The sequence below is a fragment of the Paucibacter sp. KBW04 genome, assembly GCF_003852425.1.
Lineage (GTDB): Bacteria > Pseudomonadota > Gammaproteobacteria > Burkholderiales > Burkholderiaceae_C > Paucibacter_A.
In genome coordinates, this window is sequence record NZ_QAJN01000014.1 from 1 (window position 1) to 115,343 (window position 115,343).

The following is a 115,343-nucleotide window of genomic DNA, read 5'->3' on the forward strand; positions in this document are numbered from 1 at the left end:
GAGCATCTCTGTCTTGAGTGAGTCCACCAGCGGCTGTAACTGCACGCCACATGCACCGACCCAGGCGGCCAATGTCGAGCGCGGCAGGCTCACGCCGGAGCGGGCATAGATGCCTTCCTGACGATACAGCGGCTGGTGATCGGCGTACTTGGCGACCAGCACCTGCGCGAGCAGGCCAGCGGTCGGGATGCCCTTGTCGATCACATGCGCCTCGACCGGCGCTTGCACCAGGCGCTCGCACTTGCCGCAGGCCCACTTGCCACGAATGTGGCGCTCGACGGTGAACACGCCCGGCTCGTAGTCCAGCTTCTCGGCCACATCCTCGCCAATGCGCTTCATTTGGCAGCCGCAGGCGCACAGGGTGTTGTCGGGCTCATGGCGGAACTCGCGACGTGGCAGCTCGGCCGGAAGCGCTTGTCGCTTGGGAGTCTGACGCTCAGGACTGGCAGGCTTGGGGGCGAGTTGCTGCAACTCGCTTTGCACCGCCTCCAGGTCTTCATCGACCGAGTCTTCGAGCAGGCTGCGCTGATCGCCCTGGAACACCTCGCTGCTGGCGGCGAACTTCATCCGCTTGAGCACTGCATTCTCGTGAGTGAGCTTGTCGATGGTCGCCTGCTTGTGGCGGACCTCGTTCAACAGACGCCCGGTCAACTCGCGCAATTGCGCGGGTGTCAGGTCGTCGAGTTGGGCTTCGTGGATCACGAGAATGCATCTTGCCCACTTCGATGCCCGCAGGCATCGGCACTTCCTGCAATTGCACTACAGCACGCGGATGACGCCAGCTTCGCCCATCATCTGCCAAGGCAGGCCCAGCACGAGCGCATCGAGTTGAACGCGGCTCAGGCTCAGTGTGCCTTCGACGTGATGAGGCCAGATGAACTTGCCGCGATGCAGCCGCCGGGCGGCCAACCAGATGCCGACGCCATCATGCACCAGCACCTTCATGCGATTGGCGCGTCGGTTGGCAAAGAGGTAGGCGGTGTGCGGGTGAGCGGCGCCAAAGACCTTGACCACGCGGGCAAGGGCCGACTCGGTGCCGGCGCGCATGTCCAGCGGCTCGACCGCCATCCAAACAGAGTCGATGCGGATCAACGCAGCAACTCGCGAGTCCAGGCGGCGAACTCGGCCGCCGCCGATGTGGGCCATTTGATCGTCATCGCAATAGCGCCACGGCGCAGCTCAACCCGAATGTCGGCGCTGGCGACGGACTCCGATGGGACAGGCGCCGACGCAAGCGATACCGGGACGAAGCCGCTTGAGAGCGTGGGCAGTGATGGCTTGCCCTCACGCTGTATTTGCCGCCAGCGGTGCACGACATTGGCATTGATGCCATGGGCCAGGGCCACCTTCGCTACCGAGGTGCCCGGCACTTCGCACTCGGCCATCACCTGCGCCTTCAACGCATCGCTGTAGTTCCGTCGCCTCGTGGGCTTGTCGCTTGCCATCGTGTCCACCTTGTTCTACGTGGACACGATCCTTCCAGTCGCGACGGGTCAATTCAAGATGGGATGGCCGGTCGCATACGATTCATCTCAGCCACGGCATCAAGCAGCGAAACATCATCAAACAGCGCCTCACCACGCTTCCAGGCCAACACCTGCTCCATGCGCGGCCGGTCGACTTGAGCTACAGCCAGGGCAAGCGAACTGCCCTGCTTGCCTGACTCCCCTGCCCCAGTCCGCGAATCAAGCCGCATTCGCTCTCCCGGCGCCATCACGAGTGGGCTCCGACGCGCAGCCCCCGCGTCACCTGATGAAGCATCACGGACCACCACCTGCCCTTCCACCAAGGTCACGGCGAGGGCTGCAGCTGCAGCAGGCGAATCACCTGGCGTTAGCCGCACGACAAAGGCCGTGCCGGTGGCCACGACTTCAGTCCCTGCCGCCTGAACAATGAAAGGCCGGCTCAGATCTTTGGCGACCTCGAACAAGGCCTCACCACCCTCCACGGAGACGGTGCGCTGCGCCCGCCCAAGCTCCACGCGAACCCGCGAGGCGGTGTTCAGCGACATGCGGGTGCCGTCTTCCAGCATCACCACCTGCTGCTCACCCACCCCAGTCCGAAAGTTCTCTACATTTCGCCAGGGATGCAAGATCACCAAGCCCGCGAGGAACGAGACAGACAAGGCCAGGGCCCAAGGCACAGGCCTCGTAGGTAGGTGCACTTGGCGAGCCACTGAAGCACCCTCGCCAGAAGCTGAGCGAGCATAGCTGCTCAGCGTCACGCCCGCCACCTCCTGCCAGATCTCGGTGCAGCGCTCAAAGGCCAGACGATGCGCCGCAGATCGCTCCTGCCAAGCCAGGCATTCGCGCTCCATGCGTACGGACCGATCCGGCCCATGCAGGCGAGCCACCCACACCGAGGCTTCTGCCGCAATCTCGGGTGTCACCACCGGAGCCGCCGCCTCACCAAGCCCCCTGCCCTCTTCTTCTCCTGAACCACGCACGCCTACCAACCTTCCATCCAACCTGTCACCTGCAGTGTCGCCTTGGCAATGTGCTTCTCCACCGTGCTGGTGCTCAAGCCATGGCGTTCTGCAATCTCCCGATACGTCAGGCCGTCAATGCGGTTGGCCAGGAAGATGTCGCGCGTCTTCTCGTTCAAACGGTTCAGGCACACGCTCATCCGCGCCATGCGCTCGCGGGCCAGCACCACGGCTTCAATGCCCGGCGCCGTATCCAACAACACCACCTCCTCCACCAGCACCTCCTCGCCATGATTGACCCGCGCCCGGTGTGCATCAATCGACAAGTTCAGCGCCGTGCGCATCAAGAACGCCTCGGGCCGCTCCACCGGCACCGGCTGATCCAACTCATAGCGGGCCAGGCGAATCCAGGCTTCTTGCACCAAATCATCGGCATCGTGGGTTGAGCGGCCTCGGCGCATCAAAGCAGCTCTGACACGCGAGAACACCGGGGGCCAGTTCTTGCTCATTTGAATCTCTCCCATTCAAGCGTCTACGCGCCTCAGATGAAACCAGCAACTGCAGAACCCAGAGGCTTGCCAGAGGCTGCCATGCCCAAAGCCCCATAAGGACGAGGAGCCAAAGCAGCAGAAGTAGCAGCACGCTCCAGCCGGCGCTCAGCGCGCAACAACACAGCGCACACAAACTCCAACGCCTCCGCCGAATCGGCAAAGCTGCCATGCCGAGCAATCGCTCGCTCCAAGCTCCCTTGGATCTCGGCCGCCATGCGGTCTGCAGCAAGCACCAACCGCCGCGGAGAGGCAGGCAAGTCAAACAGAGGCCGCCAATGCTCCAAGGCCAAGCGCCACAGCGCCACGATCTGCGGGTACTTCTTGCCCCAAGGCCCAGCTTCAACGTCAGACAAGACATCCGTCGCCGAGCTGCTGCAACTGGCTCCGACCACCGTCTGAAATGCGCCCGCAACAGCTTGCCTATGCCGAGGTGCCACCAAGGCAACCGTGACGGCCATGGCCTGTGCGATCGATGGCAATGCCGCCGCGCCAAAGAACTCGACGCCTCGCTCAACGCCCTTCCCTACCAACGGAGTGCCAACTGAGTAGCGGATGCGCTCAACTCCTCGGTCACCTAAATCCGCAACTAGCTCAGGCGAGAGCGTCACATCGAAGCGGGTCTGACACCATGCGCCCAGCAGTTCAAACTCGCCATCCAGCAAACAGCCAAACCCCCAATAAACCGTCACGCAAGAGGCAGGCGAAGCTCTCACAGACACATCGACTGATCGAACAACAGCGACCAGGTAGCGGCGACTAAGTAACCGGTATTGCAGACGCAAGCTTTCGGCCCTGCTCTCAACTCGATTCAACGCATCCATTGCCCCTCCCAGCATGCCCCTAAGCCTGACGATTTTGCGTCATTACTCCAACTATAGTTGGAGGACAAAATAATATCAAAGCGGCCCAATTTCTCCAACCATAGTTGGAGAAACTTCTTGGACGTCGCAATCAAATTTGGGAAGGTTTTGCGCGACCTGCGCAAGCAAGTCGGCATGACGCAAGAGCAGTTGGGCTTTGAGGCCGAGCTAGAACGCAACTACATCAGCATGCTTGAGCGAGGAGAACGACAACCAACGCTGACCACGCTAATGAAGCTAGCAAAGCCCTTGCGTTGCAAGGCCTCGCATATGGTCGCACTGGTCGAATCGACTTCACTCGAGTAGACAGATCAAGACTCGCCGACTAGGAAGCCTGTACTGCATTCAAAGTTGGCCAGCAAAGTGTGGGACGAATTGCCCTAACCTCCACTGCTCAGTTTTCCATGGGCAGCAAAGTGCAGAGGACGCGATTCGTATGCCTATCAGTTCGGATTTGCTGAACAGGACCCTGAAGCTCTTGGAGGGACTTGGCCCACTCCGTACGCGCAAGATGTTCGGTGGTGTCTACATCTACTGCGACGACCTGTTCATCGCGACAGTGCACGACAAAATTCTCTACTTCAAGGCCAATGCCAGCACAGCACCGGCCTTCCAAGCGAAAAATTTGCCAATCTTCTCGTACCCAAAGGAAGGTGGAGTTGCGACCCTCCAGTACTTTCAGGCGCCACCCGAGGTCTTCGACGACCCCGCAGAGATGAAGCTATGGGCAGAAACCGCGTTGAAAGCAGCAAAACAAGATGCAACCATAAAGGCTGCCAAACGAGAGTTGGCTCACAGCCGCGCCATATCCAAAAAGGCGGCGCCAAAGCAAGGCTGTGAAGACTAATTTGCGCAATGGGCTACCAATCGATTCATGCGTCATTGGCAAGACCTGACCCTCTGAGAATGTCGCCAAAGACGACTACTCGGGTTGACGCGGCGAGCGGCGCCATCGTTCAAAGCCGACTGAATTGCCGAAGCTTCTTGTTCGCCAGCATCCTGAGCCAGACCGATCGTCGGAATTGCGTGGCTCTCAAAGGCCGCGCAATGGCTGAATCGGTTGGTAGAACGATTGGTAGATAGAAACGAAAAACGGGCCGCTAGGGCCCGTTTTTACGTACTACTTGGAGGAGAGGGGGGGATTCGAACCCCCGAGACGTTTCCGTCCGCCTGATTTCGAGTCAGGTACATTCAACCACTCTGCCACCTCTCCGGGTATTTGGCGCGTCGCTAACAAGATTTAACTTGTCACCGAGTGAAGCCATAGATTGTAGCGCAGTTTTTGCAGTGATTGCAAGACTTCAAAAGTCTTTATGTTTTCCACTCCCTGCCGATAAGGCTCAGATGCAGGGATTCCCGCGGGTCACAAAGGCTGCCATTGAAGCAACCGGCCCGAGGTCGTATGTGGAAGGAATCACTGATGAACATCAGAAACATGAACATTGGGCTGCGCTTGGGCGCAGGTTTCTGTGTGTTGCTGGGCTTGCTGATTAGCATCGCCTTGACCGGCGTACTCAAAATTCGCTCGACCAACGAGCATGTCGAGTTCTTCGCTGTCAACATCGTGCCCTCGCTGAAGATCATTGATCAGCTGCGCGGCTCATGCCAGGTTCTGCGTCGCTTGGAAAGCCAACATCTGCTGTTGGCCACCGACAAGGAAATGGAAGAGATGGAGGCGCGCATTGCCTCGGCACAAAAAGACATCGACACAGCCCTCAAGGGCTACGAGGCCTTGCTGGCCGACGAGACGGACAAGCGCAATCTGGACAGCACACGCGCCGCCGTGAAGGGCTATCAAGCCATGTGGGAACGCTTGCGCCCCCTCTCCCACCAGTCCGTCGCCGACCCCAGCAAACTCGATCAGGCCAAAAAATTCTTGTTCGGCGAATCTCGCAGTGCTTTTGATGCGCTGAGCAAGGCACTGGACGATTTGTGGGCTTACAACGATGAGCTGCTGAAGCGCGGCAGCAAGGACGCCGTCGAGGGCTACCGCAGTGCGGTCTGGTTGGTGTCGGGCCTGAGCCTGGTCGCCGTGGCCTTGGGCGCCGTGGCCGCCATCTGGATCACCCGCTCCATCACCCAGCCCATGAATCAGGCCGTGGCCGTGGCCGAGCGCATCGGCGCGGGCGACCTCAGCTCTCGCATCGAGGTCACAGGCCGGGACGAGACCGCGCATTTGCTGAGTTCGCTACAGCAGATGAATGCGGGCCTGGTGGACATCGTCAGCCGAGTGCGCAATAGCTCGGACTCGATCGCCACCGGCTCCGCCGAGATTGCCAACGGCAATGCCGACCTCTCGCAACGCACCGAGGAACAGGCCAGCAATCTGCAGCAAACAGCGGCCTCGATGGAAGAGCTGACGGCCACCGTCAAGCAAAACGCCGACACCGCCCGCCAGGCGAGTCAGATGGCGACCAGCGCCTCGGCCGTGGCCACTCAGGGTGGCGAGGTGGTTGGCCGGGTGGTGGCGACGATGGAGCAGATCACCGCCTCCAGCAAGCGCATCAACGACATCATCGGCGTCATCGACGGCATCGCGTTTCAAACCAATATCCTGGCCTTGAATGCAGCGGTGGAAGCCGCCCGTGCCGGCGAGCAAGGGCGTGGATTCGCGGTGGTGGCGGGTGAGGTGCGATCCCTGGCCCAGCGTTCGGCCGAGGCCGCCAAAGAGATCAAGAGCTTGATCAGCGCCAGCGTCGAGAACGTGGAGGCCGGTGCCAAGCTTTGCGATGACGCAGGGCAAACCATGGGCGATATCGTCAACCAGGTGAAGCGGGTGACGGATTTGATCGGCGAGATCAGCAGCTCCAGCATGGAGCAAAGCACCGGCATCGGGCAGATTGGCGACGCCGTCAACCAGCTCGATCAGGTCACGCAGCAGAACGCGGCCTTGGTCGAGGAGTCGGCCGCCGCCGCTGAAAGCCTGAAACACCAGGCTGCCCACCTGGCCCAGACCGTGGCACAGTTCAAGCTCAGCTAAGGCCGTCACCCGGCCCGAGCAAGCCCAAGCAAAAAGAGCCCGCCGATTCTTCGGCGGGCTCTCTATTTTTCATTTCAGACGCAGCGGGCTCAGGCGCGCAGCACCTCAACACCCTTCAGATAGGGCCGCAGCACGGTGGGCACGGTGATGCTGCCATCGGCGTTTTGATAGTTTTCCAGCACGGCCACCAGGGTGCGGCCCACGGCCAGGCCGGAGCCGTTGAGGGTGTGGACCAACTCGTTCTTGCCCTGCGCGTTCTTGAAACGGGCTTGCATGCGACGCGCCTGGAAGGCCTCGCAGTTGGAGCAGCTGCTGATCTCGCGGTAGACGCCTTGCGCCGGCACCCAGACTTCCAGGTCATAGGTCTTGGTCGAACCAAAACCCATATCGCCGGTGCACAGGGTCAGAACGCGATAAGGTAGCTCCAGCTTTTGCAGAATGGCCTCGGCATGGCCGACCATTTCTTCCAGCGCCTCGTAGCTCTTCTCCGGGTGCACGACTTGCACCATCTCGACCTTGTCGAACTGGTGCTGGCGAATCAGGCCGCGGGTGTCGCGTCCGGCGCTGCCGGCTTCGGAGCGGAAGCAAGGGCTGTGCGCGGTCAGCTTGATGGGCAGGTTAGCCGCGTCCAGCACCTGCTCGCGCACAGTGTTGGTGAGCGAGATTTCCGAGGTCGAGATCAGGTATTGCTCGGCCGCGTCCTCATCGCCACCGCGCAGCACCCAGAACATGTCTTCCTTGAACTTGGGCAGCTGGCCCGTGCCTTCCAGCACCTCACGGTTGACGATGTAAGGCGTGTAGCATTCGGTATAGCCATGCTCCTCGGTCTGCACGTCGAGCATGAACTGAGCCAGGGCGCGGTGCAGCTTGGCCATGGGGCCGCGCATAAAGGTGAAGCGCGAACCGCTCAGCTTGGCCCCGGTTTCGAAGTCCAGGCCCAGCGGCGCGCCCAAATCCACATGGTCACGCACCTCGAAGTCAAAGGCGCGCGGTGTGCCCCAGCGCCGCACTTCCACATTGCCCGATTCGTCCGAACCCACCGGCACGCTTTCGTGCGGCAGATTGGGCACGCTCATCAAAAGGGTGGCCAGCTCTTGCTGGATGGCGTCCAGGCGCTCGGCGCTGGCCTTCAGCTCATCCGCAATGCCGCCGACCTCGGCCATCACGGCCGATGCGTCTTCGCCCTTGCCCTTGAGCATGCCGATCTGCTTGGACAAGCTATTGCGCTTGCCTTGCAGCTCTTCGGTGCGCACTTGCAAGCCCTTGCGCTCATGCTCCAGGGTGGCGTAGCGCTCGACGTCCAGGAAAGCTTGCGGATTCTTGCGGGTGTTCAGACGCGTGATGACGGCGTCCAGGTCTTTGCGCAGCAGGGTGATGTCTAGCATTTGGGGGTGTCCTTGAAACTGTCTGGATTCTATGAAAGCAAAACGGCGCCGGATGTTGGCGCCGCGTCAAAGCCTGTTTGAGGCATGCAGCGCCAGGTTCAAGATCGAGAGGAATTCACTTCCGCCATGGACTTGTCGCCCAAGCCCAGCGGCAAGGGGAAGCGCACATGCTCCTCCACGCCGGGCAGGCTGCGCACGGCCGTGGCACCCAGGGCACGCAGGCGGCTGATGACGGCCTGCACCAGCACATCGGGGGCCGAGGCGCCGGCCGTCAGGCCCACTTTGGAACGACCTTCCAGCCACTCGGCTTGCACTTCGTCTGCGCTGTCCACCATATAGCCCGGCGTGCCCAGACGCTGGGCCAGCTCACGCAGACGGTTGCTATTCGAGCTGGTGGGGCTGCCCACCACGATCACCACGTCCACCTGGGGGGCCATCACCTTGACGGCGTCCTGGCGGTTCTGGGTGGCATAGCAAATGTCTTGCTTCTTGGGCTCGCGCACCAGCGGGAAGTGCTTCTTCACGGCGGCCAGGATTTCGGCCGCATCGTCCACGCTCAGCGTGGTCTGCGTCACCACGGCCAGTTTGGCGGGATCCTTCACGCGCACATGGGCCACGTCTTCCACCTCTTCGACGAGGTAGATGCCCTCGCTGAGCTGGCCCATGGTTCCTTCCACCTCGGGGTGACCCTTGTGGCCGATCATGATGAACTCATAGCCTTCGCGGTGCAGCTTGGCCACCTCCACATGCACCTTGGTGACCAGCGGGCAGGTGGCGTCAAAGACCTGGAAGCCGCGCTCGGCCGCTTCTTGGCGCACGGCCTGGCTAACGCCGTGGGCGCTGAACACCAGGGTGGCGCCGGGCGGCACATCGGACAACTCTTCGATGAAGATGGCGCCGCGTGCCTTCAAATCGTTCACCACATAGGTGTTGTGCACGATCTCATGGCGCACATAAATGGGCTGGCCGAACTTGAGCAGGGCCCGCTCGACGATTTCGATGGCGCGGTCCACACCGGCGCAAAAGCCGCGCGGCTCGGCCAGCAGGACTTCTTGTTGGGCTTGAATAGGCTCGCTCATCTCACAGCACCCCGATCACTTGCACTTCAAAGCTCACCGGCTGGCCGGCCAGCGGGTGGTTGAAGTCGAACAACAAGGCGTCACCCGACACTTCACGCACCACACCGGCGTAAGAACCTTGACCATCTGGCGTGGGGAACTGCACCACATCGCCAACGCTGTACTGCTCGTCCGGGTCGCCCAACTCACGCAGCAAGCTCAGGCGCACGCGCTGCAGCAGCTCGGGGTTGCGATCGCCGAAAGCCTCGCCGGCGGCCAGCTCGAACTGGCTGCGCGTGCCCTCGGCCAGGCCGATCAAGCGCGCCTCGATGGCCGGCGACAATTCGCCCGTGCCCAGGGTCAGGGTGGCGGGTTTGTCGGCGAAGGTGTTGATCACGTCACCCCCATCGGGGCCTGCAAGGCGGTAGTGCAGGGTCAGAAAGGATCCGGCTTGGATGAGATTCATGGAGGCAATATTGGCTAGACTGAGCGGATTTTAGAGCCTGGCCGCTGCTGCACCCTGCTTGCACCCCTGAATTCCCACCCGCCATGCCGCTCAATCAGCTCCCACCCGAGGCCCGCCCGCGCGAAAAGCTGCTGGCACGCGGCCCGCAAGCCCTGGCCGATGCCGAGCTGCTGGCCCTGCTGCTACGCACCGGCATCCAGGGTCTGCCGGTCTTGCAGCTGGCGCAAGCTTTGCTGGATCAGTTCGGCGGCTGGCATGGGCTCTTGCATGCCAAGCTGGAAGATCTGGCCAAGGTGAAGGGGCTGGGCCCAGCCAAACGGGCGGAGATCGCTGCGGTACTGGAGATTGCCCGCCGCTCGCTCTTGCAGGAGTTGGCCCAACGGCCGGTGTTTGATGCGCCCGAAACGGTCAAGAGCTATTTGCGCCTGAAGCTGGCCGGCCTGTCTCACGAAGTATTTGCGGTGCTGTTCCTCGACGCCCAGCACCGCCTGATTGCAATGGAAGAAATGTTTCGCGGCACCCTCACCCAAACCTCGGTTTACCCGAGAGAAATCATCAAACGCGGCCTGGACCTCTCCTGCGCCGCCGTCATCCTGGCCCACAACCACCCCTCCGGCGTGGCCGAGCCCTCACGCGCCGACGAGATGCTGACTCAAGCCCTCAAAACCGCTCTGGCCCTGGTGGACATGCGGGTGCTAGATCATTTGGTGGTGGGCAGCGGCGAAGTGATCTCGTTCGCCGAGCGAGGCCTGCTGTGAGCCGCAATCCCAAGGCTGCCTCCCTGCACAGCTTGCAGGACTTGAAGCTGCTGCAACGCGAACTGGCCTTGCAGCGCCGCCTGGCCGAAGAAGCCCGCGAACGCGAGGCTGCGGCCGCCCGCCTGGCCGAGCAGGAACGGCGCATCTTTGAGCTGAGTGTGGGCCCGGTGACGCCGCTGGTGCACGCCCAGCGCGCCCACCATGCCCTGCCCCGCCCCTCGGCCCAACCCTTGCAGCGCGAAGCGGACGAGCGCCAGGCCTTGCTGCAAGCCTTGTCGGACGATTTCGATGTGGACTCCTTGCTGGAGACGGACGAGACCCTGTCCTTCCGCCGCCCGGAGATTCCGCAAGAAGCCCTCAGCAAGCTGCGCCGCGGCCACTGGGCCTTGCAGGCGCAGCTAGACCTGCACGGCATGCGCCGCGACCAAGCGAGAGAAGCCCTGGGGAATTTTGTGCAAGACAGTGCCAAGCGCGGCCTGCGCTGCGTGCGGGTGGTACACGGCAAGGGCAATGGCTCACCCGGCCGCGAGCCGGTGCTCAAGGCCAAGGTCAGGCGCTGGTTGGTGCAAAAGCAGCAGGTGCTGGCCTTTGTGCAGGCACGGGCCAGTGACGGCGGCAGCGGCGCGCTGATGGTCTTGCTGCAGCAGGTGCAGAAGAACTCAGACTAAATTAGACGTTACGCATCCAGTCTGCCGTGCCCATGAAGGATTCGGTCAGGCGTGCCTGCAGCGTCGGATCCAACTGGCATTCGCTCATGGCCTGCATCATGCAGGCCATCCACTGGTCGCGCTCCTTGATGCCAATGCGAAAGGGCAGATGACGGGCACGCAGACGCGGGTGACCGAAGCGCTCGACATAGTGGTCCGGGCCGCCCAGCCAACCGCACAGAAACCAGTGCAGCTTGTCGCGTGAGCCATCGAGAACACTGGGGTGCAGACTGCGCAATTCGGCAAAGCCGGGCTCCAGATCCATCAAATCGTAGAAACGATCGACCAGACCCCGCACCGCGGCCTCACCCCCCACCCATTCAAACGCCGTGCTGGGCTGGCTGGTTTCCGACTCGCTCATCGCTCCATCAACTTCAAAGCCAAGGCCTTGATGCCTTGCGCAGCATCCGAGCCTGGGAAATGCTCCATCACCAACTGGCGTTTGAGCACGGCTTGGCGCACGCTCGTGTCCTGCTTGACCTCGCCCAGCAAGTCCAGTTTGAAGCTGTGGCCGGGCTTGGCCCCAACAAAGCGTTGCAAAACCTGCTGCAGCTGGCCGCAGATCAGCTTGCCCTCGCCCACCCGGCTGGCTTGGTTGACCAGCAGACCCACCTCGCGGCGGTCTTGCTGGGTGGCCAGTACCTTGATGGTGGCGTAAGCGTCGGTCAGCGAGGTGGGCTCGGGTGTGGCCACGACCAGCACCTGGCTGGCCAGGGAGACGGCGAACAAAACCACGTCCGAAATGCCGGCGCCGGTATCCAGTAACACCCAATCAAAGCGGGGCCTGACCAACTCAACGATGTTCAGGAGCTTGTCACGCACCTCCGGCGTCAGGCGTGAATACTCCACCATGCCCGAACCGGCCAACAACACATGAAAGCCGCCGGGCGCAGGCAGGATGGCCTGCTCCAAGCTCGCCTTGTCGGTGAACACATCATGCAGGGTCAGCTTGGGGTGCAGATTCAGCACCACGTCTAGATTTGCCAGGCCTAGGTCGGCGTCCAGCACCAGCACCCGCTGGCCGCGTGCAGCCAAGGCGGCGGCCAGATTGGCGGTCACAAAAGTCTTGCCCACGCCGCCCTTGCCGCTGGTCACGGCCAGGGTGCGCGCGCCCCCTTTGGCCGCCATCAGCGGGCGTGTTGCTGCCATCGTCGTAGGGGCGGGGTTCTGTGCAGCAGGATCTGTGGTCGTACTCATTCGCTTTCCTGTTGCGTAACTGCAAACAACATGCCCTTTTCCTCGGCGCTCACCAGGGAATCGACTTGCGTCTCCAGGCAAGCGCGGTTGCGACCCTCAGCCTTGGCGCGATACAGCTGCCGGTCGGCTCTTTCCATCCAAAGCAGCGACGACGAACGCACCCACTGCGGCGCAAACGCACCGCCCAGGCTCACCGTCACTGCCAAAATCTGTCCGGGCGCGACTTCCACGCGCAACTCCGACACGCGTTCGCGCACCCGTTCTGCCACCATCAGGCCATAGCTGGCGGCGCAGCTGGGCAGGACGATGGCGAATTCCTCACCACCGACGCGGGCCACGGTGTCCATAGGACGCACGACCTGATTCAAGGCCGCCGCCACCGCTTTGAGCACCAAATCACCGGCCGCATGGCCGTAGGTGTCGTTGACCGCCTTGAAATGGTCGATGTCCAACATCAGCAGCAAGGCCGACTCGCCGGAGCGGGCCACCCGGTCCACCTCGCGGGACAGGGCCATCTCAAAGCTGCGACGGTTGACCAGGCCGGTCAAGGCGTCCTTGCTGGACAAATCGCACAAGGCATCGATCACCGCCTGCAGCCAGTCTTCGCCATAAGGCTCGGCCTCGGGCAGCAGGGCACCGGCCTGCTGCAAAAGCTGCATGGCCATGTCCAGCCGCAGCCGGCTGGCGTCAATTTGTGCGGTTGTGGGGCTTTTGTCCAAGATAGTCCAACGCGTTTGCGTCGGCAGTCTAGCAGGGGGCGCAAATATGACAGTTTTGAAACAAAGGGCCAATGCTTGTGTTGTTTGACCTATGCAGAACGCTAATCGCCCATCACACTGGACGTCGATGCAAAATCAAGTTTTGACCTGCGCATAAGCCCTGACAGACCAACCGAGCTCATCACATGTCTGCTGTACCCAGTGCCTCCGGCGCCGAAGTCATTGACCACGAATTCAGTTTTAGCAAGCAAGACTTCGACCGCGTTCGCGAACTCATTTACAAGCACGCCGGTATCAGCCTGCACGAAGGCAAGCACGCCATGGTCTACAGCCGCCTGTCCAGGCGCCTGCGCGAGACCGGCCACAAATCCTTCTCCGCCTATCTGCAGTGGCTGGAGTCCACCACCGGCGCCCAGGCGACCCAGGAGTGGCAGGAGTTCGTCAACTGCTTGACGACCAATCTCACCTCCTTCTTCCGCGAAGAACACCACTTTCACGCCCTGGCCGAGGACCTCAAGCCCTGGGCCGGCAAGCCGGTGCGCATCTGGTGCTGCGCCGCCTCCACCGGCGAGGAGCCCTACTCCATCGCCATCACCTGCAGCGAAGCCCTGGGCAGCAATGCCTCGGTGTCCATCACGGCCAGCGACATCGACACCAATGTGCTGGCCAGCTGCCGGCGCGGTGTCTACAACGCCGATGCCCGTGGCCTGGATCAAACCCGCTTGCGCAATTTCTTCATGCGCGGCACCGGTGCCAACGCCGGTCGCATCCGCGTCAAGCCCGAGCTGCAGCGCTGGATTGACTTCCGCACGCTCAATCTGATGGACAACCAGTGGTCCCTAGGCGACCCCTTCCATATGGTGTTCTGCCGCAACGTAATGATCTACTTCGACGCACCCACACAACGCAAGGTGCTGGAGCGGATTCACCGCGTGATGCGGCCCCAAGGGCTTTTATTCGTCGGACATTCGGAAAATTTCACCGAGTCGCGTGATCTATTTCGCCTGCGCGGCAAAACGATTTACGAGCGCGTCTGACGCGAGAGCGCAGACTCACCCTAAAGACAGCAGCCTCTAGGCCGATACAAACCCATGAGCAATCCCTCCGCCTATTCTGGAGTCGGTGCCACCGCAGCTGCGGGCGCGGGCGCGATGTCACCCAGCGGAGCTGGTGCAGCACGCGTGGCGCAGCTGAAGTCCGTGCAGCGCAAGCAGGGCGAAGCCTCCTTCTTCTTCTACGACGCCCACTTCAAGAACGCCGCCGTCAAGATCCTGCCGGGGGAGTACTTCGTCGACAACGAAGACCTCTTGGTCATGACCACCCTGGGCTCCTGCATCGCCGCCTGCCTCTGGGACCGGCACGCCCAGATCGGCGGTATGAACCACTTCATGCTGCCCGATGGTGCCGGCGATTCCGGCCGTTACGGCTCCTTCGCGATGGAATTGCTGATCAACGAGATGATGAAACGGGGGGCGTCCAAAAGCCGCATGGAAGCCAAGATCTTTGGCGGCGGCGCCGTCATCGCCGGCATGAACACCATCAATGTGGGTGAGCGCAATACCAACTTCGTCATTGACTACCTCAAGACGGAACGTATCCCCATTGTTTCCAAGGATGTGCTGGACATCTACCCACGCAAGGTCTGCTTCTTGCCGCACAGCGGCAAGGCCATGGTCAAACGCCTGGCACCGGCCAATACCGAGGCACTGATCCAGCAGGATCGTGCCGCTGCCCAGAAGGCGCAGCCGGTGGTCGCCACGGGCGGTTCCGTCGATTTGTTCTAAGTCCTGCTCAGTCAGGAGAAAACGATGCCAAAAATCAAAGTAGTGGTGGTCGACGATTCCGCGCTGGTGCGCAGCATTCTGTCCGAGATCATCAATCGCCAAAGCGATATGGAATGCATTGGCGCCGCGGCCGACCCGCTGCTGGCGCGCGAAATGATCCGTTCCCTCAACCCCGATGTCATCACCCTGGACATCGAAATGCCCCGCATGGACGGGCTGGACTTCCTCTCCCGCCTGATGCGCTTGCGCCCCATGCCGGTGGTGATGGTCTCCACCCTGACCGAACGCGGTGCCGAGGTGACGCTGAAAGCGCTGGAGCTGGGTGCGGTGGACTTCGTCGCCAAGCCCAAGATCGGCGTGGCCGATGGCATCCGCCAGCTGGCCGACGACATCACCGACAAGATCCGAATCGCGGCCAAGGCGCACATCCGCCGCGCCCCGGCCGCACCCGCCGCCCCTGCGCCAGGCACTGCACCGGCCGCCACGGCCAAGCCAGTCACCATGGCCAGCCTGGGCCGACTCTCGACCGAGAAAATCATCTTCATCGGCGCCTCCACCGGCGGCACCGAGGCCACCAAGGACGTGTTGGTCAATCTGCCCGCCGACTGCCCGGCCGTGGTCATCACCCAGCACATGCCGCCTGGATTCACCAAGAGCTATGCGGCCCGCCTGGACGGCCTGTGCCGCATCCGCGTCAAGGAAGCCCAGGACGGCGAGCGCATCTTGCCCGGCCATGGCTATATCGCCCCGGGCGGCTTCCATCTGAGCGTGGAGCGCTCCGGCGCCAATTACATCGCCCGGGTGCAGGATGGCGAGCCCGTCAACCGCCACAAGCCTTCGGTCGAGGTCTTGTTCCACTCCGCCGCGCGGGTGGTAGGCCCCAATGCCCTGGGCATCATGCTGACCGGCATGGGTGCCGACGGCGCCAAGGCCATGAAGGTGATGAAGGACGCCGGCTCCTACAACCTGGTGCAGGACGAGGCCAGCTGCGTGGTCTTCGGCATGCCGCGCGAAGCGATCGCGGCGGGGGCTGCGGACGAAGTGCTGCCCTTGCAGCAAATCGCTGGGCGCCTGATCGAACGCCTGCGCAGCGCGGGCGTCTCCAACCGGGTTTAAAACCCACCAGGCCTTCCGTAGGCCTTCAATAGGCTTTCAACAGGCCTTCAGCAAACACCGTGTGAGTGATTTATTACTCACACGGTTTTCATTTTTCCGTGTCAGCGATTTCAGCTTTCGCGACCCTGTCATTCTTGGGCGCGAGCATGTGCCCATGATTACTTTGACCGCGCCCAGCCGCACGCTGGACCGCCCTGCCCCGCTGCGGGTTCAGACCCTGATCAATGAAGACCTGCTGAGCACCCTGTTTCAGCCCGTCGCCCAGCTGGATTCCGGCCTGATCTACGGCTATGAAGCCCTGGTGCGCGGTCCCGTGGGAAGCGCCCTGGAGTATCCCGACGCCTTGTTCGCCGCCGGTCGGCGCGAGGGCCTGACGGTGGAGCTGGAAATGCGCTGCGCCCTGCAAGCCCTGAAGGACTGGAGTGGGCAAAAGCTGGCCGGTAAGCTACTGGTCAATATGAGTGCCGCCGCCCTGGCCAGCGCCGTCGCCCAGGACCAAGGCCAGGGCGGCCTAACCATCTGCGAGGCCTTGGGCTTGCGCGCCACCGACATCGTCATCGAGCTGACCGAGCATGAGCGCGTCGCCGATATCGACAGCCTGCGGCGCGCCATCTCCTATCTGCGCCGCCAGGGCGTCAGCATCGCGCTGGACGACTTTGGAGACGGCCGATCCTCCCTGCGCCTGTGGTCGGAGATCCAGCCCGATCTGGTCAAGATCGACAAATACTTCACCCACGATCTACCCGCCCATGCGGAGAAGCTGCAGACCTTCCGCGCCCTCTTGCAACTGGCCGAGACCTTTGGCGCCCAGCTGGTGGCCGAGGGCATCGAAAACGCCGAGGAGCTGCGCGTCTTGCGCGATCTGGGCGTGGCCTATGGTCAGGGCTGGTTCCTCGGGCGCCCCAGCCGCGAGGGCCAGCGCGAGATTCTGGCCGCCGCCCGCGATGTGCTGGCCAGCAATGACATCGCCGTGCTGCCCGAACTCAGGCGCGCGTCCAGCAATGGGGTGACGGCCGAGCGCCTGATGATGGAAGCCGTGACGGTGGACGAAGAGACCACGCACGAGCAGCTGTTCCGCCTCTTCAACGAGCACGAACAGCTGCACGCGGTGGCCGTGCTCAACCCCCAGCAGCAACCCGTCGCCCTGGTGGACCGCAGCCAGTTCATCAACCGCTGGGCCAAGCCTTTCTTCAACGATCTCTATGGCCGCCGGGCCTGCACCTTGTTCGCCAACCCCACACCGCTGATCGTCGACGCCGATACCGGCATCGAGGCCCTGACCACGGTTCTGACCTCGGCCGACCAGCGCTATCTGCGCGAGGGCTTCATCATCACCCGTGCAGGCCGCTACCTGGGCTTGGGCACGGGCGAGCAGCTGGTGCGCTCGGTGACCGAGGCCCGCATCGAGGCGGCCCGCCACGCCAACCCGCTGACGTTTTTGCCCGGCAACATCCCCATCAGCCAGCACATCGGCCGGCTGATTTCCAGCGGGCGCGAGTTCGTCGCCGCCTATGCCGACCTGAATCACTTCAAGCCCTTCAACGACGAGTACGGCTATTGGCGTGGTGACGAGATGATCCGCCTGGTGGCCCGTGTGGCCAGCACGCATTGCGACAGCCAGCGCGACTTTTTGGGCCATGTGGGCGGGGACGACTTCGTCATCCTGTTCCAGAGCGACGACTGGGAGCGCCGCTGCGAGCAGATCGTCGAACGCTTCAACGACCTGGCCCGCAATCTATTCGATGCCGCCGCCTTGGAGGTCGGCGGCATCATGGCCGAGGACCGGCACGGCGATCTGCGCTTCCACCCCTGCACCACCTTGAGCATAGGCGCGGTGCGCATCAGCCCGGGCAGCTTGCAGCGGGCCGAGGACGTGGCCACGGCCGCCGCCACCGCCAAGCGTCATGCCAAGCATGAGCAGCTCAGCATCTATGTGATGGCCAGTTAGGCCCCTGCCCGCCGGACTCAGGTGCCCGAAGCATTGGCGGCCGAAGCCGCCGCCGTGGCACGCGGCTGCGGCAAGGTCTTGCCCTTGGCCTTGAGCAATTGCTGCTCCACTGGCGCCAGGCGCGATTGCGCCACCCGGGTGCACAGCTCGGCCGCCTGATGAGACTGGGCCTGGGCCTTCAGCTGCTGACGGCAGCTATGAGCCGCTGCGTCGGCGCGACCCATTTCCCGCAACACGGGCTCGCGGTCCACCCAGGCTTGGGCCGGGCTGAGCAGGAAGAAACTGGCCGCCAGGGCCAGCAGCAGCGGCATCGCGCTGAGGACGAAAGATGCTTGTTTTTTGTTCATAGGACCTCTTTTTTTAAGCCTGGTAATCCTATCAACCCAACAATCGATAGACAAATGCTTTGTTCTGCACAGTTTGGTTAGAATTTCTTTCCAAATGTCCGACCTACCTAAGCTCCCCCTGCAATACCTGGCCGCCTTTCGCGCCGCTGCCCAAAGCCAGAACCTGCGGGCCGCGGCCGAGCGCCTGCATCTGACGCACAGCGCCGTCAGCCAGCAGATTCGTTCGCTGGAAACCCAGCTGGGCTTCCCTCTCTTCGACCGCATGGGGCGCCGACTCAGCCTCAACGCAGCAGGCCAGACCTTGTTGCGTGGGGTGGAGCTGGCCTACGCCGAGCTGGACCAGGCCCTGCGCGCGGCAGCGGCCCAACATGGCAGCGCGGCGCAGAACCTGCGCATTACCGTGCTGCCCTCTTTTGCCCAGCGCTGGCTGATGCCCAGGCTGGCTCGCTGGCATGCCCTGCACCCGGAGATCACGCTGGAGCTGCATGCCTCCCAGCAAATCATCGATCTGGAGCGCGAGGGCTATCACCTGGCCTTGCGCCACGGTCTGGGGCCCTGGAACGATCTGGTCAACGAGGCCTTGTTCGAACCCACCCTGCTGCCGGTGGCCGCGCCGGCCCTGGCCCATCGCCTGATCGGCCAACCCTTGGCCGCACTTGCCGACGCCCCCTTGCTGGGCGACCCGGCCGAATGGACTTTTTGGTTTGAGACCCAGGGCCTACGCGAACGCATCGTGCCCATGGCCACCTTCAACGACAGCGGCCTGATGCTGCAAGCCGCCGAGCAAGGCATGGGCGTGGCCCTGACCCGTGAACTGATGGCGGCCGACGCCTTGCTGGAAGGCCGCCTGGTGCGGGTGGCGGCCGAGCTGCCGATGGCGACCGAGCAGCGCCGCTATCACATCGTCTACCCGCCGGCCCTGCGTGAGATGCCGGCGCTGCGCGCCTTTTGCGATTGGCTGCATGCCGAGATCGCCCGCTCCAGCGCCGATCTGCACGGCATGAAAACCGCGGCGGCGGCCGCGTCATCAAAGCGCGCGCGCCGCCGCCAAAGCAAGACCTAATCCGCCAGAAACAGCGACTGCAGATCGCTCAAAAAATCGAAGCCCCGTTCGGTCGCAGCGATGCGCGCCGGGTCGGCCTGCAACAAGCCCTTGGCACGCCCCGCCTCCATGGCCTTGGCAATGCTGGAGGGTGGCAGGCCGGTGCGTTCCAGAAACTGGCTCAGCGGTACACCTTCGCGCAGGCGCAAGGCATTGAGCATGAACTCAAAGGGCAGCTCCGCTCGCGCCACCTCGTTCTCATTCGACACCGCCGCGCCTTCCAGCGCTTTGCCCATATAGGCCGCTGGCTCACGCCAGCGCACCTGGCGCAAAACCCGGTGCGGGAAGGACAGCTTGCTATGCGCCCCCGCACCAATGCCCAGATAGTCGCCAAACTGCCAGTAGTTCTGGTTGTGGGCACATCGGTGACCGGCGCGCGCGTAAGCAGAAACTTCGTAGCGCTCCATGCCCTGCTCGCCGGTGCGCGCGGTGATCAGGTCCAGCATCTCGCTGGCCAGATCGCCGTCCGGCAAATCGCGAGGCGGGGCCACGGCGAAGCGGGTATTGGGTTCAATCGTCAGGTGATAGACCGAGAGATGCGGCGGCTGGTAAGCCAAAGCCGTCCTCAACTCCTCGTCCAGCTGCGCCAGGCTTTGCTGGGGCAAGGCATACATCAGGTCGATATTGAAGGTCTCGAAGGCCTGGGCGGCCTCGGCGATCGCGGCCCGCGCCTGCTCACCGCTGTGCACCCGGCCCAAGGCCTTGAGCTTGCTGTCGTCAAAACTCTGCACGCCGATGGACAAACGCGTCACCCCAGCGGCGCGGAAGCCCTTGAAGCGGTCGCGCTCAAAGGTGCCGGGGTTGGCCTCCAGCGTGATCTCGCAGCCGGCCTCCAGCGGCAGGCGAGCGCGCAGGTCCGAGATCAGCTCGGCGATCTGCTCCGGTGCGAACAAGCTGGGGGTGCCGCCGCCGATGAAGATGCTGACCACCGGCCGGCCCCAGATCAGCGGCAAGGCCGCTTCCAGATCGGCGCGAAGCGCGGCCAGATAGGCACGTGCGGTGTCCACCGGCAGGGATTTTTCGCCACCGCGAATCTCATGCGAGTTGAAGTCGCAGTAAGGGCATTTGCGCAAGCACCAGGGCAGATGCACGTAGAGCGAGAGCGGCGGCAGGGCCGCCAGCGTAAGCGTGCCCGGGCGCATTAGATGCATCAGATCAGCCAAGATGCCAGACCTCACGCATTTGCTGCACCAGATCGGCCGCGGCGAGGGCACGGTGGCTCAGCGCATTCTTCTGCGCCGCACTCAGCTGGGCCACGCTTTGGCCCAAGCTGGGAATAAACATCAACGGGTCGTAGCCAAAGCCGCCCTCACCCGCCAGCGCAGGCAAGATCTGACCCTGCCAGCGGCCCATGGCGATCAGGGGCTCGGGATCGGTGGCGCTGCGTACAGCCACCAAGGAACAAACAAAGCGCGCCGCGCGTTGCGCCGGCTCACTCAAATGCGCCATCTGCTCCAGCAAGACGCGGTTGTTGTCGGCATCCGATTTGGGCTGGCCGAACAGCGTGGCATAACGCGCCGACAGCACGCCCGGCGCACCGCCCAAGGCCTCCACCGCCAGACCCGAGTCATCGGCCAGGGCCGGCAGGCCACTCAGCTTCGCCGCATGGCGGGCCTTGGTCAGGGAGTTCTCGACAAAGCTGTCGAAGGGCTCCTCGGCCTCGGGAATACCCAGCGAGCCTTGCGTCACCAACTCCACGCCCAGGGGCGCAAACAGGGCCTGCAACTCCGCCAATTTCTTAGCATTGTTGGAGGCCAAAACCAATCGTGTCGTCAACATCGCGTCCAAGCTTTACAGCAAACCCAGGGCCTGGCGCTGAGCCCTCAGCAGCTCGCCAATGCCCTTCTCGGCCAGGTCCAGCAAGGCATTCATTTCCTGACGGGTGAAGGCTGCGCCTTCGGCCGTGCCTTGCAACTCCACCATGCCGCCGGCCGCGGTCATCACCACATTCATATCGGTGTCGCAGCCCGAGTCCTCGGTGTATTCCAGGTCCAGCAGGGGCACGCCGTTCACGATGCCCACCGAGATGGCGGCCACCGCGTCCTTGATGGGCGTTTGCGCGATCTTGCCCTGGGCCAGCAACCAAGTGACCGCATCATGCGCGGCGACAAATGCGCCGGTGATGGCGGCCGTGCGGGTGCCGCCGTCGGCCTGCAAGACATCGCAGTCCAGCGCGATGGTGCGCTCGCCCAGCAGGCTCAGATCAAACACGCAACGCAGCGAGCGGCCGATCAGGCGCTGAATCTCTTGCGTGCGGCCACTTTGCTTGCCGCGTGCGGCCTCGCGGTCGCTGCGGGTGTGAGTGGCGCGGGGCAGCATGCCGTACTCGGCCGTCACCCAGCCCTCGCCCGAGCCGCGCTTGTGCGGCGGCACTTTTTCTTCCACCGAGGCGGTGCACAAGACCTTGGTACCGCCGAATTCGATCAGCACCGAGCCCTCGGCATGGCAGGTGTAGTTGCGGGTGATGGTCACCGGGCGCAGGGCGTTGGCAGCGCGTCCAGCCGAACGCTCAAAAGTGTTCGGCAATGTGTTCTCAGCAGTCATGAATGAAGAATCCTCAGGTTTTCTTTTTGCCAACGCGGCTGGACATGATTTCCTGCAGCCGCGTCGAATCGGGCATGGTCACGGGCGGCGCGACCTCAAGCGGCTCACTCTTGGCCCGGGTCTTGGCCTGGCGTATGGCCTCGTTGATTTCGCGGACGGAGCGCTCGATCTCGGCCTCGTCCATTTCAAAGCGGCGCTCATTGCCCAGACCCAGGCTTTGAATCGTCGAGGCATAGCCCAGATCTTTCAAATCCTGGCTGGAGTCGGCATCGGGCTCGCCCGCACTCTCCCACTCCACCGCCAGAGCGGTGACATTGTCGCAGCGTGGGCCGCCATTGCGCAGCGCCTGCTCGACCAGCTCGGGCACACCATCGGCAATCGGCCGGGCCGCCAGCAGCGCGGCGATCTCGTCGTCAGCCACGTTGTCCCACAGGCCATCGGAGCACAGCAGCAGGCGGTCGCCCGTCTCCAGCTGCATGGGGCCAAAGCTGTCGATCATGGGCTTACCCGGGCTGCCCAGGCAGGTGAACAAGACATTGCGATTGAACTGCTCACCCGGCTGCGGCAGGCGGCCCAGGGCGGTCTGCAGCTCGCTGTAGGAGTGGTCACGGGTGCGGGCCACCAGGCGGCTGGCTCGCAGCATATAGAGGCGTGAATCACCGCAATGCGCCCAGTAGGCGGTGCGCCCCTGCAGCACGCAGGCCACGACGGTGGTGCGCGGTGTGTCGCTCATGCCTTTCTCGGCGCCGTAGCGCAGCAGTTGCTGATGCGCAATCTGGACGGCATCCTGCAAAAATTGGCCGGGATCGGCCAGCGCCGGATTCGCTTCCCGCTGAAACATGGCGGCCAGGGTTTGCAAGGCCAGCTGCGCGGCGACCTCACCCTCGGGGTGACCTCCCATGCCGTCGGCCAAGGCAAACAAGCCCGCCTCGCGGGTGTAGCAATAGCCCATGCGGTCTTCGTTTTTCTCGCGCCCGCCTTTGCGACTGACCTGGTAGGTGCTGAACCTCACGCCTTGGCCCCGGTCTTCAGGTTCTCCAGCTGCAGTTTCAGGCGCTCGCTAAAGGACAGCTTGGTGTAGCGCCGCTCCGTCTCACGCGACAACTCTTTTTGCAAGGCAAAAACGCTTTGCGGCCTTGAGAGCGGGTCCAGCGCCATGCACCACTCGGTCACCTCGATGAGGTTGTCGGAATAGACATTGCGCAGGCGCGACAGGCTCAGGGCCAGCCGATCTTTCTCCAGCCGTTGCGGTGCATCGTTAGGCGGATAGCCCTGCATGCAGGCATAGATGCAGGCGCCGATGGCGTAGATATCGGTCCAGGGCCCCAGAGCGCCATCGCGCCGGTACATCTCGGGCGCGGCAAAGCCGGGCGTGTACATGGGGCGGATGAAATTGCCTTCCTTGCTCAGCACCTCGCGCGCGGCGCCGAAGTCCAGGAGCACGGCCTTGTTCTCGTTGGTGATGAAGATATTGGCCGGCTTGATGTCCAGATGCAGCATCTTGTGCTGATGCACGATGCGCAGGCCGCGCAGGATCTCGTCAAACAGGCTGCGTATGGTGGACTCGCGGAAGACCTTGTCGCGCTTGAGGTCGCGGGCGGTGACGATGAAGTCCTGCAAGGTATCCCCCTGCAGATAGTTCATCACCATGTAGACGGTTTCGTTCTCGCGAAGAAAGTTCAAGACCGAGACCACGCTGGGATGCGAGATCTGCGCCAGCGAGCGGCCTTCTTCGAAAAAGCTCTTCAGACCCAGGCGGTAAAGCGGCTGCTTCTCGGGTTTGACACGCGGCGTCAATTCGCCGGGCGAGCGCTCGGCCAGGCTGGAAGGCAAGTATTCCTTCAGAGCAACGAGATGACGTTCGGGGTCTTCGGCCAGATAAACCACACCGAAGCCACCGGCTGCCAATCGCTTGATGATCTGGTAACCCCCGACCACCGTACCTGCGGGCAGTGGGGCCGGTTTCGGCTTTGACATAATCGACTTTTATTTCCACACCGGACGCTAGATGCCAGTCTACAGCATGACCGGATATGCCAGCGCCAGCTCGCAATCCACCCCCCCCAGTGAAAACTCCCCGGCCAGCAGCGGAGGCACGTCCACCGTTTCGGTCGAGATCCGCTCGGTCAACGGGCGTTTTCTGGACCTGGGTTTTCGCATGCCCGAAGACCTGCGCGGCCTGGAGCCCGCCCTGCGCGAGCTGCTGACGGCCAAGCTCAAGCGCGGCAAGATAGAGCTGCGCATCAATACCCAGCGCGAGAATGAGAGCAACTGGCCCCAGCCCCAGCCCGAGCAGCTCAACAAGCTGGCCCGCCTGGAGGGCTCGGTGCAGAACTGGTTGCCCAAGGCACAGCCCCTGTCCGTCCACGAAGCCTTGCAGTGGTGCAAAGGCGGCGGCAATGTCACCGAAAAACTGGACGAGCCCGCCATGGAGGCGGCAAAAGCCTGCGTGCAAGGCCTGCTGGAAGCGCGTGAGCGCGAAGGCGAGAAGCTGGTCGCCATCCTGATGGAGCGCATCAAGCATCTGCGCAAGCTGGCCGATGCGGCCGAGCCCATGCTGCCCGCCATCGTGCAGCGCCAGCAGCAGCGCTTTCTGGAGCGCTGGCAAGAAGCCCTGGCCAGCACCGGCGCGGCCCAGACCATCCCGGAGGAAAACCTGCGCGAGCGCGCCCTCAACGAGGCCGCCGCCTATGCCATCCGCATCGATGTGGCCGAAGAGCTGGGCCGCCTGCGCGCCCACCTGGAAGAGATCGCCCGCTTGCTCAAAAAGGGCGGCGAGATCGGCAAACGCCTGGACTTCCTGATCCAGGAACTGCACCGCGAGGCCAACACCCTGGGCTCCAAGGCCGCCGCACTGGAGCTGACCAATATCTCGGTGGAGATGAAGGTGGCGGTGGAGCAATTGCGCGAGCAGGTACAAAACATCGAGTAAGCCCCAGCGCAAACCCTTTGAATTGCTGCGCTGAAACCCTTTCAGCGCTGAATTTCAGGCGACTCTGCCCAATATGGGCCGAGTCGCCTTTTTATTTTGTACGCCAAATTCAATAAGCCCAGGAAACCCCTGCCTTATTCATCGAACACGAATTGATTCGATGTGTTTGAAATCGGCAAATTTGGCAAAAATACTTACCATCCACGCACGTTAAAGCAGCCCGGTAGCGCCAGGAAACCATGCACGCCACGCCCGGCAAGAGGCAATCCAAGCCCGGCTGACATAGAGAAAAAAGATAACGCCAAAACTCCTAGCACTGTTTTTCGGGCTCGCGGGCGATGCCTGATCAAACGATGGCTTCAAGACAGAGGAAACCGGCAATATTTCGCAAACCTCGCAATTGTCTCAACTGTTGTTTTTATCGATTTAAGCACCTCCAGACGCCAGAATAGTTTTTGCTCCGATTGAAACCAAACCGGGTGCGGCGATTGCGCTGCTCAGGAATAACGATGATTTCACTGCGTTCACAGCAAAAACTATGCGGCCTGCTTATTCTGCAAGGGATGAGTTGCGCCTGGGCTCAAAGCGACGCCGGTGCCATCCGGCAACAGATCGAGCAAGGCATCCCCAGCCCGCGGCCGGAGTCCAGCACGCCGCCGCTGCGGCTGGCGCCCGCGCAGCTGCCCAGCCAGGGCGACACCCGCGTCTTGATCAAGGAATTCGTGTTGCAGGGCAATCGCCTGCTAAGCGATGCCGACTTACAAGCCCTGCTCTCGCCCTGGCTGAACCAGCGCCTGAGCTTTGGCCAGATGCATCAGGCCAGCCAGGCGGTGGCCGAGGCCTATGAGCGCGCCGGCTGGCTGGCCCGGGTGCTGCTGCCGGCTCAGGACGTGAGCGAAGGACGGCTGCGGCTGCAAATCGTCGAGGCGAACTTTGGCACGGCCCATGTGCAGGCCGAGCCCGGCAGTCGCGTCAAGCCGGAGTTGGTCCAGCGCATGCTCATGCAGGCCCAGCCCAGCGGCTCGCCGCTGAGCCTCGCGGCCCTGGACCGCGCCCTTTTGCTGGCGGGCGACCTGCCCGGTGCCCAGGTCAAAGGCAGCTTGCGAGCCGGCGAACAAGAGGCGCAGACCGATATCGACATCCAGCTCAGCGCCCAGCCCCTGCTGTTGGGGGATTTGCAGCTGGACAACTATGGCGGCCGATCCACCGGCAACACCCGTCTGGGCGCCAACCTCCAGCTGCAAAGCCCAGCCCGCCTGGGCGATCAGCTGCTGGCCAGCTTCAGCGCCTCACAAGGCAGCCAGTACGGGCGCCTGGCCTATACCTTGCCCTTGGGCAGCCAGGGCTGGCGGGGCGGCGTGAACGCGTCCCTGATGCGCTATCACCTGATCGCCCCCGAGTTCGAGGCCCTGGACGCCAAAGGGCCCAGCAGCACCCTGGGCCTGGAGGCCAGCTACCCCTTGCTGCGCAGCCGCAACACCAATCTCTACGCCAATCTGAATCTGGACCACAAGTACTTTCACAACCAGAGCCTGGGCGCCGACACCTCCAAATACCGGATCGAGGTCGCCAGCCTCTCCTTCAGCGGCAACCGACTGGACAGCTGGGCACGCGGGGGCGCCAACTCCTTCCGTCTGGGCTTGAGCGGCGGCCATGTGAACCTGAATGGTTCGGCCAATAGCCAAGCCGATGCCCTGACCACACGCACGGCGGGCAAGTACCTGAAGCTGAATTGGCAGCTTGCGCGCCAGCAAACACTCAATGAATCCCTGGTCGGCGTCGTCGAGCTGAGCGGCCAGTTCGCCAGCAAAAACCTCGACTCCTCGGAAAAGTTCTATCTGGGCGGCCCCTACGGTGTGCGCGCCTATCCCGTCAATGAAGGCGCCGGCAGCGCCGGCTTGATGGCAAGGCTGGAGTTGCGCGCCAGCCTCTCCCCGCAATGGTCGGCCACCGGCTTTGTGGACGCGGGCCGGGTCACCATCAATCAAGACAACCACTTTGAAGGGGCGCCCGCCCTCAACAAGGCCAGCCTCAGCGGCATGGGTCTGAGCGCGGCCTACAGCACGGGCAAGGGCCAGCGCCTGCAAGCCACGCTGGCCACCCCCTTTGCCAATAGCGCGCAAGGCCCGCGCGTCTGGGTCAGTCTGAGCCAAGCGCTCTGAACCCGGCACGCCCTCGTCTCAAGAATCAACCAGAAATCAGGACCCCACCATGAATCGCCACGGTGCTTTGAATCGCATGTACAGGCTGGTCTGGAGTGACCATCTGCAGACCTATGTTGTGGCCGCCGAGAACGCCCGCTCGCAAGGCAAGGGCTCGAGCAAGGCCGGCCGTCGGCTGCTGGCCGTGCTGGGTTTCGGTCTGAGCGGCGTGAGCCTGGGCCTGAGCGCTTTTGCCCAGACCGCCCCGCCGCCCAAGGCCCTGCCCAGCGGCGGCCAGCTGGTGGCCGGCCAGGCCCAGATCGTCAGCAATGCCGGTGCCGGCCAGATGAATATCGTGCAGGGCACGCCAAGAGCCGCGATCGATTGGCAGAGCTTCAATGTCGGCGCGCAGGCACAGGTCAACTTCGTTCAGCCCAGCGCCAGTGCTGTGACGCTGAACCGCGTCTTGGGCAGCGACGCCAGCCAGATTTTTGGACGCATCAGCTCGAACGGCCAGGTCTTCCTGAGCAACCCGAATGGGGTCTATTTCAGCCCTAGCGCCAAGGTGGATGTGGGTGGCCTGATCGCCACCACACATGCCATCAGCAATGCGGACTTCATGGCTGGCAAAGCATCGTTCGCCCGCGCTGGCTCAAGCGGCGCCGTGGTCAACGACGGTGAACTGCAAGCCAAGCTGGGCGGCTATATCGCCCTGCTGGCACCCGAGGTGCGCAACGAGGGCGTCATCGTGGCCCAGGCCGGCACGGTAGCCCTGGCCGCGGGCGAGAGCTTCAGCCTGCAACTCAATGGCAATCGCCTGGCGGCGGTGCAGGTGACGGCGGGCCAGATCAAGACCTTGGTGGACAACCGCCAGGCCGTGTTGGCGCCGGACGGCCTGATCATCCTCAGCGCCCGCGCGGCCCAAAGCCTGGGTGGCGCCGTCATCAAGCACAGCGGCACCCTGCAGGCCAATAGCCTGCAGGAGCGCGGCGGACGCATCGTGCTGGAGGCCGACGAGATCCAGCTGGCCAGTGGCGCTAGCGTCCAGGCGCGCGGCGCCAGCGGCGGCGGCACCGTTTTGATCGGAGGCGACTGGCAAGGCAGTGGCACGGTCTACCAGGCCAGAAAGGTAGAGGCCGAGGCCGGCTCCAGCGTCGACGTCAGCGCCAGCCGCGACGGGGACGGGGGCAAGGCCGTCTTGTGGAGCAATGCGCATCAGGCCGGCACCACGACCCGGGTGCAAGGCCAGGTCCTGGCCCGGGGCGCGGGCAGCGGATCGGGCGGGCAGATTGAAACCTCGGGCCATGCCCTCTTGCTCGAAGGCAGCCAGGTCAATGCGGGTGCCGGCGGGCAATGGCTGATCGACCCCTACAACGTCACGATTAGCAATGGCAGCACCCAGGCCGGCGGCTCCGGCGTGACGGCGGCCGGCGGCGGCAGCTGGACGCCCAGCGCCTCGGGCTCGACCATCAGCAACAGCCTGATCAACAGCGCCCTCAACAATGGGCAGAACGTAAGCATCACCACCGCTGGCGCGGGGGCTGAGGCCGGCAATATCGCCGTCAATGGCGCTATCAACAAAAGCAGCGGCGGCATCGCCAATCTGAGCCTGATCGCCGACGGCAGCATCACCGTCGCGGCCAATATCACCATGGGCAGCAGCAGCGCCAACTCCGGCGCGGTCTTACTCAAAGCCAAGAGTGGGATCACCCAGAACGCGGTGACCATCAAGACCTTTGGCCAGAACGTGACCTTCTGGAGCAATTCGAGCAATAGCGGCGAAGGTCGCATCGTCGTCGGCACCGGCGCCAAGATCGACACCGGCACCTCGACCAACTCGGCAGCCGTGGGCGCGGCCACCAGCGGCGGCGGCCGCATCACCTTGGGCGGCGGCCTGGACGATGGCGCCAATGGCGGCGTCGCGGGCGACGGCATTCCCGATGGCTATGCCACCAGCGCCACGGCCAATCCTCTGGTGCTGGGCGTGGCCGCCACACCGGCCGTCAGCCCTGGCCCCGCCCTTTGGTCCGGCGGCGGCAATGTGCAGGTGCGCGGCAAGTCCACCGGCAGCAATAGCGGCACCTCGGTGCTGGGCAGCGGCGGTCTGACGATAGACAGCGGCACCGGCAGCATCGAACTGACGGGCCAGACCTTGGTGACCGGCGGCAACGGTCGCGGCGTCTTGCTCAATGCCTGGGGCGACAGCGCAACGCCCACGGTGATTCGCTCGCTTTCCAGCGCCGCCAATGCCATCAGCATCACCGGCGACTCCTCGGCCTCCACCGGCTATGTGTCAGGCAATGACCGCACCGGCATCGACATCGGCTTCGGCAACAGCGCTGGCGCCAGCGCCAGCATCTCGGCCCCCAACGGCGGCGGCATCGTGATGGTGGGCCGCTCGCCCATTGCCGGCAATAGCGGCATCGACCTGAACTTCGTCGACATCCTGGCTAATAGCGGCGCCATCTCGCTCAACGGCGGCGTGCAAGGGGTCACGCTGGGCAGCAGCAGCAATTCCAACGTCACCCTGGGCGCCAAAGCAGGCTCGGCCGTCACCAGCAGTAGCAGCGCGATCAGCCTGACGGGCGACATCATCACCTCAGGCAATGCCACCGCGGTACAAGGCTCGGGCAGCGTCACGCTCAAGCCCTCGACCAACAGCAACACCATCGCCGTCGGCAACGGTGCACCGGCGCAAAGCCTCAGCAACCTGAATCTGGCCACCAACTTCTTTGACGGCAGCGGGGCGATCAAGAGCGGCTTCAGCCTGGTCACCGTAGGATCCAGCGCGGGCACCGGCGTCATCAATGTCAACGGCACGAGCAGCGACACGCTGAACTTCGTCAACCCCATGCGCTTCCTAACCGGGGGCACGGCCGACATCAATTTGCGCGGCAACAGCGTTTACACCGGTGCTGGCACCCACAGCTCGCTGAGCGTCAATGCGGGCGGCGCAGCCACCCTGAGCGGCGCCATCAGATCCGCCAGCATCGCGCTGGATGTGACTTTGACGGGCAACTTCAACGATGTCCTCAGCAACAACAGCTTGTCGGGACACAACGGTTGGTGCAGTGTTTGCGTCAACCAGGGTTCGTCCATCCTCAGCAGCGGCGGCAATATCAGCTTGACCGGCGTGGCGCCCAACGCCGCCTCTGGCACCTTCGCTCCCTCCGCCGTGGTGGTCCAGTCAGCCACACTGGATGCGAGCACGCCGGGCAAGGCCAGCGCTTCGACGATCCAGATCAATGGCAGCTACACCGGCAGCTCGACCAGCCCGGGCACGACCTGGGGTGTGACCGGCGTCACGCTGACCGGCAGCAGTTCGGTCTTCAAGGCAGACGGCGCCATCAAGGTCACGGGCGATGCCGGGACGCCTTGGTACGGCAGCTCGGGCACCGATCTGGGCGTAGACATTCGCGGCGGCAGCTGGACCGTGGCCCCGGCCAGCGGCAAGGGCAGCATCACGATCACCGGCACGGCACGCCAAAGCAGCTATGCCAGCGTCGGCCTCTACTATGGCGACCTGGCCATTGCCGGTGCCGTCGACACCACCATCAACACGGGCGCAGCTTCCACCGCGAGCACAGGCTTCCTCATTCAATCCGGCCACTCCCTCAGCAGCTCCAGCAGCGGATCCCTCACGATCAGCCCCGTGCAAGGCAATATCAGCATTGCCGGCAGCCTCTCGAACACGGCGGGCTCGGACGCCTTGCTGAACACCCAGGGCAACAACAATATCTTCGTCACCGGCAGCATCGCAGCGGGCGCAGGCAATCTGAGCCTGGCCGCCGGCAGCGACCTGGCCCGGGGGGTCAGCAGCGGCGGCAATATCAGCGCCCAGGGCAATATCACCGGCACGGGCCAGCTCTTGTTCTATACCGGCAGCGTCGCCGGCACGTCCATCAGTTCCCCCATCAACGGCAGCAGCTCATGGCTGGCATCCGGCAGCGGCGACTTCCGCTACAACCGCCAGTACCTCGACCCGGTCGGCGCCTTGGCCGTGGGCAATGGCAAGAACTATGTGCTCTACCGCGAACAGCCCACCCTCAGCCTGAGTGGCCTGAGCAATACCAGCAAGGTCTACGGCAACACCGATCCGGCGGCACCTATGCCCACGGGCGTCAGCGGTGCGCTCAACGGCGACACCCTGGCACAGATCGCCCCCAGCGCCCTGAGCCGCGTCGCGGGTGAGAACGTGGGCAGCTACCGCTATGGCGGTACGAGTTCACAGCTGGGCTACGCCTTCGCGCCCATCAACGTCGCCTTGAACATCAGCCCGCGGCCGCTCACGCTGTCGGGCACAAGGGTCTACGACGCCAGCAGCAATATCTCGGGCAATCTGCTGACGGTGACGAATCTGGTGGGCGCTGACGTCTTGCAACTCAGCGGGACCGGCCAGCTCAGCCTCAAGGACGTGGGTAGCCGCAGCCTCAGCGACAGCAGCGGCCTCATCCTCGGCGGCAGCGCGGCCAGCAACTACACCTTGACGGGCGCCAGCGGCAGCATCCTCATCACCCCCAAGACCATTGCCAGCACGGCCACGGCGCCCAGCAGCAAGGTCTACGACGGCAGCACGGCAGCCTACGGCAGCAGCGCCAGCCTGGCCGCCGCCGAGGCACCGGGCAGCGGCACATCCAGCGATCTGCGGCCCTATGCCGGCGACACGCTGAGCCTGAGCGGCAGCGCCCTGGGCAGCTACAACAGCAAGGACGTGGCCACGGCCAACACCATCACCTTCTCGGGCGCTGGTTTGACCCTGACGGGAGCGAGTGCCGGCAACTACATCTTGCAGCAGGCCAGCAATAGCCAGGCCGCCACCATCACGCCCAAGAGCCTGACGCCCACCGGCCTGAGCGCCAATAACAAGGCCTATGACGGCAGCACGGCAGCCACCCTGAGCGGCACGGCTACCCTATTGGCCAGCGAAGCCGTCGGCACCGGCTCGGCCGTCGATGGCAAGCCCTATGCCGCCGATGCGGTCGCCCTGAGCGGCACGCCCGTGGGTACCTTCAACAGCGCCAACGTGGCCGGAGCCAACAGCGTGAGCGTCACAGGCCTGAGCCTGAGCGGCGCCCAAGCCAGCAACTACAGCCTGGCCAGCTACCCGAGCTTGAGCGCCAGCATCGCCCCTGCCCTGCTGACGGTGACGGCCAATGCCGACGCCAAATTCGTCACCACCGCCGACCTGGCCGGCTTCAACGGCGTCAGCTACGCCGGCTTTGCCAAGGGGGAAAACGCCTCGGTGCTCTCGGGCAGTCTGAGCATCAGCCGCAGCAATCCCAGCCAAGAGCTGGTCGGCAATTACGCCGGCGTGCTGGTCCCCAGCGGTCTGAGCGCGGCCAATTACGCGATCAACTACGTCAACGGCGACTACCGCATCATTCCGGCGGACCAGTTGCTGATCAAGGTCACGAATCAAAACACGGTCTACGGCAGCAGCCCTAGCTACGCCGTCTACAGCGCCCAGTACATGGCGGGCGGCAACACGCTCACCAATCTGAGCCTGGTCTCGAACAGCGGCAATCAATATCGCTACGCCGATGCCAACGGCGCCGAGACCAGCTTCACCCTGGCCGCCAACAACGCCTTGCTCAGCAGCAGCGGCAATCTGCGCGTCGGCAATTACTCGGTGGGCGGCACGGCCACGCAGATTGCCGGGCAATACAGCGCCCTGAACTTCGTGGGCAATCTCAGCGTCAGCCAAAAAGCGCTGACACCCAGCGTCGCCTCCGGCCTGAGCCGGGTCTATGACGGCACGACCACGATGAGCGGCCTGACCCTGGCCAGCAGCGACGCCATCGCCGCCGACGCGCTGACCCTCAGCGGGCTGGGCAATTTCAGCGCCCGCAATGTCGGCACGAATCTGGCCTACACGGTTCAAGCGCTCACGCTGGGCGGCAGCGACGCCGGCAACTACTACCTGGCCAGTGGCAGCAGCTTCAGCGGCAGCAATGGGGTGATCACTGCCCGGCCCCTGTTGATCAGCGCTCCCATCATCAGCAAGGTCTACGACGGCACGACGGCCTATGCCGTCACGGCGGGCGATTTGCTCAGCATGGGAAGCGGCCTGGTGGGCGGCGACAGCCTGAGCAATGCGACGCTGAGCTTTGCCAGCAAGATGGCCGGCCTGAACAACCGCACGGTCACGCCCTCTGCCGCTGTCATCGCCGATGGCAATAACGGCAATAACTACAGCGTTAGCTATGCCTCGAACGCGCTGAGCAGCATCAGCCCGCTGAACCTCACCCTGGCCGCACCCAGCGTCAACAAGGTCTACGACGGCAGCAACGCCGCCAGCGGCCTGGCCAGCCTGGTGGCCGGCGCCTATGTGGCGGGCGACTCCCTGCAGTCCAACAGCCTGGTGTTTGCCAACAGCCATGCCGGCACGGGCAAGACGGTCAACGTCTCCAACGCCCTCATCTACGACGCCCTGGGCGCGGACATGAGCGGCAACTACACCATCAGCTATCAGGCCAATACGAGCAGCAGCATCAGCCCCAAGACCCTCACGGCCACGCTGAACAACGGGCCCGTCAGCAAGGTCTACGACAGCAATAGCGATGCGCCCAGCGGCTTCACGCCGGGCTGGTCCCTAAGCGGCTTCATCAGCGGGGACAGCAGCGCCCAGCTGAACACGGGCTCGGTGGCCTTCAACAGCAGCCATGTCGCCACAGCCAGCCAAATCATCGTCAGCGGACTCAGCATCGGCAGCATCAGCGGAAGCAATGGCAGCTTGAGCAGCGACTACCAACTGGGCGCCAGCAGCCAGTCGGTGGCCGCCAGCATCACGCCCAAGACCCTCAGCGCGAGCCTCAGCAACACCGGCGTGAGCAAGGTCTACGACGCCAGCACCCAGGCGCCTAGCGGCTTCGTTCCGAGCTTCGCCCTCACCGGCTTGATCGCCGGTGACAGCGCGGCCAGCATCCAGGCCGGCAGCGTCCAGTACAACAGCAAGGACGTGGCCACGGCCAGCCAACTCAACGCCAGCGGCCTGACGATAGGCACCATCGGCGGCAGCAATAGCAGCGCCGCCAGCGACTACCAGCTCGCCAGCTCAAGCGCCAGCGTGGCCGCCACGATCACGCCCAAGAGCCTGACGCCCTCCGGCTTGTCGGTGGCCGCCAGCAAGGTCTATGACGGCACGACCGGTGTCACGCTGCTGGGCAGGGCTGCACTGGCCAGCCCCCAGGCCCCGGGCAGCGGCAATGGCAGCGATGGCACGCCCTATAGCGGCGACGCCATCGGCCTCAGCGGCGTGCCCATCGGCACTTACAACAGCGCCAATGTCGCCGACGCCACCGGCGTGGCCATCAGCAATCTGAGCTTGGTCGGTGCGCAGGCCAGCAACTACAGCCTGGCCAGCTACCCGCTGCTGGCCGCCAGTATCAGCCGCGCGCCCTTGAGCATCACGGCCAATGCGGACGCCAAGTTCGTCACCACGGCCGACGCTTCCGGCTACAACGGCGTGAACTACACAGGCTTTGTGCATGGCGAGACTCGCACGGTCTTGAGCGGCACGGCCTCGGTGACGCGCAGCAACAGTGCCGAGGCGGTGGGCAGCTATGCCGGTGTGCTCGTGCCCAGCGGACAGAGCGCGGCCAACTACGCCATCAGCTTCGTCAACGGCGACTACAAAATCATCCCGGCCGACCAGTTGCTAATCAAGGTTCAGAACCAGAACAGCGGCTATGGCACGAGCCCGCTCTACAGCGTGGCCAGCGCCCAGTACATGTTGGGCGGCACGACGCTGACCGATCTGACCCTGCTCTCGCACAGCGGCAATCAATATGTTTTCGCCGATGCCAATGGCGCCCAAACCGGCTTCACCCTGGCAGCCAGCAATCCGCTGTTCAGCGGCAGCAACCATCTGCGGGTGGGCAATTACAGCGTGGCGGGCGTCAACAACAGCATCTCGGGCCAGTACAGCGCCCTGAACTTTGTCGGCAATCTGACGGTGGATCAGGCCGCCCTCAGCCCCTCGGCCAGCGGCGGCCTGAGCAAGGTTTACGACGGCACGACGGCCATGAACGGCCTCAATCTGAGCATGGGCGGCCAGTTGTCCGGTGATCTGCTCAGCGCCAATGGCAGCGGCGCCTTCAGTTCCCGCAATGCCGGCAGCCCGGTGGACTACACGGTCTCGAATCTGAGCCTGAGCGGCAGCGATGCGGGCAACTACTACCTGGCCGGCGATGGCCATAGCTTCAGCGGCCACGATGGCGCGATCACCCCGCGCGCCATCACCTTCACCGCCCCCATCATCAGCAAGGTCTACGACGGCGGCACGGCCTATACCAGCAGCGCGGCCGATCTGAACGCCATGGCCGGCGTGCTGGTGGGCGGCGACCAGCTCACCGGCATGCAGCTGGAATTCAGCAGCAAGATGGCGGGCAGCAATAACCGCAGCGTGAGCGCCTCCCTGGCCCAGATAGCCGATGGCAACCAGGGCCGAAACTACACGGTCAGCTACGCCGGCAACCAAGCCAGCACAATCACGCCCCTGGCGATCAGCCTGCTGGCGCCCAGCGTGAGCAAGGTCTACGACGGCAGCACCGCCGCCAGTGGCCTGGCCAGTGTGAGCAGCGGCGCTTTTGTCGGCGGGGACAGCCTGATCGCCGACACCCTGAGCTTTGCCGACGCCCACGCAGGCAGCGGCAAGCAGCTGATCGTCTCCAACGCCCTGGTGCGCGATGCCCAGGGCGCGGATATGAGCGGCAATTACCAGTTCAGCTATCTGTCCAGCCTGAGCAGCAGCATCACGCCCAAGACCCTGACGGCCAACATCGTCAACGGCGGCGTCAGCAAGGTCTACGACGGCAGCAACAGCGCGCCCGGCGGCTACACGCCGACCTGGAGCGTCAGCGGCCTGATCGCAGGAGACAGCGCGGCCAGCCTGGCCTACACCCAGGCCGGCTACAACAGCAGCCACGTGGCCACGGCCAATCAGCTCACGTTCAGCGGCCTAAGCCTGAGCGGCATCAGCGGCAGTAACGGCAGCCTGAGCAGCGACTACCAACTCGGCAGCAATCAAGCCAACACCGCCGCCAGCATCACCCCCGCCACACTCACTGCGCAGCTAGCCAACACGGGAGTCGCCAAGGTCTACGACGCCACGACCCAAGCCCCTGCCGGCTTTGGCCCGCTGTGGAGCGTCACCGGCCTGGTCGCGGGCGATAGCGCCGCCAGCATCAAGGCCGCGACCCTGGCCTACAACAGCAAGGACGTGGCCTATGCCAGCCAGCTCAGGGCCAGCGGCCTGACGATAGGCGCCATCAGCGGCAGCAATAGCAGCGCGGCCAGCGACTATCAATTGGCGGCCAGCAGCAGCGCGGTCGCCGCCAGCATCACGGCCAAGAGCCTGACGCCCGGCGGCCTGGCCGTGGGCAGCAAGGTCTATGACGGCACGAACAGCGCGCCCTTGACCGGCACGGCGAGCTTGGCAGGCGCACAAGCCCCGGGCAGCGGCAGCAGCAGCGACGGCATTCCCTACGCCGGCGACCAGATCGCCCTGGCCGGCACACCCGTCGGCAGCTTCAATAGCAGCGATGTCGCCAGCGCCAACACGGTCAGCGTCAGCGGCCTCAGCCTGACGGGCGCACAATCCAGCAACTACAGCCTGGCCAGCTACCCCAGCCTGAGCGGCAGCATCCAGCGCGCCGGCCTGACCATCAGCGCCAACCTCGACGCCAAATTCGTCACCACCCCCGATGTGGCCGGCTTCAACGGCGTCCACTATGAGGGCTTTGTGCATGGCGAGACCCCGGCCGTTCTCAGCGGCACGGCCACGGTCAGCCGCAGCAACACGGATCAAGTGGTGGGCCAGTACGCCGGCGTGCTGGTGCCCTCGGGCCAGACCGCGGCCAACTACAGCATCACCTATGTCAACGGCGACTATCACATCATCCCCGCCGACCAACTGCTGGTGAAGGTGCGCAATCAAAGCGATGGCTATGGCAGCCCCTCCAGCTACGGCATCGCCAGCGCCCAGTACATGGCCGGCGGCGTCACCCTGACCGATCTGACCCTGAGCTCACGGGTCGGCGACCGCTTCAGCTTTGTTGATGCCAATAACGATGCCTCGGCCTTCACCATCACGCCAGGCTCGCCTCAGATGAGCAGCAGCGGCAATCTGCGCGTCGGCAACTACCTGATGAGCGGTGTCGATCAAAGCCTCTCGGGCCAGTACAAGGCGCTGGAGGTGGTGGGCAATTTGACCGTCACGCCCAAGGCGTTGACGCCCTCGGTCAAAGACGGGCTCAGCAAGGTCTACGACGGCACGACCGGCATGAACCAGCTGAACCTGAACGCAGGCGGCCAGCTGGCGGGCGATGCGCTCAGCCTCAGCGGCAATGGCGCTTTCGCCAGCCGCAATGCAGGCAGCGGCCTGGCCTACACGGTCAGTCAACTGAGCCTATCGGGCAGCGATGCCGACAACTACTACCTGGCCAGCGCCAGCAATAGCTTCAGCGGCAATAACGGAACCATCACTCCGCGTGCCGTCACGCTGACGGCCCCCGTCATCAGCAAGGTCTACGACGGCGGCACCAGCTATAGCGCCACGGCCACGGATCTCAGCGCCATCGGCAGCGTGCTGGTGGGCGGCGACAGCTTGAGCAGCATCGATCTCAGCTACACCAGCAAGATGGCTGGCAGCGGCAATCGCAGCGTCAACGCCGCCAATGCATCGATTCAAGATGGCAACAACGGCCTCAACTACCTCGTCAGCTATGCCGGCAATGACAGCAGCAGCATCACGCCCCTGAGCATCACCCTGGCCGCCCCGACGGTTAGCAAGGTGTACGACGCCAGCCTCACGGCCAACGGCCTGGCCCAGCTGAGCGCGGGCGCGTTTGCCGCCAGCGATGTGCTGAGCAGCAATAGCCTGGCCTACACCGACAGCCATGCGGGCCTGGGCAAGACGGTGAATGCCTCCAAGGCCTTGATCCTGGACGCCCAGGGCGCGGACATGAGCGGCAACTACACGATCAGCTATCTGGCCAATACCAGCAGCAGCATCAGCCCCAAGACCTTGACGGCCACGCTGAACAATGAGGGCACGAGCAAGGTCTATGACGGCAGCACGGCGGCACCCAGCGGCTGGGCGCCCAGCTGGAGCTGGGCGGGCTTGGTCGGCGGCGACAGCGCCGCCAGCCTGAACTTCCTGAGCGCCAGCTTCAACAGCAGCCATGTGGCCACGGCCTCGCAAATCAGCGTTGGCGGCCTGAGCCTTGCCGGCATCAGCGGCAGCAATAGCAGCCTGGCCAGCGACTACCAGCTCAGCGCCAACCAGGCCAGCGTGGCCGCCAGCATCACGCCGGCCAGCCTCAGCGTCAGCCTCAACAACAGCAGCCTCACCAAGGTCTACGACGCCAGCACCCAGGCGCCGCAAGGCTTCACGCCGATCTTTGGCGTCAGCGGTCTGATCGCGGGCGATAGCGCCGCCAATATCGGCTGGAGCACGGCCTTCTACAACAGCAAAGACGTCTGGAGCGCCCAGCAGCTCACCGTCCAAGGCCTCAGCCTGAGCGGCATCAGCGGCTCACTAGCCAGCCAGGCCAGCGACTATCAGCTGTCCAATACCAGCGCCTCGGCAGCCGCCAGCATCAGCGCCAAACGGCTCACGCCCGGCGGGCTCTCGGTCGCACCCTCCAAGGTCTATGACGGCACCCGTGGAGTCAATCTGCAAGGCCAGGCCAGCTTGGGCGCAGCCGAGGCCGCGGGCACGGGCAATAGCCTGGATGGCCTGGCCTATCTGGGTGACGCCGTCGGCCTGAGCGGTGTGCCCGTCGGCCTCTACAACAGCGCCGATGTGGCCAGCGCCAACGCGGTCAGCATCAGCCATCTGAGCCTGAGCGGCGCGCAAGCCGGCAACTATGTCTTGGCCGCCTACCCCAGCCTGGCGGCCAGCATCAGCAAGGCAACCCTGACGGTGACCGCCAATCTCGACGCCAAGTTCGTCACCACTGCCGACGAGGCCGGCTACAACGGCATCAACTACAGCGGCTTCGTCCATGGGCAGAACGATTCGGTGCTGAGCGGCAAGGCCAGCATTGCGCGGATCAACACCGATCAGGCCGTGGGCAATTACCGCGGCGTGCTGCAGGTCAGCGGCCTGGATGCCGCCAACTACGAGATCCGCTACGTCAACGGCGACTACCGCATCATTCCCGCCGACCAACTGCTGGTGAAGGTGCAAAACAATAGCGTGGGCTATGGCGCGCTGCCGAACTATTCGGTGCGGGTGGCGCAGTACATGGCCCATGGCGAGGCGCTCAGCGATCTGGTGCCCACGGCCATCAATGGCAATCAGTTCAGCTTCCGGGACCGCTCGGGCAATCTGATCGTTTTCACCCTACAGCCCGGTGGCGCCAGCTATAGCAGCGCGGGCCAATTGCAGGTGGGCAACTACACGATGACGGCCGATCAGGTCAATGTAGGCAGCGCCTACAAGGCCCTGAACATCGTCGGCAATCTGGCGGTGACGCCCAAGGCCCTGGACCCCGTGGTGGGTGGCCTCACCAAGGTCTACGACGGCACGAACGCGATGTCCGGCCTCAGCACCGAGCTGAGCGGCAGCTTGCGCGGCGACCAGATCGCCCTGCAAGGCAGCGGCGCCTTCAGCAGCACTCATGCTGGCACGCAGCTGGGCTATACCGTGTCCAATCTGGGCCTGAGCGGCAGCGATGCCCGCAACTACTATCTGAGGGGAGATGGCCAAGCCATCATCGGACAAGACGGCCAGATCACACCTCGCCTGCTGACGCTGGAACTGCTCAACAGCGGCGTGCAAAAAGTCTACGACGGCAATACCAGCGCGCCACCTAACTTCCAACCGCAGTGGCGTGTCAGCGGCTTTGCCGCCGGCGATAACGCCGCCTTGCTGAGCTGGCTGCAAGCCCTGTACGACAACCCCAAGGTCGGTCAAGACAAGCGCCTGAGCGTGGACGGCATCCAGCTGGCCGCCCTGCAAGGCAGCCTGGGCAGCCTGGCCTCGGACTACCGCATCGAGGGCAGCAGTCGCAGCGTGGCGGCCAGCATCACGGCCATCCCCGAGCCCCTGCCCGTGCCTCCGCCACCCTTCACGCCCCCGGTCACGCCACCCGATGCCGGCGGCGGCTCGCAAGGTTCCTCGGGCACGCCTTCCTTGCCGGTCGACCCGCAGACCCAGGTGCCCGTGGGCCCGCGAATCGAGATCGACCCCAGGTCGGCCGAGCCCGAGAAGCACGATGGCGGCGCTGCGGCGAGCAGCGCGAACCAGCCTGTGTCAGCGGCGGCCCTGCTCAGCCAAACAGCTGCTGATGCTCGCAGCCAGGCCGGCTGCGAGGCCTTGAGCATCGACGTGCTGCGCGCGGCCTCAGCATCAGTCGAGGGGCAAGCCCAAGTGAGCTTGCCCGACACCTGCTTGGCTGAAGCCGGCCAGGGCTTCAGCATCGACCTGCGCCAGCTCTTGGACGGCGGCCAAGCCGCCGAGGTCCTGTCCATCCGCAAGAGCGACGGTGGCGCCCTGCCCGCTTGGCTGAGCCATTTTGCCGAGCGCAAGCTCTTGGTGGCCAGCCAAGTACCCTCTGGCGCCCTGCCCTTGAGCCTGCATATTCAGGGCAAGAACGGTTCGACCCAGCTCCTGATCAAGCGACGCACGAACTAGGCCAAGTCCACATGCCGGGCAAACTGCTCGGCCAAGAAGCTCTCCCCCCGCTCCAGCACGAAGTAACGAAAGGCTTCGGCGGCGGGCGAGAGCATCTTGGACAAGGTGTTGACCACATGCCAGGCCCGCAGCACCGGCGCGCCCTGCACATCCAGCACGGCGATCAGGCGGTTGTCCAGCTCCAGACCCAGGGTGTGCAGAGACAGAAAACTCAGGCCCATGCCGGCCATCACCGCCTGCTTGATGGTCTCGTTGCTGGACATCTCCATGGTCACCCGCGGCGTCACATGGGCGTCGGCAAAAAACTTCTCCAGCGCGGTGCGTGTGCCCGAGCCCGGCTCACGCACGATAAAGCCCTGGTCACGCAATTCCTCGGCCGAGACCTGCTCGGCTCGCACCAGCGGATGATCCACCGCCGCCACGAACACATGGGGGTGGGCAGCAAAGGGCTCGGCCCGGGTGGCTAACTCCTTGGGTGGGCGGCCCATGATGGCGATGTCCACCTCGCCGCCGTGCAGCATCTTGACCAGTTGTTCGCGGTTGCCCACGGCCAGGCGTATCTCCACGCCCTCGTGCTCGCGCCGGAACTCGGCCAGCAGGCGCGGCAAAAAATACTCGGCCGTGCTGACCATGCCTATGTTCAGCTGCCCCGCCTCCAGCTTTTGCAGGCGCGCCGCGGCGTCCTCCGCATCCTTGAGCGTGGCCAGGATCTTTCTCGCATAGACCAGCATGTACTCGCCCACCGTGGTCAGCGTCACCTGGCGCCCGCTGCGGTCGAACAAAGGCATGCCCACATGGCCCTCCAGCTCGCGGATCTGCATGGTCACCGCCGGCGGCGTCAGGTGCAGGCTCTGCGCCGCCTTGGCGAAGCTGAGCTGGCGCGCCACCTCGCTGAACACACGCAGCTGGCGGAAGGTGGCGTTCTTCATCGTCATTCAGTAATTCCTTAACTGAGGAACAAGAATCAATGAATTTACTTTAGTTCTGCCGATTTTTACATTGGGCCTCATCCGAACCGCGACCAGCCAGGAGCAGCCGATGAGCAGCCAGATCGACACCACGACCGAGATCACCGACGCCAAGAAGCGCTACAGCGCCGGCGTCCTCAAATACCGCCAGATGGGCTATTGGGTGCCCGACTATCAGCCCAAGGACACGGACACCCTCTGCCTCTTCCGCATCACCCCGCAAGAGGGCGTGGACCCGGAAGAAGCAGCCGCAGCCGTGGCCGGTGAATCCAGCACCGCCACCTGGACGGTGGTGTGGACCGACCGCCTGACCGCCTGCGACAGCTACCGTGCCAAGGCCTACAAGGTCGAGCCCGTGCCCGGCAACCCCGGCCAGTACTTCGCCTATGTGGCCTATGACCTGATCCTGTTCGAGGAAGGCTCCATCGCCAATATGACGGCCAGCCTGATCGGCAATGTGTTCAGCTTCAAGCCCCTGAAGGCCGCCCGCTTGGAAGACATCCGCATCCCGGTGGCCTACGTCAAAACCTTCAAAGGCCCACCGACCGGCCTGGTGGTGGAGCGCGAGCGCCTGGACAAATTCGGCCGCCCCCTCTTGGGTGCCACCACCAAGCCCAAGTTGGGTCTGTCGGGCCGCAACTACGGCCGTGTGGTCTATGAAGGCCTCAAGGGCGGCCTGGACTTCATGAAGGACGACGAGAACATCAACAGCCAGCCCTTTATGCACTGGCGTGATCGTTTCCTGTTCGTGATGGACGCGGTCAACAAGGCCAGCGCCGAGACGGGCGAGGTCAAGGGCAGCTATCTCAACATCACCGCCGCCACCATGGAAGACATGTATGAGCGCGCCGAGTTGGCCAAGGAGCTGGGCTCGGTGGTGGTGATGGTGGACCTGGTGATCGGCTGGACCGCCATCCAGTCCATGGCCAACTGGTGCCGCAAGAACGACATGATCATGCATATGCACCGCGCCGGCCACGGCACCTACACGCGGCAAAAAAACCATGGCGTGAGCTTCCGCGTCATCACCAAATGGCTGCGTCTGGCCGGTTGCGACCATCTGCACACCGGCACCGCTGTGGGCAAGCTGGAAGGCGAGCCGCTGACCGTGCAAGGCTATTACAACTTGTGCCGTGACAGCTACACCCATACCGATCTGCCGCGCGGCCTCTTCTTCGACCAGGACTGGGCCGATCTGAAGAAGATCATGCCGGTCGCCTCCGGCGGCATCCACGCCGGCCAGATGCACCAGCTGCTGGATCTGTTTGGTGACGACGTGATCATGCAGTTCGGCGGCGGAACCATCGGTCACCCCATGGGCATCCAAGCCGGTGCCGTGGCCAACCGGGTCGCGCTGGAGACCATGGTCAAGGCCCGAAACGAGGGCCGCAACATCCTGCTTGAGGGCCCGGCCATCCTGCGCGAAGCCGCCCGCCACTGCAGCCCGCTGCGCGCGGCGCTCGATACCTGGGGCGAGATCAGCTTCAACTACGCCTCCACCGATTCCAGTGACTACGCCCCAACGCCCTCGTTGAGCTAACTTTTAATTGGAGCAGCACACCATGATGAGCAACCCCACCGGCCTGATCACCCAAGGCCAGTTCAGCTTCCTGCCCCCGCTGACGGACGAAGAAATCGGCCTGCAGATCAGCTACGGCCTGGCCAAGGGCTATGCCTGGAGCATCGAGTACACCGACGACCCGCACCCCCGCAACACCTACTGGAGCATGTATGGCAACCCCATGTTCGACCTGCATGACGCTGCCGCCGTGATGATGGAGCTGCAAGCCTGCCGCAAGGCCGTGCCGGGCCAGTACATCCGCCTGATGGCCTTTGACTCCACCCGTGGCGTCGAGACCATCGCCATGAGCTTCATCGTCAACCGCCCCGAGCGCGAACCCGGCTTCATGCTGGAGCGCCAGGAGGTCAACGGCCGCAGCATCCGCTACAGCACGCGGGGCTATGCCGCCCATCGGCCCGAAGGCGAGCGCTACGGCAGCCCTAGCAAGACCTGACCCTCCGCCCAGACCTGCAAGCTCATCACGGCCATGAACGCCCCACGCTTTTTCATTCCCGGCAGCAGCATGCCCGGCCCAGCCAGCGCCAGGCCTGAGCCAGACGCCCCGGCCCTGAGCCAAGCCCGCTCGGTGGCGGCGGTGTTGGCCGAGACCCAGGTGGAAAGCGTGCTGCAGGAACTGGACGAGGAGCTGGTGGGCCTGGCCAGCGTCAAGGCGCGCATCCGCGATATCGCCGCCCTGCTGGTGATCGCCAAGCTGCGCCTGAACTTCGGCCTGGCCGCGCAGGCGCCCAGCCTGCATATGTGCTTCACCGGCAACCCAGGCACCGGCAAGACCACGGTGGCCGGCCGCATGGCCACCATCCTGCATCGCCTGGGTTACATCCGCAAAGGCCATGTGGTCTCGGTGACCCGGGACGATTTGGTCGGCCAATACATCGGCCACACGGCGCCCAAGACCCGCGAGGTCATCAAGCGGGCCATGGGCGGCGTGCTCTTCATCGACGAGGCCTACTACCTCTATCGCCCCGAGAACGAGCGCGACTACGGCCAGGAGGCGATCGAGATCCTCTTGCAGATGATGGAAAACCACCGTGACGATTTGGTCGTCATCCTGGCCGGCTACGAAGACCGCATGGACATCTTTTTCCAGTCCAACCCCGGCATGCGCTCGCGCATCGCGCATCACCTCGAATTCCCCGACTACTCGGCCGAGGAACTGATGCAGATCGCGCAAACCATGTTGACCGAGGCCAATTACCGCTTCGGCCCCGGCGCGCAAGAGGCCTTTGCCCAGTACTTGGAGCTGCGCCTCACCCAGCCTCAGTTCGCCAATGCCCGCAGCGTGCGCAATGCCTTGGATCGCATGCGCTTGCGTCAGGCCAGCCGGCTCTTCGCCGACCCGCATCGCGAGCTGAGCGCCAGCGAACTCACGACCCTGGCGCCGGCCGACATCCTGGCCAGCCGCCTGTTCTCCAACAACAAGGAGGGAGCCTCCCATGCTGCAAGCCCTGGTCTTTGATGTGGACGGCACCCTGGCCGACACCGAATCCGCCCATCTCCAAGCCTTCAACAAGGCTTTTGCCCACCTCAAGCTGGGCTGGCACTGGGATCAGCAGCTTTACACCCGCCTGCTCAAAGTGGCAGGTGGACGTGAGCGCATCGCCCATTTTTGGCAGATGCACGAGCCGGCCACCGCCGGCAGTGAAGAGGTTCAGGTCTGCATTGCAGAGATTCACGCCCTCAAAACCCAGTTCTACACCGAGGCCTTGGCGCAAAACCGCCTGCCCCTGCGCCCCGGCGTGCTGGACTTATTGGAAGGCGCGGCCCAACTCGGCCTGCCCCTGGCCCTGGCCACCACGACGACGCCGGCCAATGTCGAGGCCTTGCTGCGGCCCCAGCTGGGCTCGCTGTGGCGGCGCTGGTTCGCGGCCATAGGCGATGGCGCCAGCGCCACCCGTAAGAAACCCGACCCCTTGGTTTATCAACAGGTGCTGGCCCAGCTGAACCTGCCGGCTGCGGCCTGCCTGGCGATCGAAGACTCCGAGATCGGACTGCGCGCCGCCGCTGCTGCCGGCCTGCCCACCTTGGTCTCACCCACGGCCTATACCCGGGGCCAGGATTTCCGCCTGGCCTGGTGGCTGCATGAGGCGGGTGAGCGCGCCCCGCTGCCCCGCCTGAGCGAATTGCGCCAGCGCTTTGCGCAGGACGGTCTGGCCCGCCGCAGCCCCCACAGCTCAGGCCTTTCCCTGAGCTGCTGAGCCGACGCCGCCCGCTGGCCCAGGCCTTGCTCACACCCCATTCAAAACCATTGCGGAGACTGCCATGCCCCTGACCGGACGCCAAACCCTCACCCAGTATTTAATCGAGCAACGCCGCCGTTTCCCCGCCGCCAGCGGCAACTTCAACGCCCTGATCCTGGACGTGGCCATGGCCTGCAAAGCGATTGCCCGCGCCGTGGGCCAGGGCGCTCTGGCGGGCGTACATGGCGCCCATGCCAGCGAACAAGGTGACAAAAGCATCAATGTGCAAGGCGAGACCCAGCAAAAACTCGATGTGCTGGCCAACGACTACTTCTTGCGCATCAATGAATGGGGCGGCCACCTGGCCGGCATGGCCTCGGAAGAGCTGGAAGCCCCCTACCCCATTCCTGCCGCCTATCCCAAGGGCAACTACCTCTTGGTCTTCGACCCGCTGGACGGCTCCAGCAATATCGACGTCAACCTCACCGTGGGCAGCATTTTTTCCATCTTGCGCGCACCAGCCAAAGACGGTGACTTGACCGAGGCCGACTTTCTGCAGCCCGGCAGCGAGCAGGTGGCCGCTGGTTACGCCCTCTACGGCCCGGCCACCATGCTGGTGCTGAGCGTGGGCGACGGCGTGGCGGGATTCACCCTGGACAAAGACCTGGGCGAGTTCATGCTCACCCATCCCAAGATGCAGGTGCCGCCCAGCACGCAAGAATTTGCCATCAACGCCTCCAACAGCCGCTTCTGGGAGGCGCCGGTCAAGCGCTTTGTGGACGAATGCCTGGCCGGCAAGTCCGGCCCGCGCGAGAAGGACTTCAATATGCGCTGGATCGCCTCCATGGTGGCCGAGGCCCACCGCATCCTGACCCGGGGCGGCGTCTTCCTCTACCCACGCGACAACAAGGACGCCAGCAAGCCCGGCCGTCTGCGCCTGCTCTACGAGGCCAACCCGATCGGCTTTCTGATCGAACAAGCCGGTGGCCGCGCCAGCACTGGCTACAGCCCGGTGTTGAAGGAAAAGCCCACGCAGCTGCACCAACGCATAGGCCTGGTGTTCGGCTCGCGCCACGAGGTGGAGCGCATCGAGCGCTACCACGCCGAGCCGCCGGTCAAGATCGAAGACAACCCGCTCTTCAGCGAGCGCAGCCTGTTCCGCGTCTGATCAAGAACACAAGAAAAGCGAGCCCCATCATGTCAGTCCGCCACCCCATCATCGCCATCACCGGTTCATCCGGCGCCGGCACTACCTCGGTCACCCGCACCTTCGAGAACATCTTCCGCCGCGAGAGCGTCAAAGCCGCCCTGATCGAAGGCGACAGCTTTCACCGCTATGACCGCGCCGAGATGAAGATCCGCCAGGCCGAGGCCGAGGCCTCCGGCAACCAGCACTTCAGCCACTTCGGGCCGGAGAACAATATGTTTGCCGAGCTGGAAGCGCTGTTCAGCGACTACGCCCGCACCGGCCGAGGCCAAAGCCGCAAATACCTGCACGACGAGAAAGAAGCCGCGCCCTTCAATCAAAAGCCCGGCACCTTCACGCCCTGGCAAGACCTGAGCCCGGACACCGACCTGCTCTTCTACGAAGGCCTGCACGGCGCCGTCGTCACACCTGAGCTGAACATCGCGCAATACCCTGACTTACTGATCGGCGTCGTGCCCGTCATCAATCTGGAGTGGATTCAAAAGCTCTACCGCGACAAGTCCAGCCGCGGCTACAGCACCGAGGCCGTCACCGACACCATCTTGCGCCGCATGCCGGACTATGTGCACTACATCTGCCCGCAGTTCGCTCACACCCATGTGAACTTCCAGCGCGTGCCCTGTGTAGACACCTCCAACCCGTTTATTGCACGGGAGATTCCGGCCCCGGATGAAAGCATGGTGGTGATCCGCTTCGCCCAGCCCAAGGGCATCGACTTTCCCTATCTGCTGAACATGATTCACAACAGCTTTATGTCGCGCGCCAACACCATCGTCGTGCCCGGCGGCAAGATGGAGCTGGCCATGCAGCTGATCTTCACCCCCTTTATCTGGCGCATGATGGAGCGGCGCAAAAAGGCCATCTCCAGCGAAGCCGGGAGCATGGCATGAGCATCACAGCCCATCTGTCCAAGCTCGACGCACCGGCGCTCACGCGCATGGCCCACGCCATCCGCTTTCTGGCGGTGGATGCGATCGAAAAGTCGCAAAGCGGCCACCCCGGCGCGCCGCTGGGCATGGCCGAAATGGCCACCGTGCTCTGGACCCGCCACCTCAAACACAACCCCAGCCACCCCAGCTGGCCGGACCGCGACCGCTTTGTGCTGTCCAACGGCCATGCCTCCATGCTGCTCTACGCGCTCTTGCATCTGACGGGCTATGACTTGCCGATTGAGGAGCTGAAGAAGTTCCGGCAGCTGCACAGCCTCACCCCCGGCCACCCCGAGCAAGGCCTGACCCCAGGTGTAGAAACCACCACCGGCCCGCTGGGCCAAGGCCTGGCCAATGCGGTGGGCATGGCCTTGGCCGAGAAACTGCTGGCCGAGGAATTCAACCGCCCCGGCCATGCGGTGATCAATCACAACAGCTATGTCTTCTTGGGCGACGGCTGCTTGATGGAAGGCATCAGCCACGAGGCCTGCAGCCTGGCCGGCACCCTGCGCCTGTCCAAGCTGATCGCGCTCTACGACGACAACGGCATCTCCATCGATGGCGAGGTGCAGGGCTGGTTCACCGACGACACGCCGGCCCGCTTCGAGGCCTATGGCTGGAAGGTGATCGCCAAGGTGGACGGCCACGACCCCGCCGCGGTGGATGCCGCCATCGAGCAAGCCCGCGAACAATCGAGCAAACCGGGTGGCCGCCCCACCCTGATCTGCTGCCAGACCCAGATCGGCAAGGGCGCGCCCACCAAAGCAGGCGGTCACGATGTGCATGGCGCGCCCTTGGGTGCGACGGAGACCCAAGCCATGCGCGAGGCCCTGGACTGGACAGCCGCGCCCTTCGAGGTGCCGACCGAGCTGGCCAGCGCCTGGTCGGCCCTGGAGCGGGGGCGCACGGCCGAGCAGGTCTGGCGCCTGCGCTTTGAAGCCTATCGCAGCGAATACCCCGAGCTGGCCGAGGAGCTGGAGCGCCGCTGGCGCGGCGATCTGCCTGCTGCCTTCCAGCATGAACTGGCGGCCAAGCTGCAAGCCCTGGCCGCCGCCCCGCAGGCGCTCGCCACCCGCAAGTCCAGCCAGTTAGCCTTGGACGCCTTGGCCCCCTTGCTGCCCGAGATTTTTGGCGGCAGCGCCGACCTGACCGGCTCCAACCTCACCAATTTCAAGGGCTGCAGCCGCGCCGCACGCGACCAGGCGGGCAATCATCTGAGCTACGGCGTGCGCGAGTTCGGCATGGCCGCCCTGATGAACGGCATGGCCTTGCACGGCGGCTTCATCCCCTACGGTGGCACCTTTTTGACCTTCAGCGACTACAGCCGCAATGCCATCCGCATGGCCGCGCTGATGAAGCTGCAAGTCATCCATGTCTTCACCCACGACAGCATTGGCCTGGGCGAGGACGGCCCCACCCACCAAGCCGTCGAGCATGTGCCCAGCTTGCGCATCATCCCCGGCCTGGATGTCTGGCGGCCCTGCGATGCGCAAGAGACGGCCCTGGCCTGGAGCATCGCCCTGCAGCGCCGCGACGGCCCCAGCGCCCTGGTGCTCTCGCGCCAAAACCTGCCGCCCCTGAGCCGCGCCGACCAAGCCCATGGCATAGCGCGCGGGGCCTACATCTTGCGCGACGCGCCCAAGCCGCAAGCCCTGATTCTCGCCACCGGCTCTGAGGTGCAACTGGCCGTGGCGGCCCAAACTCAGCTGGCCGAGCTGGGTATTGCCTGCCGCGTGGTCTCCATGCCCTGCAGCTCGCGCTTCGACGCACAGGACGCGGCCTATCAAGAGCAGGTGCTGCCGCTGGACCTGCCTGCCGTCGCCATCGAGGCGGCTCACCCCGACTTCTGGCGCAAATACGTGGGCCGCCGCGGCGCAGTCATCGGCATGCGCACCTTCGGCGAGTCGGCCCCGGCACCTGAGCTGTACCGGCATTTCGGCATCACGGCCGAGGCCGTGGTGCAGGCCGTGCAAGGTTTGCTGAGCAAAGCCTAATTCAATATTCAGACAGACAAGGAGTTCTTATGGCACTGGTTTCACTGCGTCAGGTCCTGGACCACGCCGCCGAGCACGGCTATGGCGTGCCGGCCTTCAACGTCAACAATCTGGAGCAGATCCAGGCCATTTTGCAGGCCGCCCAGCACTGCATGAGCCCGGTCATTCTGCAGGCCTCGGCAGGCGCGCGCAGTTATGCGGGCGAGCCTTTCTTGCGCAAGATGATCGAAGCGGCGGTGGAGATGTACCCCGATTTGCCCATCGTCATGCACCAGGACCATGGCGCCAGCCCGGCCGTGTGCATGCAGGCGATTCGCTCGGGTTTTTCCAGCGTGATGATGGACGGCTCGCTGCGCGAAGACGCAAAAACCCCGGCCAGCTATGAGTACAACGTCGAGGTGAGCCGGCGGGTGGTCGAGATGGCCCATGCGGTGGGCGTCTCGGTCGAGGGCGAGTTGGGTTGCCTGGGCTCACTGGAAACCGGCCAGGCCGGCGAGGAAGACGGCGTCGGCGCCGAGGGTCAGCTCAGCCATGAGCAGATGCTCACAGACCCCGAGCAGGCGGCCGATTTCGTCACCAAGACCGGGGTGGACGCCCTGGCCATCGCCATCGGCACCAGCCACGGCGCCTACAAATTCAGCCGCCAACCCACCGGCGAGATCCTGGCGATTGCCCGCATCCAGGCAATCCAAAAACGCCTGCCGCAAACCCATCTGGTCATGCACGGCGCCAGCAGCGTGCCGCAGGAGTGGTTGCAGCTGATCCGTGAATTCGGCGGCGATATGCCCCAGACCTATGGCGTGCCGGTCGAGGAAATCCGCCGCGGCATCCAGTTTGGCGTGCGCAAAATCAATATCGACACCGACATCCGCCTGGCCATGACGGGCGCCCTGCGCCGCGCCCTGCAGCAAGACAAACGCGAGTTCGACCCGCGCAAATTCCTCAAGGCCGCCACCCAAGCCGCCCGCGAGATCTGTGAGGCGCGCTATGCCGCATTCGGCTGCCTGGGCATGGCAGCCAAGATCAAGCCGGTGCCGCTGAACGAAATGGTCAAGCGCTACCGCTGAATCGCGCACGCCGCCCCCGCTCGTCTGTGCCCTGCTGACGACAAATCCCGACGCATGGCCGCCGGCGGTTCAGCAAGCTGCCCGCTCATTTGTCAAGGAACTCACGAAACACCGGACTGCAAAAAAATTACGTCCCAAATGGGACTCCGACTTGCGCCAGATCAAGTCCAATCGAACACGCCGCGCGCATCGTCCAACTCACCGCAGAAGTGAGCCATTAGCAAAAGCTCCTCAATAGTCGTGCGGCCAGGGCAGGGATTTCCATCGCAAGCGGAGTCAACCATGTTTTCCTTCAACGAACTCAGCCTAGGCAAACGGCTCGCGCTGGCCTTTTCCTTGATGGTGCTGATCATGCTGGCCTTGCTGCTCACGGCCAGGCTGGGTTTGTCCGAGGTCAAGAAAAACATCGATCTGATCAATCACGACCGTTATGTCAAGGTCAAGCTGGTCACCGAGATCAAGGACCACATCAATTTCGAAGCCCGCGCCTCCCGCAATCTGATCATCTTCACCCGCCCTAGCGAACGCGAGGCCGAGATCAAGGAGATCAACCAGGCCCGTAGCGAGCTGGGGGTGTCCTTCAAGAAAGTCGAGGACTTGCTCAGCAACGAAGAGGGCAAGCGCCGCTTTGCCTCAGTCCAAGCCGCCCGGCAGACCTTTGTCGACAGCCTCGACAAGTTCGAGAAAATGGTGCACGACGGCGGCGATACCGCGCAACTTAGCAATTACTTGCATGACAAATTGCGGCCCGAGCAGCTGAAGTACATGCAGGTTCTTGACCAATTCATCAAGTTTGAAGAAGACTTGATGAGCGCCTCCGGCGAAGACGCCGATGCTGCGGTGAGCAGCACCACCTGGCTGATGAGTTTGATGGGCATCGCCGGCGTCTTGCTGGCAGCTGCCTGCGCCTGGTTGGTGACGCGCTCCATCGTGCCGCCGATTCGCAATGCCGTCGCCCTGGCCCGCACCGTGGCCTCGGGCAATCTCAGCAGCGATGTTGAGATCACCCGCAAAGATGAGGTGGGCGAGTTGCAGCAGGCCTTGCAGCAGATGACCTTGCAGCTGCGCGACACCGTCGGCTCGGTCTTGCAGTCCAGCGCACAAATCGCCAGCGGCGCCTCGCAGATCGCGGGTGGCAATCAAGACCTGTCACAGCGCACCGAAGAGCAGGCCGCCAATCTGGAGCAGACCGCCGCCTCCATGGAGGAACTGACCGCCACCGTGCAGAGCAACTCGGCCACCGTGTCCGAGGTGACGCAGCTGGCCCGCTCGGCCGGTGATGTGGCGGCCAAGGGCGGCGTCGTGGTGGAGCGAGTGGTGCACACCATGAACGAGATCTCGCAGGCCAGCAACAAGATTTCGGACATCATCTCCGTCATCGACGGCATCGCCTTCCAGACCAATATCCTGGCCTTGAACGCCGCCGTCGAAGCGGCCCGCGCCGGTGAGCAGGGTCGCGGCTTTGCGGTCGTGGCCACCGAGGTGCGCACCCTGGCCCAACGCAGCGCCCTGGCAGCCAAGGAAATCAAGACCCTGATCTCCGACAGCGTGGAACGCGTCTCCACCGGCAATCAATTGGTGGGCGAGGCCGGCAGCACCATGGCCGCCATCGTCCAGCAGGTCAATCAACTCAGCGGTCTGATCAACCAGATCGGCAACTCTTCCACCGAGCAAAGCGCCGGCATCGGCCAGGTCAGCACGGCCATCAACCAGCTCGATCAAGTCACCCAACAAAACGCAGCCCTGGTGGAGGAATCCGCCGTGGCCTCGGCCAGCCTGAGCCGGCAGGCCGCCGACCTGGTACAGGCCATGAGCGTGTTCCGGGTGCGCTGAATCGCGGCCCTCAAACCAGGGGCAGCTCCAGCAAAAACTCCGCCCCACCCTCCGGCGCATTGCGCACGCTCAGGCGCCCACCATGCTGCTCCACCAGGCCGTAGCTGATGGACAGCCCCAGGCCCGTGCCCTTGCCCACCGGCTTGGTGGTGAAAAAAGGCTCGAAGATGCAAGACAGATGCGGCTCCGGCACGCCGGGGCCGTTGTCGCGCAGGCGCAGCAGCAGGCGTTCCTGGCCGTCCACCTGCAGCTTCTCGGCCGTGATCCAGACCTTGACCGGCGAGCGCCCCGCCGCCGTTGCCGCGTCCAAGGCGTTCTGCAACAGATTCATCAAGACCTGCTGCAACTGCCCGGCATTGCCCATCACCACGCAGCTGGGGTCGGGCCGCCAATGCAGCTCGAAATCGGGCGCCGCGCCCTTGCTGATCCAGTGCACCGAGCGCTCGATCACCTCGTGCAAGGGCACGGCCTCGCGCGCGTCCCGGTCCATGGCCGAGAAACGCTTCAGGCTGCCGACGATGTCGGTGGTGCGCTGGGCGCCTTCCAGCGTGCCCTCGATCAGGGAAGGCAGATCGGCAAGTAGATGGTCGATGCGCAGCTTGACTCGCAGGGCCGCCTGCGCCTCGGGCGTGGCGCCCTCATGCACCGCGTCCAGATAGCTGCGCAGACGCTGCAGATAGCGCGCCAAGGCATGAACATTGCCCAGCACAAAGCTGATCGGATTGTTGAGCTCATGCGCCACCCCGGCGACCAGGCGGCCCAGGGAGGCCATTTTTTCGGAGTGCAGCAGTTGCTGCTGGGCCCGCTTCAAGGCCTCGTGGGCGACCCGCAATTCTTGATATGCGCGCTTGAGCTCGGCCGTGGGCCGGGCCACAAACACCGTGCCCACCCGTCGGCCATTGGCCGCCACCCGCGGCGTGCAATTGGCATCCACCGAAATACTGTGCTGGGCGGCATCGCGCAGATTGAGCTCCAAGCCCTCACCGCGCCGCGAGGGGTCGGGCTTGGCCAGCACCAGGCGGGCGCGCTGCACACTGGCCTCGTCGGCCAGCAGGTCGAAGATGGAGGTGCCGCGCAGCTGGGCGTCGCTGCGGCCCACCAGCTCGCACAGGGCGGCATTGGTTTCCTCGATCAGGCCGCGCTCATTGCAAACCAGCAGCACGTCGGACATGGCCGTCAGCACGCTGAAGATGAACTGCTGCGACTGCTCCAGTTCGCTGTTCTTCTTCTCCAGCTCCACCTCGTCGTGAATCAGCTGGGTGTAGACCTCGTCCATCTTGTGAATCACGTCCATCCAGGTGGACTCATCCACCCCTTCCAGCGGCCCATGCGGCATCAAGGCCTCCAAGCCGGTGGGGCGCGACAGCGTGGGCAGGCTTGCCGATGCGGGCGCCGATGCGGGGGCCGATGCGGGGTCAGAGGCGGCAGGTTTCAAGAAGGACTCCGAGGCCAGAACGAGGTTTGCGCTGGCGGGCCATGCAGCGACCCATCCAATGCCCATTTCACCATAGGCCAGCTGCGGCCAGGAATGCTGGAATCCTGCACGAAATGCAGGGCAAAAGTGGCCCCGAAATGGGGCGCTGCGGGCCGGGCCCTGATGCACAATGAATCAGTTAGCCAGGGCCCGCGTGAATCCCTGGCGCTTGATCCGCCCACTCAACAGCCAGGGAAGCTGCCATGAAAGTTGCCCAAGTGATTTTGCGTGAGAGCCAGGACCTCAGAGCCGGGCTGCTGCCTCTGCAAGCCCTCGCGCCCGATCTGCTGCTGGTGTTTGCGCCGGCCGGGCTTTTGCAGGCCATCAACAGCCCCTTGACCGAACTCTTCCCCCACGCCGCGCGGGCCGGCTGCACCACGGCAGGTGAAATTTCCAACGAGGGTGTCAGCGACCAAAGCTGTGTGGTCACCGCCCTGCACTTTGAGCAAGGCACGCGGGTGCTGGAGTCCAGCGCCCGCCTGCTGGACATGGCCGACTCCCAGGACGCTGGCCATCTGATGGGCAGCCAGCTGCCCAAGACCGATCTGCGCGCCGTGCTGGTCTTGGGCCAGGGCGTGGAGATCAACGGCAGCGCCATGATTCAGGGCCTGACCCAGGCCTTGGGCGCCCACATCCCCCTCGTCGGCGGCCTGGCCGGTGACGCGGCGGCCTTCAAGGAAACCTGGGTGCTGGGCAGCGCCGGTGTGCGCAAGGACCAGCTGGTCTGCCTGGGTTTTTACGGCCCCCGCCTGAGCTTCTCGCATGGCTCCTTCGGGGGTTGGTCGCCCTTTGGCCCGGCCCGCAAGGTGACCCGGGCCGAGAACAATGTGCTGTTCGAGCTGGACGGCGAGCCCGCCCTGGAAATCTACAAGCGCTATCTGGGCGACTACGCCAAGGATCTGCCCGCCTCCGGCCTGCTCTTCCCCTTCGCCATGCTGGGCAGCGACCACAACGAGGTGGGCCTGATCCGTACCATTCTTGGCGTGGACGAGGCGGCCGGCAGCATGACGCTGGCCGGCGATATCGACCCCGAAGGCTATCTCCGTTTGATGCATGCCAGTACCGACGCCCTGGTCGAAGGGGCAGAATCGGCGGCCATGGCGGCCCAGCAGATGGAAACACTGCGCGCCAGCGCGGCCGGGGGCGACAGCCTGGTCTTGCTGGTCAGCTGTGTGGGCCGCAAGCTGGTGATGGGCGGCCGGGTCGATGAGGAGGTCGAGGCGGTGGGCGATGTGTTCAAGCAAGGGGCGACCCTGGCCGGTTTCTACTCCTACGGCGAGATCAGCCCCTTTGTGGGCAGCAGCAACTGCAAGCTGCATAACCAAACCATGACCATCACCCATCTGGCCGAGACCTGAACGCCTGGTGCCCGGCGCTGCTGAGCCGCCTGCCGTGGCCGGGCCGGACATCCCCCCCTGACTCCATCAATGCACAAACTCCTGGCCCGTCAATGCAAGCGCCTCCTGGGCTGCGAAGAAGCGCAGCTGCCGGAGTTGCTGGCGGAGCTGCAGCAGCTGGCCGGCCAGAACGGCCTGTCCCCCCAGGCCGCCAAGGCCTTGGCCGGCATGGAAATGTTTTTGCAAAGAGTGGGCGAGGCCTACGAGCAGAGCGACCGTGACCTGGAGCTCAAGACCCGCAGCCTGGAACTCAGCTCGGTGGAGTTGAGCTCAAGCAACAACCGCCTGCGCAGTGAATTGAGCAGCCGCACCCATGCCATCGACTCCCTGCGCGAGACCGCCCAGGGGCTTTTGCGCTCCATCGACGCCGAGCCCCCGCCGCTCAAGGACGACAATCTGGAATCGCTCTCGCAGCTGATGTCCCATCTGGTGCGGGAGCGGGTGGAGAGCCAACGCCATCTGCAAACGGCCCTGGCCGAGTTGGCCAATCAAAAATTCGCGCTGGACCAGCACGGCATCGTCAGCATCACCGATGTGGACGGCAGCATTCGCTACGTCAACGACAAGTTCTGCGAGATCAGCGGCTACGCACGCGAAGAACTGATAGGTAAGAACCACCGCCTGATCAACTCGGGCTACCACCCCAGGAGTTTCTTCACCCAACTGTGGGACACCATCGTGGCCGGTGATGTCTGGCATGGCGAGATCTGCAACCGCGCCAAGCTGGGCGGGCTCTACTGGGTGCAGGCCACCATCGTGCCGCTCAAGGACAAGAGCGGCCAGCCGGTGCAGTTCATCGCCATCCGCACCGAGATCACCCAGCGCAAGCTGATGGAAACCGCGGTGCAGGCGGCCGAGGCCAGGCTCTTGAGCATCACCAATGCGGTGCCGGGCGTGGTCTACCGCTGCGAGGTCAATGTGGCGGCCGGCAGCACCCGCTACACCTTTGTCAGCGATCGCCTGCGCGAGATCCGCGGCCTGGAGCCGGCGGCCCTGCTGGCCGACGGCAGGATCTCGGCCCGCCAGATCGTCGAGGAAGACCGCGAGCGCTGCGTCCAGGGCGTGCTGAATGCAGCGGCCCAGCGCGGCATCTGGCGTGACGACTACCGCATCCAGATGAGCGATGGCAGCCGCCGCTGGCTGCGCGGTGAAATCCGACCCGAGCCCGAGGTGGCGGCGGATGGCTCGGTGATCTTCACCGGCATCTGGCAAGACGTGACCCTGCTCAAAGAAACCGGTGCCCGCCTGGCCGACATCACCGAGAGCATTCCGGTGGCCGTGTTCCAGGCCCATCTTTCCACCTCGGGTCATCGCAGCATCCCCTTCGCCAGCCGCGCCCTGGAACGCATCTGCGGCGTCAGCGGCGAGGAAGTGACGCGCGACGCCCGCCACATGATGCGCCTGGTCCACCCCGAGGACGCCCAGGCCCTGGCCCTGAGCTTTATGCAATCGGCCCAAAGCCTGCGGCCCTGGTCCATGGACTTCCGGCTCTTTCACCGCGGCAAATCCGATGTGATCTGGGTGCATGGCGAAGGCCAGCCCAAGCGAGCCAATGACGGCGGCATCGTCTGGAACGGCTATCTGGCCGATATCAGCGAGGCCAAGCGGGTCTCGGAGGAATTGCGCCGCGCCAAGGAAGGGGCTGAGGCCGCCAACCGGGCCAAGTCCGATTTCCTGGCCAATATGAGCCATGAGATTCGCACGCCCTTGAACGGCATCATAGGCATGACCGAGCTGGCCCTGGACAGCCCGCTGAGCGCCGAGCAGCGTGAGTATCTGGACCTGGTCAAGTCCAGCTCCGACTCCTTGCTGCGGGTCATCAACGACATCCTGGACTTCTCCAAGATCGAGGCCGGCAAGCTGGAGATTGAGAAGATCCCCTTCGATCTCGGGCGCACCGTCATCGACACCCTCAAGGCCTTGTCCGTGCGGGCCGCCGACAAAGGCCTGGAGCTGATCTGCGAGATCGAGCCGGACGTGCCCCTGCAGGTGCTGGGTGACCCCGGCCGCCTGCGCCAGATCCTGATCAATCTGGTCGGCAACGCCATCAAGTTCACCGAGCAGGGCGAGGTTCAAATTCATCTGCAACTCAACGACGCGGTAGAGCCACGCACCAACTACGTCTTCACCATCAGCGACTCCGGCATCGGCATCCCGGCCGACAAGCTGGACAAGGTCTTCGACGCCTTCGCGCAGGAGGACGGCTCCATCACCCGGCGCTATGGCGGCACCGGCCTGGGCCTGACCATCTCCTCCCGCCTGGTCGAGGCCCTGGGCGGCGCCATCTGGGTGGACAGCGAACCCGGCCGTGGCAGCAACTTCCATTTCGCGCTGGACTACGAGCCCGACCCCACCCTCGCCCCTGAGCAGCCTCTGCAAATCCTGGCAGGCCTGCGGGTGCTGGTGGTGGACGACCACCGCCTCAGCCGCCAACTGCTGGGCCGTCATCTACAAAGCCTGGGCGCCGATGTGAGCCACGAAGCCTCGGGCGCGGCGGCCATGCTGCAGCTGCAAAATGCCCGGGCCCAGCACCGGCCTTTCGACCTGACCCTGGTCGACGCCCATCTACCCGACACCGTCGCCTTGCTCAGCCATCTGCTGCCCTCCCTGGACGACAGCGCCGAGACCCCCGGCGCCGGCTCGCTGGGCGAGATGCCGCTGATCCTGCTGGTTTCGGCCGGCCTCAAATCGGGCGCCATGAGCAACCGGGGCGAGCCGGAAGAGCTGGCCTTGCTGAGCCGCTTGCAAAGCCTGAGCTGGACGGCCCAGCTGTCCAAGCCCTTTTTGCGCAGCGAGCTGGCCCAGCTCTGCAGCCGCCTGCTGCAACACAGCCTGGCTCCGCCGACACCGGCCCTGCTCCCGCCCGCGCCCAGCCCGGCCATCGAGGGCCTGGACGTGCTGCTGGTGGAGGACCACCCGGTCAATCAGAAGTTCGCCCTCATGCTGCTCAAGCGCTGGGGCCACCGCGTCACCCTGGCGGAGAACGGCCGGGAAGCGCTCAACGTGCTGGGCCTGCGCCGCTTCGATCTGGTCTTGATGGACATGATGATGCCGGTGATGGACGGCCTGGAAGCCACCCGGCGCTACCGCGCCAGCGAGACCGGCCCGCGCACCCCCATCATCGCCATGACGGCCAATGCCATGCAAAGCGACCGCGACAGCTGCGCCGCTGCGGGCATGGACGGCTTCATCTCCAAACCCATCAAGCTGCAGGATTTCCAAAGCCTGCTGGCCCAATATCTGCAAGAGCGGCCAGGGCCGCTGCCAGCACCGGCCGCGGCGCTGGCGATGGCTGCGGGCCGCCCCGCCGTGCAGGCGCCGGCCCGCCCGACGGCCAAGGCCGAGGCCTTTGATTACCGCCAGGCCCTCAGCCAGGTCGACCAGGAGGTGGTGGACATCATCCGCGAGACCTTTGTGCAGCAGTGGCCGCTGGATCTGGCCGCCATTCGGGCCAGCCTGGCCTCGGGCGATCTGAGCCCGGCCCTGCACCTCAGCCATGCGGCCAAATCCACCCTGCGCATGTTTGGCGCCAAGCCCGCCGCCCAGTTGGCCGAACGCATCGAAGCCCAGGCCAGCCTCAATCAAAGCGAAGGCTTGCTCGAACTGAGCCAGGCCTTGTCCGAGCAAGTCGATCTGCTGTTGCAAGCCCTGCTGAGCCCGTCCACCTGAGCCTCGCCACCATGACCCATCAAGTCCTCATCGTCGACGACAACCAGATCAATCTGGTCTTGTTCGAAGCCTTGGTCAAAAAGCTCTACGGCAGCTCGGCCGTCGTCTTCAGCCAGCCCCTGCAAGCCCTGGCCTGGGCCCAGGTCAATGAGCCGGATCTGATCGTGCTCGACTACATGATGCCCGAGCTCAACGGCATCGACTTCATCACCAAGCTGCGCGCCACGCCGGGCAAACAGAACCTGCCCATCCTGATGGTGACGGCCAATGACCAGAAAGAGGTGCGCTACCGCGCCCTCAACGCCGGCGCCAGTGACTTCCTCACCAAGCCGGTGGACCGCATCGAGTTCCTGGCCCGCGCCACCAATCTCTTGGCCCTCAACGACGCCCAGCGCCAGCTGGCCATGCGCGCCGACACCCTGGCCGAGGAGGTCAAACGGGCCACGGCCGACATCCTGGAGCGCGAGCGCGAAACCGTGATCCGCCTGTCCAAAGCGGCCGAGTACCGCGACCCCGAGACCGGCGCCCACATCCTGCGCATGGCGCATTACTCACAGCTGATCGCGCGCGGCCTGGGCCTGTCGGTGGACGAGCAAGAACTGCTGCTGCATGCCGCGCCCTTGCATGACATCGGCAAGGTCGGCATTGCCGACGCCATCCTGCTCAAGCCCGGCCGCCTGACGCCGGCCGAGTTCGAGGTGATGAAAAAGCACGCCAGCTTTGGCTACGAAATTCTCAAGGACAGCTCCTCCAGCATCTTGCAGGCCGGCGCCGCCATCGCCCTGGGCCACCACGAGAAGTTCGACGGCAGCGGCTACCCGCAGGGACTCAAGGGCGACGCGATCCCGCTGTTCAGCCGCATCGTGGCGGTGGCCGATGTGTTCGACGCCCTCACCTCGGCCCGGCCCTACAAGCCGGCCTGGACCCTGGAGGCCTCCAAACGCCATATCCAGACCAATGCCGGCCTGCACTTCGACCCCGGCTGCGTCGCCGTCTTCTTCGAGCTTTGGGATCAGGTGCTAGACATCCGCGCCCGTTTCAAGGACGACGAGGACGACTGGTCCACCATGCTGGCGACTTTTTGAGGTGGCGCTCAGGCCTCATGCCCTTACAAAGCCGACAAAAACAGGCTCTGCAATGATGCGGGTCGTACCTTTAGCGCATGGGCTATCGAAGCCTCAATCGCATGATCAAGGCTTGACTTTCTGGATGCCAGGGAATGTGCTCAATACAGCCATCTCCGACTGTCCTTCGGCTGGACCGTAAATGCGCAAGGTGGTCTTGAAGTCCTTAGCACCAGCGGGAGCGGGCAACCAGTTGGACTCAAGGGCTTGGCCGGGGGATTTCTCCTGAATGTAAATGTCCAGTGAGCCGTCGGCGTTGAACTTGAGCTTGTCTCGGTTGCCGATCTTGAAGCGATTGATGGGGTTCTCAGCGTACTGGAAACGGTAGGCGTCATACATGGTGAGCGACCAGAAGCCGTTCTTGATCAGCTTGGGAATGTCTTGAGCTTGCAGGTGCAAGACATAGTTGTTGGCGCTGTTCATCTGCTCGCCCTTGTTGTCGACAAAGGTCTGCAGATAGGTGGCTTCTTCGGCGTCGTTGGACATCAGTCCAACCAAGGCCATCTCGGCGCGCGACACATAGTTGAGACCGTAGCGCCCGCCCTCGGGATTGGTGCGCCAATGGTTGGGAGTTTCGACACCGCGGCTGTAGCGGATGCCGTCAGTGATGGCCGGCAGGTCTTTCAGCGCGCGCAGCATGCCAGCACGCGCCTGCGGATGCAGGGTCAACGGGTCAAAAGGCTTGCCGGCTTGAATCCCCAGCTGCTTCATGGACTCGACGGCCGCCGCGTCCTGGGCCAGGGGCGGGTTCTCGGTGAGCAGGTCCACCATGCGGCGGTAATAGGCAAACTCATCGGCATACGCGGGTCGCTTGCGCAACGCCGGCGGCTTGGGCGTGGTGGCGCCCGGGCCCTTGGCCCAATCGCTAAGCGCGGTGAGACTCATGCGTGACTGGTAGGCGAGCACAGTAGGAAGGTCTGAATCGTCATCAACCCTGATACGTGGCGCCACCATGACAATATTGGTGTTGGCCCGCAGCGTCTGCATGCCCTCCGGCAGTTTGCCCTGCCAGTTGGGGCCGACGATGGCCAAAGTGCTGGCCCTGCCGCCATTGGTGCGACTGGATATCTTGTAGGGAAGATTGTCGATGTAAGCATTGGCGATCTGGACGGTAAAAAAGCGGTCCAGGATGTCGGGCGTTTGCAAAACAATGGGCTGCTCACTGAGGTCCAGCACTGCGCCGCTATAGACCGTGTCGTTATTGGGGCTGACGGGCAGATTCTTTACTGCGGCAGTCACCAGCCGGCGCATATGGCCGAACTGGTTCAGCGGAGCGACCAAGGGGTTGGCGCCTGCGCCAATGCTGCTGATTTTTTCTCGCTGAACTCGTTCGCGTTCACTGATGAACAAAGGGTAGCTGAACACGATGGCCTGCACCGCCTGTGCATAGGCCAGGGTTTCCAGGCCTTGGGCTGTCTGAGCAGGGATGGCTGGCGAAGATGGGGGGCTTGAGTTGACAGGCTGAGCCAATACTGCGGGGAATTGCCACAGGCTGCAGCTCGCGCAGAGAATGCCTGCGCCGATCAGTTTGAGGGTCAGTTGCTTCATTCGAAACTCCAGTTTGTTTAGATGTTGACTCATTGCTTGATGGAGGGCCGCTGCCGAGTCGAGCGGCCTGAGCGCTTCAAAGCGCCCGGCTCAGGCGCAGCTGGAGCACATTACTCACGAGAGCATTGCTGGCTTTGACATTGCCCGTATAGGCCAGGGTCAAGCCCAGCTTGTCGATCCTGGTGGCATAAAAGACGCCTGCGTTGAGGGTCTTGAATCGGTTCGCGCCGTAGCCGCCGGCTTGATTGCCCGACATGCCGCCAGTGTCGTCTTCATACTGATTGACACCGACCAGCTGAGCGCCGAATACGCCAATCGGCGTCTTGTAGTTGGCCGCAATGTCATAGGCGGCGAAGTTTCCGCTGCGCCAGTGGTCCACCGTGTTGGTGCTATTGATGCCCAAAGCCAAGCGTGCGCCCAGAGTCAAGCTTTGGGTCAGCTGGTAGCCCAGCGTGGCATTGGGCCGTACGGTGAAGAAACGGCCGGCACCGATATTGATGGCAGGAGTGCCCGCGGCCCCGGAGGACAGGCTGTGGAAGTCGCCGGTGGGAAGCACCAAAGAAACGCCAGTGGCGAACTTCAGGCGGTCCTGGGTATAGATCCACAGCGCGGCGAGGTCGGTGTCACCCACGCCACTGGTACTGGTAGTGTTGGCCTTGGCTTGCGCGTCCAGGCTGGCCAGATAGGCAGCGCCCGGGCTGACCGAGCTGCCATCGGTGGCTGTCGCTGTGACGATGGGGAACTCCAGCGAACGGCTCGAACGGAAGGTGTAGGGAAGATTGATACCAAAGGCCAGGCGTCCGCCGCCAAAGGTGTCTTTGCTCACGAAGCCCAGAAACATCTGCGCGACGGTTTGGTTTTGCTGAAAGTCCACCAAGGCGCGTTGGCTCACGCCCTTGGCGTTGACAACTGCAGGGGTCCAAGCTTGCTTGCCGTCATCGCCGTTCAGGCCGGTGATATGGGTGGAGTTGATCGCGACGCTGGTCAACCAACCCGGTTTGCTTTCGAAAGCAGCCAGTTCGGGACCCAAAATCCCAACTGTGGGGTAGCGAATCTTGAACCCCTCTGAGGCCTGAGAGTAGCTGGTCAGACCAAATAGAGCTGCGGCAAGGGCCAGAGCCGTGGTCCTGCCAAAGGGGCAGTGGGTACTAGGTGTCATTGTCTCTTCCTTTGTTTTTGGGAATGCTGTTGTCTTGGGATGGCCAGTCCCTTGTCTTTGTTTCAGCCCTTAGTCAAATCTATTCAGCGAGGTATTCAACCGGTGGTTGAACAGCCGGTGCTCTCAAATTCCTGGACCGATAGATAGCGAGCCGCAGGGAAGAACGGCCCCAAGGCAGCCTGCTCATCACCGGGTTGATGAACTTCGAAAAGGCTTTGCTTGAAGTCAGGGGCTGGCAGCATCTGTCGGTAGACCAATATGCCGCCCGCCGGGTTACCCAAGCCGTCTCCTTGCGAGCCCCAATCCATCCAGGCGACGCCACAAGGCTTGTTGGCATTGCGCGGCCTGGCTTGCGGGGTGGAGATCACCAGGGTGTAGCGGCCTTGAGCGTCCACGGGCACTTGCTCATCGAAAAGGCAACTATCGACCGCGTTGTCATACAAGGATCGGTACTTGCAAAAGGACCAGTAACGCAGATCACCGGTCGGCATGCGATCGGGCCCGGACTGAGTCGCAGGTACCCGCGGGGCCCGCCCTTGCAACACCAAGACATCACCGAATCGTCGGTCCACCATGGCGGCCATATAAGTGTTGTCCAAGGTGCTGAAGAACCCCCCTTGGCGCCGCGCGCTGATCAAGTCCTTTATGGACTCAAATCGGGTACCGGCCAAGTAAGGCAGGACCGCGTAGCTTGGGTTGAAGAAGGCATACCAACGCAGTTCCTTCTGCGCAGGATGGAACGCCGAGGTCTGGCTGCGCAAGGTCAGCAGCGTCTGGTTGGCGTCCGCCTCCATGGCGGTTCGGCGCACGGCGCCCTCCTTGATCACCATCTCGCGGCACAGCGCCTCGCCTTCGAGCACCTTGCCGTCCGCCAGACGCATGCGCGGCTTGGGCAGAGCCACGCCACCCTTGGCACCGCGGCCTTGGTCGGGCACATAGATCCGCATCCACAGCAGCTGGGGCTTGTCATCGGCCGGCAGGTAGAGGGTGTTGGCCGGGCGCCGGGCATCCACCGCGGCGATATTCGATCCCGCCTCGATTTGGTCGGCCCGGATCAGGCGCAGCTGGTAAGCCCGTTGCGAGGCTTGCCGGGTAGCGCCCGGCACAAAAGGATTGATGCCACCGGGCTTGGGCTGAATCATCACGTCGTTGAGCCTGTCCACCGGGCGCGCCTGCTGGTCATAGCTATTGAAAGACAGATGCCTTGCATGGGGAAACTCGCCATCCAGAGTCAGCTCGGCGCCTTGCGGCAGCTTGAACTGGGTCAGCCAGTAGTTGGCCCCGGTGTCGGGATAGGACAGCAAGGTCCCACCACTGCTAGCCCCCACCCAGAAGCAATCGGCCAGGCCGTTCTTCTGCGCCTCCGCGTCCAGCTCCGCAACCGGCACCGCCGTGACCTGGGGGCGGAACTTCGCCAGATACATGCCGCCCCCGACCAGGGCCAGCAGCAAGAGCAAAGAGGGAAACAAGATCTTCTTCATGCATGAGGTTCCAGAGAAAACATGTCGCCGCGGCGATGCGATGGCACTGCGGTGGCACTGTGCTCAAGGCGAGGGCGGCTTGGTTGCCGAGGCGGGATAGCCGCTCATCCAGAGCAAGCCGCGGCGCATCAGGCAAGCGGGTAGGATCTTGGCGATCAGCAGCAAGGCCTTGAAACGCCAGGACACGGGGCGGTGCAAGGGGCCGTGGCTGATGGCTTGCAACACCTCATGTGCAACCTCGTCCGGGCCCAGATTGATGCCCATGCGCCGCAGCAGCACTTGCTTTTGACTACCTTCCAGCATCGGTGTATTCACAAACGGCGGCACGACCGCCCGCACCGAAATGCCATGCCGCGCCCATTCGCTTGCCAAGGCTTCCGTGAAGCCGCGCACCCAGAATTTGCTGGCGGAATAAATGGCCATGCTGGGAATGCCAAAGACCGATGAGGCCGAGGACAGATTGACCACGCTGACCGGCTGCCGACCCGCCGCCACGCTGCGCTTGAGCAGGGGCAGTGCAGCCCGGCAGCACAGGGCGGGGCCCAAATTGTTGACGGCCAACAAGCGGCTCAGATGCTCCAGCGACTGGTCCTCGAAATGCCCTGTGTAAAGCAGGCCGGCGTTGTTCACCAGCAAGTCCAGATGGCCGCCGGAAAGCTCGGCAAAGCGGTCGAAGACCTGCGCCACCGATTCGGGCGCGCTGATATCACCCGGTAACTCAAGCGTGGCTGAGCCCAGTTCCTGGCACAGGATTCGCAGGGCTTTGGCATCCACGTCGACCAAGCCCAGCGTCCAGCCCTCGGCCGCCAATAGGCGGGCAATCGAGCGCCCGATGCCCGAGCCCGCGCCGGTGACCAAGGCGTATTTGGCGGGCGCACTCATGGCAGCACCGCGCCCGCATTCAGTCGAAGCTGAAGCTTATGCGTGTAGCTGACGAAGGCGGGCCGCGCCTGCTCCAGGCCCAGGGCCAGCAGTCTTTGCACCATCGGGTGCTCACTGCGCGAAACCCGCAGGCGCAAGGAACCGGGCAGCGCAATCTGGCCACCGCCGCGGGTGTTGACCAAGGTACGCAAGGTCTTGCTGTTCAAGGAGGAATACAGCACCAGGTCCAACAAAGGGCCGGGCATGGCCATGCCGGCCTTACCAGAGAGGCTGAGCAGATCGCCGCCTCCCTCGGGTCGGCTGACCGTGCCATTGAAGTGTTTCTGATTCAATTCAAAGCCGATGGGGGTGACGAACTTGGGATAACCCCAAATCTCCCTTCCAGCAGCGCAGGCCACCGCCGTCGTTACCGGCAGGTCGATGACGTAAAAGCCAGCGCGTTCGCGGTCCAAGCCATAGAACAAGGACAGCAGCGGCAGGCTGGGCGCGCGCTGCCCCGTTGGCAAGGCGGCGATGGCTACCCCCATCTCGTTATAGGGCGCGATGGCCGTTTCCCGGTACTCATAAAACGCCAGGGCAAGCAGGGCCTTGCCGCTCGCAAACTGAATCGGCGACATGCCTGTGGCCGCCAGCACCTTTCGCGCGGCCTCCAACTCAACCCAGAACATGGCGATCATGTTGGAGTTGTCGTAATACAGAATCGGTAGATCAACCTCTCCTTCACTGGTGGCCTGCGTACTCAGTGGGTACTGAAAGAAGGGATCGGCTTGCCATGTGTTCAAAAGCAACTCCAGAAAAAGCTAGCGCTGCACCCGCCCTGAGCTGGGGCAGCGCCGAATAATGCAAAGGGAAAAGGCGGCTGGCGCCCAGGCGAAGCCCGCAGCCAAGGCCTTGGTTTTTGCCTCTTGCCAAGGCCACTTCTAGGGCCAAAGATTAGCGAGATGCCTCTCGCGAAGGTATCCTCGCGGAGGAAGAAAAATCAATATTTGGGGACATAGACAGTCATGCGAAGCTTGGATGGCAATGCATCTAATGGTTTGCACGGAGTGCTGAGCGTGCGCCTCTTGGTCGAACTGGGCCGTGAGCACGGTTTGTCAGCGCGCAGCTGCCTGGTGGGCAGCGGTGTACAAGAAAACCGCCTGGGGGATCTGGCCGCCATGGTCACCGCCGAGCAGGAGCTGTGCGTCATTCGCAATCTGCTGGGCCATCTGGGCAGCATCCCGGCATTGGGCGCCGTGGCCGGGACGCGTTATCACTCCATCTCCTTCGGCCCCTTGGGCGTGGCCCTGACCAGCAGCGCTTCCGCCAAAGAGGCCTTGAAGCTGGCCATGCGCTATTTCAAATTGACCTTTGCGCTGACGCGCTTCCGGGTGGCCGAGGCGCAAAGCAAGACCCTGGTCATGATTGACGATTCGAGCTTGCCGCTGGAATTGCGCAGCTTCATCGTCGAGCGTGACGCGGCGGCCCTGGTCACCGTGCAAAAAGACTTGCTGGCCTTTGAATCGGCTTTGACTGCGCTCGACTTCAACTTCCCCGAGCCCAAGGTGGTGGCCCCTTACAAAGCCATTTTCGGCGTCCGCCCGCGCTTTGCAGCCAAGGAAAACCTGGCCACGCTCTCGACCGAGGTGCTGTCCCAGCCCCTGCCGCAGGCCAATGAGTTGATCCTCCAGATGGCCGAACAACAATGCCAGCTGATGCTAGAGCAACAGGAGTCCCGCACCGGCCTGGCCACCCAGGTCCGGGTGCTGCTGACTCACAGCATTAGGGAATGGTCAGACATGCAAGCGGTGGCTCAGCATTTCTGCATGACCACGCGTACTTTGAGGCGCAAATTATTGAGCGAAGGTCAGACCTTCTTGGGGCTGCGTGAAGAAGTCCGAAGGGCCTTGGCGGAGCAATATCTGCTGGGCTCCGGCTTGTCGATCGAGGAGATGTCCGACAAACTGGGCTTCGGCAGCCCGACCAGCTTTATCATCGCTTTCAAACGCTGGCATGGCGCAACACCCTTTGCCTATCGAAGCAAACAAGCGCCAGGGGCAAAACAGCTGGTTTAGACCTCCACCAAGGCTCAATGCACCGTGCAGACCATGCAGGGATCAAAAGAGCGCACGATGTGCTGCACCGCCACCGGCGAGCTTTCACCGGCCAAGACCGGCGCGCCGACCAGGGCCTGCTCCAGCGCGCCCGGCTTGCCGGCGGCGTCGCGGGGCGAGAAATTCCAGCTGGTGGGCGCCACGATTTGGTAGTTCTGGATGCGCCCCCGGCTGGCCACCACCCAGTGGCCCAGGGCGCCGCGGGCGGCCTCCGTCAGGCCCACGCCCTGCCCTTCCAGATCGGTTGACAGCGGCGGCGCGCAATAGGGCTCGCCGGTCTGCAAAGCGCCTAGCCATTGCTCCATCAGGGGCAGCACCCGGGCCAGCTCCAAGACCCGGGCCAGCACGCGGGTGAACACCGTGCCACCGTGGTGCTGCACCGCATCCACGATCAAGCCATGGTTTGATGCCAGTTGACGAGCGATGGCGCCGGTCTCCAGCACCTCACCACCCAAGCGCGGGGCCTTGTTCCAGGTGTAGGCGCCGACCTTGTCGGCATCGGGCTGAGTCAAGCCTTGCAAGGGGTGGCGGGGCGCGGCGCTGTCCGCCATCCAGGCATGGCTCACGTCCTCGCGCACGGCGTCCAGGTTCAAAGGCTCAAGACGGCCGCTGTCGGCCCGCCACAGGCCGCGCTCGAACACAAAGCCGCCTGCTTCGGCCTGTGGGTAGGCCCCATAGCTCAAATACAGACCCGGGCCCTGGCCCAGGCTGCGCAGATCGGCCGCGCCGAATCGCGCGCCACCCAGCACCATGCTCAGCCACAGACGCAGATCGCCGCGTTCGGGCCACTGCGCATGCCAGTCCCAAAGCTCGGCCTCGCTGCGCAGGGTGGCAAACACCTCCAACTCATCGGCAAAAAGATGGCGCTCCAAAAAGCTGCGGAACTCGCGCAGCTTGGCCAGCAGGCGCACCCGTTCGGCCGCTTCGATGGCGCGGCTGGAACCGCCCGGCGTGATGCTCTGGGTATGCGGCCATTTGCCGCCCAAGGTGCCGGCCAGGGTGAACCAGCGCTGGCGGGCCGCGATGGCCGCACAGGTCTGCTCGCCGGTCTGCGGGTGGAAGCGCTTTTGCGCCTCGGCATACCAGGGCTGGGCGGCATAGACCGGCCGACTGAAGTCCGGCATGAAGAAGAGATAGAAATGCGTCAGATGATCGGCCAGGTTCTCCATGGCCAGGAGCAGATTGGTGGCCAGCAAGCCATTGGGTGGCACTTGCATGCCGCCCATTTCGGCCAGGGCCCGGGCCGCCGCCACCGACTGCGAGATGGAGCAGATGCCGCAGATGCGGGGCACAAAGACCAGGGCATCCTGCGGGTTCTTGCCCTGCAAGATTTGCTCAAAGCCGCGGTACATGGGCGCATTGACCCGCGCCGAGGCGACCTGGCCGCCCTCCACCTCCAGGCTGACCTCCAGATCCCCTTCGACCCGGTTGAAGGGCCCTACCAGCAAACGCGTCATAGCCTTGTCCACATCTCTTTCTTCTTCACTTCAGTCTTGTCTTCTTGGCCACCGGCGGCAGCACGAGGTGGTCGGCCGTGGCATTGAGCTTGACGCGCCGCGGCGTCGCGTGTTTGGACAAAGAAGCCAGGGCCACAAACCAGGCCTTGGGCATGTCAGTGGGCAGGCCGATGGGGATGCCGGCCAGTTTGGGCGTTTGGTGGAAGGGGTGGCCGGGTTCCTGAAAACCCGGCTCGGTGCAGGCGATGCAGGCATAGCCGCCGCGGGTGCAGGAGCCCTCGCCGTTCCAGGGTCGGATATTGCAGTCGGCATGCACTTGCGTGCCCTTGCAACCCATGTTCTCCATCATGCAACCCAGATCCGAGGGCTTCTCGGCGCTGGCCTTGAACTCGTAATACTCGTTGCGGGCGCAGCCGTGGTGCACCAGCTGGTCGGCATAAAAGCGCGGCCGGCCCAGGCTATCCAGATCGGCGGCGGCAAAGCTGTTCGCGGCCAGGGCCATCAAGCTGTCGATGACCCAGCTGGGATGGGTGGGGCAGCCCGCCACATTGATGACGGGCAGGCCGCTCGCGCTGCGGAACTCCTGGCCCAGCAGGCCGCCGCGATGCTCGTCCTCGAACTGCAGGCCGCAGGCCTCGCTGGGATTGCCGCCACCGGCCGTCACCCCGCCCCAGGCGGCGCAGCTGCCCACGGCCATCACATGCAAGGCCTTGGGGGCCAGGTCTTGCAGCCAATGCATCATCGGCCGGCCGGTGCCGGCCAGGATGTGAAAGCGCCCGCTGCCTTGCGGGCCGCGCAGCACCGAGCCCTCCAGGCACAACACATCCAGGCGCAGATCGCCGCTCAGGATGCGCTCCAACAGCGCAATCAGTTCCTCGCCCGTTTCCAGCGAGAGCGAGGGATGCCAGAGCAGCTGAATCCCGGCGTGGCGCAGCTGGCCGTGGAAGTCCGCCGTATCGGCGCAGAGCAAGGACATGCTGCAGCCGCCACAGCCGCCCGACTGCAACCACAACACGTTCAAGGGCTCAGCGGCCTTGCGAGCTGGCGCCATGGCTAGCCCTCCAGGCCGAAGCGAGCCATCTTGGCGCGCAGGCCCACGCGGGAGAGACCTAACTCCTTGGCCGCGCGGGTCTTGTTCCAGCGCTGGCGCAGCAAGGTCTCACGCAGAATCACCGCCTCGATCGCATCCAGGCGCTCGGCCAGGGTGCCGCTGGCGGCCTGGCCCAGATGGCTGCTGGGGACCAAGGTTGCCAGGCCCGCTCCCGTCTGCCCTTGCAGCACCCGCGCCGAAAAGCTCTGCGCCGCCAGGCTCTCGCCCTCGCTCAAGGCCAGGGCGCGGGCAATCTCATTGCGCAGCTCGCGCACATTGCCGGGCCAGGGATAGGCCATCAGCACGCCCAGGGCCTCGTCGCTCAGCTTCAGAGCCGCGGCGCGGGCGGCGCCCATGCCCAGCTCCTGCCCCACCTCCTGCAAGAGCCGGCGGGCGATGGGGGCGATATCACCGACCCGCTCGCGCAGCGGCGGCACGGTCAGCGTGACCCCGGCTATGCGGTAGAACAAGTCTTCGCGGAACAGCCCATCGCGCACTCTTTGTTCCAGATCGCGGTGGGTGGCGGCGATCACCCGCACATCGACAGGCACGGCGCGCGCAGCACCCACAGGCCGCACCTCGCGCTCTTGCAAGACACGCAAGAGCCGCACCTGGAAGGCCGGCGAGGTCTCGCCGATCTCGTCCAGAAACACCGTGCCGCCATTGGCGCGCTGGAACAGGCCGGCATGGTCCTCGAAGGCGCCGGTGAAAGCGCCGCGCTTGTGGCCGAAGAGTTCGGACTCCAGCAAGGTGTCCGGCATGGCCGCGCAGTTCTCGGACACAAAAGCCTTGTTCGCGCGCGGGCTGGCGTAATGCATGGCACGGGCCAGCAGTTCCTTGCCCGAGCCGCTCTCACCCAAAACCAGGGTGCTCAAGTCATAGCGGGCGACTCGGGCGGCCAGTTCGCAAACAGCGTCCAGCGGGCTGCCGGATGCCCGCTCGATGCGATCGAAATCAAAGGCCTGGCGGGCCTGGGCCAGATTGCTGGCGGCCCGCTCGCGCAGCACCGGCGTGCTGCTGCGCAGCTCCAGATGCAGGCGGTTGGTGTCGCGCTGCAGGCCTTGGGCCTCGACCGCATTGCGCACCGTGGCCAAGAGGTGATCGGGGATCCAGGGCTTGAGGATGTATTGATAGATGCCGGCCTCGTTGATGCCAGAGATCAGGTCCTCGGTATCGGTATAGCCCGAGATGACGATGCGCACCGTGTCCGGCCAGCGCTCGCGCACCTCTTTCAAGAACACCACGCCGGTGAGGCCTGGCATGCGCTGGTCGCAGAGGATGACGCTGACCTCCTGCTGCTCCAGCAGCAGGCGAGCCTCGGCCGCGCTGCCGGCCGTCAGCACAGAGAAGTCCTCGTCCAGGGTGCGGCGCATCGCATCCTGCGAGCGCACCTCATCATCCACCACCAGAACGGTAGGCATGGCGGGCGGGAGCAAGGGGCCGGATCTCATATCAATCCAGCATACGGGAGCAGTTGCGGCCCGGACATTAGCAAATGCGCGGTAACTGCTCTCCGCTCAGCCAATCCACCACACGCCGCCCCCCGAATCGGGTGTTCATCTGCACAAAGCTGTGGCCATCCTCGGTGACCACGCCGATGCTGGCCGAATGCCGGCCCAAGGGATGGGCATGCATGGCGGCCAGCACCGCATCGGCCGCGGCCGGGCTGACGATGGCCACCAACTTGCCCTCGTTGGCGATATAGAGCGGGTCCAGGCCCAGCAACTCGCAAGCCGCTTCGACCTGGGGCAGGACGGGAATGGCCGACTCCTCCAAGAGCATACCCACGCCCGATTGCCCGGCGATTTCGTTCAGCGTGGTGGCCAGGCCGCCGCGCGTAGGATCGCGCAAGACCCGCACATCGCTGGGCCGCGGGGCCGCCTGCAGAATCGCCGCCACCAGCTCATGCAGGGCGGCGGTGTCGGACAGGATGGCGGTCTCGAACTCCAGCGACTCGCGCTTGGACAGCACGGCCACCCCATGCTCGCCGATGCTGCCCGAGATCAGCACCACATCGCCCGGCCTGGCGTTCTGGCCGGCAATCTCGATGCCCGGCGCCACCACGCCCACGCCGGTGGTACTGATGAAGACGCCATCGCCCTTGCCGCGCTCCACCACCTTGGTGTCACCGGTGATCACCGGCACGCCGGCCTCGCGGGCGGCCGCCGCCATGCTGTCGACGATGCGCTTCAGATCGGCCAGGGGGAAGCCCTCCTCGATGATGAAGCTGGCCGCCAGGTACAAGGGCATGGCGCCCGACATGGCCACATCGTTGATGGTGCCGTGCACGGCCAGGCAGCCCACATCGCCGCCGGGGAAAAAGAGTGGCGAGACCACATGGCCGTCGGTGGACATGACCATGCGCGCGCCCACGGGGATGGGGAAGCTGCTGCTGTCATGGCCTTGGCGCAGCATGGGGTTGTCGAGTGCGGCCACAAACAATTCTTCGATCAGCTGGGCCGAGGCCCGGCCACCCGCGCCATGGCCCATATCGATGCGGCCATGCTTGAGGTCCAGAGGCCGGACATAGCCTTTTTTGACCGGACTATTGCCTGCACTCATGCGGCCTCCTTCGTCGCTTGCGCGACGATGGCGATATCGCGAAAACGCCCATAGCTGTAATGCGCGGCGCAAGCGCCCTCGCTGGACACCATGCAGGAGCCCACCGGGTTCTCGGGCGTGCAGACGGTGCCGAAGATCTTGCAGTCGTTGGGCTTTTTGACCCCGCGCAGAATGGCCCCGCATTCGCAGGCCTTGTTGTCGGCCACCGGGGTGTAAGTGAGATCAAAGCGCTTTTCGGCATCGAACTCGGCATAAGCCGCGCGGATCTTGAGCGCGCTGAAGGGCACCTCGCCCAGGCCGCGCCACTCAAAGCTGTCGCGCAGCTCCAGCACCTCGTCCACCAGGGCTTGGGCGGTCAGATTGCCGACCCGATTGACGGCGCGGGTGAACTCGTTCTCCACCTCAAAGCGACCCTCATTCATCTGCCGCACCAGCATCAGAATCGCCTGCATCACATCCAGGGGCTCAAAGCCGGCGATCGCCACCGGCTTGCGGTAGTTCTCGGCAAAGCCCTCGTAGGGCGCGGAGCCGATCAGGATGCTGACGTGCGCCGGGCCGATAAAGCCGTCCAGCGGCACCGTGCCCAGCTGCTTGACCTCGGGGCTTTCCAAAATATGAGTGATGGCCGCTGGCGTCAGCACATGGCAGCACAGCACGCTGAAGTTCTTCAGCCCGCGCGCCTTGGCGTCACGTATCACCAGGGCCGTGGGTGGCGTGGTGGTCTCGAAGCCGATGGCGAAGAACACCACCTCGCGCTCGGGGTTCTGCTCGGCAATGGCCAGCGCATCGGCGGCGGAATAAACCATGCGGATGTCGCCACCCCGCGCCTTGGCCTTGATCATCGAAAGCCCTTTGGAGGCCGGCACCCGCATGGTGTCGCCGTAAGTGCAGACGATGGCGTTCTGCTCCAGCGCCAGCTGAATGGCCAGGTCGATGCGACCAATCGGCAGCACGCAGACGGGGCAGCCTGGGCCGTGCACCATGGTGACATTGGGCGGCAGCAGCTCGGCAATGCCGTAGCGCGAGATGGCGTGGGTGTGGCCGCCGCAGAACTCCATAAAGCTGTAGTGCTGATCGGGCCTGGCCTCCTCGGCCAGGCGCTCGGCGATGCGGCGGGCGATCTCACCGTCGCGAAACTCGTCGATGTACTTCATGCTTGTGCCCTCTCCTGCGCTTCATCCTGCGCGGCCACCAACTGGGCCATCTCACCAAACAAGGCCAAGGTGCGCTGGGCCTCTTCCGGGTCGATGCGGCCGATGGCATGGCCCACATGGACGATGACGTAATCCCCCACCTGGGCCTCGGGCACCAGGGCGATGGAGATGGGCTTGCGGATGCCGCCCAGATCGACCAGGGCCTGATCGCCGGCGCGCAACTCCAGCAGCAAAGCGGGTATGGCTAGACACATGATGTTGAAGCGCTTTCCTCGCCCTGCGGGGCGCAGCGTGTAGAAGAGGCCAAGGCCGAGTCTTCAGCCTTGGCCAGAGAATGGGCGGCGACCCAGGCCTGGCCCAGGGCCAGACCGGCGTCGCCGCATGAATTTTTCTGCGGCAGCAAGACCCGCAGGCCACGCTGCAAGAGCTGCTCCTGCAGGCGCTGGCTCAGCAAGCGGTTCATAAAGCAGCCACCAGACAGGCAGACCGTCTGCGTGCCCTCGCTCTCGGCCGCCTGGGCCAGCCAATTCGCCAGGCCATCGGCCAGGCTGAGATGAAAACAAGCGGCGGCCTCGCCCTGCAGGGCCGGCACCTGAATGGTGTACAGCAGACGGGCCAGCAAGGGCAGCAGATCCAGCTGACTGCAGCCCCCGGCCTCGCTGGGCGGCAGGATGCGCAGAGCCAATAACTCGGGCAGATGGCCTCTAACCTGCGCCAGCCAGTCGCTGGCCGCCGCTTCCAAAGCCATGGCGGCCTCGGCCTCGTGGCTTTGACGCAGGCTCAGGCCCAGGGCGCCGGCGGCGGCATCGAACCAACGGCCGGTGCTGCTGCTCAAGGGGCAGTTGAGGCCGCGCGCCAGCAGCTGCTGGAGCTGCCGCGCCTTGTCGACGCCGACCCCGGGGCCAAAGCGCGCCGGGATTTCTTCCGGCCGGCCCAGGGCCTGCAAGGCCGCAGAAGCCATGCGCCAGGGCTCGCGCGCCGCCACATCGCCACCGGGCAAGGCCAGGGGTCGCAGATGGCCCAGGCGCCGCCAGCCTTGGGTGGACACCGCAAGCAGCTCGCCACCCCAGGCCTGGCCATCTGTCCCTAAGCCGACCCCATCCAGGGCCAGGCCGACGACGGGGCCGCGCTCGCCATGCTCGGCCAGCACGGCGGCGATATGGGCATGGTGGTGTTGCACGGCCAGGGCGGGCACGCCCAGCTCGGCGGCTAACTGCCCGGCCAAGCGGCTGCTGAAGAAATCGGGATGAAGATCGTGAGCGATGGCCTGCACCCCGCTCCTGCCCTCGCCCTTAACCTTGGCTTGCTCAATCAAGGCACGCGCCGAGGCCTCCAAGGCCAGGCAGGCGCCGGGTTCGCTCAGATCGCCATGCAGGGCCGAGCCCTGCCAAACACCGCCCTGCCACAGGCCGGCGCTGTTTTTCAGCCAGGCCCCACAGGCCAGTACCGCGATGTCTTGCGTCTTCATCATCAGCTCTGCTGGGGCTTGGCGCGGGCCGCCAGCACATCCGCCAGCTGGGCTTCCAGCTCGGCCACACGGCGGCTCAGGCTGGCCTCGCGCGATTCGGCGGCCAGGGCTGCGGGCTCGGCCATCACCTGCTCCAGCCAGTTCAACCAAGCCTCCATGCCCGCACCCGAGGTGGCGGAGACCTGCAAGATCTCGATGGCCGGGTTGACCCGCCGCGCCGCGTCTATGCAGCGCTGCAGGTCGAAGTTCAGATGCGGCAGCAGATCAACCTTGTTGAGCAGCATCAGGGTGGAGGCGGCAAACATATCCGGGTACTTCAGCGGTTTGTCCTCGCCCTCGGTGACCGAGAGAATCACCACCTTGGCGGCTTCGCCCAGATCCCAAACCGCCGGGCAGACCAGATTGCCCACGTTCTCGATGAAGAGCAGGCTGGCCGGCTCCTCATGATGATGGTGATGTTCATGGCCATGCGCATGAGGCTCATGGCTGCGCAAGCGGGCAAAGGCCTGGGCCACCATGGGCGCGTCGAGGTGGCAGCCCTTGCCGGTGTTGACCTGCACGGCGGCCGCGCCGGTGGCGCGGATTCGGTCGGCGTCCAAGGTGGTTTGTTGATCCCCCTCGATCACGCTGACCTGCAACTCAGGGCGACGGCGGCGCAGCGCCTCAATCGTGGCGCAGAGCAAGGTGGTCTTGCCCGAGCCGGGGCTGGACACCAGATTCAAGGCCGTCACCCCATGGCCTTCAAAATGCGCGCGGTTCTGGCGCGCGTGGCGGTTGTTCTCGCCCAGGATGTCGGTCTCCAGCTTGATGGCCCGCGCCTGGCTCATGCCCGGCACCGACACCCGCGCCGCGCCGCTGCCGAAGTGCAGATCACCATGCTGAGCGTCGACCTGCACATGGCTGGACTCTTCAGGCCCACGGGGTTGTTCATGCGCATGTGCATGCCCCGCCTTGTTCTCCTTGCCTTCGCCCGTCTCGGCGCAACCACAAACAACGCACATGATGTCTTCCTTTCAGTCTTCCACCAGCATATCCAGCACCTTCAACTCGGTGCCGCCGGTGGGCTGCAGTTGGTAATGCCCGCAATGGGGGCAGGCGTCGCCGCGCTGGGCAATGGCCACGGTCTGGCCGCAAGGCAGGCACCAGGCCTCGCCGGGCGGCTCTTCGATTTCAAACAAAGCGCCTTGCAAACAAGTGCCGGGCGACAAGGCCTCCAGCGCAAAGCGCAGGGCGCGAGCCTCCACACCGGCCAGTTGGCCGGCTTGCAAGCGCAGCTGGGTGACTCTTTGAAACCCTTCGCGCCGGGCCGCGTCTTCCACCAGCTGCAAAATGCCGCCGGCCAGGCTAGCCTCATGCATGGCAGTCTCCTGCAAGATTGGGACTCAAAGCTTGGCGCATAGGCGACGAATCAACAAGGTCATAGCTCACACAGGGATCGTAAGCATTCATCAGCAGATGGCTTGCTTGGCAAACCCTAGGTGTCAAATTCGACGGCAAGGCCGCCAGGCCGCTGGCCACGGCGCCCTCGGGGTGGAAGTTCCACTCGGTCGGCGCCAACACCTGGCAGCTGCGCACCCGCGATTCAAGGCTGTAGCCGCCCTGCGGCCCGGCTTCCAGCTCGATGCGATGCACGAGCAGGCCGCGTGCCATCTCCACCCAGGCCAGACCCTGGCCCGGCGCCAAGCAGAGCGCGCCCGCGTCCAGATAGGCGGCGCCATGTTCGCCGTCCTCAGTCAGGGCCAGTCGCAGGCATTCGACCAGGCGAGCGCCCAGGCGCAGCCACAAACTAGAGAGGCCTTGTTCGGCCGCGCCCAAGCGCCAGCGGGTCCAGGGCCCCGTCTCGGCGCATACGCCCCGCCACTGCGGCGCCATGCAAAAGCCGGGCTGCCCCCCCATGGCCTGGGCCAGCCAAAGCAGATCGGCCTCGCTGGCCTGCGGATGCAGGGGGCGAGCGCCTGCCCAGGGCTGGTCGGCCAGCTCACGCAGCTGCATAAAAAGCTGGGGCAAAAAGCCCTCGCCCTCTTGCGACCACAGCTCCAGACAGGCCTGCGGCCGGTGCTGCCACAGAGCCAAAAAACTGGGAGCAGACAGACCTAACAACTCTCGCTCCATCCAGGCCAAGGTAGGCGCGCGCCATTGCTCGGGAGGCAAATCGATGGCGTCCTGCAGCAATAAGGGGCAGGACAGCAAGGCGCGGCGGGCCTGCAGCTGAAAGGACTGGGCACCCATGCCGGGTTTGAGCAAGAGGCGCGGCCAGTCCAGCAGGATGCGGCGCAGATGCTCGCGCAAGGTTTCACGCTGCAGGACTTGCGCCTGCGCCGGCGCCAGGGCGATCCGCTCCCCCGGCGTGGCGAGAGCCGCCGCCAGGCTCAAACCTGCACACAGGCGGTGGGCATGAGCGCACAGCCCGAACACCAGGCCCAAGCGACCAGGCAGGACCTCGGCCGGCAGACCGGGCGCGAGCAGGCGAGCCCAGTCGCGCCGGCTGCTGCGCAGATTGCCGGGGATGGCGGCCCCCGGCTGCAGCTGCAGGCTGCCGCTCAGACGGTCCAACACCTGCTGGCTCATGATCGGCCCGCTGCTGAGGCGGCCGCCGAGCGGCCAAACAAGAGGGCGCGGCGCGAGGCGACAACCGCATCCGCACTTGCCGCTGAGTTGCCTACAGGCTGGCTTGCTGGCGCCGCATGAGGTGCAGGCACAGGCTTGACCCGCAAGGCCTGCAGCACCGCCACCGCCGTCTCGCGGGCCTGGGCCTGATCCACAAACTCGCTCATGGGCGAGAACAGTGAGCAGGCCCAGAACGCGCCAAGACCGGCTTCGACATGGGCCAAGAACTCAAAGCGCTGGCCACCCAGCAGCAGCTCTCGCTTGGCCGCCAGCGCCGAGGTCTTCAGGCAAGGCCGCAGCGGCAGGCAAAGCAGATTCATGAACCAGGGCGTGATCAAAATGCCCAGCAACTCGGGCTGGGCTTGCAGCCCTGCCGGCGCGGCCTGCTCCTGCGCCAAGGCATCCATTGGCAAAGGCTCAAAGCCCAGGGTCTCCACCCGCAGGGCCGGATGCAGAATCGGCAGCCCGGCCATGCGAGTGCTGGCGATCTGCTCAAACAGATGCTGCAACTGCTGCAGGCGCTGGGCCGGCAGTGGCGAGGAGGCAGACGAGGTAGCCATGCAGCCAAGGCGGGCTCAGGCCCCGTCCCTCAAAACCATGAATTGATCCGCCTCACCATCACATTGCGGGCAGCGCCAGTGCGCGGGCAGATCAGCAAAGGCGGTGCCCGGCGCCACCTGCCAGACCTCGCAGCCCAAGGCCGGGTCGTAGACCCACCAGCAGATCTTGCACTCCAGCCTCGCCGTCGCCGGCAGGCGCTTGGCATCGCCCAGATAACTGCCTTCGAAGCGATTCGTCGAAGCGCTGGCCGAATCGGCGCGGGCGTCCATCAGCCCTGCTCCACCCAGTGCAGCACATCGGCCAGTCGGGCATGGGAGTCGGCCAAATCCTCGGGCGCGGCCAAGGCCACCTCGGGCAGTTCGCTGATCTCCACCGTGTTCAGAATCACCACGTCCTGGGAGTTGTAATACACCACCCGCCAGCAATTCGGCGTGCAGGTATTGGTGATGCGGCAGTTGCCATAGCCGCGCGACAGGATCAGCACCCGGCCGGTGCCCAGGTGGTGATCCAGAAAACCGATGTCTTCCACCGAGACCGGCAGCAGGGTCAGATTGATCATGTGGGCGGCTTGCCCAGGCTTCCAGCTGCGCCATTGCTCGGCGATCTCCACCAGCAGGGCCGGGGCGTTCTGCACATTCGGTGGCAGCGGGCCCCGCCAGGTCACGGCTTGGCGCTGCGCATCGTCCCAGCAGTCCAGCAAGGCCGTCTCCTTGAGCGCCTGGGGTACGAAACCCAGCTCCAAGTGGTCCGACACCACCACGCCGGCGCGCGCCTGGATGACACGCCAGATGCCGGCGAAGACCGACTCCTGCACCCGCAGCTCCAGCCCGTCCGCGGCGGGCGCGCCCGAGGCGTCGGTCTCGCTGAGCACGCGGGCGCTGACCTCGCCCTCGCCCATCACCTGGTTGATCAGCTGCAGGTCCAAGAGGCCCAGAGCGCTGAGGTCCACCCGGCGGTTGATGCCGTCCGCCATCACCAGGGCCAACTCGGCCAGGCAGGTGCGCAAGGTTTGATGGGCTTGCTCGCGGCCCAAGATCTCCTCGGCCTCGGGCAGCTGAGGGACGTGGAAGGTCTCCATGCCCTGGGGCATGGGCATATAGTCCAGCTGCTCTTCTTCCAGCTGGCTGCCGGGGCCGATACCGACCACGGGAATGGGGAATTCTTTTTGCATGATGGGCTGCTCGGGTGAAGAGTTAGGCCACAAACTCAGTGGCAGGCCGAACCGGAGGCATTGACCGCATTCGCGCTGACGAGCGGGATGCCAATGGTGGGCGCGCGCGAGACCGGCAGGCTCAGCACCCGGTCCACCTCGTTCAAGAACACATCCCAGTCATGCATGCCGCTGAGCGTGGCCACATACTGGCCATCGCGCAGAAACAACAGGCTGGGCCAGCGCTGCGAGCCGTAGCGGCGGGCCAGATCTTGCTCCAGCTCGCGCGGCACGACGGCCATCTCGAAGCGGCCGCCCAAGGCGCGGCGCAGCTCGGGCAACACGACGGCCACGTCCTGGCCTTCGGGGAATTGCACCGGGTCACCGGCGAACAGCACGACACGATCGCCGCCCTGCTCCGCCCAGGCCTGGATGGTCTCGCCATCCACCCAGCTGGCGCCATGCTGGCTGACCAGGCGTTCGATCAAGCTCTCGCTTGCGCGGGCCTGCGGTGCTTGCACCGGCAGATTGAGGCGGGCCTCGCTGCTGTCCATCTCCAGGGTGTTCTCGCTCATGCTTGTCTCCGGTGTTTCTTCTTGGGATGGGTCTTCAGGACTGGCTGGACAGGGCCAGCAAGTCCTCACGGCTCAGGCGCGAGGGCAAATCAAAACTGGCTGTTTGAGCGATATCTGCGCCGCCCAAGCCATCGCTGGTGTTCATCAGACTCAGCATCTGGTCCAGGGTGGCGTTGATCTCGGCCGCACGATCCTGGCTCAGGCGTTCCTGGGCCGAGTCCAGAAAGGCCAGCACCCAGTCGCCCAGCTGCAACTCGCCCACCAAGGCGGTGTTGAGTTGCTTGAACACGCCGCCCCGTCCTTCACACAAGGCATGGCCCGGCGTGATCGCGCGCACCTGCATGGGGATACCGATACACATGCTGTTCTCCTGCTCGCTCAGGCCGGGAAGAAGCGCTCGTCCCCAACCCGGCAGGCCAGGGTCTCGGGGGGGCGGGCCGTCTCGTACCGTTCCAAGCCCAGCTCGACAAAGGTGACGGCCTCGCGGGTATCCAGCGGGCGGGTGCGCTGGCAAGGCTCGGCGCCCCATTCCTGCAAGCGCTCCAGGCCCAGGCGCAAGGCCTCTTCCATCGCCTCTTTGACGATGGGCCGCAAGCTACCGCCATAGTCTTCCAAATACTCGGGCTGGCAGCCGACCAGCAAGATGCGGCGCGGGAAGCGCTCGGTCAGCTGGGCCAGCATCAAGACCTCTTGAAAGCCGGTCTGGTGCAAGCTCATCTTCTTGGCGCCCATAAAGCGCGGCACCTCATCGCCCTCCACCAGCTTGAGCGTGCCAGGGGCCAGGCCGTAGTCGATGGCGTCGAAGATCAAGAGGCTGTCGGCCTCCTGCACATGCTGGATCAGATAAAGGCCCTGGGTGCCCCCATCGATCAGCTGCACATGGGGCGCGAACTCGTAGCGGGCCTGCAAGGCCTCGATACAGCGTACGCCAAAACCCTCATCGGCCCACAAGACATTGCCTATGCCCAAGACGCAGATGGTGGGCATATCTGCTTGCGCATTCGTATCCATGGCGTTCTAGTCTTTAAAGGTGCGGTGGCCGGAGATCATGGTGCTGACCACGCTGGAGCGGCCCATGATGTCCTCACGGATGGCGGCGTAGACATGCAGGATCACGAACACCACCAAGGCCCACATGCCCAGGCGATGCCAGGTGTGCACGTCTTGCGATTGGCCCATCAGCGGGATCACCCAGCCGAAGAGCTTATCGGCCCAAGATCCGGCCTGCGTGCCCTCGCCATACATGGCGAAGCCGGTGAAGACCATGAAGATGGAGGTCAGCAGAAAGAGAAAGAACATGGCAAAGCGTGCCAGCGGGTTGTGGCCCACATACTGGCCCGGCCGCGGCGAAATGAAGGCGTACCACTTCAGCATGCCCACAACCTCGCGCCAATAGGCCTTCTGGAAGATGGGCACCCAGAACAACTCCCGCGCATGGTGGTTGCCCACCAGGGCCCAGTAGATGCGGCCGATCAAGCCTATGGCCAAGAGATAGCCCGCGGCAAAGTGGGCAAAGCGGATATAGCCCATCACATAGTGCGCGCTGGCCTCGCCCGCCACCGTGGGCAGGGGCGATCCGATCAGATAACCCGTCAGGGCCAGCACGCTGATGGCGAAGGCATTGATCCAATGCCAGAGGCGCACGGGCGCTTCAAACACATAGGCCGATTTGATGGACGAGGTGCGGGTGACATCGACGGCATCAAAGGTCTGGCTAGGGTCGCCGTTCGCTGAAGCGGCGGCAGAGGTGGGTGTGGCAGACATGGGAGGCTCCCGGTTCAGGGTTGGGATGTGATCCGGCGCGGGCTCGGCTCAGAGCCGGCTCAACACCATCAACAGACCGCTGGCCGCCAAGGCCATGGCTAGACCTTGCGCCAGGCGTGCGGGCAGACGCGCCAGAGCGCTGCCCATCAAAAGCCCCAGGCCGTGCAGAACGGCCGATCCCAACGTGAAGCCGGTGATGAAAAGGCTGGCCGATGCACCCGTCACCATCTCCAGGCCATGTGCCTGCCCATGGACCCAGGCCGCCGCCGCCACGACCAGCAGACCCAGGCCGGCGGGCGCACGAGCACCCACCAGCAAAAGCGCACCAAAGGCCGCCACACTGGCCGCCACCCAGACCTCCAGCTGCGGCGCCACCCAGCCGCCCATGGCCGCTACTGCGCCCAGCATCAGCATGGCAAGGAACAGGGCCGGTGCCCCCAGACGCACCCGCCCCTGCCAGAGCTGGCTGGCCCACACACCCACCGCCAGCATGGCCAGCAAATGGTCCAGGCCGGTGAAGGGATGGAGCAGGCCAGCCAGCAGGCCCGAGGCCTGCTCGGTCTCGGACGGGCCGATATGCCCCCCATGGCCGCTATGTGCTTGCGCCAGGTTCACCAAGGCCAGGCCCGCCAGACCCAGACCACACTTCAGCACGCTCTTGTTCTTGATCTTCATGATGGATGTCTCCTGTTATGAGGGTGCGAATCAGCGCACCTTGACCGAAGTGAGTTCCTCGCCGTCTGGGCTCATCACATGGGTGGAGCAGGCCAAGCAGGGGTCGAAGGAATGCAGGGTGCGCAAGATCTCGACCGGCTGTTCCGGGTTGACCATGGGCGTGTTCATCAGGCTGGCCTCAAAGGCGCCGATCTGGCCCTTGGTGTCACGCGGGCTGCCATTCCAGGTGGTGGGCACCACGCATTGGTAGTTCTCGATGCGGCCGTCCTTGATCTTGATCCAGTGGCCCAGGGCACCGCGCGGCGCGGCCACCGTGCCCACGCCCTTGGCCTCCTTGGGCCAGGTGCTGGGATCCCATTTCTCCACATTGACGGTGCTGCTGTCCCCGGCCTTGATATTGGCGACCAGCTCCTTGAAGTCCTCCATCATCATCTCGCCGCAGTACTGCGACTCCAGCGCCCGCGCCAGGGTGCGGCCGATGGTGGTGGGCAGCAACTGCTTGGCGGTGAACTGTGTCTCGGGCAGGCCCAGGGCCTTGGGGATGGCGCTGTTAATGGCCATGGCTGAGGACTCGACCTGCTCTTTCACCCGCTGCGAGTACTTATGACCCTTGAGCGCATGGGCGTAGCCGAGGATGTAGCGTGACAGCGGGCCCACCTCCACCGCATGGCCGCGCCAGCGCGGTGATTTGATCCAAGAGTACTTGGCGCTCTCGTCGATCTCCTGAATATTCGTGCGCGTGCCCTTGGTCTTGGCACCCAACTCATAGTTCGGCTCGGTGACACCGTCCCAGGGGTGCAGACCCTTGCTTTCGTCAGCGTACTTGTACCAGCTGTGGGACACGAATTCCTGCACCTGCTCGGGGTCGCGCGGGTCCACCGGCAGGATCTCATCCCAGTTGCCATTGATGATGGCGCCGCCGGGAAGCTGCTGGGTCTCGCTCTTGTGCATCACCTTTTCATAGGTGCCGTAATCCATCACATTGGTGGCCGAGAGGCCGCCGCCGTAGAGCCAGCCGGAATGCTTGTACAGCGTACCAATGGCCAGCACATCGGGGATGTAGACATTGTTGTTGAACTCGATCATCTCCTTGATGCGAGCCTCGATGAAGTTGAGCCGCTCCATATTGATGGGCGCGCCGGCCGCACCGTCCTTGTCGATATTGATGGCGCAGGGCACGCCGCCCACCAGATAGTTGGGGTGCGGGTTCTTGCCGCCCAGAATGGTATGCACCTTGACCCATTCCTTCTGCAAGTCCAGGGCCTCCAGATAGTGGGTGACGGCCATCAGATTGGCCTCGGCTGGCAAGACATAGGCCTTGGAGCCCCAGTAGCCATTCATAAAGGGGCCCAGCTGGCCGCTCTCGACAAACTTCTTCAAGCGGTTCTGGATGTCACGGAAATAGCCGGGCGAAGACAGGGGGTGGCTGGGCGAGACCAGCTGCTGCAGCTCCGAAGTTTTCTTGGGGTCGGCCTTCAGGGCCGAGACCACATCCACCCAGTCCAGCGCATGCAGATGGTAGAAGTGCACCACATGGTCATGGACCTGCAAGGTCTTGGCCATGATCTCGCGGATCAGGTAGGCGTTCTTGGGGATGATGATGCCCAAGGCGTCTTCCACCGCCCGCACCGAGGTGAGCGCATGGCAGCCGGTGCAAACCCCGCAGATGCGCTCCACGAAGGCCCAGGCGTCGCGCGGATCGCGGCCCTTGAGGATGACCTCCAGGCCGCGCCACATGGTGCCGGTAGAGACGGCGTTACGGATCACGTTATTGCTGTCGAGATTGACCTCGCAGCGCATATGCCCTTCGATGCGGGTGACGGGGTCGACCACCACGCGGCGGCCCCCGTTGTCCAGCTTGAAACCCTGCGTTTCATAAGCGCCCATGTCTTGCTCCTATTTGTTCTGCCTAGCCGGCCGCCCGCAGGCGGATTCGGGCTGCGGATTTATTGTTTGGCCGTGGTGTCGGCATTGCCGCTAGCGGCACGCTTGATGGCGGAGACCGCCGCATGCGCGGCCACCGCCGCGCCCACCGTGCCGGCCGCCGCCATGCCCACCTTGTCCGCATTGGCCTCGATGCCGAACTGCGGGATATTGGTCAGGCGGTCGTAGAAGGAGCCCTTGTCCCAGAAGCCGTCTTCCGAGCAGCCGATGCAGCCATGGCCGGCCTTGATCGGGAAGCTGGTGCCCTCGTTCCACATCACCGTCGAGCAGGCGTTGTAGGTGGTGGGGCCCTTGCAGCCCATCTTGTAGAGGCAGTAGCCGCGGCGCGCCGACTCGTCGTCGAAGGACTCGACAAACTGGCCCGCGTCAAAGTGGGGCCGGCGATAGCATTTGTCGTGGATGCGTTGGCTGTAGAACATCTTGGGCCGGCCCTGGCGATCCAGCTCGGGGATGCGGTCGAAGGTCAACATATAGGTGATCACACCCGTCATCACCTCGGCGATCGGCGGGCAGCCCGGCACCTTGATGATGGGCTTGTCGAAGATCACCTTGTGCACCGGCGTGGCCTGGGTGGGATTGGGCTTGGCTGCCTGCACACAGCCCCAGGAGGCACAAGAGCCCCAAGAGATGATGGCCTTGGCATCCTTGGCCACATGCTTGAGCTGCTCGATGAAGGGCTTGCCGCCGATGATGCAGCTCATGCCATCCTGATTGAGCGGCGGGTTGCCTTCCACCGCCAGGATGTAGTTGCCCTTGTACTTGACCATGATCTCCTCCAGGATGGCCTCGGCCTGGTGGCCAGCGGCTGCCATCAAGGTGTCGTCATAGTCCAGCGAGATCATGGACAGCACCACATCCTTGGCCAGGGGGTGGGCCGAGCGGATGAAGGATTCGGAGCAGCAGGTGCACTCCAGGCCATGCAACCACAGCACCGGGGTGCGCGGCTTGGTCTCCATGGCGTGCGCAATCTGCGGCACAAAGCTGGGGGCCAGACCCAGCGAGGTGGCAGTCAGCGAGCAGTACTTCAGGAAGCTGCGGCGCGAAATGCCCTGACGGCGCATGACCTCGTAAAAGGTTTCCATCGTTGCTTGTCTCCGTGTTATTTGAATGACCTTCGCTGCGCTCAGGCCCGCTCAAGCTTTGCGTCGACGCCGTCGACATCAAGACCCGCTGCGACCAGCCATCCAGGGCCGGTGCTGGCATTGATGCAAGTCACGCGCCAACTCGGGTCGGCTCGCGGGAATACCCCGAACGCCTTTTGCAAGTGCTTGTTTTTTAAGATGAAATTTAGAGAGCCCGACCTATGTCGGAGCCGCCCCAGCCGCCGACTGGAAAGCCAGCCCATGGTTTGGAAGGGCCACTGCAAACTCCCTGACCACTCTGCGGCACAAAGACCGCCCATTGCGGCCAAAGTCCGCGTAACAGCCGCGCAAGCCAGGCTCTGGCAGCCCGGGCGCAGCAGGTGCTGCCCCTAAAATACGGCCATCGCGCAACAAAGCCCTGAGCCCAAGGCCGCAAAAGTCTCCCAAAGTCGCGCCAGGCCCGAGCCCGGGCCCGATTTCTTTTTTGCTCCTGCGCCCTCATCTCTCTCTCAAGAACGCTTCCATGGAATACCCAGGCAATCTCTTCGTCGTCGCAGCGCCCAGTGGCGCAGGCAAATCCAGTCTGGTGAAAGCCCTGCTTGAGCTCGATGCCAAGCTGGATGTCTCCATCTCCCACACCTCGCGCGCGCCGCGCGGGCAGGAACAGCATGGCCGCGAGTACTGGTTCACCAGCGAGAAAGACTTCCGCGCCATGGCCGAGCGGGGCGAGTTTTTCGAGTGGGCCGAGGTGCACGGCAATCTCTACGGCACCTCGCGGGCCGCCATCGAGACCCGCATGGCCAATGGCGAGGACGTGGTGCTGGAGATCGATTTCCAGGGTGCGCTGCAGATCAAGCAGCTCTTCCCCTACGCCGTGCTGATCTTCATCCTGCCGCCCAGCTGGGGCGAGTTGGAGCAACGCCTGAACCGCCGCGGCGACACCGATCCGGCCGTCATCGCCAAGCGCATGAGCAATGCCCGCATCGAGGTGGCGCAGGCGCAAAAGTTCGATTTTGTGGTCGTCAACGCGGTGTTTGACACGGCTGTTTTCGATCTCAAGTCGATTGTTCACGCGCAGCGGTTAAAATACGCAGCTCAGCGCCGAAACCGCTCTGCCGTTTTCCGCGCTCTCGAACTCCCTTGAATACCTGGACTGGAAAAATATATGGCCCGCATCACTGTTGAAGACTGCCTGACCAAGATCCCCAACCGCTTCCAGTTGGTGCTCGCAGCGACCTACCGTGCTCGCATGCTGAGCCAGGGCCACACGCCCAAGATCGAAAGCAAGAACAAGCCCGGCGTGACCGCACTGCGCGAAATCGCCGCTGGCGAAGTCGGCATCGAAATGCTGCGCAAGGTGCCGGTCTGAATTTCAGCTGAAGCAGCAAGCACCAGATCCAAGGGCACCCACGGGTGCCCTTTTTCATGCCTGAACACCAGAGACTGAGAGCGGTAAAAAGCCCCGGACAAAGGTCGCCCGACAAGCGCTTGCCTGCCAAGCCCGCCGCGATGCTGTAAATTCTCCCCATGGGTTTCAGATCATTTGCCGTCTCACGTCTTCCTGCAGCACTGTCCAGTCTGCCGGGTCTTAGGCCCACGCCCGCCGCGCCGGAGCCGACCGCGGCCGAAGCCGCCTCTTTCGATGCCTTGGTCCACCGCCTGAGTTATCTGCCCAAGGCCGATATCAAGCGGGTGCGCGAAGCCTATAAGTTCGCCGACGAGGCCCATTTAGGCCAGTTCCGCGCCAGCGGCGAGCCCTATATCACCCACCCCATCGCGGTGGCGGGCCTATGCGCCGATTGGCGCCTGGATGCCCAAGCCATCATGGCCGCCCTGATGCACGACGCCATGGAAGACTGCGGCGTCACCAAGACCGAGCTGATCGAGCGCTTTGGCGCCCCCACCGCCGAGTTGGTGGACGGCCTGACCAAATTGGACAAGCTGCAGTTCTCCACCAAGGAAGAGTCCCAGGCCGAGAGCTTTCGCAAGATGCTGCTGGCCATGGCCCGCGATGTGCGCGTCATCCTGATCAAGCTGGCCGACCGTCTGCACAATATGCGCACCATGGAGGCGATGGCGCCCATCAAACGCCGCCGCATTGCGCGCGAGACCCTGGACATCTACGCACCTATTGCCCACCGCCTCGGTCTGAACCAGATCTATCGGGAGTTGCAGGAGCTGTCCTTCTCCCACATCTACCCCTGGCGCCATGCGGCCCTGACCAAGGCCATCACCAAGGCGCGCGGCAATCGGCGTGATCTGGTCTCCCGCATCGAGCGCGATGTGGAAAAAGCCTTCGCCGCCTCGGACCTGCGGGTCGAGGTGCAGGGCCGCGAGAAAACCGTCTATTCGATCTACCAGAAGATGCGCGACAAGCATCTGAGCTTCGCCCAGGTCAGCGATATCTTCGGTTTCCGCATCGTGGTCCACGATCTGCCCACCTGCTATTTGTCCCTGGGCGTTTTGCACCAGCTCTACAAACCGCAGCCGGGTCGCTTCAAGGACTACATCGCCATCCCCAAGCCGAATGGCTATCAGTCTCTGCACACCACCTTGGTCAGCCCCCTGGGCACGCCGGTGGAGTTCCAGGTGCGCACCGAACCCATGCATCTGGTGGCTGAAAAAGGCGTGGCCGCGCACTGGCTTTACAAGAATGAAGGCAGCAATAGCAGCAGCGCCGAATCGGCGCAGCAAATGGGCTCACGCTGGCTGCAGTCCTTGATCGACATCCAGGACGAAACCCGCGACGCCAATGAGTTCTTGGAGCACGTCAAGATCGACCTCTTCCCGGATGCGGTCTATGTCTTCACGCCCAAGTCCAAGATCATGGCCCTGCCACGCGGCGCCACGCCGGTGGACTATGCCTACGCCATCCACTCCGATGTGGGCGACCATTGCGTGGCGGCGCAAATCAATGGCGAACCCGTGCCCTTGCGCACCGAGCTGCGCAGCGGCGATGTGGTGGAGATCGTCACCGCCGCTGGCGCACGCCCCAATCCGGCCTGGCTGAGCTTTGTGCGCACCGGCCGGGCACGCTCCAAGATCCGCCACTTCCTGAAGAATCTGGAACAGGAAGAATCGCGTGATCTGGGCGAAAAGATGCTGTCCCAGGCCCTGCGCGCCGAGGGCCTGGCCCTGCCCAGCCTGGACGATGAAGACAATGCCGCCGCCCAGCTCTGGCAGCAGCTGGCCCGCTGGGCCGGCAACCGCCATGCGGACGAGTTGCTGGTGGAAATCGGCCTGGGCCGCAAGATCGCCACCATCGTGGCCAAGAAGCTGGCCCGCATGCTGGCCGAGCAAGGCCAGCGGCCCGACGCCGTGATGCTGACCATGGGCCGCTTCAGCGCCGAGGAAGCGCCCGCCCAAGGCCAGGTGACGCTGGACGGCAGCGAAGGCGCCTCGGTGCGCCTGGCCAGCTGCTGCCGGCCGATTCCTGGCGACGAAATCAAGGGTTATCTGGGCCGCGGAGAAGGCCTGCTGGTGCACACCGCGGAATGCCAGGTGGGCCGCAAGCTCTTCCAGCGCGATAGCGAACATTGGATCGCCGTGCACTGGGCCGAGGAGCTGACCCGCCCCTTCGAGGCCGCCGTCTCCCTGCTGCTCAACAATGGCAAGGGTGTGCTGGCCCAGGTGGCCCAGGCCGTCAGCTCGGCCGAGGCCGACATCACCCATATTCAAATGAGCGACGAGTCGCAACAACGCGAAACCGCCGAGATGAATCTGCTGCTGTCGGTGCGCGATCGCCTGCATCTGGCCGAGGTCTTGCGCACCCTCAAACGCTCGCCCGCCGTGCTGCGGGTCTGGCGGGTTAAACCGAGTTAATTGCTGGGCGCTTTGGGCGCGGGATAGCGCACCTCGATCACCTCAATCTGCTCCAGTCCGCCAGGCGTCATCAGCTGCAGCTCATCGCCTTCGCGGGCCTTCAACAGCACCCGCGCGATGGGCGAGACCCAGCTGACCTCACCGGCCAAGCTGTCGGACTCGTCGATGCCCTTGATGGTGATGGTGCGCTCCTCACCCTTGGCATTGGCGTAGGTCACGGTCGCGCCGAAAAAGATCTGGTCACTGCCGTGGTGCAGGCTGGGATCGGCCACTTCGGCGATGTCCAGACGCTTGGTGAGGAAGCGCAGGCGGCGGTCGATCTCGCGCAGGCGCTTCTTGCCGTAGAGGTAGTCGCCGTTCTCGCTGCGATCGCCATTCTTGGCCGCCCAGGAGACGATCTCGACGATCTTGGGCCGCTCCTCGTCCAGCAAGCTCATGAACTCGCCGCGCAGACGCGCATAGCCCTCGGGCGTCATGTAGTTGCGCGTGCCCAGCGGCAAGGCGGGCAAGGCCAACTCATCATCGTCCTCGGAATCGCTTTCTTTGGTGAATGCCTTGTTCATGCGTGTATTGTCTCGCCAAGAACATCGCATGGAGACACAAGCATGACGGTAGCGCCTCAACCGCCCTCTCAAGGCCCTTTACACGGACTGCGCGTGATCGAAATGGCCGGCATTGGCCCGGGCCCTTTCTGTGGCATGTTGCTGGCCGATATGGGGGCCGAGGTGATCGTGGTGGAGCGACCCGCCGCGCTACGAAGCCTGGGAGCCGGTGAGGCCATGAACCGGGGCAAACGCTCCATCTGCCTGGACTTGAAGACACCGTCCGGCCAGCGCGCCGTGCAAGCATTGATCAATAGCGCAGACGCTTTGATCGAAGGCTACCGACCAGGCGTGATGGAACGCTTGGGTTTAGGGCCCGAGGTGTTTAGCAGCAGCAATCCACGCCTGGTTTTTGGCCGCGTCACCGGCTGGGGTCAGAGCGGGCCGCTGGCCCAAGCCGCCGGCCACGACATCAATTACGTCGCCCTTACCGGCGCCATGTCGATTGCCAGCCGGGCCGGCCAGGCCCCGACCTTGCCCGCCACCTTGATCGGCGATATGTCGGGCGGCGCCATGTTCTTGGCCTTTGGCATCGTCTGCGCAATTCTGGAGGCCCGGCGCAGCGGTATGGGCCAGGTGGTGGACGCCGCCATGATCGACGGCGTGGGCACGCTCAGTGCCTTGGTGCATTCCCTGCGCGCCAATGGCATGTGGTCCGAACAGCCGGCGCAAAACTTCTTTCTGCACAGCTCACCCTTTTACGACAGCTTTGAATGCGCGGACGGCGGCTTTGTGACCCTGGGCGCCATCGAGCCGCAGTTCTACGCCGAACTGCTGCAGCGCCTGGAACTGAAGGATGTGGATCCACGCGCCCAGCACGAAAGCCGCTTGTGGCCGGCCCTGCGCGAACAGGTGGCGGCCCGCATCAAGAGCAAAAGCCGGGCGGAATGGACCGCCTTGCTGGAAGGCACGGACGTCTGTTTCGCGCCGGTGCTCAGCCTGGACGAAGCGGCCCAGCACCCTCACCAACAAGCCCGCGGCAATTTCAGCCGAGTGAACGGCCACTGGCAGCCCGCCGCCTCACCGCGCTTTTCGCGCAGCCAACTGCGCAAGCCTCAGGCCGGACCGCAGCCGGGCGCCGACAGTGAAACGCTGTTGAATGAACTGGGATTCCAGGCCGCCGAGATCGCGCAAATGCTGGCGAGCGGCTGAAGAAAGCAAAGCCAAACGCACAATTGAAAAAGCCCCAGGATGACTCGCTGAGGCTTTCCGATTTCTTCTTATTTTGGTGCGGCTGGCAGGATTCGAACCCACGACCCCTTGGTTCGTAGCCAAGTACTCTATCCAACTGAGCTACAGCCGCTTCAAGCCCTCTACTATAGCACGCAAATCGGAGCCCCTTCAATCTTTTTCAAAGAATGTCCGTCAGTCGCCTCGACCACAGTGACTGAATTGGTGAGCGCCCCCGCCTAGCCCAACTTTCCCTTCGAAGGCATTTGTTACAGCTTCGCAGGGCAAATCAGCCCTTCAAGCCGGCCGAAAAAACATACTGGGAGCCGTTCTACCGTCTGCCGCCGCAGGAGCCCGTTCAAGCGGCACAAAGGCCGCGCGCGTCAAGCGCAGACAAGTTTCCCAGCGACTTCTGCGGCCCTTCTGACAGGGCCTGCTGGCTTCTCGGCCTCGTCAACACCTTGATGCACTTGGCAAGAAATAAGCATCGATTCGAGCTAATTCCTGCCAACAACACCATAGGCATCCACTCCGAAAACCTCATGTTTATGCATGTTGGCGAAGTTGCTCAGGTCTGACTAGGGTAATTCAGAGAAACCCATGCCCGGTGCTTGAACAAACTGCGCCAGGAAGCAAGCACCGCATTCGGAAAAAAGAAAAGGGCTAGTACGCATAACGTACTAGCCCTTGCTTTTTTGGTGCGGCTGGCAGGATTCGAACCCACGACCCCTTGGTTCGTAGCCAAGTACTCTATCCAACTGAGCTACAGCCGCTTCAATAACTCTACTATAACACGATTATTTCTGATCTCTGCATTCAATTGCTGAAATATCAGCAAAATCTGCGGCACCGCGAAGGCATGAAACTAATTTGAGTTTCGGCACGCACTTGGTGCTGCACTTGAAAACTGTTTCTGCCATCCAGTCCTTCCACCGAATGCCAGCCAGCTCACAATATGCGGATCTATATAAATAGATAAAGCCCCGATATTTCTATCGAGGCTCTATTCATTTTTACTTCTTATTTTTGGTGCGGCTGGCAGGATTCGAACCCACGACCCCTTGGTTCGTAGCCAAGTACTCTATCCAACTGAGCTACAGCCGCGAAGCCTGCTATTGTAGGCTGAAAATATCGGTCCCTGCAAGAGATTTCAAAAAATCTTCTTACTGAAGCACCGCCGCGGCCTCGAAACAGCGCGCCCGGCGATCCTGATCACCGTCTTGTTCGGCCAGCTGGGCCAGGGTCAACCAGCTGCGGCGGCGGGCAGCGACACCTACCTCGTGGTCGTCACAGACCTGCTCCAGCATCAACCTGGCCTTGCCCCAAAGTTGACGCTCGGCCAAGGCATGGCCCAGGGCGTAAGCCAGGTATTTGTCTCGCGGGAAGCGCTGCACGGCCGACTCCAGGCGCTGCAACCATTCGGGTGCCAGGCCCGGCAAGACCGGCACCAGGCTTTCGGCCAAGGTGGCCCGCTCATCGTTTTGCAACTCGCCGATATCGTCCCAGAAGGGACGCAACCAACCGCGCCCATCGTCGGGCGAACCCAGGGCGGCCGAACGGCCGGCAGCCCGGCAGGCCACCAGCACGTCGCGGCGATCGGCGCTGTCCAGCTGCTGCCAGACCTGACGCAGCTGATCGACATCACGTGCACCATCCAGCGCTTCAAAAGCCAGCGAGCGCAGCAACCCTTGCGCCGCCACCTTGGAGAATCCCTGGTGCTTGGCCAGCAAGCGAGCAGTGCGCAAGGCTTCCAGCGACTGCTTGGCCAGACGGCTGGCCTGCAGCTTCAGGCGCAGGGCCTGGGTGCGGCGTGCCACGCCAGGATTCAGATCGGCCAGCAGGCCCAAGGCACGCGGCGCATCGCGGTCATCCAGCGCCCATTCGGCGGCCAACAACAAAGCGCCCTCCTCCTGCGCACGCCCGGCCGAGGTCCGGCGCGCCAACTCAAGCGCCAGATTCAGCTGCTCGTCGCGACGGCGGCGGTCCTGCAGGCGGTGCGCACTATTGGCGGCCAGCAGATGGCCCAGGGCCAGAAAGCCCGCATCCTGCGACAACTCGGGCGTCTGGGCATGGATGCTGAGCGCTCGCTGCGCGGCTTTTTGAGCCCGGCCGTAGCGGGCACCAAAAAACTCCCCCAAGGACTCACGCAGCGCCAGCTGAGCGCTGCGCTCGCGCTGAGCCAGACGCCATTCTTTGGCGCGCTGCGGCAGGCTGATCATGGAGCCGACGGTTTGAATCGCCGTCACCAGCGCAAAACAGCTGCCTACCAGCACCAGCAGGAACAGATTGAGCGACACATCCAGGCGCCATCCGTTCCAGTAAAAACTCGCCAGTCCGTCATTGCGACCCAGCACCAGGGCGGCCACCACGGCCACCGAAAAAAGCAAAACCAACCAGATGATGGTGCGCATGAAACTCAGGCCCTCAAGTCTTCAGCGACCGGCGGCCGCGGCGGAGAGCGCGGCCAAGGTGTCGTCGGGGCGAGGCACGACGACCTGGCGAGCTTGCCCAGCCACTTGGCGCAAGAGATCGCCGGCCACTTGCACCTTGCGGGCGCGACCGTCGAAATAGCGGTTCAGCATTTCCTGGCTGTCACGCAGATCGGCTTGCGCCGTCTCGAACTGGCGGCTGAGCAAGGCCAGGCGGGCATTGAGCAGGCGCAGCTTGATGTTCTCGCGCAGGAAAAAAGCCTGCTCGGGCGCCAACAAGGCCGCCTCAGGATGATCGATGCGGGTGACGCGAATCAGGCTGCGGGTCTCGGTCCAGGCCGCCGCAGCGGTCTCGCGCACGCCTTTCTTGGCGGCCCACCACCATTGGGCGAATTCGCCGTCGGCAGCAGTTGGCGGCTTCTCTTCGCCGGGCGCGCCGGCTTTGAGCGGCTTGCCGTTGCCGGGCTTGAACCGGGGCTCTTCGGCCACGGGCTTGGGCTCGGCCGATTTTTCGGCATTGACCGTCAGCGGCAGCTCGTCAAGCAGGCGCACCACCTCGTCCAGCTTGATGGTCAGGGTAGACACATCGACCACGCTGACCGATTTGACCCGGTCCAGATCGCGGGCGACGGCGCGGCGCACGCCTTCCATGCGCGGCTGCTTGTAGCGCAGCAGGCGCTCATCGGCCAGTTTGAGCGTCACCACCAGGGGCTCGGCACTGCCGGTGATGGCGGACTGTTGCAAGGCCACGCGGATGGAGGCCTCGATATCGCCGATCACGTTCTCATCCCGCGAGCGCGACATGGACTGGATCAACTCCTCCAGCTGGCCGCGCTGCAAAGCCACCTCGGCCAAACGGGCGTCCAGCAAGGCCACTTTGGCGGCGGTGTCACGGGTCAGCTCTTGCGAGGCCTTGGCGGCCGCCTTGGCCTCGCCGGCATTGGTCTGAATCAACTCCTGGCGACGCACCAGTTCTTGCTCCAGCGACTGCTGGCGGCTCATGCTCTGCCAGGCCAGGCCCAGGCCGGCCACGCTGAGCACAGCGGCGGCGATGGGCAGCCACTGGGAGCTGACGGATGATTGGACGGGCGCCTGAGCACGGGGCTCAGAGGCAGCGGCCTGAGTCGACACCTGCGGTGCCGACAGAGATTCTTGGGAGTTTTGTTGGGTATCGCTCACGGTGCAAATGATTGTAGGGGTCTGCCCTGCATCGCCTGAAAGGCCTGCACCAGGGCGGGCGCATCGGGTCGCGCCAAAACCACATGCCCAAAACCCAGGGCTCGCGCCGCATCGGCAATGCGGGCATGGGTGGCGATGCAGGCACGCTGGCCCCAGCCGGCATCACCTGGCGTCAGGGCCGCCAGATTGGCCACCCCCTCGGCGCTGCTGAGCAGCCAGACCGCGGCCTCAGGCACCGCCAACAGCGCTTGCAAACGCGCCTGCCCGGCCGCGTCCAACTTTGGGCAGCGGCGGCTGTAGACACTGAAAGCCGTGACATCGGCACCCTGCTCGCGCAGACGCTCGGCCAGCCACTCGCGGCCTCCGTCGCCGCGCAGCATCAGGACCTGGCGCCCCTGCCAGTCACGCGGCTGCAGCAAAGGCCAGAGGTGTTCCGAGTCCAGACTGGCCGCATCGGCGGGGGGCTGCAAGATCAGCTCGGCCGGCACACCGGCTTGCTGCAAGGCTCGCGCGCTGCCGGGGCCCACGCAGGCGGCCAGACAGGCCGCTGGCCAGGCTTGGCCCGCGGGACGCTGGGCAAAAAAATGCTGGACCGCATTGGGGCTGACAAAAAAGGCCAGGGCCGCCGCTGGCATGCGCCGCCAAGCGGCGACCGCTGCGGCGGCCGCGCCCTCCTGAGCCACGATCTCGATCAGCGGAAAACTCTGTGCCGCCACACCCAGTTTGGCTAGCCTTTGCAACCAGTCTTGCGTCTGGGCCAACGGCCGGGTCAGGATCAGGCTGGGCGCGATGCTCATCCTGGCTTTAGGCCTGCGCTGGCGGCAGATAGCCGGCCGCACCCAGGGCCATCAAGGCCTGGGCGGCTTGCAGACCTAAGGCCTCGGCGGCCTCGGCCGTCTGCGGCTGCGCTTGCAGGCGAGTCTTCAGCAGGGGATGGCTGGGATGCTGTGCACTGCCCAGCGCCGCGCTGAGGTGCAAGACGCCATCCAGCCAATGCGCATGTGCGGCCAAGGGCACGCTGCAGCTGCCGCCCAGGGCGCGCGAAACGGCGCGCTCGGCCAGGGTGGCCAGCCAGGTGGGCTGGTCAATCATGCCCGCGATCTGGGCCTTCAACTCGGCCGCATCGGCGCGCAACTCCAGGCCCAGAGCGCCTTGGCCGGCGCAGGGAATCATGGTCTCGATATCAAAGTAGCTGCGGATGCGATCGCCCGCGCCCAGGCGCTTGAGGCCGGCCGCCGCCAGCACGATGGCGTCGTAGCCGCCCTCGTCCAGCTTGCGCATACGGGTGTCCAGATTGCCTCGCAAGGGCTCGATGCGCAGATCGGGCCGCAAGGCCAGCAGCTGCACCACCCGGCGCAGGCTGGAAGTGCCCACGACAGCACCTTGGGGCAGCTCGTCCAGCGTGGCATAACGGTTAGAGACCAGGGCATCGCGGGGATCCTCGCGCTGCAGAATCGCCGCCAGCTCAAAGCCCTCGGGCAGCTCCATCGGCACATCCTTGAGCGAATGCACGGCCAGTTGTGCGCGACCCTCTTCCAGAGCCGTCTCCAGTTCCTTGACGAACAAGCCCTTGCCACCCACCTTGGAGAGGGCCCGGTCCAGGATCTGATCGCCCCGGGTGGTCATGCCCAGCAGGGTCACATTCAGGCCCAACTCGGCCTCCAGCCTGGACTTGACATGCTCGGCCTGCCAAAGCGCCAGGCGGCTCTCACGGGTGGCAATGACGACGGTTTTGGATTGCTGCGTTTCACTCATGGGGCAATTATTGACCAGCCACCATCGCCGCCCGCCCAAGACCGGCGAATCTCGGCCTGCGTTGTAGACCTGCACCTCCGACCGTTGGGTCGGAAAAAGAAACTGATAAAGTCAGAATCAAGTAACTTCGTTACATGCCTGACTCCGTCAAATTGCGCGCTTCGCCGCCCGATTGCTCAGCCTCAGTCCCTTGTCTTTTTCAGCCACGAGCCCCGCCATGTCCACCAAGCCTGCTGCATCCGTGAAACCTGCCAAGAAAGCCAAGCCTGCGGGCAAGCCGGTGGCCAACAAAACCCGCGCCAGCAGTGCCGCCGACAAAAACCTGCCGCTCACCAACGACATCCGACTGCTGGGCCGCATCCTGGGCGAGGTGATCCGTGAGCAAGAAGGCCGCGAGGCCTATGAGCTGGTGGAAAAGGTACGCCAGCTCTCGGTCGCTTACCGCCTCAAGCGCGATGCGCAGGCGGGCAAAAGCTTTGACAAGCTGCTCAAGAGCTTGAGTGGCGAACAAGCCGTCAGCGTGATCCGCGCCTTCAGCTATTTCTCCCACCTGGCCAATATCGCCGAGGACCGCCACCATGTGCGCCGCCGCGAGGTGCATGAGCGCGCCGGCAGCCTGCAAGCCGGCTCCCTGGCTTTTGCGCTGGAGCGCCTGCATGAGGCCGGCGTGCGCCCGACCGAGATCGCCAAGACCTTGCAGCAAGGCTTTATTTCGCCCGTGCTAACGGCCCACCCCACCGAGGTGCAACGCAAAAGCATTCTGGACGCCGAGCGCGCCGTGGCCCAGCTGGTGGAACAGCGCGACAGCCTGCACACCGAGCGCGAGTTGGCCGCCAACGAGGCCTTGATCCGCGCCCGCGTCACCCAGCTCTGGCAGACCCGCATGCTGCGCTATAGCAAGCTGAGCGTGGCCGACGAGATCGAGAACGCCCTCTCCTACTACCCCGCCACCTTTCTGCGCCAGATCCCCAAGCTCTACGGCGAGCTGGAAGAAGCCCTGCCCGGCCATGATCTGAACAACTTCTTGCGCATGGGCCACTGGATTGGCGGCGATCGCGACGGCAACCCCAATGTCACAGCCGCCACCCTGCGCCATGCGCTCTCGCGCCAGAGCGAGGTGGCGCTGCGCCACTACCTGACCGAGCTGCATGAGCTGGGCGCCGAGCTGTCCATCTCCTACCGCTTGGCGAGAATCAGCCCCGCCATGCAGCGACTCGCCGAGCGCAGCCCAGACCGCAACGAACACCGCATGGACGAGCCCTACCGCCGGGCCCTGACGGGCATGTATGCGCGCCTGGCCGCCACCTTGCAGCAGCTGACCGGCACCGAGGCCTTGCGCCATGCCGTGGCACCCCAAGCGCCCTATGCCAGCGCGGAGGAATTGCTGGCCGATCTGCGCATCATCGAGGACTCGCTGCGCAGCCACCACGCCGGCGCCCTGATCGCGCCGCGCCTGACGCCGCTGATCCGCGCCGTTCGCGTCTTCGGCTTCCATCTGGCCACCCTGGACCTGCGCCAAAGCTCGGACCAGCACGAGGCGGTGATCGCCGAGCTGCTGCAAACCGCCCGCGTCGAGGCCGATTACAGCGCCCTGGACGAGGCCGGCCGCCGCGCCCTGCTCATGCGCCTGCTGCAAGACGCCCGCCCCCTGCGCGTGCATGGCGCTATTTACAGCGAAAAAGCCCTGGGCGAGCTGGCCATTTTTGAGGCGGCGAGGGAGTCCCTGCAGCGCTTTGGCCGCGAGTCCCTGCGCCACTACATCATCAGCCACACCGAGTCGGTCAGCGATCTGCTGGAAGTGCTCTTGCTGATGAAGGAAGTGGGCCTGCTGCGTGGCACGCTGGATGGCGAAGCCACCAGCGATTTGATCGTCTCGCCCCTGTTCGAGACCATTGGCGACCTGCGCGAAGCGCCCGTCATCATGGCCGAGTTCTACGCCCTACCCGGCATCGCCGGCCTACTCAAGCGCAGCGGGGCCGAGCAAGACATCATGCTGGGCTACTCCGACTCCAACAAAGACGGCGGCGTCTTCACCAGCAGCTGGGAGCTTTACCGCGCCGAGATCGCCCTGGTCGATCTCTTCGCCCAGCTGCGCGCCCAACATGGCATCACCCTGCGCCTTTTCCACGGCCGCGGTGGCACCGTGGGCCGGGGCGGCGGCCCCAGCTATCAGGCCATCCTGGCCCAGCCCCCTGGCACGGTGAACGGCCAGATCCGCCTGACCGAGCAGGGCGAGGTGATCGCCTCCAAATACGCCAACCCCGAGATCGGCCGCCGCAATCTGGAAACGCTGGTTGCCGCGACCCTGGAAGCCACCTTGCTGCACCCGACCAAGAGCGCGCCCAAGAGCTTTTTGGAGGCGGCGCAGACCCTCTCCGACCTCAGCTTCCAAGCCTACCGCGGCCTGGTTTATGACACGGCCGGCTTTGCCGAATACTTCTTCTCGGCCACGCCTATCCGCGAGATCGCCGAGCTGAACATCGGCTCGCGCCCGGCCTCGCGCAAACCCAGCCGCGCCATCGAAGACTTGCGCGCCATCCCCTGGGGCTTCAGCTGGGGCCAGAGCCGTGTCGCCCTGCCGGGCTGGTGCGGTTTCGGCTCGGCCGTCTTGAGCTTCCTGGGTGAGGAAGGCAGCGAGGGCTATGCCGGCCGCCTGGCCTTGCTCAAGCGCATGGACAAGCAGTGGCCCTTCTTCCGCACCCTTTTGTCCAATCTGGACATGGTGCTGGCCAAGACCGATCTGGGCATTGCCCAACGCTATGTGGATTTGGTGGAGGACAAGCGTCTGGGCAAGCGCATCTGCGCCGCCATCCAGGCCGAGTTCGAGCGCACCGCCCAGGCCCTGACCCTGATCACCGGCGAGCAAGACCGCCTGGCCGCCAACCCTGCCCTGGCCCGCTCCATCGAGCACCGCTTCCCCTACATCGACCCGCTCAACCATTTGCAGGTTGAACTACTTCGTCGCTACCGCGCCATTCCGGCGGACAAGCGCGATCAGGACGCCAGCCTGGAGCGGGTGCAGCGCGGCATCCACCTGTCCATCAACGGCATCGCCGCCGGCCTGCGCAATACCGGCTGAGGCCCGAGGCTGCTGAAGGTGAACATTGCAGGTTTGCACAGGGCTTGAAGCCGGGGCGCCGGCCCTAAACTGGCGCCTCAGCACACTCTTTTGCAGCGCAACAAAATCATGTCGGCCGGCCCGCTCACACCGCCCTCGCAAGGCGATACTTTTGACTCCATGACCGTGCTGCTGCATGCCTGGAAGCGCGGCGACGGCCAGGCTTTCGCCCGCGTGGCCGAGGCCTTGCAGAACGACTTCATGCGCATGGCCGCCGCCCGGCTGAACGGCAGCGATGCCGTCACCCTCAGCAAGGGCGAGGTGGTCAACGAGGCCTGGCTGCGCCTGATGAACTCGCCCCAGCGCTGGGAAAACCGCGCCCACTTCTTTGCCACCGCCTCGCTGACCATGCGCAGTGTGCTGCGCGAGCATGCCCGCGCCAAGCTGGCCGACAAGCGCGGCGGCAATCCGCAACAGCTGAGCCTGACCCAGGCCGAGCTGGGCGAGGAATCGCAGGCGGCCGAGCTGCTCAATCTGGACGCCTTGCTGAGCCAGTTCAGCCGCCAAGACCCGCGCGCCGCCCAGGTGCTGGAGCTGAGCTACTTCACCGGCCTGCAGCGGGCCGATATCGCCGAGATTTTGGGCATCTCCATCCCCACGGTGGACCGTGAGCTGCGCTTTGCCCGCGCCTGGCTGAGTGAGCGCCTGGAACACGAGATCGGCCCTTGAGGCCCAGCCCCGCCAAGGCATGAGCGCGCCAGCCGCCAGCCCGGACCCGCTCGAAGAACACGCGCAGCTCAAGGCCTTGTTCAACGAACTTTGCGAGCTGCCCGATGAGGCCGCGCAGAACGCTCGCCTGGACGAGCTCAAAACCGCCCCCCTGCTCAAGCTGCGGCTGCTGCGCATGCTGGCCCAGGAGGCTGGCGAGGGCTCGCGCTTTGCCCGCCCTCTGCTGGAGACCCTGGCCAAGGGCCCGGAGTTGCGGGTGGGCGACGCCGTCGGCGCCTGGCGTTTGGTCTCGGTGCTGGGCCATGGCGGCATGGGCCAGGTCTATCTGGCCGAACGCAGCGACGGCCACTACCAGCAGCTGGCCGCGCTCAAGCTCTTGCGTGGCTTCAGCGCTGAGGAGGCCCTGGCCCAGCTGGCGCGCGAGCGGCAGATCCTGGCCGGCCTCAACCACCCCAATATCGCCCGCCTGATCGACGGCGGCACAACACCCGGCGGTCGGCCTTATCTGGTGATGGACTATGTGCAGGGCGAGTCCATGCTGCGCTACGCCCTGCGCCAGCGCCTGAGCCTGCGCGAGCTGCTGCGCCTGTTCGGCATGGTTTGCGATGCGGTGGCCTACGCCCATCGCCAGCTGATCCTGCACTGCGATATCAAGCCCAGCAATGTGCTGGTGGGCCTGGACGGCCGCGCCATGCTGCTGGACTTTGGTGTGGCCCAGCTGCAGGGCAAGGACGGCCAGGCCGGCAGCGACACCCTGGCCGCCACGCCGCGCTACGCCAGCCCCGAGCAACTGGCCGGCCGGCCCGCCAGCAGCGCCAGCGATATCTACAGCCTGGGCCGCCTGCTGCAAGAGCTACTGACCCACACCTCCCACCTGGCAAGGCTCAGAGCGCCACGCCGCCACGAGCTGCAAGCCCTGCTGGCCAAGGCCTGCCACCCCGATCCCGAGCAGCGCTATCTCAGCGTGCCCGAGCTGCAGGCCGATCTGAACGGCTTCGTTCTGCACAAACCCCTGGCCGCCCTGCCCGGCGGTCGGCTCTATGCCGCACAGAAATTCCTGCGCCGGCATTGGGCCGGCGCCTTGATAACGGCCGCTGCCCTGCTGCTCAGCGCCGGTTTTGCCTGGCGCATGATGCAGGAGCGCGACCGCGCCGAGCGCGAACGCGACAAGGCGGCGGCGGCACAAAAAGCCGCCCACCAGGTCAGCGACTTCATGCTGACCATGTTTGTCTCCAAAGACCCCAGCTACGATCTGCCGGCCTCCCAGCTGCTGGCCGAGGCGCAAGAGCAGTTGGAACATGGCCTGGGCGAGCAGCCCGAGGTGCAGGCCAAGCTCTACCTCTCGCTAGGCATCGTGCAGAAGAACCGCGGCGAGCTGCGCACCGCCCGCCAGCTGCTGGAGCGCGGCATCGAAATCGAAAGACAGAACCCCCTGCAGCCCAATCTGGGCAGCATGCTTTACCAGTTGGCGGTGACCCACCGCCTCAGCGACGACTTCGCCCTGGGCCTGGCCCCGGCCCTGGAGACCCTGGCCCTGCGGCGCAAGACCGAACCGCCGGACAGCCAGCTCATCGCCAATGCCAGCGCCCTGGCCGGCTACCTCAAGGCCTCGACGGGCGCGCTCAGCGAAGGCCGGCAATGGCTGGAAGCAAGCTTGCAAGTGGCCGAGAAAAATCGCCCTCGCTCGCATAGCCATGCGCTGAGCCTGTCCTACCTGGCCTTGCTGCGGCAGCAGACGCGTGACTTCGCCGCCGCCCAGGCCCTGACGGAGCAAGCCCTGGCCATACGCCGCGAGATCGACGGCGAAGATCACCCCCGCACCCTCACCGTCAGCGAGGACCTGGCCTTGATCAAAAGCCATGGCGGCCAGGCGGCCGAGGCGCAGCGCCTGCTGCAGGCCTGCATCGCCAAGCGCATCGAACAACGCGGCGCCCGCCATCTGGCCCTGGCCCGCAGCTGGGACTATCTGGGCCAGGTCCAGCTGGCCCTGAACCAGCCCGCCCAAGCCCAACAAAGCCTGCAAAAAGCCTTGCAGCTCTATCAAAGCCTGGGCAGCCAGGACAGCGGCAGCTACCAGCTCAGCCTGCAACACCTGGCCCAGGCCCAGTTGCAGCAAGGCCAGGCCGAGACCGCTCTGAGCCAGCTCAAGCGCTTTTTTGACTATGCCGAGCGCCACTTCCTGCCCCAGCAAGCCAGCTATCAGCAGGGCTTGATCCTGCGCGGCCAGGCCTTGCTGCGCACGCGCGCCTGGGACGCCGCCGAGCAAGACTTCGGCCGCGCCGCCCAGCTGGCCGAGGCCAGCGCCGGCCCGCTCTCCTTCGAGGCCCTCAGCGCCCGCCTGGGCCTGGCCGAACTCAGGCTGGCCCAAGGTCGCAAGGAGGCGGCCCGCCAGGCCCTGCAGAGCTGGCCGCCCCCTCTGCAGACAAGCCCTGGGCTGGCCGAAGCAGCCCTGCAAACCCGCCTGCAAACCCTGCAAAAAGCCCTGGGCCCACGCTGAGCTACAGTCCAGCCCAATCGCCCCCTAACCCAGGTTCCACGCGCATACCGAGGGATGAAGACAAAGCACACCGACCCCGCGCAGGCCAGCCCGCCGCAGGCCGCGCCCGAGCCGGGCCATTTCGCCCAAATCAAGGCCTTGTTCGAGGAGCTTTGCGAGCTGCCCGACCCCGCCGCCCAGCAAGCCCGGCTGGACGCCCTGGACACCTCGCCCGACATCAAGGCCCAGGTGCTCAATCTGCTGGCCCGGGACGCCGTCAACACCACACGCTTTGCCAAACCCGTGGCCGGCATGATGGCCAGCGCCGCCGGGCCCGAGCTGCGCGCCGGCGACAGCCTGGGCGCCTGGCGATTGATCTCGGAGCTGGGCCGGGGCGGCATGGGCCAGGTCTATCTGGCCGAGCGCAATGACGGCCATTACCAGCAGCAGGCCGCCGTCAAGCTGCTGCGCGGCTTTGTGGGTGAGACAGCGCTGGCCCAGCTGGCGCGCGAGCGGCAAATTCTGGCCGGCCTGCAGCACCCCAATATCGCCCGCCTGATCGACGGCGGCACCACCCCGCGCGGCCGCCCCTATCTGGTGCTGGACTATGTCGAAGGCCGGACCATCAGCGACTATGTGATGCGCAACAAGCCCGGCATGCGCGAGCTGCTGGCCTTGTTCGGCATGGTTTGCGAAGCCCTGGCCTACGCCCACCGCCAGCTGATCCTGCACTGCGATATCAAGCCCAGCAATGTGCTGGTGGGCGCCGATGGCCGGGCCATGTTGCTGGACTTTGGCGTGGCCCAGCTGCAGGGCAAGGAGGGCAATGAAACCCTGGCCGCCACACCGCGCTATGCCAGCCCCGAGCAACTGGCCGGCCTGCCGGCCAGCGCCGCCAGCGATGTGTTTGGCCTGGGCCGCCTGCTGCAGGAGTTGCTGCGCTGCTCCCCCGCCCTGTTGATGAGCCTGAGCCAGGGTCGCCAGCAGGAGCTGCAAGCCATCGCGACCAAGGCCTGCCGCGAGGACCCGGAGCAGCGCTACCTCAGCGTCTCCGAGCTGCAGGCCGATCTGGAGCGCTTCAAACAGCATCGCCCTCTGCAGGCGCTGGCGCCCACCCGGCGTTACCGTTGCCAGAAATTTTTGCGCCGGCATTGGCCGGCGGTCGGCATGGCCAGCGCCGCCCTGCTCCTGAGCAGCGGTTTCACCTGGCAGGTGATGGAAGAACGCGACCGGGCCGAGAGCGCACGCAGCGCCGCCGCCCAGGTCAGCGACTTCATGCTGAATATGTTCATCGTCAACGACCCTTCGTTTGACGTGCCCGCGGCCAAGCTGCTGAAAGATGCCCAGGACCAGCTGGAGCATGGCCTGGGTGAACAAGCCGAGGTGCAGGCCCAGCTCTATCTCTCGCTGGGCACGGTGCAGAAGAACCGCGGGGAGCTCAAGACCGCGCGCGAGCTGCTGAGCCGCGGCGCCGAAATCGAGCGCGGCCTGGGCGGCAAGAAGACGCTGGCCGCCCTGCAGTTCCAGCTGGGCGATACCGCCAACCTCAGCGGCGACTACCCCCAGGCCATGCAGGCGGCGCTGGAGGGCCTGCGCCTGCGGCTCAGCATGACCCCGCCGATCGCCGCGAACGTCAATGCCTCCAAGGCTCAGGCCGGCTTTTTGTCTGCCATGGCCGGCCAAGAAGCCTTGGGCCTGCCCTTGCTGCAAGAAGCCTTGCGCCAAGCCGAGGCCGAGCGCCCCGGCAGCCATGCCCATGCCCTGGCCCTGTCCTACCTCTCCACCCTGAGGCGCGAGGCGGCCGACTACCCGGCCGCCGCCGACCTGGCCCGCCAGGCACTGGAGGTCCGCCTCAAGATCGACGGCCCCCAGCACCCGCGCAGCATCAAGATGCGCGAGGACCTGGCCCTGATTCAGGCCTTGATGGGCCAGGGCGCCCAGGGTGTGACGGAATTGCAGGCCTGCATACGCCAGCGCGAGGAGCAAAGCGGCAAGCAGCACCTCAACCTGGCCCGCAGCTGGGACTTGCTAGGCCAGGCCCACAGCGCCGCCGGGCAGTTCGAGGCCGCCGTGCAAGCCCACGAGCGGGCCCGCCAGATGCGCGAGAAACTCGGCCAGCAAGACAGCGGGATCTATCACCTGGGCCTGCTGAGCCTGGCCCAGGCCCAGCTCAAGCTGGGCCAAAAAACCGCGGCCCGCGCTCAGCTGCAAGCGGTGCTGGACTACGGCCGCCAGCACTTCGCGCCCGAGCAGCCCAGCTATAAAAAAGCCCAGCAAGCCATGGCCTTGGCCGATTCCTAAAAAATTTCTTGGCGCCTGATAGGCCGGGCCGAGCCAAAGCCCTTATGTCTATGAATAGCGCTGTCATTGCGTTGGCGAAACGCAAAGCGGGGAGGCGCAGGCGGGGGCTGCCGAGCGCGTGCAAAGCAGCCCCCGACCTCAAGAAAACGGCGCGGTGGCCGACAAACCGGGAACTTCACCCGGGAGACAAGACCATGGACCTCAGCAACACCGCCCTCGTCAACAACGCCGGCAGCTCGCCCGCCGGCTCGGTGCAGGCCAGCGCGCAGATCTTTGTGCTGCGCAAGGCCATGGATATCCAAGCCCAGGGCGCGCTGGAGCTGCTCAACTCCGTGCCGCCTCCGCCGGCCCTGGCGAGCAGTGGTTCGTTGGGCACAAGGCTGAATGTTTACGCCTGAACCGAGGCGTCAATCCTCGCCTGACTCGGGCAGGTGAATCATGCGGCAAGTGCCTCGATCGCGATGACTCAGGGCGACGCGAGCGCGCCCGGCATCCCGCGCTGCCGCGCCAACTCCGCACGCCAGTAAGCCCACTCACCTTGCCGACCTATGCCGACCAGGCGCTGAGTCAGGCGGCGATAGCCCTCACAACTCTCCCCCAGCTCGGCCTGGGTTTCGCTGTCGGCGCCAATCAAGGCTTGCAGGGCCAGATAGTCAGCCCTCTGCAAGGGCATGGCCTGGGCCGCCAGGCCCGCGCGCTCGGCCAAGGCCAGGCCCTGGGCCATATCCATCAGGCTGCGGCCCTTGTCGAGCAGATTGCGCGCCACCGCCTGGCATAGCTGCTGGCGATTGCTGTCCGCCAGGGCCTGGCTGGCGCAGACGCGGTTCAGCGCCCCCATCCAGTTGCCCAGCATGGCGAAGTCCAACCCGATGATGTGCAGCTGCAAGCTGGCCTCGGCCACCAAGGCCAGCTCCTCGTTGCGCAAAACTCCGCTGGCCAGGGCCTGGCTGCGCGCCGCCGCCAGCCAGGGCTGGGCGCGGCCATACAAGGGCGTGCCGCTATCGCCCTGCAGCTGTGGCAGGCTGAGGCGGTACAAGGCCTCAAGCATCAGCGCCTGATCGTTGCTGCGAAAGGCTTCGCCCAGCAAGTAAAGCCAGGCGCTGAGGCTTTGCTCGTCCAGCTCGGTCCAACGCTTGGCGCTGAGCTTGGTGCACTGGGCGCCGGGCCAGCTCGCACAGGCCCGATAGGCCATGCCGTAGGCAGCAGCATTGCGGCTGTTCAGCACCAGCGAGGCCGCAAGATTGCTGCTGGTGTCCGCACTCAGACCCACATCCCACAAAGGCCGTTCCAGCAAGGCGGCCGCCACCGGGTCGGCCGGCTCGGCACTGCGGCGCAGCAGGAGCAACAGCTGATCGCGCAATTGTTTGACCTCATCCTGGCGGCTCTGGTCCCAGGGCTTGGGCACATCGGCGTTCAACCAGCGGGCATCGGCATAACCCAGGCCACACACGGCTTGGCGGCCGGGCCCGGTCTGCTCGTACAAATGCTCGTCGCGCGGCTCCAGGCCGGGCACTGCGCCAGCGGCCCTGTCCTGGTCGGGCATGAGCGTGCTTTTGTGCGGGGCCGAGGCCATCGCCTGGGCGGGCAGCCTGGGTGCGCTGGCTGCAGGCTCAGAGGCAGCCGCTGCAAGCGGCGGGGCCGAGCGCGGCAGCAAACGCACCGCCTGATGCTCGCCCGCGGAGCCCCACAGGCCTGAAACCCAGCCCAGCAGGCTCAGCAGCAACAGCAAGGCCAGCAGCAGCCAAAGTCCCCTCTGGCGCCGCCGCTGCCGCCCAAGCCAGCTTGGGAAACTGGGGAGGCGGCGCCGGCCCTTCATTCCTTGCGATTGCCCTTGGCCAGGGCCTCCCGCACGGCGGCGACTTGGCGGCGCGAGACCGCCAGCCATTCATTCACGCTGGCGATGCGCACCGCCCAGCCGTCCCCGGCCTCGGCGCCTTCGGCCTCTTCCTCCTCCGAGCTGCCGCCAATCGGCGCGCCACGCAGCAGCTCGCGCACGGCGGACTTGGCCACCAAGGCATTGCGATGCACACGCAAGAACTTGCCTTGCGCGCTTGGCTTGGCGGCGAAGCGGGTTTCCAGCTCCGACAAGCTGCCGTCCATCACATAGCTTTGGGTGGCGGTGCGCAGGGTCAGGTATTTGAGGTCGGCCTTGAAGTACAGCACCTCGCTCAGCGGCACCCGCAGCAAGCGGCCGCGCACGCTGATATTGATGAATTCCTGGGTTTCCACCACCGCCTCATCCAGATCGGCGCGCTGCGAATGCGCGGCCTCGCGCTCAGCCAGGCGCTGGGCCACCCGGCACAGGGCGGCCTGCAGGCGCTCGCGCCGCACCGGCTTGGTCAGATAGTCCATGGCGTCCAGCTCAAAGCCTCGCAAGGCGTGCTCGGCATGCGCCGTCACAAACACCACGGCGGGCTGGGCCGGATGGGCGGCCAGGTTCTCGGCCAGCTGCAAGCCATCGGGCCCGGGCATTTGAATGTCGAGCAAGATCAGATCGCAGCCGTGCTCGCGCAGCCAGGCCTGCGCCTGGGACGCGGTGCTGGCCTCGGCCACGACCTCGGCGGCTGGGTCCTGGCAGCCCTCCAGCAGGCTGCGCAAGCGCATGCGCGCCAGGGGCTCGTCATCCACCAGCAGCGCCGTGAGTTTGGCGGGCGGCTTGAGCTTGGGATCGGGGTGAAAAGACATGGTCAATTAGAACGGCAGAACGATGCGAACGATGAAGCGGCCGGGCTCGGCATTGAGCTCAAAACGAGCGGACACATCATGCATCAAACGCAGGCGCTGGCGCACATTGCGCAAGGCCAGGCCATGGCCCGAGGTGCGCGCCGGCAGGCCCACGCTATTGCTGACGCGGATCTCCACCTCGCTGCCACGGCGCCGGGTCAGCACCTCGATATCGCCGCCCGCGTCATTGGGCTCGACGCCGTGGCGCACCGCGTTCTCCACCAGAGGCTGCAGAATCAGCGGCGGCACCCTGGCTTCAGCCGCCTGCGGGTCCAGCTGCCAGCGTATGCGCAGGCGCTCGCCAAAGCGGGTCTGCTCGATATGCAGGTAACGGCGAGCCAGCTCAATCTCCTCGGCCAGGCTGACCGAGGTGCTTGCGTCGGCCAGGGCCACGCGAAAGAGTTCGCTCAAGTCCTCCAGCAAGTTCTCGGCCTTGGCCGGCTCGTAACGCACCAGGGCGATGGCGCTATTGAGGGTGTTGAACAAAAAATGCGGCCGGATGCGTGACTGCAACTCCACCAGCTGAGCCTGGGCGGCCGCTGGGCGCTGGGCCCGCTCGCGCAGCTTCAGCCAGGTCAGCAGCAAGGCGGCCAGGGTGGCGCCGGCCAGACCCACGCTGAGCAGGCGAAACCAGCCACTGGGGTCGATGGAGGCGATGTTCAGCAACTCCCAACCCAGCAAGGCGCAGACGGCACCCAGGCCGCTCAGCAAGACCCACTGCAAGGGCTCGGCCAGGCGCGCCAGCGCGCGGCGCGCCCCACACACCAGCAAGAGCCAGAGCAAGACGCCCGACATGGTGACCACGGTGGCGCTGGCCATCCAGGCCGCCCACTGCGACACATCGCGCGCGGCCAGGGCCAGGCCCAAGGCCAGCAGGCCCTGCACCCCCAGCACGGCGCGCAAGACCAAGCCCACATGGCAGACGTCAAACACCCGCTCCGGGTCGAACAGGGGCAGCACCGAGGATTCCGGCGCGGGCAAAGGCTGCTGGGTGGCAGCAAAACCCAGAATGCTGGTGAGGCTGGTGCTGTCGGGCCAGACGCTCATGCCCTCGTCTTGCTTGTGTGCCGCTGGTTTGGATTCTTTTTTGCTCATCAAGAAGAGACTGCCGCAGTTTGGAAAGACATGGGGCGGAGAAGAAAGATGGAGAAGCCGGTAGATAGAATCGCCCAGGCTCTGCACAGATCGATCGATTGTTTGCTGATCTGATTGTGCTTCAGCCCCAGCCCGCCTCCCTTACCGTCCCCTTCCCACGCCACCATGTCCTCATCCAGCTCTGACAACAAGCCTAGCGACAACCAACTCGCCAACAAGTCCCAAGCCTGGTCGGCCCTGTTTTCCGAGCCCATGAGCGATCTGGTCAAGCGTTACACGGCCAGCGTGTTCTTCGACAAGCGCCTGTGGGCGGCCGACATCCAGGGCAGCCTGGCGCATGCCGAGATGCTGACGGCCCAGGGCATTCTGGGCCAGGAAGACCATGCCGCCATCCAGCGCGGCATGGCGCAGATCAAGAGCGAAATCGAGGCCGGCAGCTTTGACTGGAAGCTGGACCTGGAAGACGTGCACCTGAATATCGAAGCCCGCCTGACCGAGCTGGTAGGCATTGCTGGCAAGCGCCTGCACACCGGCCGCAGCCGCAATGACCAGGTCGCCACCGATGTGCGCCTGTGGCTGCGCGGCGAGATCGACGAGCTGTTGATCCTTTTGCAGGCCCTGCAACTGGCCTTGGTCGAGGTGGCCGAGAAGAATGCCGAGGTCATCCTGCCCGGCTTCACCCATCTGCAAGTGGCCCAGCCGGTCGCCTTTGGCCACCATCTGCTGGCCTACGTTGAAATGTTCGCCCGCGATGCCGAGCGCTTGACGGATGCACGCCGCCGCGTCAACCGCCTGCCCCTGGGCGCCGCCGCCCTGGCCGGCACCAGCTACCCGCTGGACCGCGAGCGCGTGGCCCGCACCCTGGGCATGGAAGGCGTGTGCCAGAACAGCCTGGACGCGGTGAGCGACCGCGACTTCGCCATCGAGTTCAGCGCCGCTGCTTCCCTGGTGATGGTGCACATCTCGCGTCTGAGCGAAGAGCTGATTTTGTGGATGAGCCAGAGCTTTGGCTTCATCGACCTGGCCGACCGCTTCTGCACCGGCTCTTCCATCATGCCGCAGAAGAAAAACCCCGATGTGCCCGAGCTGGCACGCGGCAAGACCGGCCGCGTGGTCGGTCATCTGATGGGCTTGATCACCCTGATGAAGGGCCAGCCCCTGGCCTATAACAAGGACAACCAGGAAGACAAAGAGCCCCTGTTCGACACCGTCGACACGCTCAAAGACACCTTGCGCATCTTTGCCGAGCTGGCCGCCGGTATCACCGTCAAGCCCGAGGCCATGGAGCGCGCGGCCTTGAAGGGTTATGCCACCGCCACCGATCTGGCCGACTATCTGGTCAAGAAAGGCCTGGCCTTCCGCGACGCGCACGAAATCGTCGCCCACGCGGTCAAGACAGCGATTGGCAGCGGCGTAGACCTGTCCCAGCTGCCCCTGGCCGAGCTGCAAAAGTTCGACGCCCGCATTGGCGAGGATGTGTTTGAGGGCTTAAGCCTGCGCGGCTCGCTGAACGCCCGCAATATCCTGGGCGGCACCGCGCCCGCACAGGTGCGCGCTCAAGTAGCGCGCCACCGCGCCCGCTTGGCCTGACGCAGCAGAGCCAAATCGCCCATGTTCAAAGCACGCTTGGGCGTTTGGTTAGGTGTTTTGGTGGCCCTGGTGGCCACCCAGTTCGCCGTGGTGGTCTGGCTGGTCAATCAGTCGGAGCTGGAGCGCTCGCGCAGCCTGCGCGCCAAGGACGCCCTGGTGCAGTACATCGACCTGGCCGCCAACAAGCAGCGGCTCAAGGTCTGGTTTGCCCAGTACCTGCTGACCGACGAGGCCCCCGTGCCCCTGCGCGACGGCTATCTGCAGCGCATGCAGGGCAGCTTGAGCGAGCTCGAACGCCTGCACGCCGAAGAAGCCGCCGACCCCAGCGACGGCGCGATTGAAAAAGTCTCGCGCGAAACCCTGGACGCCTTGCGCACCAACTTCCAGGCCCTGCAAGCGCAGATCCTGCAGGCGCAACCCCACATCCCTCACCCCAACCCCAGCACCGAGCGCGCGGCGGTCTGGGCCGAAATGCTGGGCGTTTTCGACATCTCCCAGGGCCAGGACATGCGCACCCTGATTGCCGAGGCCATCCGCCTGCAAGAAGCGCACAGCCGCGCCACCGAGGCCGCCGCCAAGATCGCGCTGGAGCGCTCGCGCAGCCTGGCCATCTTCAGCATCTTGTCCACCATCCTGCTGTCCATCGGCTTTGTCGCTTACTTCGCCTGGGACATCCGCCGCCGTATGGCGCCCCTGCTGGACGGCACCCTGGCCCTGCAGGCCGGCCGCATGGATCACCGCATCGCCACAGCGGCGCACGGCCGCGACGAATTCGACCGCCTGAGCCAGAGCTTCAACCGCATGGCCGAGGAGATCCAGCTGCACCGTGCCAACGAGGCCAGCCAGCGCCAGCGCCTGGAAGACGCCGTGGCCCAGCGCACCCAAGCCCTGCACGAGGCCAATGAGCAGCTGCGAGAGATCGACCACTCGCGCCGCCAGTTCTTTGCCAATATCAGCCACGAGCTGCGCACGCCCACCACCGCCATCCTGGGTGAATCTGAAATCACCCTGCGCCGCAGCGGCCACCCCGAGGCCTTTTACCGCGAGACCCTGGAGCGGGTGGCGGCCATCGCCCGCCAGCTGGGCGCCCGCATCGCCGAGCTGATGGCCGTGGCGCGCCAGAGCGAGGACAACAAGGCCATCGAAGTGGATGCCGAGCTTGTGGACCTGCCTGCACTGCTCCAGCAAGCGCTAGACCAGCAAAGCGCCGCTGCCGCCCAACAAGGCCATGAGCTCAGCCTGGCCCTGCCCTTGCCCGCCGATGTGAAGCTGCGCGGCAGCGCCGCCAAGCTCGGCCAGGCCCTGACGATCTTGATCGACAACGCCATCCGCTACACACCCGCCCAAGGGCAGATCCGCGTGGGCGCCCAGCGCTGTGGCGAAGACGCTCAGCAGCAGCTGCTACACATCTGGGTGGAAGACAGCGGCATCGGCATGCGGCCGCAAGACTTGCTGCGCGCTACCGAGCGTTACTGGCGTTCCGACGAGGCCCGCAAGCTGCGCCCCGACGGCATGGGCCTGGGCCTGCCGATCGCCGAAGGCATTGCCGAGTCGCATGGCGGCCAGCTGCTGATCAGCAGCCGCCCCGAGGGCGGATGCCGGGTGGTGCTGAGCCTGCCTCAGGCTCAAGATGATGCTTGATCCCACTGAAGTCACAAAGCGCGCCGGAGTCCTCTTGCCATGCCCCATCTGCTTGTTGTTGAAGACGACCGCCGCGTCTCAGACTTTCTGAACCGCGGCCTGCGTGCCGAGGGCTATCAGGTCACGGTGGTGGAGCGCGGGGACCTGGTGCAAAAGTCGGTCGAGCAGACCGAGCCCGATCTGATCCTGCTGGACGTGATGCTGCCCGGCATCAGCGGCGTCGAAGCCTGCCAGCGCCTGCGCGCAGCCCGCTGCCGCAAGCCGGTGCTGATGCTGACTGCCATGGACGCGCTCGAAGACAAAGTCGCCGGCCTGCGCTGCGGCGCCGACGACTATCTGACCAAACCCTTTGCCTTTGAAGAACTGCTGGCCCGCATCGAAGCCCTGCTGCGCCGCGCCGAACAACACTCGGACGACGAGGCCGCAACCGCAGCCAAGCAACGCCAGCTCAGCCTGGCCGACCTGGTGCTGGATCTGGAACGCATGCAGGTACGCCGCGGCGATCAGCTCGTGGCCATGACGGCCCGCGAGCTGGCCCTGCTAGAACTGCTGATGCGCCACCCCGGCCGCGTCTTCAGCCGCGAACGCATCCTCAACACCGTCTGGGGTTATAGCGAGGACCCGCTGACCAATGTGGTGGACGTCTACATCCGTCGGCTGCGGGCGAAGCTGGATGAGGGGCGTGAGTTGGCGCTGATTCAGACGGTTAGGGGCTTGGGGTACAAGATGGACAATGGGGTAGCGTGACGAAGTTCAGAGCCTACGCTTAGAGACCAGCTGACTGCTTTGCGTGACATGGCTTGGCCGCGATCAGTCCGGGAAGCCCGTCAATTCACTCCATCAAATCACTTCGCATAACGCCTAGTCGTGTACGTCCTGAAGTTACTTGTTGTGATCCTTTGCTACGCCATGTCCGGCACGGGCATGCTGCTCATGTTCTTCGGAGGCATATCGGCCGTGAGCTTTGCAGGGGGGCAATCCCTACTTCTGTTCTGGCCAGCAGCGTTGATCGCCCACATTTATCTTTCATTGGCTTGGATCGAATCCCGCACCCTTGGCCGACGAGCAGCTTGCACCGCAGGAGCCCTGGGAATTGCTGGCTTGCTAGCGTTTCCTGTGCTGCTTCAAATATCGGGGAAAGAGACGCTCACTCCTTGGCAGTTCCTCAAATTTGCCGCGCTTGAGTTGCTAGCCGTGTTGCCAGCAATGCTTCTGGCGCTCTACCTTAGCTGGTATCACTCACGACGAAAGTCTGGGCAGGCCACTCACTAGAAAGTACTCTTGGTCTGCCTCGTTTGGTTCTTGCGCCCCAAGTGGGCCGGCCAAGGCAGATGAGAAGTTGATGGCCAAGCCAGAATTTATGTAGCTACAATTAACCATGCAGATCGAGTTCGACCCGGTCAAAGATGCCTCGAATCAAGAGAAGCACGGCCTGTCACTGGCGCTGGCAGCGGCACTCGACTGGGATGCGGCGCTGGTCTGGGTTGATGAACGGTATGACTACGGCGAACTACGAATGATCGCTTTGGCTCCTGAGACCGGCATCCTGTACTACGTGGCCTTTGTGGATCGATTTGAAACCCGCCGAATCATCAGCTTACGCAAAGCCAATCGACGCGAGGTGAAGCACTATGTCCAAAGTTTTGAGAACTAAACCGCCCAAGGTGCTGATGCCCACCATGGCCGAAGACAAGGCCATCACGGCTGCCGCAAAAGCTGATCCAGATGCGCAGCCGCTGACGCCCAAGCAGTTGCAGGCCATGGTGCCGCTCAAGGCCTTGCGGGGTCGGCCCAAGTCTGAAAACAAGAAGTTGCTGGTGTCGATTCGCTACAGCCCCGAGGTCGTGTCCTACTTCAAGGCAACCGGTGAGGGCTGGCAGTCGCGCATGGACGGCGTTTTGCAGCAGTACGTCGCCCGTCAATCGCGCAGAGCGTGATGCTCAGAGGAACGGCCGACGCCCTGGCCGAGCCCCTCAGTTGCACTGTCAAAACGACAACAGGCCCGCTCAAAGTCCAAAGACTTCCAACGGGCCTGTTTCTTTTTTCTTCAAGCCAGTGACCGGCCTTCCGGTCACTGCGAAGCCAAATCGGCGTTCGGCTTAGTTCACCGAGTAAGGCAGCGAGGAGTGATGCACCACGATGCGCACGGCACCGGTGTCGTCCTTCTTGAAGGTCCAGGTCTTGTCGACGGTGGTGACCTTGCCGTTCTTGTCGGTCATGCTGACCTTGCCCATGGTGTTGGCCACATCGCCGTTGATGTGCACGGCGGCGTTGGCCACTTCGACCTTCTTCCAGCCCTTCAGTGCGAAGCCGCTGTCCTTGGGGAAGTTGGCATCGCCACCGACGAAGTAGGACAAGGCGCCATCCTTGGTGGTGCGGAAGGTTTGCGGGGCCACGGTCAGGGTGGGCTTGAACAGCACGGGGCCCAAGTTGTAGCCGTAGGCCGCGTCCAGCACGGCGCTGGCGGTGGCCTTGGCCTTGGCGTGGCCGCCGGCAGCATAGTCATCGCTGATCTGGACCAGGGCCGTGCCCCAAGCCGCTTGGGCGGCCTCAACTTCGGCCAGGCTGATATTGCTGTTGTAAACGCGGGCTTCGCCGGTCTGGGCCAGGGCGCTGCCAGAGGCGAGCACGGCCAGGGAAGCAGCCAGGGTCAGGAAGCCAGAAGAGAACTTAGACATGGAATTGGCCTTTGCGCACAGGGCGATTGGGGTTGGACTGAGATTCGAGAGAGACAGAAAGACGCTGGTTTTGTCAGGGTTTGGCGGCTTGGCTTGCTTTGCTTTCGCTGGCTTGCCGACCTCGCTCTGCACAGGCTCTATTGCACCCGGCTGGCCTGATCCCTCCATGAACGGCAAATGAACGGCGGCGTTCAAACAGATGAACGCCAGATGAATTTGTGCGATCTGCGAGTTTTTCTCGGCCCGGCACGGATGAATCCTGCGTCGACAAGGCGGGGCTCAGTTCCTAGACTGCGCGTCCCCTGCCCTGGCACCCATAAAAAGAAATCTGAGGAGCTGAAGACCCGTGCACACCGTCCAGACCCCGCTTTGCGAACAAGAAGGCTTCCCGATCAAGGCGCTTTTTGACATCGGCGAGGAGCCCGGTTTTTTGGGCGAACGCTCACGCGAAATCGCCAGTTTTTGCCTCAGCGTCTGGCTGAAGTTGAGCGAGGACTCGGCGTGTGAATCAGGGCAAGACGAATACTTTGCCCGCATGCGCAAGCGCCGCCAGGCGCTTGCTCAGGAGTTGGCTCGTCTGCAGCAGGCGCTGGCTCGCAGTGGCACGCACCAGCAGGCCCAAGTTTGAGCCGCTCAGCGATGCGCGCCTCGGGCGCTCACTGCACGCCCGGCTTGGGCGGGCCGAAGCGGCCGGCTAACAGATCGGCATAGGCGTTGAAGATCCAGGGGCTGCCCGGCGCCACCGAGTAGAGCTGCTTA

At 64.4% G+C, this 115,343-nt stretch carries 97 protein-coding genes and 4 tRNA genes (1 of these 101 running past the window's edge); 42 read left to right on the top strand and 59 right to left on the bottom strand.

Features of this window, described 5'->3' with window-relative positions; all coding sequences use genetic code 11:
* The 6 genes from DBR47_RS16925 to DBR47_RS16950 all read right to left on the bottom strand — a co-directional run.
* Nucleotides 1–702: transposase (locus tag DBR47_RS16925; protein WP_370454932.1), on the bottom strand; the 702-nt coding region annotated here is incomplete at its 3' end.
* Nucleotides 703–759: 57 nt separating this feature from the next.
* Nucleotides 760–1,092 (bottom strand): IS66 family insertion sequence element accessory protein TnpB, encoded by a 333-nt coding sequence (tnpB, locus tag DBR47_RS16930; RefSeq protein WP_197047122.1) that lies wholly within the window; start codon nt 1,090–1,092, stop codon nt 760–762.
* A complete protein-coding gene (tnpA, locus tag DBR47_RS16935) occupies nt 1,089–1,445 on the bottom strand; it encodes an IS66-like element accessory protein TnpA (RefSeq protein WP_124452206.1) in 357 nt (118 codons plus the stop codon). The genes tnpB and tnpA overlap by 4 nt, the downstream gene beginning before the upstream one ends.
* A gap of 53 nt (nt 1,446–1,498) precedes the next feature.
* The gene (locus DBR47_RS16940; RefSeq protein WP_197047123.1) at nt 1,499–2,446 is read right to left on the bottom strand and encodes a FecR domain-containing protein; all 948 of its coding nucleotides are present in this window, start codon (nt 2,444–2,446) and stop codon (nt 1,499–1,501) included.
* 2 nt (nt 2,447–2,448) lie between these two features.
* Nucleotides 2,449–2,934, bottom strand: a complete 486-nt coding sequence (locus DBR47_RS16945; protein ID WP_124452209.1) for an RNA polymerase sigma factor — start codon at nt 2,932–2,934, stop codon at nt 2,449–2,451.
* Between the two features lie 32 nt (nt 2,935–2,966).
* A complete protein-coding gene (locus DBR47_RS16950) occupies nt 2,967–3,797 on the bottom strand; it encodes a transposase (RefSeq protein WP_197047124.1) in 831 nt (276 codons plus the stop codon).
* A 117-nt stretch (nt 3,798–3,914) separates the two neighbouring features.
* Between DBR47_RS16950 and DBR47_RS16955 the strand changes: the two genes are divergently transcribed.
* Both DBR47_RS16955 and DBR47_RS16960 read left to right on the top strand, forming a co-directional pair.
* Entirely contained in the window at nt 3,915–4,142 is a 228-nt protein-coding gene (locus DBR47_RS16955; protein WP_124452214.1) for a helix-turn-helix domain-containing protein, read from the top strand.
* A 130-nt stretch (nt 4,143–4,272) separates the two neighbouring features.
* A complete protein-coding gene (locus tag DBR47_RS16960; RefSeq protein WP_124452217.1) occupies nt 4,273–4,683 on the top strand; it encodes a TfoX/Sxy family protein in 411 nt (136 codons plus the stop codon).
* Between the two features lie 278 nt (nt 4,684–4,961).
* Here the strand turns inward: DBR47_RS16960 and DBR47_RS16965 are convergent.
* Nucleotides 4,962–5,049: transfer RNA gene (locus tag DBR47_RS16965), tRNA-Ser, on the bottom strand.
* Between the two features lie 207 nt (nt 5,050–5,256).
* On the opposite strand from DBR47_RS16965, the gene DBR47_RS25370 reads away from it, so the two are divergent.
* Nucleotides 5,257–6,816 (top strand): methyl-accepting chemotaxis protein, encoded by a 1,560-nt coding sequence (locus tag DBR47_RS25370; RefSeq protein WP_305037021.1) that lies wholly within the window; start codon nt 5,257–5,259, stop codon nt 6,814–6,816.
* Nucleotides 6,817–6,905: 89 nt separating this feature from the next.
* On the opposite strand, the gene serS is transcribed toward DBR47_RS25370, so the two are convergent.
* The 3 genes from serS to DBR47_RS16985 all read right to left on the bottom strand — a co-directional run bounded on the left by serS (nt 6,906) and on the right by DBR47_RS16985 (nt 9,725).
* Complete coding sequence (gene serS, locus DBR47_RS16975) at nt 6,906–8,201, bottom strand: serine--tRNA ligase (protein ID WP_124452219.1); 1,296 nt, start codon at nt 8,199–8,201, stop codon at nt 6,906–6,908.
* A 98-nt stretch (nt 8,202–8,299) separates the two neighbouring features.
* The gene (ispH, locus tag DBR47_RS16980) at nt 8,300–9,280 is read right to left on the bottom strand and encodes a 4-hydroxy-3-methylbut-2-enyl diphosphate reductase (RefSeq protein WP_124452221.1); all 981 of its coding nucleotides are present in this window, start codon (nt 9,278–9,280) and stop codon (nt 8,300–8,302) included.
* A gap of 1 nt (nt 9,281) precedes the next feature.
* On the bottom strand, nt 9,282–9,725 hold the full coding sequence (locus DBR47_RS16985) for a peptidylprolyl isomerase (RefSeq protein WP_124452223.1): 444 nt from the start codon (nt 9,723–9,725) through the stop codon (nt 9,282–9,284).
* Between the two features lie 83 nt (nt 9,726–9,808).
* On the opposite strand from DBR47_RS16985, the gene radC reads away from it, so the two are divergent.
* Both radC and DBR47_RS16995 read left to right on the top strand, forming a co-directional pair.
* The gene (gene radC / locus DBR47_RS16990) at nt 9,809–10,483 is read left to right on the top strand and encodes a DNA repair protein RadC (protein ID WP_124452225.1); all 675 of its coding nucleotides are present in this window, start codon (nt 9,809–9,811) and stop codon (nt 10,481–10,483) included.
* Nucleotides 10,480–11,151, top strand: a complete 672-nt coding sequence (locus DBR47_RS16995; RefSeq protein ID WP_231512359.1) for a Smr/MutS family protein — start codon at nt 10,480–10,482, stop codon at nt 11,149–11,151. Before radC ends, DBR47_RS16995 begins: the two co-directional genes overlap by 4 nt.
* Before the next feature lies 1 nt (nt 11,152).
* Here DBR47_RS16995 and DBR47_RS17000 read toward each other — a convergent pair whose 3' ends face one another.
* From DBR47_RS17000 to DBR47_RS17010, 3 genes are read right to left on the bottom strand one after another with little or no spacing between them, the layout of a single operon-like run.
* A complete protein-coding gene (locus DBR47_RS17000; protein ID WP_124452227.1) occupies nt 11,153–11,551 on the bottom strand; it encodes a group II truncated hemoglobin in 399 nt (132 codons plus the stop codon).
* Complete coding sequence (locus DBR47_RS17005; protein WP_124452229.1) at nt 11,548–12,387, bottom strand: MinD/ParA family protein; 840 nt, start codon at nt 12,385–12,387, stop codon at nt 11,548–11,550. Before DBR47_RS17005 ends, DBR47_RS17000 begins: the two co-directional genes overlap by 4 nt.
* Nucleotides 12,384–13,046, bottom strand: coding sequence for a GGDEF domain-containing protein (locus DBR47_RS17010; protein WP_231512360.1), 663 nt, complete (start codon nt 13,044–13,046; stop codon nt 12,384–12,386). The genes DBR47_RS17005 and DBR47_RS17010 overlap by 4 nt, the downstream gene beginning before the upstream one ends.
* A 245-nt stretch (nt 13,047–13,291) precedes the next feature.
* Here DBR47_RS17010 and DBR47_RS17015 point away from each other — a divergent pair, with 245 nt between their 5' ends.
* From DBR47_RS17015 to DBR47_RS17030, 4 genes are all read left to right on the top strand, one after another.
* Complete coding sequence (locus tag DBR47_RS17015) at nt 13,292–14,143, top strand: CheR family methyltransferase (protein WP_124452231.1); 852 nt, start codon at nt 13,292–13,294, stop codon at nt 14,141–14,143.
* 114 nt (nt 14,144–14,257) lie between these two features.
* A complete protein-coding gene (gene cheD, locus DBR47_RS17020; RefSeq protein ID WP_231512379.1) occupies nt 14,258–14,890 on the top strand; it encodes a chemoreceptor glutamine deamidase CheD in 633 nt (210 codons plus the stop codon).
* A gap of 24 nt (nt 14,891–14,914) precedes the next feature.
* Nucleotides 14,915–16,006 carry a chemotaxis response regulator protein-glutamate methylesterase gene (locus DBR47_RS17025; RefSeq protein ID WP_124452235.1) on the top strand — a complete coding sequence of 364 codons (1,092 nt, stop codon included), beginning with the start codon at nt 14,915–14,917 and terminating at the stop codon, nt 16,004–16,006.
* 154 nt (nt 16,007–16,160) lie between these two features.
* Complete coding sequence (locus DBR47_RS17030) at nt 16,161–17,954, top strand: GGDEF domain-containing protein (protein WP_124452237.1); 1,794 nt, start codon at nt 16,161–16,163, stop codon at nt 17,952–17,954.
* A gap of 17 nt (nt 17,955–17,971) precedes the next feature.
* On the opposite strand, the gene DBR47_RS17035 is transcribed toward DBR47_RS17030, so the two are convergent.
* Nucleotides 17,972–18,301: a hypothetical protein gene (locus tag DBR47_RS17035; RefSeq protein ID WP_124452239.1), complete on the bottom strand. Its 330-nt coding sequence runs from the start codon at nt 18,299–18,301 to the stop codon at nt 17,972–17,974.
* A gap of 94 nt (nt 18,302–18,395) precedes the next feature.
* On the opposite strand from DBR47_RS17035, the gene DBR47_RS17040 reads away from it, so the two are divergent.
* Nucleotides 18,396–19,364, top strand: a complete 969-nt coding sequence (locus DBR47_RS17040; RefSeq protein ID WP_124452241.1) for a LysR substrate-binding domain-containing protein — start codon at nt 18,396–18,398, stop codon at nt 19,362–19,364.
* On the opposite strand, the gene hemW is transcribed toward DBR47_RS17040, so the two are convergent.
* The 5 genes from hemW to DBR47_RS17065 are packed head-to-tail and all read right to left on the bottom strand — an operon-like array spanning nt 19,361 to nt 23,924.
* The gene (gene hemW / locus DBR47_RS17045; RefSeq protein ID WP_124452243.1) at nt 19,361–20,554 is read right to left on the bottom strand and encodes a radical SAM family heme chaperone HemW; all 1,194 of its coding nucleotides are present in this window, start codon (nt 20,552–20,554) and stop codon (nt 19,361–19,363) included. The genes DBR47_RS17040 and hemW overlap by 4 nt on opposite strands.
* Nucleotides 20,555–20,558: 4 nt before the next feature.
* Entirely contained in the window at nt 20,559–21,182 is a 624-nt protein-coding gene (gene rdgB, locus DBR47_RS17050; RefSeq protein ID WP_197047126.1) for an RdgB/HAM1 family non-canonical purine NTP pyrophosphatase, read from the bottom strand.
* Between the two features lie 12 nt (nt 21,183–21,194).
* Complete coding sequence (rph, locus tag DBR47_RS17055; RefSeq protein ID WP_124452245.1) at nt 21,195–21,947, bottom strand: ribonuclease PH; 753 nt, start codon at nt 21,945–21,947, stop codon at nt 21,195–21,197.
* A 13-nt stretch (nt 21,948–21,960) separates the two neighbouring features.
* On the bottom strand, nt 21,961–22,959 hold the full coding sequence (locus DBR47_RS17060; protein ID WP_124452246.1) for a PP2C family serine/threonine-protein phosphatase: 999 nt from the start codon (nt 22,957–22,959) through the stop codon (nt 21,961–21,963).
* Complete coding sequence (locus DBR47_RS17065) at nt 22,956–23,924, bottom strand: serine/threonine-protein kinase (RefSeq protein WP_124452248.1); 969 nt, start codon at nt 23,922–23,924, stop codon at nt 22,956–22,958. Before DBR47_RS17065 ends, DBR47_RS17060 begins: the two co-directional genes overlap by 4 nt.
* Nucleotides 23,925–23,955: 31 nt before the next feature.
* Here DBR47_RS17065 and DBR47_RS17070 point away from each other — a divergent pair, with 31 nt between their 5' ends.
* The 3 genes from DBR47_RS17070 (at nt 23,956) to DBR47_RS17080 (ending at nt 40,662) form a co-directional block, all read left to right on the top strand.
* The gene (locus tag DBR47_RS17070; protein WP_124452250.1) at nt 23,956–24,879 is read left to right on the top strand and encodes a YicC/YloC family endoribonuclease; all 924 of its coding nucleotides are present in this window, start codon (nt 23,956–23,958) and stop codon (nt 24,877–24,879) included.
* A 563-nt stretch (nt 24,880–25,442) separates the two neighbouring features.
* Nucleotides 25,443–27,041 (top strand): ShlB/FhaC/HecB family hemolysin secretion/activation protein, encoded by a 1,599-nt coding sequence (locus DBR47_RS17075; protein WP_197047127.1) that lies wholly within the window; start codon nt 25,443–25,445, stop codon nt 27,039–27,041.
* Between the two features lie 49 nt (nt 27,042–27,090).
* Nucleotides 27,091–40,662, top strand: coding sequence for a YDG domain-containing protein (locus DBR47_RS17080; RefSeq protein ID WP_124452254.1), 13,572 nt, complete (start codon nt 27,091–27,093; stop codon nt 40,660–40,662).
* Here the strand turns inward: DBR47_RS17080 and DBR47_RS17085 are convergent.
* Complete coding sequence (locus DBR47_RS17085; RefSeq protein WP_124452699.1) at nt 40,659–41,591, bottom strand: LysR family transcriptional regulator; 933 nt, start codon at nt 41,589–41,591, stop codon at nt 40,659–40,661. The two genes, DBR47_RS17080 and DBR47_RS17085, sit on opposite strands and share 4 nt — an antisense overlap.
* Nucleotides 41,592–41,700: 109 nt before the next feature.
* Between DBR47_RS17085 and DBR47_RS17090 the strand changes: the two genes are divergently transcribed.
* The 9 genes from DBR47_RS17090 to DBR47_RS17130 all read left to right on the top strand — a co-directional run bounded on the left by DBR47_RS17090 (nt 41,701) and on the right by DBR47_RS17130 (nt 52,419).
* The gene (locus DBR47_RS17090) at nt 41,701–43,170 is read left to right on the top strand and encodes a form I ribulose bisphosphate carboxylase large subunit (protein WP_124452256.1); all 1,470 of its coding nucleotides are present in this window, start codon (nt 41,701–41,703) and stop codon (nt 43,168–43,170) included.
* A 22-nt stretch (nt 43,171–43,192) separates the two neighbouring features.
* Complete coding sequence (locus tag DBR47_RS17095; protein ID WP_124452258.1) at nt 43,193–43,645, top strand: ribulose bisphosphate carboxylase small subunit; 453 nt, start codon at nt 43,193–43,195, stop codon at nt 43,643–43,645.
* A gap of 33 nt (nt 43,646–43,678) precedes the next feature.
* Nucleotides 43,679–44,668 (top strand): CbbX protein, encoded by a 990-nt coding sequence (gene cbbX, locus DBR47_RS17100; RefSeq protein WP_124452260.1) that lies wholly within the window; start codon nt 43,679–43,681, stop codon nt 44,666–44,668.
* Nucleotides 44,646–45,407 (top strand): HAD-IA family hydrolase, encoded by a 762-nt coding sequence (locus tag DBR47_RS17105; RefSeq protein ID WP_231512361.1) that lies wholly within the window; start codon nt 44,646–44,648, stop codon nt 45,405–45,407. Before cbbX ends, DBR47_RS17105 begins: the two co-directional genes overlap by 23 nt.
* A gap of 64 nt (nt 45,408–45,471) precedes the next feature.
* Nucleotides 45,472–46,557, top strand: coding sequence for a class 1 fructose-bisphosphatase (locus DBR47_RS17110; RefSeq protein WP_124452262.1), 1,086 nt, complete (start codon nt 45,472–45,474; stop codon nt 46,555–46,557).
* Between the two features lie 29 nt (nt 46,558–46,586).
* Entirely contained in the window at nt 46,587–47,486 is a 900-nt protein-coding gene (locus DBR47_RS17115; RefSeq protein WP_124452264.1) for a phosphoribulokinase, read from the top strand.
* Nucleotides 47,483–49,519: a transketolase gene (gene tkt / locus DBR47_RS17120; RefSeq protein ID WP_124452266.1), complete on the top strand. Its 2,037-nt coding sequence runs from the start codon at nt 47,483–47,485 to the stop codon at nt 49,517–49,519. Before DBR47_RS17115 ends, tkt begins: the two co-directional genes overlap by 4 nt.
* A gap of 29 nt (nt 49,520–49,548) precedes the next feature.
* Nucleotides 49,549–50,586 (top strand): class II fructose-bisphosphate aldolase, encoded by a 1,038-nt coding sequence (gene fba / locus DBR47_RS17125; RefSeq protein ID WP_124452268.1) that lies wholly within the window; start codon nt 49,549–49,551, stop codon nt 50,584–50,586.
* Nucleotides 50,587–50,868: 282 nt separating this feature from the next.
* Nucleotides 50,869–52,419 carry a methyl-accepting chemotaxis protein gene (locus tag DBR47_RS17130; RefSeq protein ID WP_124452270.1) on the top strand — a complete coding sequence of 517 codons (1,551 nt, stop codon included), beginning with the start codon at nt 50,869–50,871 and terminating at the stop codon, nt 52,417–52,419.
* A gap of 10 nt (nt 52,420–52,429) precedes the next feature.
* On the opposite strand, the gene DBR47_RS17135 is transcribed toward DBR47_RS17130, so the two are convergent.
* Nucleotides 52,430–53,755, bottom strand: a complete 1,326-nt coding sequence (locus DBR47_RS17135; RefSeq protein WP_124452703.1) for a sensor histidine kinase — start codon at nt 53,753–53,755, stop codon at nt 52,430–52,432.
* Between the two features lie 341 nt (nt 53,756–54,096).
* Between DBR47_RS17135 and DBR47_RS17140 the strand changes: the two genes are divergently transcribed.
* The 3 genes from DBR47_RS17140 to DBR47_RS17150 all read left to right on the top strand — a co-directional run bounded on the left by DBR47_RS17140 (nt 54,097) and on the right by DBR47_RS17150 (nt 60,044).
* Nucleotides 54,097–55,251, top strand: a complete 1,155-nt coding sequence (locus DBR47_RS17140) for an FIST signal transduction protein (RefSeq protein WP_124452272.1) — start codon at nt 54,097–54,099, stop codon at nt 55,249–55,251.
* Between the two features lie 69 nt (nt 55,252–55,320).
* Nucleotides 55,321–58,959, top strand: coding sequence for a PAS domain-containing protein (locus DBR47_RS25375; RefSeq protein ID WP_124452274.1), 3,639 nt, complete (start codon nt 55,321–55,323; stop codon nt 58,957–58,959).
* 11 nt (nt 58,960–58,970) lie between these two features.
* Complete coding sequence (locus DBR47_RS17150; protein WP_124452276.1) at nt 58,971–60,044, top strand: HD domain-containing phosphohydrolase; 1,074 nt, start codon at nt 58,971–58,973, stop codon at nt 60,042–60,044.
* A 105-nt stretch (nt 60,045–60,149) separates the two neighbouring features.
* Here the strand turns inward: DBR47_RS17150 and DBR47_RS17155 are convergent, their stop codons facing one another.
* The 5 genes from DBR47_RS17155 to DBR47_RS17175 form a co-directional block, all read right to left on the bottom strand.
* Complete coding sequence (locus DBR47_RS17155) at nt 60,150–61,631, bottom strand: DUF1254 domain-containing protein (protein ID WP_197047128.1); 1,482 nt, start codon at nt 61,629–61,631, stop codon at nt 60,150–60,152.
* Between the two features lie 76 nt (nt 61,632–61,707).
* Complete coding sequence (locus DBR47_RS17160) at nt 61,708–62,619, bottom strand: transporter (protein ID WP_197047129.1); 912 nt, start codon at nt 62,617–62,619, stop codon at nt 61,708–61,710.
* A 266-nt stretch (nt 62,620–62,885) separates the two neighbouring features.
* A complete protein-coding gene (locus DBR47_RS17165) occupies nt 62,886–64,271 on the bottom strand; it encodes a hypothetical protein (RefSeq protein ID WP_124452282.1) in 1,386 nt (461 codons plus the stop codon).
* Nucleotides 64,272–64,334: 63 nt separating this feature from the next.
* On the bottom strand, nt 64,335–65,153 hold the full coding sequence (locus DBR47_RS17170) for an SDR family NAD(P)-dependent oxidoreductase (RefSeq protein ID WP_124452284.1): 819 nt from the start codon (nt 65,151–65,153) through the stop codon (nt 64,335–64,337).
* A complete protein-coding gene (locus tag DBR47_RS17175) occupies nt 65,150–65,935 on the bottom strand; it encodes an acetoacetate decarboxylase family protein (protein ID WP_124452286.1) in 786 nt (261 codons plus the stop codon). The genes DBR47_RS17170 and DBR47_RS17175 overlap by 4 nt, the downstream gene beginning before the upstream one ends.
* Nucleotides 65,936–66,157: 222 nt before the next feature.
* On the opposite strand from DBR47_RS17175, the gene DBR47_RS17180 reads away from it, so the two are divergent.
* Nucleotides 66,158–67,207 carry an AraC family transcriptional regulator gene (locus DBR47_RS17180; RefSeq protein WP_124452288.1) on the top strand — a complete coding sequence of 350 codons (1,050 nt, stop codon included), beginning with the start codon at nt 66,158–66,160 and terminating at the stop codon, nt 67,205–67,207.
* Nucleotides 67,208–67,221: 14 nt separating this feature from the next.
* Here the strand turns inward: DBR47_RS17180 and DBR47_RS17185 are convergent, their stop codons facing one another.
* The 20 genes from DBR47_RS17185 to DBR47_RS17280 all read right to left on the bottom strand — a co-directional run bounded on the left by DBR47_RS17185 (nt 67,222) and on the right by DBR47_RS17280 (nt 85,335).
* Nucleotides 67,222–68,703, bottom strand: a complete 1,482-nt coding sequence (locus tag DBR47_RS17185) for a nickel-dependent hydrogenase large subunit (RefSeq protein ID WP_124452290.1) — start codon at nt 68,701–68,703, stop codon at nt 67,222–67,224.
* 25 nt (nt 68,704–68,728) lie between these two features.
* Nucleotides 68,729–69,754, bottom strand: coding sequence for a HupU protein (locus DBR47_RS17190; protein ID WP_197047130.1), 1,026 nt, complete (start codon nt 69,752–69,754; stop codon nt 68,729–68,731).
* 2 nt (nt 69,755–69,756) lie between these two features.
* On the bottom strand, nt 69,757–71,214 hold the full coding sequence (locus DBR47_RS17195; RefSeq protein WP_124452292.1) for a sigma-54 dependent transcriptional regulator: 1,458 nt from the start codon (nt 71,212–71,214) through the stop codon (nt 69,757–69,759).
* 67 nt (nt 71,215–71,281) lie between these two features.
* Nucleotides 71,282–72,355, bottom strand: a complete 1,074-nt coding sequence (gene hypE, locus DBR47_RS17200; protein ID WP_124452294.1) for a hydrogenase expression/formation protein HypE — start codon at nt 72,353–72,355, stop codon at nt 71,282–71,284.
* The gene (gene hypD, locus DBR47_RS17205; RefSeq protein ID WP_124452296.1) at nt 72,352–73,509 is read right to left on the bottom strand and encodes a hydrogenase formation protein HypD; all 1,158 of its coding nucleotides are present in this window, start codon (nt 73,507–73,509) and stop codon (nt 72,352–72,354) included. Before hypD ends, hypE begins: the two co-directional genes overlap by 4 nt.
* A complete protein-coding gene (locus DBR47_RS17210; protein WP_124452298.1) occupies nt 73,506–73,763 on the bottom strand; it encodes a HypC/HybG/HupF family hydrogenase formation chaperone in 258 nt (85 codons plus the stop codon). Before DBR47_RS17210 ends, hypD begins: the two co-directional genes overlap by 4 nt.
* Nucleotides 73,754–74,977: a carbamoyltransferase HypF gene (locus DBR47_RS17215; RefSeq protein WP_231512362.1), complete on the bottom strand. Its 1,224-nt coding sequence runs from the start codon at nt 74,975–74,977 to the stop codon at nt 73,754–73,756. The genes DBR47_RS17210 and DBR47_RS17215 overlap by 10 nt, the downstream gene beginning before the upstream one ends.
* 2 nt (nt 74,978–74,979) lie before the next feature.
* A complete protein-coding gene (gene hypB, locus DBR47_RS17220; protein ID WP_124452300.1) occupies nt 74,980–75,978 on the bottom strand; it encodes a hydrogenase nickel incorporation protein HypB in 999 nt (332 codons plus the stop codon).
* A 12-nt stretch (nt 75,979–75,990) separates the two neighbouring features.
* The gene (locus DBR47_RS17225; protein ID WP_124452302.1) at nt 75,991–76,335 is read right to left on the bottom strand and encodes a hydrogenase maturation nickel metallochaperone HypA; all 345 of its coding nucleotides are present in this window, start codon (nt 76,333–76,335) and stop codon (nt 75,991–75,993) included.
* Complete coding sequence (locus DBR47_RS17230; RefSeq protein ID WP_124452304.1) at nt 76,328–77,545, bottom strand: hydrogenase formation protein; 1,218 nt, start codon at nt 77,543–77,545, stop codon at nt 76,328–76,330. The genes DBR47_RS17225 and DBR47_RS17230 overlap by 8 nt, the downstream gene beginning before the upstream one ends.
* A complete protein-coding gene (hybE, locus tag DBR47_RS17235) occupies nt 77,542–78,144 on the bottom strand; it encodes a [NiFe]-hydrogenase assembly chaperone HybE (RefSeq protein ID WP_124452306.1) in 603 nt (200 codons plus the stop codon). Before hybE ends, DBR47_RS17230 begins: the two co-directional genes overlap by 4 nt.
* A gap of 15 nt (nt 78,145–78,159) precedes the next feature.
* On the bottom strand, nt 78,160–78,414 hold the full coding sequence (locus tag DBR47_RS17240) for a rubredoxin (RefSeq protein WP_124452308.1): 255 nt from the start codon (nt 78,412–78,414) through the stop codon (nt 78,160–78,162).
* Nucleotides 78,414–79,316: a hydrogenase expression/formation protein gene (locus DBR47_RS17245; RefSeq protein WP_124452310.1), complete on the bottom strand. Its 903-nt coding sequence runs from the start codon at nt 79,314–79,316 to the stop codon at nt 78,414–78,416. The genes DBR47_RS17240 and DBR47_RS17245 overlap by 1 nt, the downstream gene beginning before the upstream one ends.
* Nucleotides 79,317–79,351: 35 nt before the next feature.
* Nucleotides 79,352–79,870: a hydrogenase gene (locus DBR47_RS17250; protein WP_124452312.1), complete on the bottom strand. Its 519-nt coding sequence runs from the start codon at nt 79,868–79,870 to the stop codon at nt 79,352–79,354.
* A 34-nt stretch (nt 79,871–79,904) separates the two neighbouring features.
* Nucleotides 79,905–80,231 (bottom strand): HypC/HybG/HupF family hydrogenase formation chaperone, encoded by a 327-nt coding sequence (locus DBR47_RS17255; RefSeq protein WP_124452313.1) that lies wholly within the window; start codon nt 80,229–80,231, stop codon nt 79,905–79,907.
* A 17-nt stretch (nt 80,232–80,248) separates the two neighbouring features.
* Entirely contained in the window at nt 80,249–80,881 is a 633-nt protein-coding gene (locus tag DBR47_RS17260; RefSeq protein WP_231512363.1) for a HyaD/HybD family hydrogenase maturation endopeptidase, read from the bottom strand.
* Between the two features lie 6 nt (nt 80,882–80,887).
* Nucleotides 80,888–81,634 carry a Ni/Fe-hydrogenase, b-type cytochrome subunit gene (gene cybH / locus DBR47_RS17265; RefSeq protein ID WP_124452315.1) on the bottom strand — a complete coding sequence of 249 codons (747 nt, stop codon included), beginning with the start codon at nt 81,632–81,634 and terminating at the stop codon, nt 80,888–80,890.
* A gap of 48 nt (nt 81,635–81,682) precedes the next feature.
* Nucleotides 81,683–82,309, bottom strand: coding sequence for a HupE/UreJ family protein (locus DBR47_RS17270; RefSeq protein ID WP_124452317.1), 627 nt, complete (start codon nt 82,307–82,309; stop codon nt 81,683–81,685).
* 30 nt (nt 82,310–82,339) lie between these two features.
* Entirely contained in the window at nt 82,340–84,196 is a 1,857-nt protein-coding gene (locus tag DBR47_RS17275; RefSeq protein ID WP_124452319.1) for a nickel-dependent hydrogenase large subunit, read from the bottom strand.
* 59 nt (nt 84,197–84,255) lie between these two features.
* Entirely contained in the window at nt 84,256–85,335 is a 1,080-nt protein-coding gene (locus tag DBR47_RS17280; RefSeq protein WP_124452321.1) for a hydrogenase small subunit, read from the bottom strand.
* A gap of 523 nt (nt 85,336–85,858) precedes the next feature.
* On the opposite strand from DBR47_RS17280, the gene gmk reads away from it, so the two are divergent.
* The 3 genes from gmk to DBR47_RS17295 all read left to right on the top strand — a co-directional run bounded on the left by gmk (nt 85,859) and on the right by DBR47_RS17295 (nt 89,157).
* Nucleotides 85,859–86,479: a guanylate kinase gene (gene gmk, locus DBR47_RS17285; RefSeq protein WP_124452323.1), complete on the top strand. Its 621-nt coding sequence runs from the start codon at nt 85,859–85,861 to the stop codon at nt 86,477–86,479.
* A 21-nt stretch (nt 86,480–86,500) separates the two neighbouring features.
* A complete protein-coding gene (rpoZ, locus tag DBR47_RS17290) occupies nt 86,501–86,704 on the top strand; it encodes a DNA-directed RNA polymerase subunit omega (RefSeq protein ID WP_124452325.1) in 204 nt (67 codons plus the stop codon).
* A 158-nt stretch (nt 86,705–86,862) separates the two neighbouring features.
* A complete protein-coding gene (locus tag DBR47_RS17295) occupies nt 86,863–89,157 on the top strand; it encodes a bifunctional (p)ppGpp synthetase/guanosine-3',5'-bis(diphosphate) 3'-pyrophosphohydrolase (protein ID WP_124452327.1) in 2,295 nt (764 codons plus the stop codon).
* On the opposite strand, the gene greB is transcribed toward DBR47_RS17295, so the two are convergent.
* Nucleotides 89,154–89,720, bottom strand: coding sequence for a transcription elongation factor GreB (greB, locus tag DBR47_RS17300; protein ID WP_124452329.1), 567 nt, complete (start codon nt 89,718–89,720; stop codon nt 89,154–89,156). The two genes, DBR47_RS17295 and greB, sit on opposite strands and share 4 nt — an antisense overlap.
* A 42-nt stretch (nt 89,721–89,762) precedes the next feature.
* Between greB and DBR47_RS17305 the strand changes: the two genes are divergently transcribed.
* Complete coding sequence (locus DBR47_RS17305) at nt 89,763–90,911, top strand: CaiB/BaiF CoA-transferase family protein (protein WP_197047133.1); 1,149 nt, start codon at nt 89,763–89,765, stop codon at nt 90,909–90,911.
* Nucleotides 90,912–90,985: 74 nt separating this feature from the next.
* Here DBR47_RS17305 and DBR47_RS17310 read toward each other — a convergent pair.
* The 7 genes from DBR47_RS17310 to hemC all read right to left on the bottom strand — a co-directional run bounded on the left by DBR47_RS17310 (nt 90,986) and on the right by hemC (nt 96,292).
* Nucleotides 90,986–91,062 (bottom strand) — tRNA-Arg (locus DBR47_RS17310).
* Nucleotides 91,063–91,625: 563 nt separating this feature from the next.
* Nucleotides 91,626–91,702, bottom strand: a tRNA-Arg gene (locus DBR47_RS17315).
* Between the two features lie 254 nt (nt 91,703–91,956).
* Nucleotides 91,957–92,033 (bottom strand) — tRNA-Arg (locus DBR47_RS17320).
* A gap of 59 nt (nt 92,034–92,092) precedes the next feature.
* Nucleotides 92,093–93,340: a heme biosynthesis HemY N-terminal domain-containing protein gene (locus tag DBR47_RS17325; RefSeq protein ID WP_124452331.1), complete on the bottom strand. Its 1,248-nt coding sequence runs from the start codon at nt 93,338–93,340 to the stop codon at nt 92,093–92,095.
* Between the two features lie 21 nt (nt 93,341–93,361).
* Nucleotides 93,362–94,537, bottom strand: coding sequence for a uroporphyrinogen-III C-methyltransferase (locus DBR47_RS17330; protein ID WP_231512364.1), 1,176 nt, complete (start codon nt 94,535–94,537; stop codon nt 93,362–93,364).
* The gene (locus DBR47_RS17335; protein ID WP_124452333.1) at nt 94,534–95,334 is read right to left on the bottom strand and encodes a uroporphyrinogen-III synthase; all 801 of its coding nucleotides are present in this window, start codon (nt 95,332–95,334) and stop codon (nt 94,534–94,536) included. The genes DBR47_RS17330 and DBR47_RS17335 overlap by 4 nt, the downstream gene beginning before the upstream one ends.
* Before the next feature lie 7 nt (nt 95,335–95,341).
* A complete protein-coding gene (gene hemC / locus DBR47_RS17340; protein WP_124452335.1) occupies nt 95,342–96,292 on the bottom strand; it encodes a hydroxymethylbilane synthase in 951 nt (316 codons plus the stop codon).
* Nucleotides 96,293–96,509: 217 nt separating this feature from the next.
* On the opposite strand from hemC, the gene ppc reads away from it, so the two are divergent.
* The 5 genes from ppc (at nt 96,510) to DBR47_RS17365 (ending at nt 105,254) form a co-directional block, all read left to right on the top strand.
* Complete coding sequence (gene ppc, locus DBR47_RS17345; RefSeq protein ID WP_124452337.1) at nt 96,510–99,371, top strand: phosphoenolpyruvate carboxylase; 2,862 nt, start codon at nt 96,510–96,512, stop codon at nt 99,369–99,371.
* Between the two features lie 90 nt (nt 99,372–99,461).
* Nucleotides 99,462–100,079 (top strand): ECF-type sigma factor, encoded by a 618-nt coding sequence (locus tag DBR47_RS17350; protein WP_124452339.1) that lies wholly within the window; start codon nt 99,462–99,464, stop codon nt 100,077–100,079.
* Nucleotides 100,080–100,098: 19 nt separating this feature from the next.
* The gene (locus tag DBR47_RS17355; protein WP_124452341.1) at nt 100,099–102,576 is read left to right on the top strand and encodes a protein kinase; all 2,478 of its coding nucleotides are present in this window, start codon (nt 100,099–100,101) and stop codon (nt 102,574–102,576) included.
* Between the two features lie 54 nt (nt 102,577–102,630).
* The gene (locus DBR47_RS17360; protein WP_124452343.1) at nt 102,631–104,856 is read left to right on the top strand and encodes a serine/threonine-protein kinase; all 2,226 of its coding nucleotides are present in this window, start codon (nt 102,631–102,633) and stop codon (nt 104,854–104,856) included.
* 194 nt (nt 104,857–105,050) lie between these two features.
* A complete protein-coding gene (locus tag DBR47_RS17365) occupies nt 105,051–105,254 on the top strand; it encodes a putative motility protein (protein ID WP_124452345.1) in 204 nt (67 codons plus the stop codon).
* Between the two features lie 68 nt (nt 105,255–105,322).
* On the opposite strand, the gene DBR47_RS17370 is transcribed toward DBR47_RS17365, so the two are convergent.
* From DBR47_RS17370 to DBR47_RS17380, 3 genes are all read right to left on the bottom strand, one after another.
* Nucleotides 105,323–106,585 (bottom strand): hypothetical protein, encoded by a 1,263-nt coding sequence (locus DBR47_RS17370; protein ID WP_148090428.1) that lies wholly within the window; start codon nt 106,583–106,585, stop codon nt 105,323–105,325.
* Nucleotides 106,586–106,668: 83 nt separating this feature from the next.
* Complete coding sequence (locus DBR47_RS17375; RefSeq protein ID WP_124452349.1) at nt 106,669–107,541, bottom strand: LytTR family DNA-binding domain-containing protein; 873 nt, start codon at nt 107,539–107,541, stop codon at nt 106,669–106,671.
* 6 nt (nt 107,542–107,547) lie between these two features.
* On the bottom strand, nt 107,548–108,675 hold the full coding sequence (locus DBR47_RS17380) for a sensor histidine kinase (protein WP_124452351.1): 1,128 nt from the start codon (nt 108,673–108,675) through the stop codon (nt 107,548–107,550).
* Between the two features lie 165 nt (nt 108,676–108,840).
* Here DBR47_RS17380 and argH point away from each other — a divergent pair, with 165 nt between their 5' ends.
* The 6 genes from argH to DBR47_RS17410 all read left to right on the top strand — a co-directional run bounded on the left by argH (nt 108,841) and on the right by DBR47_RS17410 (nt 113,843).
* Entirely contained in the window at nt 108,841–110,265 is a 1,425-nt protein-coding gene (gene argH / locus DBR47_RS17385) for an argininosuccinate lyase (RefSeq protein ID WP_124452353.1), read from the top strand.
* Nucleotides 110,266–110,286: 21 nt separating this feature from the next.
* Nucleotides 110,287–111,906 (top strand): cell wall metabolism sensor histidine kinase WalK, encoded by a 1,620-nt coding sequence (locus DBR47_RS17390; protein ID WP_124452355.1) that lies wholly within the window; start codon nt 110,287–110,289, stop codon nt 111,904–111,906.
* Between the two features lie 39 nt (nt 111,907–111,945).
* Nucleotides 111,946–112,653, top strand: a complete 708-nt coding sequence (locus DBR47_RS17395) for a response regulator transcription factor (protein ID WP_124452357.1) — start codon at nt 111,946–111,948, stop codon at nt 112,651–112,653.
* Nucleotides 112,654–112,773: 120 nt separating this feature from the next.
* Nucleotides 112,774–113,178: a hypothetical protein gene (locus DBR47_RS17400; RefSeq protein WP_124452359.1), complete on the top strand. Its 405-nt coding sequence runs from the start codon at nt 112,774–112,776 to the stop codon at nt 113,176–113,178.
* Nucleotides 113,179–113,284: 106 nt separating this feature from the next.
* Nucleotides 113,285–113,560, top strand: coding sequence for a BrnT family toxin (locus tag DBR47_RS17405; RefSeq protein WP_124452361.1), 276 nt, complete (start codon nt 113,285–113,287; stop codon nt 113,558–113,560).
* Complete coding sequence (locus DBR47_RS17410) at nt 113,538–113,843, top strand: BrnA antitoxin family protein (protein WP_124452363.1); 306 nt, start codon at nt 113,538–113,540, stop codon at nt 113,841–113,843. Before DBR47_RS17405 ends, DBR47_RS17410 begins: the two co-directional genes overlap by 23 nt.
* A gap of 162 nt (nt 113,844–114,005) precedes the next feature.
* Here DBR47_RS17410 and DBR47_RS17415 read toward each other — a convergent pair whose 3' ends face one another.
* The gene (locus DBR47_RS17415; RefSeq protein WP_231512365.1) at nt 114,006–114,584 is read right to left on the bottom strand and encodes a hypothetical protein; all 579 of its coding nucleotides are present in this window, start codon (nt 114,582–114,584) and stop codon (nt 114,006–114,008) included.
* A 346-nt stretch (nt 114,585–114,930) separates the two neighbouring features.
* On the opposite strand from DBR47_RS17415, the gene DBR47_RS17420 reads away from it, so the two are divergent.
* Complete coding sequence (locus DBR47_RS17420) at nt 114,931–115,212, top strand: hypothetical protein (RefSeq protein WP_124452365.1); 282 nt, start codon at nt 114,931–114,933, stop codon at nt 115,210–115,212.
* A 28-nt stretch (nt 115,213–115,240) separates the two neighbouring features.
* On the opposite strand, the gene DBR47_RS17425 is transcribed toward DBR47_RS17420, so the two are convergent.
* On the bottom strand, nt 115,241–115,343 hold the 3' end of the coding sequence (locus DBR47_RS17425) for a hypothetical protein (RefSeq protein ID WP_124452367.1). It continues 176 nt past the right edge of the window; the window shows 103 of its 279 coding nt (coding positions 177–279); its start codon lies beyond the right edge, outside the window — the gene reads right to left on this strand; the stop codon is at nt 115,241–115,243.

Coding starts and splice junctions, on each gene's coding strand:
- DBR47_RS17275 (WP_124452319.1), bottom strand. CDS start 84,196: ATGGGCGCTTATGAAACGCAGGGTTTCAAGCTGGACAACGGGGGCCGC.
- DBR47_RS17355 (WP_124452341.1), top strand. CDS start 100,099: ATGAGCGCGCCAGCCGCCAGCCCGGACCCGCTCGAAGAACACGCGCAG.
- DBR47_RS17140 (WP_124452272.1), top strand. CDS start 54,097: ATGAAAGTTGCCCAAGTGATTTTGCGTGAGAGCCAGGACCTCAGAGCC.
- DBR47_RS16985 (WP_124452223.1), bottom strand. CDS start 9,725: ATGAATCTCATCCAAGCCGGATCCTTTCTGACCCTGCACTACCGCCTT.
- DBR47_RS17270 (WP_124452317.1), bottom strand. CDS start 82,309: ATGAAGATCAAGAACAAGAGCGTGCTGAAGTGTGGTCTGGGTCTGGCG.
- hypE (WP_124452294.1), bottom strand. CDS start 72,355: ATGAGTGCAGGCAATAGTCCGGTCAAAAAAGGCTATGTCCGGCCTCTG.
- DBR47_RS17335 (WP_124452333.1), bottom strand. CDS start 95,334: ATGAGCATCGCGCCCAGCCTGATCCTGACCCGGCCGTTGGCCCAGACG.
- DBR47_RS17115 (WP_124452264.1), top strand. CDS start 46,587: ATGTCAGTCCGCCACCCCATCATCGCCATCACCGGTTCATCCGGCGCC.
- DBR47_RS17135 (WP_124452703.1), bottom strand. CDS start 53,755: ATGCCGCATGGGCCGCTGGAAGGGGTGGATGAGTCCACCTGGATGGAC.
- tnpA (WP_124452206.1), bottom strand. CDS start 1,445: ATGGCAAGCGACAAGCCCACGAGGCGACGGAACTACAGCGATGCGTTG.
- argH (WP_124452353.1), top strand. CDS start 108,841: ATGTCCTCATCCAGCTCTGACAACAAGCCTAGCGACAACCAACTCGCC.
- DBR47_RS17000 (WP_124452227.1), bottom strand. CDS start 11,551: ATGAGCGAGTCGGAAACCAGCCAGCCCAGCACGGCGTTTGAATGGGTG.
- DBR47_RS17250 (WP_124452312.1), bottom strand. CDS start 79,870: ATGAGCGAGAACACCCTGGAGATGGACAGCAGCGAGGCCCGCCTCAAT.
- DBR47_RS17025 (WP_124452235.1), top strand. CDS start 14,915: ATGCCAAAAATCAAAGTAGTGGTGGTCGACGATTCCGCGCTGGTGCGC.
- DBR47_RS16945 (WP_124452209.1), bottom strand. CDS start 2,934: ATGAGCAAGAACTGGCCCCCGGTGTTCTCGCGTGTCAGAGCTGCTTTG.
- DBR47_RS17070 (WP_124452250.1), top strand. CDS start 23,956: ATGCCAGTCTACAGCATGACCGGATATGCCAGCGCCAGCTCGCAATCC.
- DBR47_RS17415 (WP_231512365.1), bottom strand. CDS start 114,584: ATGTCTAAGTTCTCTTCTGGCTTCCTGACCCTGGCTGCTTCCCTGGCC.
- DBR47_RS17165 (WP_124452282.1), bottom strand. CDS start 64,271: ATGAAGAAGATCTTGTTTCCCTCTTTGCTCTTGCTGCTGGCCCTGGTC.
- DBR47_RS17230 (WP_124452304.1), bottom strand. CDS start 77,545: ATGAGCCAGCAGGTGTTGGACCGTCTGAGCGGCAGCCTGCAGCTGCAG.
- radC (WP_124452225.1), top strand. CDS start 9,809: ATGCCGCTCAATCAGCTCCCACCCGAGGCCCGCCCGCGCGAAAAGCTG.
- DBR47_RS17215 (WP_231512362.1), bottom strand. CDS start 74,977: ATGAAGACGCAAGACATCGCGGTACTGGCCTGTGGGGCCTGGCTGAAA.
- DBR47_RS17260 (WP_231512363.1), bottom strand. CDS start 80,881: ATGGATACGAATGCGCAAGCAGATATGCCCACCATCTGCGTCTTGGGC.
- hypD (WP_124452296.1), bottom strand. CDS start 73,509: ATGAAGTACATCGACGAGTTTCGCGACGGTGAGATCGCCCGCCGCATC.
- DBR47_RS16960 (WP_124452217.1), top strand. CDS start 4,273: ATGCCTATCAGTTCGGATTTGCTGAACAGGACCCTGAAGCTCTTGGAG.
- DBR47_RS17225 (WP_124452302.1), bottom strand. CDS start 76,335: ATGCATGAGGCTAGCCTGGCCGGCGGCATTTTGCAGCTGGTGGAAGAC.
- DBR47_RS25375 (WP_124452274.1), top strand. CDS start 55,321: ATGCACAAACTCCTGGCCCGTCAATGCAAGCGCCTCCTGGGCTGCGAA.
- DBR47_RS17075 (WP_197047127.1), top strand. CDS start 25,443: ATGAGTTGCGCCTGGGCTCAAAGCGACGCCGGTGCCATCCGGCAACAG.
- hemW (WP_124452243.1), bottom strand. CDS start 20,554: ATGCATCTAATGCGCCCGGGCACGCTTACGCTGGCGGCCCTGCCGCCG.
- DBR47_RS17170 (WP_124452284.1), bottom strand. CDS start 65,153: ATGAGTGCGCCCGCCAAATACGCCTTGGTCACCGGCGCGGGCTCGGGC.
- DBR47_RS17090 (WP_124452256.1), top strand. CDS start 41,701: ATGAGCAGCCAGATCGACACCACGACCGAGATCACCGACGCCAAGAAG.
- DBR47_RS17390 (WP_124452355.1), top strand. CDS start 110,287: ATGTTCAAAGCACGCTTGGGCGTTTGGTTAGGTGTTTTGGTGGCCCTG.
- hemC (WP_124452335.1), bottom strand. CDS start 96,292: ATGAGTGAAACGCAGCAATCCAAAACCGTCGTCATTGCCACCCGTGAG.
- DBR47_RS17130 (WP_124452270.1), top strand. CDS start 50,869: ATGTTTTCCTTCAACGAACTCAGCCTAGGCAAACGGCTCGCGCTGGCC.
- rph (WP_124452245.1), bottom strand. CDS start 21,947: ATGACTGCTGAGAACACATTGCCGAACACTTTTGAGCGTTCGGCTGGA.
- tkt (WP_124452266.1), top strand. CDS start 47,483: ATGAGCATCACAGCCCATCTGTCCAAGCTCGACGCACCGGCGCTCACG.
- cbbX (WP_124452260.1), top strand. CDS start 43,679: ATGAACGCCCCACGCTTTTTCATTCCCGGCAGCAGCATGCCCGGCCCA.
- DBR47_RS17155 (WP_197047128.1), bottom strand. CDS start 61,631: ATGAAGCAACTGACCCTCAAACTGATCGGCGCAGGCATTCTCTGCGCG.
- greB (WP_124452329.1), bottom strand. CDS start 89,720: ATGAACAAGGCATTCACCAAAGAAAGCGATTCCGAGGACGATGATGAG.
- DBR47_RS17040 (WP_124452241.1), top strand. CDS start 18,396: ATGTCCGACCTACCTAAGCTCCCCCTGCAATACCTGGCCGCCTTTCGC.
- ispH (WP_124452221.1), bottom strand. CDS start 9,280: ATGAGCGAGCCTATTCAAGCCCAACAAGAAGTCCTGCTGGCCGAGCCG.
- DBR47_RS17015 (WP_124452231.1), top strand. CDS start 13,292: ATGTCTGCTGTACCCAGTGCCTCCGGCGCCGAAGTCATTGACCACGAA.
- DBR47_RS17180 (WP_124452288.1), top strand. CDS start 66,158: ATGCGAAGCTTGGATGGCAATGCATCTAATGGTTTGCACGGAGTGCTG.
- DBR47_RS17080 (WP_124452254.1), top strand. CDS start 27,091: ATGAATCGCCACGGTGCTTTGAATCGCATGTACAGGCTGGTCTGGAGT.
- DBR47_RS17035 (WP_124452239.1), bottom strand. CDS start 18,301: ATGAACAAAAAACAAGCATCTTTCGTCCTCAGCGCGATGCCGCTGCTG.
- hybE (WP_124452306.1), bottom strand. CDS start 78,144: ATGGCTACCTCGTCTGCCTCCTCGCCACTGCCGGCCCAGCGCCTGCAG.
- DBR47_RS17010 (WP_231512360.1), bottom strand. CDS start 13,046: ATGCAGCTTTTGCAGCAGGCCGGTGCCCTGCTGCCCGAGGCCGAGCCT.
- DBR47_RS17085 (WP_124452699.1), bottom strand. CDS start 41,591: ATGAAGAACGCCACCTTCCGCCAGCTGCGTGTGTTCAGCGAGGTGGCG.
- DBR47_RS17395 (WP_124452357.1), top strand. CDS start 111,946: ATGCCCCATCTGCTTGTTGTTGAAGACGACCGCCGCGTCTCAGACTTT.
- DBR47_RS17030 (WP_124452237.1), top strand. CDS start 16,161: ATGATTACTTTGACCGCGCCCAGCCGCACGCTGGACCGCCCTGCCCCG.
- rpoZ (WP_124452325.1), top strand. CDS start 86,501: ATGGCCCGCATCACTGTTGAAGACTGCCTGACCAAGATCCCCAACCGC.
- DBR47_RS16950 (WP_197047124.1), bottom strand. CDS start 3,797: ATGGATGCGTTGAATCGAGTTGAGAGCAGGGCCGAAAGCTTGCGTCTG.
- hypB (WP_124452300.1), bottom strand. CDS start 75,978: ATGTGCGTTGTTTGTGGTTGCGCCGAGACGGGCGAAGGCAAGGAGAAC.
- DBR47_RS17110 (WP_124452262.1), top strand. CDS start 45,472: ATGCCCCTGACCGGACGCCAAACCCTCACCCAGTATTTAATCGAGCAA.
- DBR47_RS17380 (WP_124452351.1), bottom strand. CDS start 108,675: ATGAGCAAAAAAGAATCCAAACCAGCGGCACACAAGCAAGACGAGGGC.
- DBR47_RS17190 (WP_197047130.1), bottom strand. CDS start 69,754: ATGGCGCCAGCTCGCAAGGCCGCTGAGCCCTTGAACGTGTTGTGGTTG.
- DBR47_RS17005 (WP_124452229.1), bottom strand. CDS start 12,387: ATGAGTACGACCACAGATCCTGCTGCACAGAACCCCGCCCCTACGACG.
- rdgB (WP_197047126.1), bottom strand. CDS start 21,182: ATGTTGACGACACGATTGGTTTTGGCCTCCAACAATGCTAAGAAATTG.
- DBR47_RS17095 (WP_124452258.1), top strand. CDS start 43,193: ATGATGAGCAACCCCACCGGCCTGATCACCCAAGGCCAGTTCAGCTTC.
- DBR47_RS17410 (WP_124452363.1), top strand. CDS start 113,538: ATGTCCAAAGTTTTGAGAACTAAACCGCCCAAGGTGCTGATGCCCACC.
- DBR47_RS17065 (WP_124452248.1), bottom strand. CDS start 23,924: ATGTCAAAGCCGAAACCGGCCCCACTGCCCGCAGGTACGGTGGTCGGG.
- DBR47_RS17405 (WP_124452361.1), top strand. CDS start 113,285: ATGCAGATCGAGTTCGACCCGGTCAAAGATGCCTCGAATCAAGAGAAG.
- DBR47_RS17325 (WP_124452331.1), bottom strand. CDS start 93,340: ATGCGCACCATCATCTGGTTGGTTTTGCTTTTTTCGGTGGCCGTGGTG.
- DBR47_RS17295 (WP_124452327.1), top strand. CDS start 86,863: ATGGGTTTCAGATCATTTGCCGTCTCACGTCTTCCTGCAGCACTGTCC.
- DBR47_RS17245 (WP_124452310.1), bottom strand. CDS start 79,316: ATGCAAAAAGAATTCCCCATTCCCGTGGTCGGTATCGGCCCCGGCAGC.
- DBR47_RS17195 (WP_124452292.1), bottom strand. CDS start 71,214: ATGCCTACCGTTCTGGTGGTGGATGATGAGGTGCGCTCGCAGGATGCG.
- DBR47_RS17375 (WP_124452349.1), bottom strand. CDS start 107,541: ATGTCTTTTCACCCCGATCCCAAGCTCAAGCCGCCCGCCAAACTCACG.
- ppc (WP_124452337.1), top strand. CDS start 96,510: ATGTCCACCAAGCCTGCTGCATCCGTGAAACCTGCCAAGAAAGCCAAG.
- DBR47_RS17240 (WP_124452308.1), bottom strand. CDS start 78,414: ATGGACGCCCGCGCCGATTCGGCCAGCGCTTCGACGAATCGCTTCGAA.
- DBR47_RS17150 (WP_124452276.1), top strand. CDS start 58,971: ATGACCCATCAAGTCCTCATCGTCGACGACAACCAGATCAATCTGGTC.
- cheD (WP_231512379.1), top strand. CDS start 14,258: ATGTCACCCAGCGGAGCTGGTGCAGCACGCGTGGCGCAGCTGAAGTCC.
- cybH (WP_124452315.1), bottom strand. CDS start 81,634: ATGTCTGCCACACCCACCTCTGCCGCCGCTTCAGCGAACGGCGACCCT.
- DBR47_RS17210 (WP_124452298.1), bottom strand. CDS start 73,763: ATGTGTCTAGCCATACCCGCTTTGCTGCTGGAGTTGCGCGCCGGCGAT.
- DBR47_RS17360 (WP_124452343.1), top strand. CDS start 102,631: ATGAAGACAAAGCACACCGACCCCGCGCAGGCCAGCCCGCCGCAGGCC.
- DBR47_RS17305 (WP_197047133.1), top strand. CDS start 89,763: ATGACGGTAGCGCCTCAACCGCCCTCTCAAGGCCCTTTACACGGACTG.
- DBR47_RS17105 (WP_231512361.1), top strand. CDS start 44,646: ATGCTGCAAGCCCTGGTCTTTGATGTGGACGGCACCCTGGCCGACACC.
- DBR47_RS25370 (WP_305037021.1), top strand. CDS start 5,257: ATGAACATCAGAAACATGAACATTGGGCTGCGCTTGGGCGCAGGTTTC.
- gmk (WP_124452323.1), top strand. CDS start 85,859: ATGGAATACCCAGGCAATCTCTTCGTCGTCGCAGCGCCCAGTGGCGCA.
- DBR47_RS17280 (WP_124452321.1), bottom strand. CDS start 85,335: ATGGAAACCTTTTACGAGGTCATGCGCCGTCAGGGCATTTCGCGCCGC.
- serS (WP_124452219.1), bottom strand. CDS start 8,201: ATGCTAGACATCACCCTGCTGCGCAAAGACCTGGACGCCGTCATCACG.
- DBR47_RS17185 (WP_124452290.1), bottom strand. CDS start 68,703: ATGACGCGTTTGCTGGTAGGGCCCTTCAACCGGGTCGAAGGGGATCTG.
- fba (WP_124452268.1), top strand. CDS start 49,549: ATGGCACTGGTTTCACTGCGTCAGGTCCTGGACCACGCCGCCGAGCAC.
- DBR47_RS17365 (WP_124452345.1), top strand. CDS start 105,051: ATGGACCTCAGCAACACCGCCCTCGTCAACAACGCCGGCAGCTCGCCC.
- DBR47_RS17255 (WP_124452313.1), bottom strand. CDS start 80,231: ATGTGTATCGGTATCCCCATGCAGGTGCGCGCGATCACGCCGGGCCAT.